Origin of the sequence: Bacillus sp. HNG (genome assembly GCF_003400205.1) — a bacterium.
Classification (GTDB): Bacteria; Bacillota; Bacilli; order Bacillales; family Bacillaceae_L; genus Ferdinandcohnia.
Window position 1 is genome coordinate 1 of sequence record NZ_QUQV01000008.1, and the last position, 111534, is coordinate 111534.

150 protein-coding genes, 1 pseudogene and 1 riboswitch (1 of these 152 only partly in view) are annotated in these 111534 nt (G+C 36.7%); of the genes and pseudogenes, 31 read left to right on the forward strand and 120 right to left on the reverse strand.

Annotation, left to right across the window (positions count from 1 at the left end; all coding sequences use genetic code 11):
• Positions 1-233: 233 nt before the first annotated feature.
• Complete coding sequence (locus DZB84_RS14785; RefSeq protein ID WP_116353048.1) at positions 234-773, reverse strand: hypothetical protein; 540 nt, start codon at positions 771-773, stop codon at positions 234-236.
• Positions 774-1036: 263 nt separating this feature from the next.
• Here DZB84_RS14785 and DZB84_RS14790 point away from each other — a divergent pair, with 263 nt between their 5' ends.
• Positions 1037-1237: a hypothetical protein gene (locus DZB84_RS14790; RefSeq protein ID WP_116353049.1), complete on the forward strand. Its 201-nt coding sequence runs from the start codon at positions 1037-1039 to the stop codon at positions 1235-1237.
• A gap of 166 nt (positions 1238-1403) precedes the next feature.
• Here DZB84_RS14790 and DZB84_RS14795 read toward each other — a convergent pair whose 3' ends face one another.
• The 7 genes and pseudogenes from DZB84_RS14795 to DZB84_RS14820 form a co-directional block, all read right to left on the reverse strand.
• Positions 1404-2741 carry a hypothetical protein gene (locus DZB84_RS14795; protein ID WP_116353050.1) on the reverse strand — a complete coding sequence of 446 codons (1338 nt, stop codon included), beginning with the start codon at positions 2739-2741 and terminating at the stop codon, positions 1404-1406.
• Positions 2742-3688: 947 nt separating this feature from the next.
• Entirely contained in the window at positions 3689-4063 is a 375-nt protein-coding gene (locus DZB84_RS14800; protein WP_116353051.1) for a hypothetical protein, read from the reverse strand.
• Between the two features lie 699 nt (positions 4064-4762).
• A pseudogene (locus tag DZB84_RS25300) lies at positions 4763-4921 on the reverse strand (YHYH domain-containing protein); the annotation flags it as partial.
• A 133-nt stretch (positions 4922-5054) separates the two neighbouring features.
• The gene (locus DZB84_RS24955) at positions 5055-5198 is read right to left on the reverse strand and encodes a hypothetical protein (RefSeq protein ID WP_189655258.1); all 144 of its coding nucleotides are present in this window, start codon (positions 5196-5198) and stop codon (positions 5055-5057) included.
• A gap of 153 nt (positions 5199-5351) precedes the next feature.
• Positions 5352-5720 carry a VOC family protein gene (locus DZB84_RS14810; protein ID WP_116353053.1) on the reverse strand — a complete coding sequence of 123 codons (369 nt, stop codon included), beginning with the start codon at positions 5718-5720 and terminating at the stop codon, positions 5352-5354.
• A 94-nt stretch (positions 5721-5814) separates the two neighbouring features.
• Entirely contained in the window at positions 5815-6237 is a 423-nt protein-coding gene (locus tag DZB84_RS14815; RefSeq protein ID WP_116353054.1) for a DUF1801 domain-containing protein, read from the reverse strand.
• A 209-nt stretch (positions 6238-6446) separates the two neighbouring features.
• The gene (locus DZB84_RS14820) at positions 6447-7430 is read right to left on the reverse strand and encodes a nuclease-related domain-containing protein (RefSeq protein WP_189655259.1); all 984 of its coding nucleotides are present in this window, start codon (positions 7428-7430) and stop codon (positions 6447-6449) included.
• A gap of 326 nt (positions 7431-7756) precedes the next feature.
• On the opposite strand from DZB84_RS14820, the gene DZB84_RS14825 reads away from it, so the two are divergent.
• Positions 7757-9418, forward strand: coding sequence for a ribonuclease J (locus tag DZB84_RS14825; protein WP_189655260.1), 1662 nt, complete (start codon positions 7757-7759; stop codon positions 9416-9418).
• Positions 9419-9440: 22 nt separating this feature from the next.
• Here the strand turns inward: DZB84_RS14825 and DZB84_RS14830 are convergent, their stop codons facing one another.
• The 7 genes from DZB84_RS14830 to DZB84_RS14855 all read right to left on the reverse strand — a co-directional run bounded on the left by DZB84_RS14830 (position 9441) and on the right by DZB84_RS14855 (position 12635).
• On the reverse strand, positions 9441-9914 hold the full coding sequence (locus tag DZB84_RS14830; RefSeq protein WP_116353057.1) for a tetratricopeptide repeat protein: 474 nt from the start codon (positions 9912-9914) through the stop codon (positions 9441-9443).
• Positions 9911-10441 carry a cysteine hydrolase family protein gene (locus DZB84_RS14835; RefSeq protein WP_116353058.1) on the reverse strand — a complete coding sequence of 177 codons (531 nt, stop codon included), beginning with the start codon at positions 10439-10441 and terminating at the stop codon, positions 9911-9913. The genes DZB84_RS14830 and DZB84_RS14835 overlap by 4 nt, the downstream gene beginning before the upstream one ends.
• The gene (locus DZB84_RS14840) at positions 10419-10853 is read right to left on the reverse strand and encodes a VOC family protein (RefSeq protein ID WP_116353059.1); all 435 of its coding nucleotides are present in this window, start codon (positions 10851-10853) and stop codon (positions 10419-10421) included. The genes DZB84_RS14835 and DZB84_RS14840 overlap by 23 nt, the downstream gene beginning before the upstream one ends.
• 13 nt (positions 10854-10866) lie before the next feature.
• Positions 10867-11007 (reverse strand): hypothetical protein, encoded by a 141-nt coding sequence (locus tag DZB84_RS24960; RefSeq protein WP_189655261.1) that lies wholly within the window; start codon positions 11005-11007, stop codon positions 10867-10869.
• Positions 11008-11134: 127 nt separating this feature from the next.
• Positions 11135-11614 carry an SRPBCC family protein gene (locus tag DZB84_RS14845; protein ID WP_116353060.1) on the reverse strand — a complete coding sequence of 160 codons (480 nt, stop codon included), beginning with the start codon at positions 11612-11614 and terminating at the stop codon, positions 11135-11137.
• 16 nt (positions 11615-11630) lie between these two features.
• The gene (locus tag DZB84_RS14850; protein WP_116353061.1) at positions 11631-12152 is read right to left on the reverse strand and encodes a GNAT family N-acetyltransferase; all 522 of its coding nucleotides are present in this window, start codon (positions 12150-12152) and stop codon (positions 11631-11633) included.
• 9 nt (positions 12153-12161) lie between these two features.
• The gene (locus DZB84_RS14855; RefSeq protein WP_116353062.1) at positions 12162-12635 is read right to left on the reverse strand and encodes a hypothetical protein; all 474 of its coding nucleotides are present in this window, start codon (positions 12633-12635) and stop codon (positions 12162-12164) included.
• 152 nt (positions 12636-12787) lie between these two features.
• Between DZB84_RS14855 and DZB84_RS14860 the strand changes: the two genes are divergently transcribed.
• On the forward strand, positions 12788-13012 hold the full coding sequence (locus DZB84_RS14860) for a hypothetical protein (protein WP_116353063.1): 225 nt from the start codon (positions 12788-12790) through the stop codon (positions 13010-13012).
• 19 nt (positions 13013-13031) lie between these two features.
• Here the strand turns inward: DZB84_RS14860 and DZB84_RS14865 are convergent, their stop codons facing one another.
• Both DZB84_RS14865 and DZB84_RS14870 read right to left on the reverse strand, forming a co-directional pair.
• Positions 13032-13475, reverse strand: a complete 444-nt coding sequence (locus DZB84_RS14865) for an ASCH domain-containing protein (RefSeq protein WP_116353064.1) — start codon at positions 13473-13475, stop codon at positions 13032-13034.
• The gene (locus tag DZB84_RS14870; RefSeq protein ID WP_116353065.1) at positions 13472-13987 is read right to left on the reverse strand and encodes a P-loop NTPase family protein; all 516 of its coding nucleotides are present in this window, start codon (positions 13985-13987) and stop codon (positions 13472-13474) included. The genes DZB84_RS14865 and DZB84_RS14870 overlap by 4 nt, the downstream gene beginning before the upstream one ends.
• A 79-nt stretch (positions 13988-14066) precedes the next feature.
• On the opposite strand from DZB84_RS14870, the gene DZB84_RS14875 reads away from it, so the two are divergent.
• Positions 14067-14669, forward strand: a complete 603-nt coding sequence (locus DZB84_RS14875; RefSeq protein WP_116353066.1) for a lysophospholipid acyltransferase family protein — start codon at positions 14067-14069, stop codon at positions 14667-14669.
• 31 nt (positions 14670-14700) lie between these two features.
• On the opposite strand, the gene DZB84_RS14880 is transcribed toward DZB84_RS14875, so the two are convergent.
• Positions 14701-15261 (reverse strand): AAA family ATPase, encoded by a 561-nt coding sequence (locus tag DZB84_RS14880; RefSeq protein ID WP_116353067.1) that lies wholly within the window; start codon positions 15259-15261, stop codon positions 14701-14703.
• Between the two features lie 115 nt (positions 15262-15376).
• Between DZB84_RS14880 and DZB84_RS14885 the strand changes: the two genes are divergently transcribed.
• Positions 15377-15724 carry a DUF3221 domain-containing protein gene (locus DZB84_RS14885; protein WP_116353068.1) on the forward strand — a complete coding sequence of 116 codons (348 nt, stop codon included), beginning with the start codon at positions 15377-15379 and terminating at the stop codon, positions 15722-15724.
• 25 nt (positions 15725-15749) lie between these two features.
• Here the strand turns inward: DZB84_RS14885 and DZB84_RS14890 are convergent, their stop codons facing one another.
• Positions 15750-16988 (reverse strand): MFS transporter, encoded by a 1239-nt coding sequence (locus DZB84_RS14890; RefSeq protein WP_116353069.1) that lies wholly within the window; start codon positions 16986-16988, stop codon positions 15750-15752.
• Between the two features lie 137 nt (positions 16989-17125).
• Here DZB84_RS14890 and DZB84_RS14895 point away from each other — a divergent pair, with 137 nt between their 5' ends.
• Positions 17126-17602, forward strand: coding sequence for a glutathione peroxidase (locus DZB84_RS14895; protein ID WP_116353070.1), 477 nt, complete (start codon positions 17126-17128; stop codon positions 17600-17602).
• Here DZB84_RS14895 and DZB84_RS14900 read toward each other — a convergent pair.
• Complete coding sequence (locus DZB84_RS14900; RefSeq protein WP_116353071.1) at positions 17597-18103, reverse strand: DNA-deoxyinosine glycosylase; 507 nt, start codon at positions 18101-18103, stop codon at positions 17597-17599. The genes DZB84_RS14895 and DZB84_RS14900 overlap by 6 nt on opposite strands.
• A gap of 49 nt (positions 18104-18152) precedes the next feature.
• On the opposite strand from DZB84_RS14900, the gene DZB84_RS14905 reads away from it, so the two are divergent.
• Positions 18153-18593, forward strand: coding sequence for an SRPBCC family protein (locus tag DZB84_RS14905; protein ID WP_116353072.1), 441 nt, complete (start codon positions 18153-18155; stop codon positions 18591-18593).
• A 58-nt stretch (positions 18594-18651) separates the two neighbouring features.
• On the opposite strand, the gene DZB84_RS14910 is transcribed toward DZB84_RS14905, so the two are convergent.
• The 35 genes from DZB84_RS14910 to DZB84_RS15075 all read right to left on the reverse strand — a co-directional run bounded on the left by DZB84_RS14910 (position 18652) and on the right by DZB84_RS15075 (position 39305).
• Positions 18652-19428 carry a TerC family protein gene (locus DZB84_RS14910; protein WP_116353073.1) on the reverse strand — a complete coding sequence of 259 codons (777 nt, stop codon included), beginning with the start codon at positions 19426-19428 and terminating at the stop codon, positions 18652-18654.
• Between the two features lie 153 nt (positions 19429-19581).
• Positions 19582-20097 (reverse strand): hypothetical protein, encoded by a 516-nt coding sequence (locus DZB84_RS14915; RefSeq protein WP_116353074.1) that lies wholly within the window; start codon positions 20095-20097, stop codon positions 19582-19584.
• Positions 20010-20555, reverse strand: a complete 546-nt coding sequence (locus DZB84_RS14920) for a hypothetical protein (protein WP_116353075.1) — start codon at positions 20553-20555, stop codon at positions 20010-20012. Before DZB84_RS14920 ends, DZB84_RS14915 begins: the two co-directional genes overlap by 88 nt.
• Positions 20556-20567: 12 nt before the next feature.
• On the reverse strand, positions 20568-20888 hold the full coding sequence (locus DZB84_RS14925; RefSeq protein ID WP_116353076.1) for a hypothetical protein: 321 nt from the start codon (positions 20886-20888) through the stop codon (positions 20568-20570).
• Between the two features lie 85 nt (positions 20889-20973).
• Entirely contained in the window at positions 20974-21195 is a 222-nt protein-coding gene (locus DZB84_RS14930) for a hypothetical protein (protein WP_116353077.1), read from the reverse strand.
• 66 nt (positions 21196-21261) lie between these two features.
• The gene (locus DZB84_RS14935; protein ID WP_116353078.1) at positions 21262-21801 is read right to left on the reverse strand and encodes a histidine phosphatase family protein; all 540 of its coding nucleotides are present in this window, start codon (positions 21799-21801) and stop codon (positions 21262-21264) included.
• A gap of 90 nt (positions 21802-21891) precedes the next feature.
• Positions 21892-22389, reverse strand: coding sequence for a GNAT family N-acetyltransferase (locus DZB84_RS14940; RefSeq protein ID WP_116353079.1), 498 nt, complete (start codon positions 22387-22389; stop codon positions 21892-21894).
• 12 nt (positions 22390-22401) lie between these two features.
• Entirely contained in the window at positions 22402-22818 is a 417-nt protein-coding gene (locus DZB84_RS14945; protein WP_116353080.1) for a GNAT family N-acetyltransferase, read from the reverse strand.
• Positions 22819-22879: 61 nt separating this feature from the next.
• The gene (locus DZB84_RS14950; RefSeq protein WP_189655262.1) at positions 22880-23701 is read right to left on the reverse strand and encodes a glycerophosphodiester phosphodiesterase; all 822 of its coding nucleotides are present in this window, start codon (positions 23699-23701) and stop codon (positions 22880-22882) included.
• Between the two features lie 120 nt (positions 23702-23821).
• On the reverse strand, positions 23822-23977 hold the full coding sequence (locus tag DZB84_RS24965; protein ID WP_189655263.1) for a hypothetical protein: 156 nt from the start codon (positions 23975-23977) through the stop codon (positions 23822-23824).
• Between the two features lie 27 nt (positions 23978-24004).
• Positions 24005-24664: a phosphate signaling complex protein PhoU gene (phoU, locus tag DZB84_RS14955; RefSeq protein WP_116353082.1), complete on the reverse strand. Its 660-nt coding sequence runs from the start codon at positions 24662-24664 to the stop codon at positions 24005-24007.
• A 17-nt stretch (positions 24665-24681) separates the two neighbouring features.
• Positions 24682-25512: a phosphate ABC transporter ATP-binding protein PstB gene (pstB, locus tag DZB84_RS14960; protein ID WP_116353083.1), complete on the reverse strand. Its 831-nt coding sequence runs from the start codon at positions 25510-25512 to the stop codon at positions 24682-24684.
• 24 nt (positions 25513-25536) lie between these two features.
• The gene (gene pstA / locus DZB84_RS14965) at positions 25537-26421 is read right to left on the reverse strand and encodes a phosphate ABC transporter permease PstA (RefSeq protein WP_116353084.1); all 885 of its coding nucleotides are present in this window, start codon (positions 26419-26421) and stop codon (positions 25537-25539) included.
• 2 nt (positions 26422-26423) lie between these two features.
• On the reverse strand, positions 26424-27362 hold the full coding sequence (gene pstC / locus DZB84_RS14970) for a phosphate ABC transporter permease subunit PstC (protein ID WP_116353085.1): 939 nt from the start codon (positions 27360-27362) through the stop codon (positions 26424-26426).
• A gap of 53 nt (positions 27363-27415) precedes the next feature.
• Positions 27416-28369: a PstS family phosphate ABC transporter substrate-binding protein gene (locus tag DZB84_RS14975; protein ID WP_116353086.1), complete on the reverse strand. Its 954-nt coding sequence runs from the start codon at positions 28367-28369 to the stop codon at positions 27416-27418.
• Positions 28370-28535: 166 nt separating this feature from the next.
• Positions 28536-29048 (reverse strand): DUF4352 domain-containing protein, encoded by a 513-nt coding sequence (locus tag DZB84_RS14980; RefSeq protein ID WP_116353087.1) that lies wholly within the window; start codon positions 29046-29048, stop codon positions 28536-28538.
• Positions 29049-29204: 156 nt separating this feature from the next.
• On the reverse strand, positions 29205-29996 hold the full coding sequence (locus DZB84_RS14985) for an aminoglycoside 6-adenylyltransferase (protein WP_189655264.1): 792 nt from the start codon (positions 29994-29996) through the stop codon (positions 29205-29207).
• A gap of 13 nt (positions 29997-30009) precedes the next feature.
• Positions 30010-30312 (reverse strand): TIGR04104 family putative zinc finger protein, encoded by a 303-nt coding sequence (locus DZB84_RS14990; protein WP_116353089.1) that lies wholly within the window; start codon positions 30310-30312, stop codon positions 30010-30012.
• A 246-nt stretch (positions 30313-30558) separates the two neighbouring features.
• Positions 30559-30990: a cytidine deaminase gene (locus DZB84_RS15000; protein WP_116353090.1), complete on the reverse strand. Its 432-nt coding sequence runs from the start codon at positions 30988-30990 to the stop codon at positions 30559-30561.
• Between the two features lie 9 nt (positions 30991-30999).
• Positions 31000-31503, reverse strand: coding sequence for a hypothetical protein (locus DZB84_RS15005; protein WP_116353091.1), 504 nt, complete (start codon positions 31501-31503; stop codon positions 31000-31002).
• Between the two features lie 16 nt (positions 31504-31519).
• On the reverse strand, positions 31520-31681 hold the full coding sequence (locus tag DZB84_RS24970) for a hypothetical protein (protein ID WP_189655265.1): 162 nt from the start codon (positions 31679-31681) through the stop codon (positions 31520-31522).
• 12 nt (positions 31682-31693) lie between these two features.
• Positions 31694-32251, reverse strand: coding sequence for a histidine phosphatase family protein (locus DZB84_RS15010; RefSeq protein ID WP_116353092.1), 558 nt, complete (start codon positions 32249-32251; stop codon positions 31694-31696).
• A gap of 67 nt (positions 32252-32318) precedes the next feature.
• Positions 32319-32837 (reverse strand): P-loop NTPase family protein, encoded by a 519-nt coding sequence (locus tag DZB84_RS15015; protein ID WP_116353093.1) that lies wholly within the window; start codon positions 32835-32837, stop codon positions 32319-32321.
• Between the two features lie 150 nt (positions 32838-32987).
• Positions 32988-33539 carry an AAA family ATPase gene (locus tag DZB84_RS15020; protein WP_116353094.1) on the reverse strand — a complete coding sequence of 184 codons (552 nt, stop codon included), beginning with the start codon at positions 33537-33539 and terminating at the stop codon, positions 32988-32990.
• 49 nt (positions 33540-33588) lie between these two features.
• On the reverse strand, positions 33589-34086 hold the full coding sequence (locus DZB84_RS15025; protein WP_116353095.1) for an NUDIX hydrolase: 498 nt from the start codon (positions 34084-34086) through the stop codon (positions 33589-33591).
• 163 nt (positions 34087-34249) lie between these two features.
• The gene (locus DZB84_RS15030; protein ID WP_116353096.1) at positions 34250-34618 is read right to left on the reverse strand and encodes a hypothetical protein; all 369 of its coding nucleotides are present in this window, start codon (positions 34616-34618) and stop codon (positions 34250-34252) included.
• A 148-nt stretch (positions 34619-34766) separates the two neighbouring features.
• Positions 34767-35240 carry an NUDIX domain-containing protein gene (locus DZB84_RS15035; RefSeq protein WP_116353274.1) on the reverse strand — a complete coding sequence of 158 codons (474 nt, stop codon included), beginning with the start codon at positions 35238-35240 and terminating at the stop codon, positions 34767-34769.
• Between the two features lie 17 nt (positions 35241-35257).
• Positions 35258-35635, reverse strand: coding sequence for a YhfM domain-containing protein (locus DZB84_RS15040; RefSeq protein WP_223254463.1), 378 nt, complete (start codon positions 35633-35635; stop codon positions 35258-35260).
• A gap of 35 nt (positions 35636-35670) precedes the next feature.
• Entirely contained in the window at positions 35671-36030 is a 360-nt protein-coding gene (locus DZB84_RS15045; RefSeq protein WP_116353097.1) for a hypothetical protein, read from the reverse strand.
• A 99-nt stretch (positions 36031-36129) separates the two neighbouring features.
• Positions 36130-36504, reverse strand: coding sequence for a hypothetical protein (locus tag DZB84_RS15050; RefSeq protein WP_116353098.1), 375 nt, complete (start codon positions 36502-36504; stop codon positions 36130-36132).
• Positions 36505-36597: 93 nt separating this feature from the next.
• Positions 36598-36939: a rhodanese-like domain-containing protein gene (locus DZB84_RS15055; RefSeq protein WP_116353099.1), complete on the reverse strand. Its 342-nt coding sequence runs from the start codon at positions 36937-36939 to the stop codon at positions 36598-36600.
• A gap of 15 nt (positions 36940-36954) precedes the next feature.
• Positions 36955-37221 carry an adhesin gene (locus DZB84_RS15060; protein WP_116353100.1) on the reverse strand — a complete coding sequence of 89 codons (267 nt, stop codon included), beginning with the start codon at positions 37219-37221 and terminating at the stop codon, positions 36955-36957.
• Positions 37222-37299: 78 nt separating this feature from the next.
• Positions 37300-37707 carry a hypothetical protein gene (locus DZB84_RS15065; RefSeq protein WP_116353101.1) on the reverse strand — a complete coding sequence of 136 codons (408 nt, stop codon included), beginning with the start codon at positions 37705-37707 and terminating at the stop codon, positions 37300-37302.
• Positions 37708-37713: 6 nt separating this feature from the next.
• The gene (locus DZB84_RS15070; RefSeq protein WP_223254464.1) at positions 37714-38499 is read right to left on the reverse strand and encodes a class I SAM-dependent methyltransferase; all 786 of its coding nucleotides are present in this window, start codon (positions 38497-38499) and stop codon (positions 37714-37716) included.
• A 35-nt stretch (positions 38500-38534) separates the two neighbouring features.
• On the reverse strand, positions 38535-39305 hold the full coding sequence (locus tag DZB84_RS15075; RefSeq protein WP_116353102.1) for a serine hydrolase: 771 nt from the start codon (positions 39303-39305) through the stop codon (positions 38535-38537).
• Between the two features lie 118 nt (positions 39306-39423).
• On the opposite strand from DZB84_RS15075, the gene DZB84_RS15080 reads away from it, so the two are divergent.
• The 3 genes from DZB84_RS15080 to DZB84_RS15095 all read left to right on the forward strand — a co-directional run bounded on the left by DZB84_RS15080 (position 39424) and on the right by DZB84_RS15095 (position 41371).
• A complete protein-coding gene (locus DZB84_RS15080; RefSeq protein WP_411266268.1) occupies positions 39424-39651 on the forward strand; it encodes a hypothetical protein in 228 nt (75 codons plus the stop codon).
• Between the two features lie 651 nt (positions 39652-40302).
• Complete coding sequence (locus DZB84_RS15090) at positions 40303-40689, forward strand: ACT domain-containing protein (RefSeq protein ID WP_116353103.1); 387 nt, start codon at positions 40303-40305, stop codon at positions 40687-40689.
• 154 nt (positions 40690-40843) lie between these two features.
• Positions 40844-41371, forward strand: coding sequence for a GNAT family N-acetyltransferase (locus DZB84_RS15095; RefSeq protein WP_116353104.1), 528 nt, complete (start codon positions 40844-40846; stop codon positions 41369-41371).
• A gap of 208 nt (positions 41372-41579) precedes the next feature.
• Here the strand turns inward: DZB84_RS15095 and DZB84_RS15100 are convergent, their stop codons facing one another.
• Positions 41580-43082 (reverse strand): aminotransferase class V-fold PLP-dependent enzyme, encoded by a 1503-nt coding sequence (locus DZB84_RS15100; RefSeq protein WP_116353105.1) that lies wholly within the window; start codon positions 43080-43082, stop codon positions 41580-41582.
• A 378-nt stretch (positions 43083-43460) separates the two neighbouring features.
• On the opposite strand from DZB84_RS15100, the gene DZB84_RS15105 reads away from it, so the two are divergent.
• Together DZB84_RS15105 and DZB84_RS15110 are read left to right on the forward strand one after the other, a co-directional pair.
• Positions 43461-45059, forward strand: a complete 1599-nt coding sequence (locus tag DZB84_RS15105; RefSeq protein WP_189655266.1) for a PAS domain-containing sensor histidine kinase — start codon at positions 43461-43463, stop codon at positions 45057-45059.
• A gap of 395 nt (positions 45060-45454) precedes the next feature.
• Positions 45455-46378 (forward strand): S66 peptidase family protein, encoded by a 924-nt coding sequence (locus DZB84_RS15110; RefSeq protein WP_116353107.1) that lies wholly within the window; start codon positions 45455-45457, stop codon positions 46376-46378.
• 194 nt (positions 46379-46572) lie between these two features.
• On the opposite strand, the gene DZB84_RS15115 is transcribed toward DZB84_RS15110, so the two are convergent.
• The 11 genes from DZB84_RS15115 to norA all read right to left on the reverse strand — a co-directional run bounded on the left by DZB84_RS15115 (position 46573) and on the right by norA (position 54498).
• Positions 46573-47025 (reverse strand): GNAT family N-acetyltransferase, encoded by a 453-nt coding sequence (locus DZB84_RS15115; RefSeq protein ID WP_116353108.1) that lies wholly within the window; start codon positions 47023-47025, stop codon positions 46573-46575.
• Positions 47026-47054: 29 nt separating this feature from the next.
• Positions 47055-48089 carry a serine hydrolase domain-containing protein gene (locus DZB84_RS15120; protein ID WP_116353109.1) on the reverse strand — a complete coding sequence of 345 codons (1035 nt, stop codon included), beginning with the start codon at positions 48087-48089 and terminating at the stop codon, positions 47055-47057.
• Positions 48090-48121: 32 nt separating this feature from the next.
• On the reverse strand, positions 48122-48580 hold the full coding sequence (locus tag DZB84_RS15125; RefSeq protein ID WP_116353110.1) for a helix-hairpin-helix domain-containing protein: 459 nt from the start codon (positions 48578-48580) through the stop codon (positions 48122-48124).
• A gap of 37 nt (positions 48581-48617) precedes the next feature.
• Positions 48618-49184: a nucleotidyltransferase family protein gene (locus DZB84_RS15130; RefSeq protein ID WP_116353111.1), complete on the reverse strand. Its 567-nt coding sequence runs from the start codon at positions 49182-49184 to the stop codon at positions 48618-48620.
• 304 nt (positions 49185-49488) lie between these two features.
• A complete protein-coding gene (locus DZB84_RS15135; RefSeq protein ID WP_116353112.1) occupies positions 49489-49923 on the reverse strand; it encodes an NUDIX hydrolase in 435 nt (144 codons plus the stop codon).
• A 28-nt stretch (positions 49924-49951) separates the two neighbouring features.
• Positions 49952-50353, reverse strand: a complete 402-nt coding sequence (locus DZB84_RS15140; protein WP_116353113.1) for a TIR domain-containing protein — start codon at positions 50351-50353, stop codon at positions 49952-49954.
• Positions 50354-50401: 48 nt separating this feature from the next.
• Complete coding sequence (locus tag DZB84_RS15145) at positions 50402-50893, reverse strand: NUDIX hydrolase (RefSeq protein WP_116353114.1); 492 nt, start codon at positions 50891-50893, stop codon at positions 50402-50404.
• Between the two features lie 43 nt (positions 50894-50936).
• Complete coding sequence (locus DZB84_RS15150) at positions 50937-51368, reverse strand: NUDIX hydrolase (protein WP_116353115.1); 432 nt, start codon at positions 51366-51368, stop codon at positions 50937-50939.
• 20 nt (positions 51369-51388) lie between these two features.
• A complete protein-coding gene (locus tag DZB84_RS15155; protein ID WP_116353116.1) occupies positions 51389-51775 on the reverse strand; it encodes a DUF4440 domain-containing protein in 387 nt (128 codons plus the stop codon).
• A 108-nt stretch (positions 51776-51883) separates the two neighbouring features.
• Positions 51884-53053 carry an MFS transporter gene (locus DZB84_RS15160; RefSeq protein WP_116353117.1) on the reverse strand — a complete coding sequence of 390 codons (1170 nt, stop codon included), beginning with the start codon at positions 53051-53053 and terminating at the stop codon, positions 51884-51886.
• A 242-nt stretch (positions 53054-53295) separates the two neighbouring features.
• Complete coding sequence (gene norA / locus DZB84_RS15165) at positions 53296-54498, reverse strand: multidrug efflux MFS transporter NorA (protein WP_116353118.1); 1203 nt, start codon at positions 54496-54498, stop codon at positions 53296-53298.
• A gap of 106 nt (positions 54499-54604) precedes the next feature.
• On the opposite strand from norA, the gene DZB84_RS15170 reads away from it, so the two are divergent.
• Both DZB84_RS15170 and DZB84_RS15175 read left to right on the forward strand, forming a co-directional pair.
• Entirely contained in the window at positions 54605-55438 is an 834-nt protein-coding gene (locus tag DZB84_RS15170) for a MerR family transcriptional regulator (RefSeq protein WP_116353119.1), read from the forward strand.
• A 73-nt stretch (positions 55439-55511) separates the two neighbouring features.
• Entirely contained in the window at positions 55512-56114 is a 603-nt protein-coding gene (locus DZB84_RS15175) for a LysE/ArgO family amino acid transporter (protein ID WP_116353120.1), read from the forward strand.
• A gap of 14 nt (positions 56115-56128) precedes the next feature.
• Here DZB84_RS15175 and DZB84_RS15180 read toward each other — a convergent pair whose 3' ends face one another.
• The 5 genes from DZB84_RS15180 to lepB all read right to left on the reverse strand — a co-directional run bounded on the left by DZB84_RS15180 (position 56129) and on the right by lepB (position 59756).
• A complete protein-coding gene (locus DZB84_RS15180; protein WP_116353121.1) occupies positions 56129-56479 on the reverse strand; it encodes a VOC family protein in 351 nt (116 codons plus the stop codon).
• A gap of 25 nt (positions 56480-56504) precedes the next feature.
• Positions 56505-57410, reverse strand: a complete 906-nt coding sequence (locus DZB84_RS15185) for an MBL fold metallo-hydrolase (protein ID WP_223254465.1) — start codon at positions 57408-57410, stop codon at positions 56505-56507.
• A gap of 146 nt (positions 57411-57556) precedes the next feature.
• On the reverse strand, positions 57557-57739 hold the full coding sequence (locus DZB84_RS15190) for a hypothetical protein (RefSeq protein WP_116353123.1): 183 nt from the start codon (positions 57737-57739) through the stop codon (positions 57557-57559).
• 54 nt (positions 57740-57793) lie between these two features.
• A complete protein-coding gene (locus DZB84_RS15195) occupies positions 57794-58591 on the reverse strand; it encodes an HAD family hydrolase (protein WP_116353124.1) in 798 nt (265 codons plus the stop codon).
• A 619-nt stretch (positions 58592-59210) separates the two neighbouring features.
• Positions 59211-59756: a signal peptidase I gene (lepB, locus tag DZB84_RS15205; protein ID WP_116353126.1), complete on the reverse strand. Its 546-nt coding sequence runs from the start codon at positions 59754-59756 to the stop codon at positions 59211-59213.
• 203 nt (positions 59757-59959) lie between these two features.
• Here lepB and DZB84_RS15210 point away from each other — a divergent pair, with 203 nt between their 5' ends.
• Genes DZB84_RS15210 through DZB84_RS15220 form a run of 3 tightly spaced genes read left to right on the forward strand, consistent with a single transcriptional unit; the run spans position 59960 to position 62218 of the window.
• A complete protein-coding gene (locus DZB84_RS15210) occupies positions 59960-60319 on the forward strand; it encodes a PadR family transcriptional regulator (protein ID WP_116353127.1) in 360 nt (119 codons plus the stop codon).
• Entirely contained in the window at positions 60297-60779 is a 483-nt protein-coding gene (locus tag DZB84_RS15215) for a G protein-coupled receptor family protein (RefSeq protein ID WP_116353128.1), read from the forward strand. The genes DZB84_RS15210 and DZB84_RS15215 overlap by 23 nt, the downstream gene beginning before the upstream one ends.
• Positions 60776-62218, forward strand: coding sequence for a serine hydrolase domain-containing protein (locus tag DZB84_RS15220; RefSeq protein WP_116353129.1), 1443 nt, complete (start codon positions 60776-60778; stop codon positions 62216-62218). Before DZB84_RS15215 ends, DZB84_RS15220 begins: the two co-directional genes overlap by 4 nt.
• Before the next feature lie 64 nt (positions 62219-62282).
• On the opposite strand, the gene DZB84_RS15225 is transcribed toward DZB84_RS15220, so the two are convergent.
• From DZB84_RS15225 to DZB84_RS15280, 12 genes are all read right to left on the reverse strand, one after another.
• On the reverse strand, positions 62283-62786 hold the full coding sequence (locus DZB84_RS15225) for a DinB family protein (protein WP_116353130.1): 504 nt from the start codon (positions 62784-62786) through the stop codon (positions 62283-62285).
• Between the two features lie 98 nt (positions 62787-62884).
• Entirely contained in the window at positions 62885-63811 is a 927-nt protein-coding gene (locus tag DZB84_RS15230; protein ID WP_116353277.1) for an NADP-dependent oxidoreductase, read from the reverse strand.
• 461 nt (positions 63812-64272) lie between these two features.
• The gene (locus DZB84_RS15240) at positions 64273-64719 is read right to left on the reverse strand and encodes a GNAT family N-acetyltransferase (protein ID WP_116353131.1); all 447 of its coding nucleotides are present in this window, start codon (positions 64717-64719) and stop codon (positions 64273-64275) included.
• Positions 64720-64827: 108 nt separating this feature from the next.
• Positions 64828-65913 (reverse strand): DUF3626 domain-containing protein, encoded by a 1086-nt coding sequence (locus tag DZB84_RS15245; protein WP_116353278.1) that lies wholly within the window; start codon positions 65911-65913, stop codon positions 64828-64830.
• Positions 65914-65959: 46 nt separating this feature from the next.
• Positions 65960-66841 carry a PhzF family phenazine biosynthesis protein gene (locus DZB84_RS15250; protein ID WP_116353132.1) on the reverse strand — a complete coding sequence of 294 codons (882 nt, stop codon included), beginning with the start codon at positions 66839-66841 and terminating at the stop codon, positions 65960-65962.
• A 29-nt stretch (positions 66842-66870) separates the two neighbouring features.
• Positions 66871-67113 carry a DUF3291 domain-containing protein gene (locus tag DZB84_RS25310; protein ID WP_223254466.1) on the reverse strand — a complete coding sequence of 81 codons (243 nt, stop codon included), beginning with the start codon at positions 67111-67113 and terminating at the stop codon, positions 66871-66873.
• Positions 67114-67136: 23 nt separating this feature from the next.
• Entirely contained in the window at positions 67137-67334 is a 198-nt protein-coding gene (locus tag DZB84_RS25315) for a hypothetical protein (RefSeq protein WP_223254467.1), read from the reverse strand.
• Between the two features lie 146 nt (positions 67335-67480).
• The gene (locus DZB84_RS15260) at positions 67481-68023 is read right to left on the reverse strand and encodes a GNAT family N-acetyltransferase (protein ID WP_116353133.1); all 543 of its coding nucleotides are present in this window, start codon (positions 68021-68023) and stop codon (positions 67481-67483) included.
• Positions 68024-68183: 160 nt separating this feature from the next.
• Entirely contained in the window at positions 68184-68498 is a 315-nt protein-coding gene (locus DZB84_RS15265) for a DMT family transporter (RefSeq protein WP_116353134.1), read from the reverse strand.
• Positions 68498-68839: a DMT family transporter gene (locus tag DZB84_RS15270; RefSeq protein ID WP_116353135.1), complete on the reverse strand. Its 342-nt coding sequence runs from the start codon at positions 68837-68839 to the stop codon at positions 68498-68500. Before DZB84_RS15270 ends, DZB84_RS15265 begins: the two co-directional genes overlap by 1 nt.
• Before the next feature lie 65 nt (positions 68840-68904).
• Positions 68905-69004: riboswitch (guanidine-I (ykkC/yxkD leader) on the reverse strand.
• Between the two features lie 118 nt (positions 69005-69122).
• The gene (locus DZB84_RS15275; protein WP_116353136.1) at positions 69123-69830 is read right to left on the reverse strand and encodes a DNA alkylation repair protein; all 708 of its coding nucleotides are present in this window, start codon (positions 69828-69830) and stop codon (positions 69123-69125) included.
• Between the two features lie 195 nt (positions 69831-70025).
• Positions 70026-70412 carry a DUF5661 family protein gene (locus tag DZB84_RS15280; RefSeq protein ID WP_223254468.1) on the reverse strand — a complete coding sequence of 129 codons (387 nt, stop codon included), beginning with the start codon at positions 70410-70412 and terminating at the stop codon, positions 70026-70028.
• A gap of 233 nt (positions 70413-70645) precedes the next feature.
• On the opposite strand from DZB84_RS15280, the gene DZB84_RS15285 reads away from it, so the two are divergent.
• The 3 genes from DZB84_RS15285 (at position 70646) to DZB84_RS15295 (ending at position 71524) form a co-directional block, all read left to right on the forward strand.
• Entirely contained in the window at positions 70646-70954 is a 309-nt protein-coding gene (locus DZB84_RS15285; protein WP_116353137.1) for a hypothetical protein, read from the forward strand.
• A 198-nt stretch (positions 70955-71152) separates the two neighbouring features.
• Complete coding sequence (locus tag DZB84_RS15290) at positions 71153-71338, forward strand: spore coat protein D (RefSeq protein ID WP_116353138.1); 186 nt, start codon at positions 71153-71155, stop codon at positions 71336-71338.
• A gap of 84 nt (positions 71339-71422) precedes the next feature.
• A complete protein-coding gene (locus DZB84_RS15295) occupies positions 71423-71524 on the forward strand; it encodes a YjcZ family sporulation protein (protein ID WP_116353139.1) in 102 nt (33 codons plus the stop codon).
• 102 nt (positions 71525-71626) lie between these two features.
• On the opposite strand, the gene DZB84_RS15300 is transcribed toward DZB84_RS15295, so the two are convergent.
• The gene (locus tag DZB84_RS15300) at positions 71627-72004 is read right to left on the reverse strand and encodes a VOC family protein (protein ID WP_116353140.1); all 378 of its coding nucleotides are present in this window, start codon (positions 72002-72004) and stop codon (positions 71627-71629) included.
• Positions 72005-72456: 452 nt separating this feature from the next.
• Between DZB84_RS15300 and DZB84_RS15310 the strand changes: the two genes are divergently transcribed.
• The gene (locus DZB84_RS15310; RefSeq protein ID WP_116353141.1) at positions 72457-73173 is read left to right on the forward strand and encodes a LysM peptidoglycan-binding domain-containing protein; all 717 of its coding nucleotides are present in this window, start codon (positions 72457-72459) and stop codon (positions 73171-73173) included.
• A gap of 54 nt (positions 73174-73227) precedes the next feature.
• Here DZB84_RS15310 and DZB84_RS15315 read toward each other — a convergent pair whose 3' ends face one another.
• Positions 73228-73500, reverse strand: a complete 273-nt coding sequence (locus tag DZB84_RS15315) for a DUF2277 domain-containing protein (protein ID WP_116353142.1) — start codon at positions 73498-73500, stop codon at positions 73228-73230.
• Positions 73501-73956: 456 nt separating this feature from the next.
• On the opposite strand from DZB84_RS15315, the gene DZB84_RS15320 reads away from it, so the two are divergent.
• Together DZB84_RS15320 and DZB84_RS15325 are read left to right on the forward strand one after the other, a co-directional pair.
• Positions 73957-75180 carry an MFS transporter gene (locus DZB84_RS15320; RefSeq protein WP_116353143.1) on the forward strand — a complete coding sequence of 408 codons (1224 nt, stop codon included), beginning with the start codon at positions 73957-73959 and terminating at the stop codon, positions 75178-75180.
• A 240-nt stretch (positions 75181-75420) separates the two neighbouring features.
• Positions 75421-76614 carry an MFS transporter gene (locus tag DZB84_RS15325; RefSeq protein WP_116353144.1) on the forward strand — a complete coding sequence of 398 codons (1194 nt, stop codon included), beginning with the start codon at positions 75421-75423 and terminating at the stop codon, positions 76612-76614.
• Positions 76615-76751: 137 nt separating this feature from the next.
• Here DZB84_RS15325 and DZB84_RS15330 read toward each other — a convergent pair whose 3' ends face one another.
• Positions 76752-77258, reverse strand: a complete 507-nt coding sequence (locus DZB84_RS15330) for a GNAT family N-acetyltransferase (RefSeq protein ID WP_116353145.1) — start codon at positions 77256-77258, stop codon at positions 76752-76754.
• A 224-nt stretch (positions 77259-77482) separates the two neighbouring features.
• Positions 77483-77920, reverse strand: coding sequence for a VOC family protein (locus DZB84_RS15335; RefSeq protein WP_116353146.1), 438 nt, complete (start codon positions 77918-77920; stop codon positions 77483-77485).
• A gap of 310 nt (positions 77921-78230) precedes the next feature.
• Between DZB84_RS15335 and DZB84_RS15340 the strand changes: the two genes are divergently transcribed.
• Together DZB84_RS15340 and DZB84_RS15345 are read left to right on the forward strand one after the other, a co-directional pair.
• Positions 78231-78755, forward strand: coding sequence for a GNAT family N-acetyltransferase (locus DZB84_RS15340; protein ID WP_411266269.1), 525 nt, complete (start codon positions 78231-78233; stop codon positions 78753-78755).
• Positions 78756-78993: 238 nt separating this feature from the next.
• Positions 78994-79305 carry a hypothetical protein gene (locus DZB84_RS15345; RefSeq protein WP_116353147.1) on the forward strand — a complete coding sequence of 104 codons (312 nt, stop codon included), beginning with the start codon at positions 78994-78996 and terminating at the stop codon, positions 79303-79305.
• Between the two features lie 257 nt (positions 79306-79562).
• Here DZB84_RS15345 and DZB84_RS15350 read toward each other — a convergent pair whose 3' ends face one another.
• The 4 genes from DZB84_RS15350 to DZB84_RS15365 all read right to left on the reverse strand — a co-directional run bounded on the left by DZB84_RS15350 (position 79563) and on the right by DZB84_RS15365 (position 82426).
• Positions 79563-79907 (reverse strand): MmcQ/YjbR family DNA-binding protein, encoded by a 345-nt coding sequence (locus tag DZB84_RS15350; RefSeq protein ID WP_116353148.1) that lies wholly within the window; start codon positions 79905-79907, stop codon positions 79563-79565.
• Positions 79908-80004: 97 nt separating this feature from the next.
• Positions 80005-80706, reverse strand: a complete 702-nt coding sequence (locus DZB84_RS15355; RefSeq protein ID WP_116353149.1) for a class I SAM-dependent methyltransferase — start codon at positions 80704-80706, stop codon at positions 80005-80007.
• 82 nt (positions 80707-80788) lie between these two features.
• Complete coding sequence (locus DZB84_RS15360; protein WP_116353150.1) at positions 80789-81250, reverse strand: GNAT family N-acetyltransferase; 462 nt, start codon at positions 81248-81250, stop codon at positions 80789-80791.
• Positions 81251-81853: 603 nt separating this feature from the next.
• Positions 81854-82426: a hypothetical protein gene (locus tag DZB84_RS15365; protein ID WP_116353151.1), complete on the reverse strand. Its 573-nt coding sequence runs from the start codon at positions 82424-82426 to the stop codon at positions 81854-81856.
• A gap of 186 nt (positions 82427-82612) precedes the next feature.
• On the opposite strand from DZB84_RS15365, the gene DZB84_RS15370 reads away from it, so the two are divergent.
• Positions 82613-84037: a PQQ-dependent sugar dehydrogenase gene (locus DZB84_RS15370; protein WP_116353281.1), complete on the forward strand. Its 1425-nt coding sequence runs from the start codon at positions 82613-82615 to the stop codon at positions 84035-84037.
• Between the two features lie 40 nt (positions 84038-84077).
• Here DZB84_RS15370 and DZB84_RS15375 read toward each other — a convergent pair whose 3' ends face one another.
• The 5 genes from DZB84_RS15375 to DZB84_RS15395 form a co-directional block, all read right to left on the reverse strand.
• A complete protein-coding gene (locus tag DZB84_RS15375; protein ID WP_116353152.1) occupies positions 84078-84893 on the reverse strand; it encodes an undecaprenyl-diphosphate phosphatase in 816 nt (271 codons plus the stop codon).
• Positions 84894-84945: 52 nt separating this feature from the next.
• Entirely contained in the window at positions 84946-85353 is a 408-nt protein-coding gene (locus DZB84_RS15380) for a GNAT family N-acetyltransferase (protein WP_116353282.1), read from the reverse strand.
• 313 nt (positions 85354-85666) lie between these two features.
• A complete protein-coding gene (gene fosM, locus DZB84_RS15385; protein ID WP_116353153.1) occupies positions 85667-86089 on the reverse strand; it encodes a FosM family fosfomycin resistance protein in 423 nt (140 codons plus the stop codon).
• Between the two features lie 305 nt (positions 86090-86394).
• Positions 86395-87126: a polysaccharide deacetylase family protein gene (locus DZB84_RS15390; protein WP_116353154.1), complete on the reverse strand. Its 732-nt coding sequence runs from the start codon at positions 87124-87126 to the stop codon at positions 86395-86397.
• Positions 87127-87473: 347 nt separating this feature from the next.
• A complete protein-coding gene (locus tag DZB84_RS15395) occupies positions 87474-87884 on the reverse strand; it encodes a GNAT family N-acetyltransferase (protein WP_116353155.1) in 411 nt (136 codons plus the stop codon).
• Positions 87885-88187: 303 nt separating this feature from the next.
• On the opposite strand from DZB84_RS15395, the gene DZB84_RS15400 reads away from it, so the two are divergent.
• Complete coding sequence (locus tag DZB84_RS15400; protein WP_116353156.1) at positions 88188-88736, forward strand: DUF3231 family protein; 549 nt, start codon at positions 88188-88190, stop codon at positions 88734-88736.
• 148 nt (positions 88737-88884) lie between these two features.
• On the opposite strand, the gene DZB84_RS15405 is transcribed toward DZB84_RS15400, so the two are convergent.
• From DZB84_RS15405 to DZB84_RS15420, 4 genes are all read right to left on the reverse strand, one after another.
• Positions 88885-89901, reverse strand: coding sequence for a DUF3231 family protein (locus DZB84_RS15405; RefSeq protein WP_116353157.1), 1017 nt, complete (start codon positions 89899-89901; stop codon positions 88885-88887).
• A 148-nt stretch (positions 89902-90049) separates the two neighbouring features.
• Entirely contained in the window at positions 90050-91243 is a 1194-nt protein-coding gene (locus tag DZB84_RS15410; RefSeq protein ID WP_116353158.1) for a Ger(x)C family spore germination protein, read from the reverse strand.
• Entirely contained in the window at positions 91240-92343 is a 1104-nt protein-coding gene (locus DZB84_RS15415) for a GerAB/ArcD/ProY family transporter (RefSeq protein WP_116353159.1), read from the reverse strand. Before DZB84_RS15415 ends, DZB84_RS15410 begins: the two co-directional genes overlap by 4 nt.
• Positions 92336-93955 (reverse strand): spore germination protein, encoded by a 1620-nt coding sequence (locus DZB84_RS15420; RefSeq protein WP_116353160.1) that lies wholly within the window; start codon positions 93953-93955, stop codon positions 92336-92338. The genes DZB84_RS15415 and DZB84_RS15420 overlap by 8 nt, the downstream gene beginning before the upstream one ends.
• Before the next feature lie 388 nt (positions 93956-94343).
• On the opposite strand from DZB84_RS15420, the gene DZB84_RS15425 reads away from it, so the two are divergent.
• Positions 94344-94520 (forward strand): aspartyl-phosphate phosphatase Spo0E family protein, encoded by a 177-nt coding sequence (locus DZB84_RS15425; RefSeq protein ID WP_223254469.1) that lies wholly within the window; start codon positions 94344-94346, stop codon positions 94518-94520.
• 222 nt (positions 94521-94742) lie between these two features.
• On the opposite strand, the gene DZB84_RS15430 is transcribed toward DZB84_RS15425, so the two are convergent.
• The 15 genes from DZB84_RS15430 to DZB84_RS15500 form a co-directional block, all read right to left on the reverse strand.
• Positions 94743-95354: an FMN-binding negative transcriptional regulator gene (locus DZB84_RS15430; protein ID WP_116353161.1), complete on the reverse strand. Its 612-nt coding sequence runs from the start codon at positions 95352-95354 to the stop codon at positions 94743-94745.
• 88 nt (positions 95355-95442) lie between these two features.
• The gene (locus tag DZB84_RS15435; RefSeq protein ID WP_116353162.1) at positions 95443-95841 is read right to left on the reverse strand and encodes a VOC family protein; all 399 of its coding nucleotides are present in this window, start codon (positions 95839-95841) and stop codon (positions 95443-95445) included.
• 121 nt (positions 95842-95962) lie between these two features.
• A complete protein-coding gene (locus DZB84_RS15440; RefSeq protein WP_116353163.1) occupies positions 95963-96601 on the reverse strand; it encodes an O-methyltransferase in 639 nt (212 codons plus the stop codon).
• 87 nt (positions 96602-96688) lie between these two features.
• Entirely contained in the window at positions 96689-97177 is a 489-nt protein-coding gene (locus DZB84_RS15445; protein ID WP_116353164.1) for a hypothetical protein, read from the reverse strand.
• A gap of 152 nt (positions 97178-97329) precedes the next feature.
• A complete protein-coding gene (locus DZB84_RS15450) occupies positions 97330-97998 on the reverse strand; it encodes a ribonuclease FAU-1 family protein (protein ID WP_116353165.1) in 669 nt (222 codons plus the stop codon).
• Positions 97999-98177: 179 nt separating this feature from the next.
• Positions 98178-98516, reverse strand: coding sequence for a hypothetical protein (locus DZB84_RS15455; protein WP_116353166.1), 339 nt, complete (start codon positions 98514-98516; stop codon positions 98178-98180).
• A 41-nt stretch (positions 98517-98557) separates the two neighbouring features.
• The gene (locus DZB84_RS15460; RefSeq protein WP_116353167.1) at positions 98558-99115 is read right to left on the reverse strand and encodes a hypothetical protein; all 558 of its coding nucleotides are present in this window, start codon (positions 99113-99115) and stop codon (positions 98558-98560) included.
• Positions 99116-99156: 41 nt separating this feature from the next.
• Positions 99157-99633, reverse strand: coding sequence for a DinB family protein (locus DZB84_RS15465; protein WP_116353168.1), 477 nt, complete (start codon positions 99631-99633; stop codon positions 99157-99159).
• Positions 99634-99759: 126 nt separating this feature from the next.
• Positions 99760-101283, reverse strand: a complete 1524-nt coding sequence (locus DZB84_RS15470) for an AMP-binding protein (protein ID WP_116353169.1) — start codon at positions 101281-101283, stop codon at positions 99760-99762.
• Positions 101276-102097: an SDR family NAD(P)-dependent oxidoreductase gene (locus DZB84_RS15475; protein WP_116353284.1), complete on the reverse strand. Its 822-nt coding sequence runs from the start codon at positions 102095-102097 to the stop codon at positions 101276-101278. Before DZB84_RS15475 ends, DZB84_RS15470 begins: the two co-directional genes overlap by 8 nt.
• Before the next feature lie 347 nt (positions 102098-102444).
• Positions 102445-102903, reverse strand: coding sequence for a hypothetical protein (locus DZB84_RS15480; RefSeq protein ID WP_116353170.1), 459 nt, complete (start codon positions 102901-102903; stop codon positions 102445-102447).
• Positions 102904-102958: 55 nt separating this feature from the next.
• Positions 102959-103276 carry a hypothetical protein gene (locus DZB84_RS15485; protein WP_116353171.1) on the reverse strand — a complete coding sequence of 106 codons (318 nt, stop codon included), beginning with the start codon at positions 103274-103276 and terminating at the stop codon, positions 102959-102961.
• A gap of 66 nt (positions 103277-103342) precedes the next feature.
• Positions 103343-103999, reverse strand: a complete 657-nt coding sequence (locus tag DZB84_RS15490) for an MOSC domain-containing protein (RefSeq protein ID WP_116353172.1) — start codon at positions 103997-103999, stop codon at positions 103343-103345.
• Between the two features lie 22 nt (positions 104000-104021).
• Positions 104022-104540: an HXXEE domain-containing protein gene (locus DZB84_RS15495; RefSeq protein WP_116353173.1), complete on the reverse strand. Its 519-nt coding sequence runs from the start codon at positions 104538-104540 to the stop codon at positions 104022-104024.
• Positions 104537-105115, reverse strand: coding sequence for a DJ-1/PfpI family protein (locus tag DZB84_RS15500; RefSeq protein WP_116353174.1), 579 nt, complete (start codon positions 105113-105115; stop codon positions 104537-104539). The genes DZB84_RS15495 and DZB84_RS15500 overlap by 4 nt, the downstream gene beginning before the upstream one ends.
• A gap of 268 nt (positions 105116-105383) precedes the next feature.
• Here DZB84_RS15500 and DZB84_RS15505 point away from each other — a divergent pair, with 268 nt between their 5' ends.
• Both DZB84_RS15505 and DZB84_RS15510 read left to right on the forward strand, forming a co-directional pair.
• Complete coding sequence (locus tag DZB84_RS15505; RefSeq protein WP_116353175.1) at positions 105384-105836, forward strand: LytTR family DNA-binding domain-containing protein; 453 nt, start codon at positions 105384-105386, stop codon at positions 105834-105836.
• A 2-nt stretch (positions 105837-105838) separates the two neighbouring features.
• On the forward strand, positions 105839-106249 hold the full coding sequence (locus tag DZB84_RS15510) for a DUF3021 domain-containing protein (protein ID WP_116353176.1): 411 nt from the start codon (positions 105839-105841) through the stop codon (positions 106247-106249).
• Between the two features lie 91 nt (positions 106250-106340).
• On the opposite strand, the gene DZB84_RS15515 is transcribed toward DZB84_RS15510, so the two are convergent.
• From DZB84_RS15515 to DZB84_RS15530, 4 genes are all read right to left on the reverse strand, one after another.
• Complete coding sequence (locus tag DZB84_RS15515) at positions 106341-107453, reverse strand: M20 metallopeptidase family protein (protein ID WP_223254473.1); 1113 nt, start codon at positions 107451-107453, stop codon at positions 106341-106343.
• Positions 107454-107543: 90 nt separating this feature from the next.
• On the reverse strand, positions 107544-108296 hold the full coding sequence (locus DZB84_RS15520; protein ID WP_142759844.1) for a hypothetical protein: 753 nt from the start codon (positions 108294-108296) through the stop codon (positions 107544-107546).
• 5 nt (positions 108297-108301) lie between these two features.
• Entirely contained in the window at positions 108302-108766 is a 465-nt protein-coding gene (locus DZB84_RS15525; protein WP_116353179.1) for a hypothetical protein, read from the reverse strand.
• A gap of 107 nt (positions 108767-108873) precedes the next feature.
• Positions 108874-110007, reverse strand: coding sequence for a zinc-dependent alcohol dehydrogenase (locus DZB84_RS15530; RefSeq protein ID WP_116353180.1), 1134 nt, complete (start codon positions 110005-110007; stop codon positions 108874-108876).
• Positions 110008-110224: 217 nt separating this feature from the next.
• On the opposite strand from DZB84_RS15530, the gene treP reads away from it, so the two are divergent.
• Positions 110225-111534: the 5' portion of a PTS system trehalose-specific EIIBC component gene (treP, locus tag DZB84_RS15535; RefSeq protein WP_116353181.1), read on the forward strand. 118 nt of this gene lie beyond the right edge of the window; the window shows 1310 of its 1428 coding nt (coding positions 1-1310); its start codon is at positions 110225-110227; its stop codon lies off the right edge, out of view.

Below are 111534 nucleotides of genomic sequence, written 5' to 3' on the forward strand. Positions count from 1 at the left end.
GGGGCGGACAGTTTAGTTGACGGGATCAATGCCCCACGCACCCGTACGTCCTACCCTGGCTACTGCTATAATAGAATCTATTAAAAAAAGGTCAACCAGTAAAAACTGGTTAACCTTATAATACGAAAGCACCCGTTACTAATAAATAACTAAAAATATAGGAAAGGGTTAGGTTTCACTATAGATCATACCTCTTACTCTATCCTTCCCCTTTAGTGGAAGAAGCACTTATGTTATTCTTTTATCCTAATAATTAGGTCTTGGTCGTGGAATGCAATACAGATTGCAAGTGAATCTTCTGTAGGGACATTATTATAAGCTCTTGCAAAAGAAAGTACAGTCCTAGCTATTAAGTAAACTGTTGTTCCTATTGCTATCTCATTTTTATCAAATCCGTTTATATTGTGTATTTCACTAAACTTTTCAAGAGCTGGACCTTCTACATTCCCATACCAATCACTTGCCCAATCATCGTCTTCATCTTCTAACGGACTATAATCCCCACAGATAAAGAATGCACTATCCCAGTTGTTATCCAGATCGTATTCAAAGTAAATAGCTTTAGCCTTCTGTTTATGTGCTAATTGTATTGATTCTTGAAGCAAATCTGTCAATTTATTTTCATAGCTCTGTAAGTCTACTTTTCTAATTTCATCTGTAAATCCTATCCCAGCTAGTTTTGAACATAGATTGTAATACTTTTCTTCAAGTTCTTCAAGTCCTTTACTTCGTAAATCAGCTTGAAACCCATCTAAATGATCAAAAATGTTCATTGTTAACTCCTAATTCTTTGTTTAATTAACCTGCCCCGTTAGCCATCCATGAAGCAGAGCTTCACCACAGAAAATGAAAGTTATTTACGTTCTTTCATGGTAGTACAATAACTTCAACAAATAAAGCGATAATCCTTTCACTTAAACATGAGTTAAGGATTGTGGAAAATTTTGAGGAACTACATAGGATTAAATTGGGGATATTATTAAAATAGATGTATTTCTAAACATAGATGGAAACCACACCAGGAGTGGCGGTGCTTTTGAGGTCAATCAAAGAGAATAAAGATAATCCTGAATTAGCTATGGCTATTGTAGCCTATCAGTACATACAGGAAATAATCAAAAAAACAGGATACAGGGAAACAATAATAAAGAACGTTCTTTATGAAAGAAATAAGGATATTACTGAATTGACTAGACAGATAATGAGAATTCCTCAGAAGGATGATTTGCCGTTTTAAAAACCCCTACTCGAAATGAGCAGGGGTTAGTAATTATTTCCTAATATTGCCAATCACTTTATTCAGAGTTTTTGATGCAAGTACTTTTGCTAATTCTTCAGGTTTCCTAGCTATCATTTCATTCTGTCTTTTTTCACTTAGTCTAGGTAAATATTCTTTTTCTAACCTATTCTTCAATATGAGTTGCGACATGTCTTTCACCTCTCAAATATTTTTGAAAAAATTGTTGATTTAATTCAGAACTAAAGTAATGTTTTCTCTTAATCCAAATAAAACCATCACCTTTTGTGATAACAGCAACGTCAACTGGACCTCCAACCGTCTCCAGACTTGAAGAAACTCTCCGTTTAAAAGAGGTAAGATTTACAAGTGCTTCGGCCATTTCAGCAAGTTCGTCCTTAGGAAGATTCCTTACTATTCCTATTATGGGATTTATATAATGCTCATTCCGATAATTATCAATTGCATTCCTATATTCTTCAAATAAATTATTACTCACTTCTTCAAAGGACTCAACTAGTTCATTATAATTTTCGTTTTCTAAAGTGGTGTTTTCTTTAATAAAGTTTAATAATTCTTGAGGAAGAGATTTAAAAATATTTCCCAAATATTCGTTTGATAGCCTTTCAATATCAGGGTCTATTCCACTAATAAAGGTATGTACCATATCACTTTGTGCAAATGGAATAATTGCAGCAGCTGAACCACTTTCTCCTATCTCCGCTTTATTACTTATCTCTACTTTTAGTTTATTATTTATTTTTCCTTCTATGACATATGAAATTAATGTTGGGTAAATCTCATCTTCACCAAAACCAGCTATTACTAATCCTGTTTGATCTGAAGTGAATTCTTTAAGTACATAATAGATGCATATTCCAAGTATTTTTTCAAACAAGCTTTGGTCTACAGGTATATTTTCGAATTTTTCTTCAATCAATTGATAAATTGTTTGTGAGTAATTTTGTACCAAAATGTTAAAATCATCATCGGAGAATTCTTGAATATATTCAAGTTGATTGTAATATTCAAATTCCTCAATGATTTCTTCCTCGGTTATCACACTAAAATATTTTTCTAGATCATCTGGAGTAATTTCTTCGTTACCATTGACAATTTCTTTTGCTAAATTTATTATTCTATCCCTTATACTTTCAATTTTCACATCAAATAAAAACTGTAGGTAGCTATCCTGTTCACTGGTGGAAGAAAGCTCTTTAAAAGGATTATTAGTCAAGAAGTCCACAAAATCGGTTGCATACCTTTCCAAATTAGAATAGTGCTTATCGGAAAGTTTATGTCTATAAACCTTAATTATTGTTTCCCAGGGCACTCCCATAAAGTCTGCTGTTCCGTAAATCATGATTCCAACAGGATGAAATTTAGAAAGTGCAAATAGTTTATTAGCTGAGTTATAAATCTTCCTGCCATTTCCGATTGTAACAGCACTATCAGCAGCCAAGGCAACTCCAGATTTATTTAGTACCCCAATTTCTGCAGTCATAAAAAATCCCCCCTTATTAATTCTAGATTAATAATTCGACAATTTTACAGAAAATCCTTTTTATAGAATTAAATTTTCAGACTATTTAAGTTTAACTTAATGATATTTCATAGAAAATACACAAATGTTAAAAGTCTAAAGTATTTATAAAGTGAAAAATAAAATCCTTACCTCAATAGAGATAGGGATTTTTTAAATTCATGTATAATATTATGATTTCAATGCAAGAGGCCGAGATTGTATTCTTTATGTAGATAATCTTGAGGTGTATTTTGAAGAGTACAATGGAGCTTCGTGATGTTTATTAAACTTCAGATTCCTTCTTTGCATCTCATCTTTAAAAGAATAATAACCGCAAACACAGCGTTTTTTATTAGTCTGTAGGACGTGATTTTTGTGCATGTAGGACACTTTACGGCGTTTTTACTTCATTCGGTAGCACTAATTCCAGGAGATAAAGAACGTGAGAACGTATGAAACGTAGATTTCGTGTAGACGCGAAATGGTAAAAATAACTGATAAACGGCTGCCTATCTTCTACCAGCCACCTCGTCCGTCTATTCTTGCGCGTGTTCCACCAAATCAATATTTGCCCCGTATTTTCGTAGCTTCATCGATGAAATACTTGCCGATGATTTTCCACAGTGTAATGGAAAGCGGAATAAATGCGTTGAATGACAGTCATCGAAATTGGAGATACGCACGTTCCAGCTTACTTAAATAGCCTTAGCTTATTCCGTTTTTTGTCAGTCGGACTTCTTCAGCTGTAAATAGTAAAATATCCATTATATCGCCCCCATGAAGCGGGATTCTTCCCACGATTATCGCCTACTATTGCGTGATAATGACCTATTTTTGACTATTTCACTGTAAAACTTTTTCAGATAAAAATTCACAATAAAAAAGTGCAGCCATCGGAATGCTTTTCCGTACAACTGCACCAGTCATCACCCGAAAAAATCGCTGTAGCCCGATGATGATGTATTATATTCGGTATTATTTACGACCGTTTTACATGATGGACACTGGAACCAGCTTTCGCCGTCTCCGTGCAATCTAACCAGCTTGCTTTTCACGTCCCAGCAGCTTGAGCAGAAAGGTTCGCTATCCTCGTCGAGAAAATACATTTGATTCTTGAATGTCAGCTTGCCCTTAGTTTCAAGCTTTTCTTTGAGCGCTTTATTTTCTTCTTTAAGTTCATTCAACTTCTGCGTCATATCCATCGCTTCTGCTTGAAGATTTAGGATCTTTCCGTAAAGTTCTATATTATCTGCCTTCTGAACTACTTCGGCTATCGATTTAATGTCACCAATTAAACTCATATGATTCGCCATCCCCTCGAAATAGAAGTATTTATAATAATTATTCGACGCAGATTGACAATTCCCTGCGCTGACATCAAACCCCCGAGATGAAAAATTTTGTCGCACAATGGCGTGCTGCTACGAAGAACGGGCTGTCAACAAAATCTGGACGCAGCATACTAGTCATTTTTTTCATCCCCTTTTATATTTATATTTATCATATAACGAACTGACGATTCCGACGCCGACTACTAAACCGAAAAACACAATGACTTGGTATGGGAAATCGTTATCATCTTTTGTTAATACCGTTGATGTGACTGACTCTTGTTCAACTTTTGCCCTTGCGGTTCCTTCCTCTTTTTTAGAATCCACTACTTCTTCATAAATCGTTTCATCAAAGCCATCGGCATATCCTTCGACATAAGAATTAAAATCGTATGAGTATTCATAACTATTGTCTTCATCGTAGTCTATTCCGTGTTTTGAATCATATTCTCCTTCCCCAAAGCCAGCTTCATAACTAATATCTAAGCAGTAATTTAAACCATCCGCATGACCATCCACTATACCATCTTCAAACCCATCCCCATAGTCTTGCGTACCTTCCCACCACCATTCGTATTCTTCTGTGCATTCTGATGTATATCTATATGCAATTTCGTAACCTTTGTCGTAACCTTCGTCATATTCAGCTTGTGCATCGTAATAATTATCATCATGGTAATGATACTCTCCGTAATATAAGCCCCATTCTGCGCAGTTTGTTTTACACGTATGACCGCCGTTACTATCTGTATTTCCTGGATGTCCAAACGCCACAGCGGGATATAAAACTAGTAAAATAGTAATAATTCCTATACATTTTCGTTTCACGGCAGTCACTCCTTTTATATTAGAATTTTACCATAAATTTACACACTCCAAATAGATAAATTATAATCCACTAATTAATGTTGTTTACATCAGGGGCTATTTTTTTAAGCAAAGAAAAAAGAGGCTCAAGCCTCTATACTTCCTTTGTATTCGTTTCTTTCTCAGCATAAGCCGAAACACCTTCACTAATGGTACGATCGATATCAAGATACGGTTTTCCACGAAGTGCCTTATTTGAAAAAACTTCAATACTTTCTTCTTTTGTATCCTTTGGCAAACTGATCACCTCCAACATTGGCATTTTTCTGCATTAGCCATATTGTGGGCAATCAGCTTGAGGTTCATGCATTTATAGATTGAACGAGTTGCTGAGGTTATTTTACGTGCCTCAAGGGCCTACGATAACCATGATGTTTACCCTCAATCACCCCTATTTCCATTCTAAAAACTCCAAACGATTGCCGAACGGATCATGTGCATAAAAGCGATTGGCACCTGGGAGATTGTTGTCATCAATTGTGTTCACTTTGTTGTTTTGCAGGTGTAGTTTTAAGGCTTCAAGGTTCTGGATTTCAAAAGCTGGATGTGCCTTTTTGGCGGGTACGAATGGGTCATCAATACCGATGTGAATTTGTACCGAACCGTATGCAAACCAAACGCCCCCGTTTTTCCGCAGGGTATCGGGCTTTTCGATTTCTTGGAAGCCTAAAATGGCTGAATAAAAGTGCCGCTCTTCGCCTTCACTCCCTTTTGGTGCAGCAAGCTGGATATGGTCAAGCGCTTTAATTGTAAAGGTCATGTTCATTCCCCCTATTTTGTAAGTTACCTTCATCGTACTCCATTTCAGGGGATAACTAAATTTGATTAATTTTATGTATTGGTATTAGTTTTGCTTATTCGGATGGGTATGTCTCTTGTAAGAATTTTATCGATTGGGTAATGAGCTCTTTGAGCACTTCTACATCGATATCCGCAATTTTATTGATGTAGACACACGCCTTTCCTGATGTGTGTTTGCCAAATTTTCCGAGCAACTCTTGTCGCTTTGTATCGCCAGTTGCAAAATACAAACTAATTTTTGCTTTGCGTGGTGAAAAGCCAACAAGCGGTGCATCGCCCTCATGGCCGGTCGCATATTTGTAGTGGTAGGAACCAAACCCAATGATGCTTGGACCCCACATTTTGGCCGGATACCCAGACGTTTCTGTAAAAATGTCTAATAGCTTATAAGCATCTTCCTTCTTTTTCGGATTCTCGACTTTTTCAATAAATTCAATAACACTCGCATCGTTTTCTTTTGTTTTTAATTCGTACATATTTGGTTGACCTCCTTGGTAGTAGTAGGATTGACATTAATGATTCATTCGAGACGTTGGGTGGGGAATCCTGCTTTTTGGTTTTGCTAAAAACAGTATTTGTTAATTATAAACAGTAAAATTAAATTAAAAACAGTAAACCTCTTTTAAAACAGTAGTTAAAAATTAAAAACAGTAAAGTGAAGATAATTAATATTCATAGAAAAAACTTAGAAGACTTGCCACGGTTTATCAGGCAACTTATACACTCTATCCCGAAAATTGCCCTCATATTCTAAATTTAAGGATAAGAGTATGTTTTTTGATGCCGTTATCGAGTCCAAATTTAAAAATTTACGTAATTCTCGGTTGGTAATGGTATTACCAATTAGAAGATAGTAATCTATAATCGCATCAAAATATGCTGTTTTGGCAGAAAAATGACATGATGTGCAATGCCATTTTCTTTGGGTTCGAATCATTGGAATGCTCCTACACTTTTCACATCGCACACCTGTAATTAATTCATCCTTAGAAATCTTATAATGTTCCAATATGTTAGCATCATATGGTGTATGTTTCTTTAACAGTAGTTTTGACAATTTATGAAGTTCCTTTTTATCGAGATACTCTTTCCGATTCCGCTTCTCAAATAACTCAATCTTTTCAAGAAAACTCGGGCTTTTAATTACTTTGTTATAGTATTTAAAGTCTTTGCTGGCATCAATAATAGCGTTAGGATTTGTGAAAATTACAAGGGTTTCAATCGGTATGGAAGGAAATTTAAAGGATTCAAGGAGTCTGTTAAGCTGTAGGTGGTGTCTGTTGATTTGAGTAATAGGGCAGTTATACGATTTTCTAGTATCTTTGTAGCTTTGAATTAATTGGTCAAACTTACCGTCAAAATATAGTTCTCCGCGATAATGTTTGGCGTCGATTATTAATTGGAATGTGGGATTAATGAGAAGTATGTCTATTTCAAAAAAATGCTCTCCGGAGATATCTGGAAGACGAAGGTTATGGAAGATTAGGTAGTTTTTTTCTTTTAAAAAGGTCAAATAGTACTGTATAGATAATTCACCTTTGTAACCAGCCATTCTCCTACCAAATTCATCGATAATTTCTTGATATTTTGGGTGTGATTCCGATAGTCTTCCAATCAATGCTTCTAATTTTCTTAATCTAAAAGGTAATTCTAGTTCTTTTTTATTCATTTGCATGCTCCTTTTATTTGATCTATAAGTTTTTTTCTACACAAATTCCTAAAAATCCTTCAATTAACTTAAATGACGAATAAGATTTGTTGAAGTCAGTCGTTTACTGTCGATAATTTGAAAATACTATTTTTATTTGAACTTTACTGTTTTTAATCAACAAACACTGTTTTTATTTGGATTTTACTGTTTTTAGCCGATTTCAGGGCACATATTTTGTTCTTCAATTTCAGTTCATCATTCCTTTTTCTGGAACACCCTATAAATAATTCCACCGACCTCTGGTAAAACTAAGGACACGATGTAAGAACTAGGAGGCGTGAGTGATGGAGAATGGATTGTCCATTTTTGCACTTGGTGGGATTAATGAGATTGGGAAAAATATGTATGTGGTGCAGAACGATGATGATATTTTAGTGATTGATTGCGGGGGAAAGTTTCCGGACGAGAGCTTGCTTGGAATTGATTTGATTATTCCAGACCTGACATATTTGGAGGAAAATCGGGAGAAAATTCGTGGGATGCTGATTACGCATGGGCATGAGGACCATATTGGCGGGATTCCTTATTTTCTAAAAAAGCTCAATGTGCCGATATATGCGACTCGGTTTACGCTTGGGTTAATTGAATTGAAGCTAACTGAACATCGTCTTCTTGCAGATACCAAACTAATTCCGATTGATGCTGAATCTAAGCTAGAATTTGGCAAAACAGAGGTTTCCTTTTTCAAAGTGAATCATAGTATTCCGGATTGCCTCGGGATTGTGTTTGATACCCCTGAAGGCAAGGTTGTACATACGGGAGATTTTAAATTTGATTTAACGCCAGTGAATGACCAGCACTCAGATATTCATCGGATGGCTGAAATCGGGCGTGAGGGTGTGCTTGTTTTATTATCCGAAAGTACGAATGCGGAGCGCCCAGGATCAACACCGACTGAGTCGAAGGTTGGGGACGTCATTGAAGAAGCCATTATGAAAGCGAAAAGAAAGGTATTTGTCTCAACATTTGCTTCAAATATCAGCCGGGTTCAACAAGTTGTCGCTGCTGCGATGAAAACAAACCGCAAGCTCGCCCTGCTCGGAAGAAGTATGGTGAATGTAGTGGATGTGGCGGTTGAGCGTGGCTATCTCCATATTCCTGATGGTATGCTGATTGATGCTCAAGAAGTGGAAAGTCTCGCACCTGAGAAGGTTTGTATTTTATGTACAGGAAGTCAGGGGGAACCGATGGCCGCGCTTGCTCGTCTCTCAAATGGCAGCTATCGCGATGTGCACATTCTCCCGGAAGATACTGTTATTTTAGCGGCAGGTCCGATTCCTGGTAATGAAAAAAATGTGTCTCGCATCATCGATAATTTATTCCAGCTTGGGGCAGTTGTTTTATATGGAGGAAGCTTGACTGGAATGCATGTTTCCGGTCATGGCTTTCAGGAGGATCTTAAGCTGATGTTAACTTTAATGAAACCAAAATACTTTATCCCTATCCACGGGGAATACCGTATGCTTCACCAACACAAATCTCTTGCAGTATCTGTTGGAGTGGAGCCCGAAAATGTCTTTATCATTCAAAATGGCGATGTGGTTGATGTGAGTCATTCCGAGGCACGCCAAACTCGGAAAATTCCGTCCGGTGATACGTATGTGGATGGGATTGGTGTTGGCGATGTTGGCGATATTATTCTGCGTGACCGTAAGCAACTTTCTGAGGATGGGATGGTCGTCATTGTGGTCACTCTAAGTAAAAGAGATCAGAAAATCATCTCTGGACCCGATACGATTACGCGCGGTTTTGTGTTCAATCGGGATTCCGAAGAGCTTCTCCGAGAGACAAATCGCCTCGTAAAAAAAGCGATTCTTAATTTGCAAAATGAAAACAAATACCAGTGGAATGCCATGAAAAAGGAGATTAAAAAGGCAGTAGGACAATATTTATTTGCACAAACAAAACGCAAACCGATGATTCTACCGTTTATTATAGAAGTATAACCCTCCGAGCAGGAGGGTTTTTTTAGTTCCAAACTTCATCCAGTTTATCCGCATAAAATTCGATGGCGCGCTTGTACCGTTGGATGGACGCATCACTCGAAGTTCCAGCCAAACTTTTTAAAAGGAGTTCCATTGCATCTTGATGTCTCCCAAGATTGTAAAGGGACATCGCATAAAAAGCCTTCATCGCGTGGTTATTTGGAAATAGTGTTATCCCTTTTAACAGAGTTGCCTCTGATTTTTCATATTCTCCGAGGGTTCGGTAGGTGCTGCCTAAACCTAATAAGGCACCTTCCAGATCTTCGTCCTGTAGACCTAGTCCGATTGCCTTTTCATAAAAAGGGACAGCTTCTGATTCCAACCCTAACACATCAAAACTCCAAGCAACTTGATAGTTTAGTTGGGGATCATCGGGATTCTCCTTCACTAACCTCAGCAGTCTTTCGTTCGATTCTTTGAGGCGGCCCTCTATTCTAAGCTCTATAGCTTGCTTCATTTCTGATATGTCTCCTTATATTCGTCGTAATAAAGAACCTCTGTTGTTTCTGACCAGTTAAGGACGGTTCCCACAAAATCCTTAATATCGAGTCCCTTCATCTCATATGTATCTTCGGTATTCGTTGTCCCAGTAGCATCCTCAATAAAGGTTACTTTGTACCCTCGATCATATCCCGAAATTGCAGTAAACATACAGCAGAATTCGGTTTCAAAACCGGTTATAAAAATATGTTTAACCCCTAATTCCTCTAGTATGGATGCAAGATTCGTCTGAAAAAATGCACTCGGTGTCTCTTTTTCAACTATATAATCTGCAAAATCTCTCACTGATTCATGAATCTCCGAACCGCTTGAATTTCTGTGAAGAGGGTTCTCTTCATTTTTGTCAAAATGCCTAACCATGATCACAGGTAGCTTTTTCGCTTTAAAATCTTGAATGATGTGTTGAATTTTGGTAAGTTCTTCGCTAAAATCTTTAAAATTGACAATTCCGTTTTGGACATCAATCACTAGTAATGCTTGCATTTTTATTCCTCCTTTTTAAAAAAATGGGACTAAGTTCGCTCCAGACGTCAAATAGGTTACCATCCGGATCCTCGAATACAAAATTTTGTCCGGCATGACCACGGTCTTCAATTTCCCCAACCGTGATATGACGTTCTTTGAATTCTTTATGTAAGTTCTCTAAAGCTTGTACACCATCAACCTCAAAGGTTACTGAAAATCGATTATGGCCTTTAGCATCAATGAAGTTTGAGGTTTGCCCTTCCTTTGCTGCAACGAGGAAAAAACTTTGATCGGCTATGTCAAGGATTGCTTTATCCTCGTCCATATAATTTAGCTTTGCTCCAAGGCTTTCTGTGTACCAAGTCGCTGAACGCTGAACATTTGTAACTGGTAGATAGGTTGTTCCGACACGTTGGAGTGTTTGTTTCATTTCATAAGCCCTCCTATTCTTTATCTTCCGTTCTCCCCATCGTTACGTCATCGAACGGTGTGTATTCATTACTAGGCATTTGTTTCTTTCGAACAGCTTTAAAAATAGACAAACTTACGGCGACTACTATTATGGCGAGAAAAACAAATATCATCGGCACTCTCTCCATTTCGCGTGAGGATTTGTTATGTATTAAATTCGAGAAATACTTTCATATTCCTTCAATTCTTTTCCAGCAAAAAAAGAAGCCACATCCATTATTAGGATAGGCTTTGCTTAGGTTATTTGGTTAAATCGTTGATGGCTTGGACGTATTTTTCGTATAATGGTTCCCACATTTGTTTTCGGTTTTCTACCTGTTTTCCGTCTAGTAACATTCCTATGACATCCAGACATACATGCCATCCCGCTAAGTCTCTTGGTGTATGATCGGTGAGCTTTGTAATTGTTTCAATCAAGAACAACTTACATCCTTCTGGCTCTGAAGTGAGCTCAAAGCGGACGCTGTCATCTGCCCAAGTGAATTCCAATACAGATTGGTCATGAAAGTCAGTGATCGTCATTTCCTCAAAGGTTCCATTTCCCATATCAAAAAGGATACGACCGCCTTTTCGAAGATCATCCACTTTTAATTCTGGAAACCACGTTGGTAGTTTGTCATTGTCAGTTAGCATTGCCCAAACCTCATCAATTGAATGAAGGTAATGACGATTGAATGTGGCTATGTAATTTGGTTCATTTTTTGTTAGAGTTGCTAGCATGTTGCGCCTCCTGGTTTTAGAATATCGTGTTAAAGCTTGCTTTTAGATTGTCCCATCCGTATACAGCTTCTTTTAAATTTTTTCCACCGATTTCAACTTCAACGACATCTAGTTTGCGAGCTCCAAGTGTTTCGTAAAATAGGCATGATTTATTTTCTTCCAATACTAATACTAGCATTGTGTTGATATCCTTGTCCAAAAGCTGCTGAACAACAGGAGTTACTAACTTTTTACCCAGACCTTGTCCTTGATATTCTTGAAAAACATAGATAGCGTAGAGCTCACCCTGAAAATTTTCATAGTTTTCACTACGCTCTTTTCCGCCACATGCAAACCCAACTATTTCTCCTTGTTCATTTTCTGCTACAAAAACATGTCCATTCGGAATTCTGCTTTTCCACGCCTTTTCCCTAGATTCATAAGATAATTTCTCAAGATATACATCGGGAACAATTCCAGAATAGGTCGTTCTCCAGCTATCAACATGCACTTGGGCAATACCCCTTGCATCAGATAAAACGGCTTTTCTTATTTTCATAACGTCCCCCTATTTTACCTCTAGCGCAAAGGCATAAAATGCGTCACCATTTGATACATTTTCTTCGTTTTCATCCATCCACCAAACTCCATAGGAATAGTAATACACGCCTTTTTCTTTAGGTGCTGTAAAACGATGATTTTCTACTTTCACTTCCGTTTCCTTGTCACCCTGGTAATAAGCTACATGGATCTCATTGGGCAGTGGTTCATAATCCATTGCGAAAGCAACTTCTTCACCCGGCTGCACGGCAATTGGCTCTTTACCTTCTAAAAGCGCTTCAGGTCCTGCTGTGTCCACACATACACCTTTAAACATACTGCTCCAGCAATAGGTGCCGAGTGTCGTTGGAAAGGTTTCATTTCCGATTTGAATGTTCGTTTCAGGTGGTTTGCTTCCTGTAAGTTTACTTGACGTATTACCTCCACAACCTGATAGAATAATCGAAATTCCTATTAAAAAGACAAACATCCATTTTTTCATCCTATGTCCTCCAATTGTGCGCTTTTACTAAATTGACGAAACTTTCATAAAAAGGTTACACAATTTGAAACCAAACTGCTTATTTTTCCGTATATTTGGTATAATGAAATATATATCTAGAAACGGGATTATATTGGTCAGGAGGTTATTCAATGACGGGTCTAGTTGCGGTTGTCATGGTGTTTTCAATTCCACTGGTTGCGATTATTACGAGCCATTTTCAAACACAATCAAAATACAAACAAAGAATCATTCAGGATGAATTGGAGTTAGAAAAATTAAAGCATGAGAATTACTTGCTTGAAACAGAGAAAATGCGTGTCGAGCTTGAAAAAATGAAGCTAGACGCTCCAAAGGATGAAACAAAAATAATCTAAGCACCCAATTGGGTGTTTTTTATTTCACATCAATTAACGCGAAACGCTCACAGACAAGTAACATATCCTCTGAAAATTCACGATCAATTTTCCGTAGTTCTTCCGTGAAAAACGTAACATGCACGTCTTTCCAATACTGGTAGGTTCGATCTCCTTCACCTTCAGCAATTGCGAACTCCTCAGGGACTTCATTCATTGATTGAATCGTTACCTCAACCGTTTTAATAATCGCCACCGGTTCATCCCTGCTATTTAATAGAATGCTATAATCGCCCACCTTTGGAAGGGGTGCGTTTTCAATTTCATAAAAAACATATCCAGAACAGGTAGCTGTTTTAATTCCATCAATTACTAATTGTGCAAGGTAGTCAGGGTCATCCCCAAACTGCCATGCACTTACTGATTCCGGCTTTTCTTTTCCTTCCCAGAATTCATTCCAATATTGTTCGGCTGCTTTGTTCATCTTACATCCTCCCAGTTATTATTTACAAAGTCATTAATCTCTTTTTTCCCCCTCAGGATAATTACTGTTTTATCTTGGGATAATCGGTTAAGGCGTTCCTGCATTTTATGTATTCTTGGCTTGTAGGTCGTCCAGATAAATTTGATAAACTTCCAATCTATTTTTTCGGTACAGCCAAGGTCTGGCCGCTTTTTTCCGATATGCTTAAAATAGCGTTTGAACACTCGGTAAAGACACTGATATCTAGGAAGTTCAAGATAGATGATAGTGTCAGCTTGTTTTGCGCGCATTTCGAAGGTTTTGCTATAATTTCCGTCAATAATCCAGCTTTCTTTTGTGAGAATTTCCTCTTGGGCTGTTTTAAATTCCTCATGTGATGCTTCTACCCAGCCTGGTTTCCAAAAATAGCGGTCTAAGTGGTATACACCAATTCCAGTTTTTTCACCTAACTTTTGAGCAAACGTTGATTTTCCAACACCAGCTGAAATTCCAATAACCATGATTTTTTTCATGTGTTTCCTCACTTTATTCGTTGTTATTTCATGCTATAATTTTACTAGATTAAAAGTCATTCAGAAGGGGTAAGTCAAAGTGTATCATTTCATTGCATCTATTGTTAAAGGCATTCTTACCGTAACAGGTGGCATTAAGGTTTATAACAGAGAGAAGCTACCAAAGGACGGCGCCTATGTGATTGCTTGTACACATACAGGGTATATCGATATTTTGTGGCTGGGTGTTTCATTGTTGCCACGCCAAATTCATTACATGGCCAAAAAGGAATTATTCACAAACAAGCTGATTGGTAATTTTTTATCAAAGCTGAACGCATTCCCGGTTGACCGTAACAACCCAGGTCCAAGCGTCTTAAAAATTCCATCTCGCTTGCTCTCAAAGGGAGAGATTGTAGGAATGTTCCCAAGCGGAACACGTACGAATGAGCAAACTGCCTTAAAGCAGGGGGCTATTACGATCGCGCAACGAAGCAAGGTTCCTGTTGTTCCTGCTGCTTATATTGGACCAAATACAGTTAAAGAATTATTGAAGTTTAAAAAGGCAAAGCTTATTTTCGGTGATCCTATGTTTATTGCATCACCAGATATGGATGCGAAACAGGCACGTGAACATTTTACACATGAATTAGAGAGAAAATTTGATTTGCTTCGTGATGAGGTACAGAACGGGCATAACTAACGCTTGGAGTGAGAATTCCAAGCGTTGTTTTTTATAATTGAAACTTTTCCTTAATCATTCTCGCAACTTCTTCAGCGCTTAGGTTTGTGTTGTCTATTCTCAGGTAGTTTTCAAAGGTGATTTCACCTTCATATGAATTCAAGCGATGCTTCTCCATCGTTTGTTTTATGTCATTTTCAGACCATTCAATGTCGCGTTTTTTTGGTTTGTGTTCCAGTCGATTTGGCGTTTTATTTCTTTCAAGCCTCTCTTCTAAGTCAGCTTCAAGTTCAACATAATATACTGTGGCACCTCTGGATTCAAACAACTCAGAAAGCCCCTTCACATACTCCCAATCTGATTCGAGGTTAAACATCCAGACATACGTGAAAATCATGCCGTACAAATCACTTTTTGAAACTTCTTCAAAAATCTCCTGACGGAACAATTTGACTAATCGTTTCCCTTCTTTTGTACTGTAGTCGAAAAAATGGCTTACTAAATCGATTGTCATGTGATTATGAAAAAGCTTTAAATCTGTTATTTTCGCTAGTTCCTGCCCAACCGTCATTTTCCCAACCGCTTGAGGTCCAAAGATATGTACAAATTTCATAAGGCTTCCTCTTTTCTTTTTGAATATTCTACCATAAATGCACAAAATTTCACGCACTATTTTTAATTCGTAACCTTTTGACCTCAACTTTCGCCAAATAGGATGAGGTGACGGTATGAAGCGGATTATTTTTCTTTTCATTTTTTTACTTGTTGGTTGTGGTACGAGTGGTCAAAATGGTGATGTTGCCGAAATGACTGTAACTGGTTATGTTCTTGAGGTTGGAGAGAGAATTTTAATAAACGAAAAAATTACAGAAGAGGAATTTGAAACAAAAACAGAACAGGAAATTCATGATGAATACTACCTTTCAAGTACTTTTTTCAGTATTCGTTTCGTCGATCAGTCGGTTGTTTCAAAGCTTGAAGTAGGTCAAAAGGTAAAGATTGTGGTTGATGGCGCAATCGCAGAATCTGCGCCCGCACAGGCGAAGGCAAGAGAGATTGAAATTGTGAAGGAGTGAGGGCTGCGGCTTTTGGTCGCAGATTTTAACTCACTCCTACTTCTACCTTGTCCTCTGTAAAATATACTTTTTTATTTTGCTGTGATACGAGAATAATTACGCAAACAGCTAGTATCATGCTAATTACAGATAAGGTAACAATCGTGTATCTCAATGGCAGTAAATCTCCCATGATTCCAATAAATAATAGAAAAACGACGGACACTGCACTTTGCAGCACACTTACGATACTTGTGACACGCCCCATAATCTCCACAGGTACATTGTTTTGATAGAAGGTGTTAAAGCCTGTATTTGAAAACGCAAAAAAGAAGCCTAATATGATAAAGCCAGTCGCCGCCATTGCAAAGGAGGTCGACAGGGAGTAAATTAAATAGCCTGCCGCAAGCATAAAGAGTCCCGTTCCAATCAGAGCGCGAATCGATAGAAGTCTTGAAATAAAAATAACCAATAGGCCTCCTGCCGCATAGCCAATCCCTGTCACACTCATAAGAAAGCTATACTCCACCTCAGTTAGACCAATCACCCTTTGTGTAAAAACAACCTCCTGGGAATCCATCGCCATTGTAAAGATATCAAATATGATAAAGCTTGAATATATCGTCATTACAAACGCCGCTTTTTTTCCAAAGTGGATGACCACTCGCCAATCTTCTAGTAAATTTTTGAATTGAAGCTTTTCCGTTGTATGCTTTTCGCTACTATCGATATTTGGTAAACATGCGATGAGGATTGCTGAAATAACAAAGGAAATTGCATTACTGTAAATGGCAAGTTCAAGACTACCAATCATAAAAAGCATACCCGCGATGGCAGGACCTGTTATAAAGGCACCAGAAGAGACCAAGCTTCTAATCGAATTAAAGGTCTTTCGCTGTTCTTTTGGAATCAGGGCTGTTATATAGGTTGTTGATGTTGGAATAAAAAAGGATTTTGCAACACTGATAATAAATAGCAATGCATAGATCATCCAAATACTTGGAAGAAGTGGGATGATGGCAACCCCAATTGCTCGGATAATATCTGTAATGATCATGATTTTCCGTTTATTCGAGCGGTCAATGATGCTCCCTGACCATCCATTTACAAGGATTGATGTGATGGGTCCGACTACCCATAGGGCTGCAACTGCCGCAGCCGATCCCGTCATTTTTAAAACTAATAGATTAATAGCTACGAGATATATGAAATCCCCCAAAGAGGATAATCCCACCCCAGTTAAAAGTAATGCGGGGAACTTCCATTTTTTTAATAACTGCTTCATGTAGATGCCCTCGTTTTCAAAAGATTTCCTCTCTCCTGAATCTTACAAGAAATTCGGTATAAAAAGAAGTCCAAACTTGAATCTCAAACAAACTTCCTTTACGATTGTGGTAATTCGTACATAAGGGAGTGGGAAAATTGGCAAGTGTGTATGATTTTAAAGTAAAAACGGTGAATGGGGAATTGAAGTCGCTTAAAGAATATGGAGGAAAACCACTTTTAATCGTCAATACAGCAAGTAAGTGTGGATTTACGCCGCAATTTAAAGGATTGCAGGAGCTATTTGAAAAATACCAAAAGGATGGCTTAGTTGTTCTTGGGTTTCCGTGTGCTCAGTTTGGTAATCAGGAATTCGAAAAAATCGAGGAAACGACCTCTTTTTGTGAGATGAATTATGGCGTGTCATTCCCGATGTTTGCAAAAGTTGATGTAAATGGTGAGAATGCAGATCCACTGTTTCAATTTTTAAAAGAAGAACAAAAAGGAGTATTGTCGAAAGCGATTAAATGGAACTTCACTAAATTTTTAGTGGATCGTAACGGGCAGGTTGTGGAACGCTATGCCCCACAAACCGAGCCAGCTAAAATAGAGAAAGACATTGAAAAAGTGTTATAGATAGTCTTTGATTATTTTCCACTCTTGGAGCTTGCCTTCAAGAGTTTTATTGTATTTGCCAGGAACAGGGCTCGTAGACGGAAGCTTAATTACCTCAACTCCGCGTAAGCGATTAAGACCAATATATTTTTGATAACTTTTATATGATTTTGTGCCGTTACAAACGATTAAGCGTAAATTCGGGTGATTTTTTACAAATGCCTCAATCTCGTTCGGTTCCTCATCTTTGATATTGGAATCCAAACTGCCTTCACGATAGCAGCTATATAACACGTCCCAAAGTGCAATTTTTTGCTCTTTTAAAAAGGCAATCTTATCTTTGTACTCTCTCAGCTCAGGACTCTCAAAAAGCATGAACATGATTTTCCAAAAATGATTTCGTTTGTTTCCGTAGTACTCTTGTTTCCTTAGTGATTCGACACTTGGCATTGAGCCAAGGATTAGTATTCTTGGGTCCTCACCAACAATAGGCTCAAGACCAAAAATTCTCTCCACAAGCATCACCTTTTCTGCTATGTTTAATCTATCATACCATTCGAGGTCATTTAAAATGAAACAATCTATTGTTATCGAAGTAGCCATTACAGATGTATTTGAAAGTATTGCAAAGGCTAGTTTACGTGAAAAATGGTTTCCAAACGTGACTTTTATTCGTTATTCTAACCCAAAGGACGAGTTGAAAACAGGGGCTACCTTTCAACTAACCGCCGAGGAAGGTAATGAACATGTTGTGTTACAGGGGAGAAATAAGGAAGTCAGCCGACCCTCGCTCTTTTCGTTCGAGCTTGAATCAAGGACTTATATTATGACTTTTTCGTATTACTTACACCAACAAGGTGGACACACGCTAGTGGAGCAAGAGTTTGAAACTAAATATCATCGTCCTGTGATGAATGCAATTGATAAGCTTTTTAAAAGTTCAACAAAGCAGACTGGGGAATTTATTCTTAGCCGTCTGGAAAACTTTTGTGTTATGAATAGGTCTAACTAGCCTAGAAAAAACAGGTACTTTTCCTCCATGAAGAAAAGTACCTGCTGCATCGATATCTTTATGAAGCTTTATCTTTTAGATGTTTCTTATTACTTGGTGCAAACCAACCGATTAGAGCAATGGCGACTAATACTCCATAGAAGATAATGGTCCAAATAGTACTATGAGGAAAGTCGTGATCTAAAATCCCAATATCCCTATGTGCTAGGGTAATGACAGCAAGTTTGACACCGACCCAGGCTACAATGGCATAAGCGGTGGTTTCAAGTGCAGGACGTTTTTCAAGAAGCTGTACAAACCATGTGGCTGCAAACTTGATTAGGATCAATCCGGCAATGCCTCCAAGAACGACAACAATAAATTGTCCTCCATCCATACCACCAAAATCGCCAAGTGGTGAATCTGGTAAACCAAGGGCAAGTGCGACTGCTGCTAAAATCGAATCTATGGCAAAAGCAAGGTCAGCTAATGCAATCTTCCCAACGGTAGGCCAAAAACCTTTACCAGCAGCTTCCTTTTCATCGTCTTTATGAACGTTCTTATTGTCTTTTCCAAACTTTGCCTGAATGACATGCTTTAACCCTAGGTATAGGAGATAAAGTGCCCCAATCGCCTGTATTTGCCACACATTTGCGATAAATGATATAGCAAATAGGGCTACAAAGCGGAAAGCAAAGGCCATTAGGATTCCATAATTTATGGCTTTCTTTTTTTCATCCTCTGGTAAATGTCTGGCTATAACTGCAAGTACGAGGGCATTATCAGCCGATAACAATCCTTCCAAGCCAATTAAAATCAACAATGCCCAGGCGTATTCTAGCCATATTGTATCCATCTATTTCGCTCCTAACGTAACTAAGAATATCATTCAAACCGCATTAATATTAGAATTTCCCTTAATAAAAGAGCTATCCTTTTATTTTAAAAAGGATGCAATTACCAAGATGCCTCGTTTACACTTATCTTTACTTACATATTCGTATAATCATCAGTAGACAATATAATCAGCACCATCTTTAAAAAAATCCATAATCCAAATAATACCCATGAAAAAGATCCATACTAGTAACGGAATGCCAAAGCTCATGAAAGCTTGACTCCATTTATAACGAACCTTCTTTTTTCGTAAAATACGATCTATCATAAAATACAGAATAGCTGCGCCCAGACTAACCCATTGAAGGATGGAACCGAATAATAAATGAAAAATGAAGGACATATATGGCTCCGTCCGTTTCACCCAATTTTTCGCAATGAGTTCCGATAGGAAGTCGCTTATAATGGATGTTACTGTTCCGTAAACGAAGATGACTGGAAAGCTATACATGAGGTAGAAGGGCACTGATGTTGTAAAGCTCCACAAGTATTCTTTTATGGAGTTGATATCACTCCCGAATGGACTCGGAACGAATAAGCCTAGGAGGATTGCAAATAGCGCACCTGTGAGGGATGCTGCGAGTAGTTTTCTTGGTAATACGTGTTGTTTTTTTTCTGCCAAATCCATTCAACTCCATCTAAGAATCGTCTTTGCTTTGAGCGTAACACAGTTATCCCAACCAATAGCACAATACCAACCCCAAAAACTGCCCAAAAATTCAATCTCATCAGTACGTTCTTAAAACTAAAGGCTGCATCATGGACATAGACTGCTTTTACATAGTGACCTTCTTCCGTTTCCACGGCAATAGCTTCATTAATGGGAATATCTTCAATTTTAAAATAACCTATGCCAATCTCATAGTAATTGGATGCATTTCCGTAATAGTCACCGGTATATTCATCCGCTTTTGTTTCCACTTTCCCAATCATTTTTCCTACTTCAGATTGGTCGAGTAGCATTTCTTCTTTAACCTCATATACTTTCCCATCATGAACAACGAAGATATAGGCCCAACTAAGAGCGGTAGCAAAGGCTGAAGTTACCAACAAAAATACAATCGTTAAAAAAATTGTTTTTCTCATTTCAATTCTCCATTACGTTAGAAAACCTGAATAATATAAAACAAAATACATTCCAAAACAAAGAATCGAGCCAACTAAAAAAGGACTGATTCTTAATGTCATTTTCTCGTGTTGTGTTTTGTAGTTCCCTAAAAGCGCATCAAAAACGGCCATTTGACCACTTTTCGATAAAACATCCCCTGTGGAACTCATCAAAAAGGCAAAAATGGCGAAAATGGAGGAGCCAAGGAACATGGTGTTAGCAAGGTTTGTATCAAAAAACAATGAAATTCCGAAAAGTAAGCATAATTCTACAACTACCACTAATAAAACGACGATCAAGTATCTTTTCAAGGACCCCACTCCCTTCTTTATACATTTACGTGGAATATTAGCAGAAGTTTCAGTTTTTTTACCATTTTTTTCATTAAAAAAATGATTACTCTTTCCCTTTTTTAAGTTCTTCTACAACATATCTTGAACCTAAAATTGTACATAAAATAACAGTAAAGATTAGCGTTACTAATAATGCATGCGTTTGTAAATGATACGATGATTCAACAGAAGAATAGCCTATATTGGACATAATAGGACTTACGATAAAAACACTCATAAAAAATAATGCAATTGTGGCTAAAAGCGAAATTCCTAGTGTTTTCATGGATTGTTCTCCTTTCATTAAGGGTTATTCTATATTTATGTAATTCAGCTTTAGAGATTATCCTTTTCAACTCCTCCAAACCCGTTCAAGGGAAATATGTTGATTTTGTTTTAAAATGTAAATATCAGGGTTGCTCAGTGTTCTCCATTGTTCAAATCCGAAGTTTTTATTGTAATGCTTTAATAGCAATGACATTAAGCCGCCATGCGTGACTAAAATGGTATTTTCAGCATCACTTTTTAAAACATCGTCCACAACGCCTAGAATTCGGGTTGCAGCTTCTCGGCTAGATTCTCCACCTTCATATGCAAGGTCAAAATCTTCAAATGTTGCTCTTAATTTCTCAAACCAATCTGCCATTTTTATTGAACTTAACACTCGTTCAGCTAGTTGCTGATTTGTTTCAATCTCGATATTTACTTCATTTGCGAGTGGCTGAATCGTTTGAATGGCACGTTTAAAGGGACTTGAAATAATTCGATCGACTTTTCTCTGTTCAAAAAAGGCGGCTACATCAGCAGCTTGAGTTAGACCATTATTGGTTAAAGGTGCTTCCGGTTCCTGCCCCTCCGCTTCGCAATGCCTGATAATATAGATGTTTTTCATAAGTATCGCTTCCTTTTAGGACCTTTTCTTTTTTATGTGTTATTCAACAAAAAAAGTGTGAATCCTGCTTGGATGTTCACACTTTACAATTCATAATATCTTTGCCATATAGAATTCATCAACAAAGACACCACCGATTAATAGGGAATGTCGTTTTGTACCCTCGATTTCAAATCCCATTTTTTTATATAGGGATAAGCCTGCTGTGTTTTGAGTCACAACGGTCAATTCTAAGCGATGGATCTGATGAGTTAACGCCCATCTGTCCAATTCTTTAAATAATTTTGTACCTACTCCATTACCTCTTGAATCCTTCAAGATTCCAATCACGATGTAGACTGAATGTTTGTTTCTTCTAGCATTGCCGCCAATAGCCATTAAGAAGCCAATCAACTTGTCGTCTTTCTCAGCTACAAAAATTGTCGAGTTCTCATCTGATCTAATTTTTTCAATCATTTTTCGTTGCTGGTCGGGACTCACTTTTCTTTCTCCCGCTTCCCAAAGCATAAATTCTGAGGTATTTTCCACCTGTTGAGTTAACTTAAGAAAACTTTCAGCGTCCACGGGTGTAATCTCTCTCACTAGCAATCTACTTCCCTCCTAACATTCGATAACCTTCTCCATTATGACATAGTATTTACCACCTTTTGTAAAACGATGGTTGGTTTCTTTCAAACCAAATTTTTTATAAAAATCCATCTTATTCTCTCTTGCGTTACACCATATTCTGTTCAAGCCTTGATTCTTTGCCTCATTTATCACAAAGTCTAATAATAGACTACCGTATCCCTTACTTTGTTCATGTTGGAGTGTTGCAAACTTACGAAACTGAGCCTCATCATGATTTATAAAAAGGGAGATTACCGAAATCAGCTTGTCCTCCTCAAAAAGACCATAATGAATCCCGATATCATCATCTTCTAATTTTATGTAGTCAAAGTCCTTATCAGGCCACATGACTTTATGCCGGACCTCCCAGGCTTTTTCTTTATCAATTGTTGTAATCGTAGTTTTCATAGTCCTCTCCTTGGGACGTACATTTTCCCAAATGGGAAGATGTACCTGTCCCTGTGTCCCATTATAATTCCTTTGTATAAAGGATGTAATCGGTGAAATAACCATCTATTTGGAGGTCTTTCAACCGAGTTTGTTCGCTTTTTTGTGTTTTCTTATTCGTAAAATAAACATGTACTTTTTTTCCATTATCGTGTAATTTCTTTACAATGCGGTTTGTTACATCACTTGATTCTATACCAATAATGGGATAGTCGGTTTCAATAGCCTTATTTAAATCAAATTTCCCTTTTTTAAATAAAAAGGTCAGTGGAAGATCCGGTGCTAACGTACTAAGCTTTTCTAGACTTTTTGTAGAAAAGGATTGAAGGATGACTCTTTTTTCATCAAGTAAATGATATTCATCTAAGAGAGCAATGACTTTTTCCTCCATAGCTAACTGGTTATTCACAAGTCTTGTTTCGATATAAAAATTCTCCGTGCCAGAAAACTCATCAAAAATCTCTCGTAAGCTTGGAATTTCCTCTGATACCACTTTATTTTCAAAAGTCGATACTGTTTTGAACTTCTTCAGCTCTTCTAATGTAAAATCAGAAACTTTCCCTTTCCCATTCGTCGTTCGATCGATGGTATCATCATGGATGGCTACAAGTTCGCCATCCTTTGTCATACGCAGATCAATTTCTAAATAATCTATCCCGTCCTGAGAAGCAATTTTATAAGCCGTTAATGTATGTTCATTAAACCGATCATTCGCTCCTCGATGGGCAATAATCAAAGATTCCCCTGCTTTCACAGGTTCTTCTTTACGTTCTGTTATCGCCAATGCGATTGTCGCAAATCCAAGGCTTATTAACAATGTAAGAATCAAATACCTTTTTACCAAACGAATCCTTCCCATCGTTCCATTATTAATACCATTTAAACATATAAACACGCTACTTTTCCACTTACTTACAAATACTTAAAAATAAAAAATGCTTGACAGCCAAGCATTTTTTTGAATTTATTCATCATCTGGTTCCATATTTTTCACGACAAGTGCCGTGTTATTATTATTGATTAGAGAGTCGGTATCAAAGGCATCTTGATCTTCCTCACCGTTTAGTATTTGGTTAATCTTTATATTCGCTGTTTCAGCTTCGGACTTCTTGTCTTTCATTGTGATACCTCCTCGAGTTGTATTTCATTATTGGTTTAAGTCGTATCTCTTCCCTTTTATTAAATATAGGATGCTTTCTGAAATGTTCGTTGAGTGGTCTGCCACTCTTTCTATATTTCTACAAATGAAAGATAGTTGTGTGATCTGTGAAATATATTCTGGCTTTTGTGTCATTAGCCCTAATAATTCCTTAATTAGTTTTCCATAGGCTTCATCTACTTCATCATCAACCTTAGCTACATTCTTTGCGAGTTCAACATCTTCCTCGCTATAGGCTCTAAGAGAATCTGCCACCATTTTATTGGCTACCTCTGCAACACGTGGTATATCTTCAATTGGTTTAATCAATTGTTGGGTTCCAATTCGAATGACTGACTTCGCAATATTTACGGCTAAATCGCCTATTCTTTCAAGGTCTGATGAAATTTTAATCGCAACAATGACCCTTCGAAGGTCAATAGCTACTGGTGCTTGCTGTGCAATTAACAAAATAGCTTTATCATTAATTTCTTCTTCCATTAAATTTAGCTGTGTGTCATTTTCAATAATTTTTAACGCTTTATCTACATCCTGATTTTTTAAGGCCTCGATGGCTTGTCCAACTGCTTCTTGTGCTTGATTCCCTAATTGGATGATCATTTCTTTTAACTCGTTTAATTCGGCTTGAAACGTCGCTCGTACTGTCATTGTAAGTCCCCCCTTTTTTAACCAAAACGACCCGTGATATAATCTTCTGTTTCCTTTTTATCCGGATTTGAAAACATTTTGCTTGTATTTGTATATTCGATCACTTCTCCACTTAAGAAAAACGCTGTTTTTTCAGAGATTCTTGCCGCTTGCTGCATATTATGAGTTACGATGATGATGCTGTAATTCTTTTTCAATTCTTGAATCAAATCCTCCACTTTTAAAGTAGAGATAGGGTCAAGTGCTGAGGTTGGTTCATCCATTAAAATGACATCAGGTTCAATAGCCAAACATCTTGCAATACAAAGACGCTGTTGCTGACCACCGGACATCCCATAGGCATTTTCTTTCAAACGGTCTTTGACTTCATCCCAAATCGCTGCTCCTCGCAGACTTTTTTCTACAATTTCATCTAATATTTTCTTATTACGAATCCCATGAATTCGTGGACCATATGCAATATTATCGTAGATTGATTTTGGAAAAGGATTCGGTTTCTGAAACACCATTCCCACATTCGTTCTTAATGCTTCAACTGGATAGGATTTGTCAAAAATATTCTTTCCACGGTACAAAATTTCACCAGCTGTACGAACAATCGGTATTAATTCAACCATTCTGTTCAAGGTTTTGAGGTATGTCGATTTTCCACACCCTGAAGGACCAATAATAGCCGTTACTTCATTTTCGGCAATTTGAAGATTGATTTCCCTCAAGGCTTGATCTTCGCCATACCATAAGTTTAAATTTTTCGTATCATAGACGATTTTCTTATTGGTATCTGTTGGCTCAGCCTTTTTATTTATTCCTTGTACAAATTTCTGCTTATTTTCATTTTCAACTGGCATTTGTTCTTTCCTCCAGTAGGTAGGTTAATATCGTTTTTGAAACTTATTTCGAATGATAACTGCGATTGAGTTCATGATTAAAAGTATTACAAGTAGGATTATGATTGTTGCAGCCGCTAAGTTTGCATATTCCGCCACCAAAGCTGAGTCTAATGTCCAATAATAAATTTGGATGGGCAACACAGTAAATTTGTCAAAAATGGTATCTGGGAATGGGATTAACAGTGCAGGGATTCCTATTACAGTCAGTGGAGCTGTTTCACCAACTGCACGTGATAGAGCTAAGATTACACCTGTTAAGATTCCTGGTATCGCAGCAGGGAGTACAACCTTTTTTATCGTTTGCCATTTTGTTGCTCCCAATCCATAGGACGCTTCCCGTAAATATTGAGGAACGGCTCGGAGTGCTTCTTGACTTGCCACTACAACAATAGGGAGCACAAGTAAAGACATTGTAAGTCCACCAGCAAGTACAATATTGCCAAGACCCATCGTTCTTACAAAGACAGTCAAACCAAGAATACCAAAAACAATCGAAGGAACACCCGCTAAATTTGCAATATTCGTTTGTATAAAAGATTGCAACCTGCCTTTTGTAGCGTATTCTTCTAGATAAATCGCAGTACCTATCCCAAGGAACATAGTTACTGGGGCAACTACAACCATCAACCACACTGTTCCTAAAATGGCACCCATAATCCCCGCTCTACCGGGATCTGTAGATAATTTACCAGTTATAAAGTCTAAATTAATCCAGCCTAGCCCATCTGCTATTACACGATAAAATAACATAACGAGAACAACTAGTCCTATTAATGTAGATAAAAGAAAGATGATTTTCGTAATTCGATTTGTAAGGAGTCGAGAACCCATCTTTTTCTGTACCTGGTCTGCATCCACATATTTCAAGATTAATACCCCTCCCTAAATCTTTTAGAGATATATTGGGCAATAAGATTCATAATCAACGTAAATACAAATAACGTTATGGCGACAGCATATAAGCTATAGTATAAAGTTGATCCCGCTGCTGCCTCTCCGCCTGTTACCTCAACTATATAAGCGGTCATTGTTTGCATGGATTGAGTAACATCAAACGTGAAATTTTTAGAGCTACCGCTGGCAATTGTGACAATCATTGTTTCACCAATCGCTCTAGAAATCCCGAGTACAAAGGATGCGATAATTCCGGAAATCGCAGCCGGAATTACAACACGCCACGTTACCTCAAGCTTTGTTGCCCCGAGTGCCAAAGCCCCCTCCCTCATTGCATTCGGCACAGAGCTCATCGCATCTTCAGAGAGGGACGCAATCATCGGAATAATCATGACGCCAATAACAAGACCAGGACTTAGAATATTTGTTGATTCTAATCCAGGAATAAACGATTGCAATAAAGGAGTAACAAACGTAAATGCAAAAAATCCGTACACGATAGTCGGTATTCCGGCTAGTACCTCTAACAGTGGTTTTAAAGTTCTTCTAACATTTTCTGACGCATATTCACTTAAATAAATAGCTGACATGATCCCAATTGGTATCGCAACAAACATGGCAATCGTTGAAGAAATAACGGTACCCGTCAATAATGGCAAGATTCCAAATTTTGCATTTGCACCCAGTGGTTTTAATTCGGTGCCTGTAAAGAAATCAAGGAAGGGCACATCTTTAAAAAAATGCACCGCTTCGCTCAAAAGGGTATATAGGATTCCAATCGTAGTAAGAATGGAGATGATTGCGATAATAAACAAAAACCTTGGAATAAACTTTTCAGTAAGATTGTTAAAACTTACTGCTTTTTGTTTTTCTTGAATCATCTCTCTTACATTTAATTCTTTTTGTTTTCCCATTTCCTTACCTCCCTTTCACCCTTTAATATAGAGAAAATACTCGCTCTAGCCGATTACTGCTGTTTTAAGCCTTCTAAATAATCTACGGATGACTGAAGTTCCTCAGCTGGTAATGGGGCAAAACCAGTATCTGCTGCAGCTGCCTCTGCATTCTTCATTGCATAGATAGCAAAATCTAGTACTTGTGGCTTCTCTTGAGCATTTCCCTCGTTTAAATAGGTAAATACAGGTCGGGTAAATGGGGCATATGCACCGTCTTCTTTAATCGTGTCAAGTGTTGGTTCTACCGGACCATTACCAAAATCAATTTTTACCGCATTTAACTTTTCCTTATTGCTTGCATAATAGCCATATCCAAAAAACGCAATCGCATCTTTATCTTTTGTCACCAAGTCCACTAAGGTTGAATACTCCTGCTGTAGATTAATCCCTCCAACGAGATCCTGCTCTTTCAAGATGGTTTCCCAGAAGAATTCGTATGTACCATGGTTTTCGTTGGGACCATATGTTTTTATTGGTTCATTTGGGAACCCTTCTCGAACATCTGACCAATTCTTTTTACCTGCACTTGCTGAGAATATATCAATGACTTCTTGTTGTGTAAGCTCTGTCGCCCAATCATTTTCCTTATTAACAACAATTGTGATGCCATCTAGAGCAACCTTTAATTCTTTCACTGTTATTCCTAGTTCCTCAGCCTTAGCAAGCTCTTCCTCTTTTATATTTCTTGAGGCATCATTGAAATCTGTTCCGCCACCTTCTACTAAGAACTTTTTGAAGCCAGCACTTGTCCCAGAACGACTTACCTCAACTGATACGTTTTCCTGTTCATTAATCATGTAATCCTCTGCGAGCTTTGACATTAACGGAAAAACGGTTCCTGAGCCATCAATAACGACACTACCTTCTAGCCCTCCTCCGTTTCCATTATCGTTTCCACCACCACATGCTGTTAAAATAAAGAGTAATACTGACAATACAAATAGATACATGCCCTTAACTTTCATTAGAATCACCCTATCTTTTTTTATCTTTCTTACATTTCCCACGAAAAAGGTAATTTATTAAAGTTAAGTAAAAAAAGAGCTCTCCTCATAAAAATTCATTCCATGTTAATTTCTCTTCATAAAAAAAGCGTTGATTCACTATTAAATCAACGCTTAAAAATTATATTTACTGAAAATCGTCTGAAGCTAAATCCCATTCAAGTTTGGTCGTTTCTGCTTTGCTGCCAAGCATGATTTTATACGTTTCTGATTCTCTTGCATCAAATATAATTTCACCAGTTATGGATTCCCCATCCTTTATTTCTCCTGAGATTTGAGTTCCAAAACTGAATTCCGTTCCAGCTGTAACATTGTTCCAGTTAACGACATTGTCGACAAAGATTTTAAATGGTAAAACATCTTCTATATTTACCGCCTTTGATGCTCGGCTTGTTACGGTTGCGTTTGCCACAACATATGTACCTCTTAGAGCCTTTTCACCATCTTCACCTGTTTCAAACTTAACACTGTTTATTGTTACCTCAAAATCACCTGCAGTAGATGTGTAAAGTCCGGTTTCACCTATTGTTAAGGTTCCATCCTCACTAATTCCATCTCCTCCGGTTTCTGAATCCCCACCACATGCACTAATTAGGAAAACCGATAAAACAAGTACAAACAAAAACCCCCATTTCTTCATTCCATAAGCCCCCCTTTTTGTATTTAAAAATTAATAATATTCAGAAATATTATACCAAAAGTCTTGTATGAAAGATAGCTATTACATGCCATTATTGGTAAAAAACAGCTGTACTGAAATGCAGCAACATAAACTCCTGCATTTCAGTGCATAAACTTAAACAAGGGTCTTGTTTAGTAACTGGTGCAAATGTTCATCCATGGAGAAAGTAGAATGTTGCTCTACCACATCTTCAAAAAGTCCGATAAGCTTTTTTGCTGAACAATCTATCGTGATAGGATCCACTCTTTCTGGATAAGTTGATAGATAGGACTTTATAAAGGATGGGTTTAATGAGTCATACGCCTTAAATTGGTGTAGTTTCTTATCCTCATTCATCGCTTGTACTAGTAAAGTGTAGGTCCTCATTGTCTCTAGCATTTTGAGTGCATAAATGACATTATTTCGCTTCAATGCTTTCTCTAGACTCATTGCACAGTAAACAAATTCAAATGGCACATCAAATCCCACATCATAGGGAGCATCCATACTAATAAAGTTTTTATTTTCTTGATTCATTTTTTCAGCCACTAAGCCTGTTTTATCTACAAGCACTTTCCATAGAGGCGATTTCACGGTTAAAAGTTCTCTTGGAACAATCGATACATTAAACTCAAGTTTATTTTCCAAAACCACAATTAGGAGAAAAATATCTTTACCAAACTGTTTTTCTTTTATATAAATAGGATGTAATTCTGTAAAAAACTCACGAACAACATCCTTCGTTGGCTCAGCATCTTCAGTTCTAGAAGTAGCCACCATTAAATCAACATCCGAATACTCATCACTATATCCGGTGACTCCTGAACCGATTTGTACAATTCCTTCTACAAGATCAGATGTCTGGATCTTCTCAATCATCGTATCAAAATAACTTTTTCTTTCCTCTGGACTATACATATTTTTCATCGTCTCCCTGGTACTAGCCGAATAATGGCTCTTCTTTGTTTGAAACATCTAGGTAAAATGGATAAATCACTATAAAAAGCGACAAAAATCCTAACATTATAAACAATATGACATGAGGAGAATAAAAATCGAAATTAAAAAAAAGACCCAAAAACGGTGCTATAAAACTAATAGATGCTGATATCTTTCTTGTACGGGCGGTAATGTATTGTTTTTCCCCGCAACAGGGGCAGGTCATTGCATTCGTGAATGTAAAGGATTTTTTGAAGGTCTGTTTCCAGCTCCATTTGTTTTTACACTTTTGACATGTAGGCATATAACAAACTCCTTTCTATAATTTCCCCTCCTTGATCCATGTCCATATTCGATAGCTGCCGATAAGGGATACTAAAAAAAGACCTAGCAAAATAAACACCCATAAACCCAGTAGATTTCCATGATCCAGTACCTCTGAATTGATAAATATGACAATAGAGAATCCTATCAACATTAAATAGCAGAATACATTTGGAATAATCCATGCCATTCTTAATTTCGTTTTCTTCAAACGATTACCCCGATTCTATTCAAGTTCACTTCCATATTTTTCAGGCAACAATTGCATGATATTGCATTTTACTAATTCACCGTTATATGAAATGATCACATCAGTATCTTTACCGTAGTCGCTGATGAGTTCTCTGCACATGCCACAAGGGGCTACCACCCAGCATTTTTCAATATTTTCATGAGGATGTGGATGTGCGACTGCTACGGCTGTTTCAAATTCGTGATCCCCTTCAGAGATGGACTTTCCAATTGCCATCGCTTCCCCGCAAACCGCTATTCTACCAACATTCGCTTCCAAATGAACAGCAGCATACACATTGCCAGACGTTGTTCGAACTGCTGCGCCAATATGATGACGTCCATATCTATAATTCTTTTCGATCACCTTTTCCGCTGCTTCAATAAGTTCATAATCTTTATTTTCTAATGGTTTTACATGTAACATTAGTATCCCTCACTCTATTTCCCTAATTATTTCAGTAGTTCTACTCTCTCCATTTCCACCGTGATAAACAATAGATGCATTCTCTAAACGAATCGCATCGTTTTTATCTACTTCAACCACGACCGTTCTGGGGGTTGCATCAGCATTACACGAACCAGCTTTTTCTCTAAAATAAAAATTAATTTCCTTGTTACTATCATTTACGGTTACATCCTTTAATTTATAAGGACAACTGCTCGATTCTCTAATACTTACAAAATAGTAGTCATATGTATCGAAATCGGCTTTAGGCGTTTTTTTCTCCATCGAAAAATAATCCCAAGCCTCGGTTAGTTGTTCAGCATTCGTGACTTTGATTACTAAAGAGTTAATGTTCGGAGGTTCACTAGGTTCTCTTTTAATTTCTAGTATATTGGACGGCATGTTTTTTTCACTCGCAACAACTTTCCATATTTCAGAGGAACACCCTGTTAAAAATACTAAGAGGAGAATTCCCATAAATAAGCTTTTCAAGTTTTTTTCTCCTTCCCTAGTCGCTTTTCACCGTCAATTCTTTAATTTCTTCTATCTTTCTATCTAACTCATTTAACTTATTTTTAACATCTTTCATAAAATGTGCGACCCGTGAAATTAAATAGATGATGAGTACGAAAAAAACTACATTTAAAACTGCAGAAACCGGATCAAACATACCTTTTCCTCCCTATCCTTGCCAAATTCGGTTTACCTCCACTAATATTCCATTTTCAAAAGTAAGTTTATAAATGTCTGGCATATCGAGTTCACTCCAGAAGGAAAAATCATATTTTTTATCAAAATAATTCATAATCAGCACCATTAAATTACCATGAGTTCCGATAACGATATTTTTTCCTTCATGGGTTTCTAGAACACTATGTGTTGCCTCGACACCTCGTTTCTGAGCGATGAGATTGGATTCTCCACCTGCCCACGAAAAACGTTCATCCTCCCAAACCTTTCGAATGGCTGATTCAAAGTCTGCAACAGGACCTTCGGACAACTTTCTTTCTTTAAAATCGTCTATTATGATTACGTTTTGATAAATGTAATCCGCAACTCCTTCTACTGTTTGAATAGCTCTTTTATAAGGGCTTGAGATGACTACATCAATTTTTTCATTTGCAAGAATACTAGTAACTCTTAGCGCATCCGCCTTGCCTTTTTCAGATAGGGGTCTTGTTAATTCTTCTGGGGTGTAAATCGAATGGGCATGACGAACAAAATACAAATTCGTTCGCAAATTAGGCTACTCCCTTCGGTCAAAAATTTCCTTCGAGCTTGCAGTGGTCCACTTTTAGACAAGCACATTAGGATCTAACGTATACTTTTAGTGGATTCCTGTCTTTAATAATGAATAATTTATCTTCATAAACTCCATATTTTTTAAAAAAATGGGGTTTACCTACCTTTTCAAAATGACGGTTCCATTTAAACATTTTCAAGAAGATTTTCCATGTAGGTTTATAATTTGAATCCTCTAATCGAAGTTTTTGTTTCAGAAACCTCTTGATGATACGATATGTCCGGGTAGAATAACTGGGATCTAGAAAGATAATCAAATCAGCATGATGAAAACTACTTGATACCCATTCTTCGTTATGGACACCTTCAATGATCCAACTATCTGATTGAATAATTGTATTGAGGTACTCTTCTCTTTCTTGTTCTGTTCTCCTTATATCTCCAGCCTTATCCCTGATCCAAACGACATTATCTAACTCGTAAAATGGGATTTTCAGCTTTGATGAAAGCAGTTTTGCGAATGTTGTCTTTCCACTTCCAACTGAACCAATAATGTGGATTCGCTTTGGTATGTTATTTGCCAAACCCAACCACCTTCCATAATATGTATATTCGATATCGACAGGATTTTTCCTTTTACACTCAGAAACATTAGTAAGAAACCTCTCAAATTAACAGAAAAAAATGGTTCAGTTTCTTTTCTAATAAAAGAGACCAAGGGGTAAACCTTGGCCTTACACATTTTTTGAAATTTCTAGGATTCTTTGAATAACAGAAGCTACTTCCTCATCTTCCCTAATTATGAATAAATGGTCTGCTTCACCTTCAACCGGATCTGTAATATCTTCATTTTGTTGGCGAGCTAACACCTCTTTAAAAGTAGAAGCTCCCCGAAAGATATTCGTGTTTCGCTGACTGTGAGTTACCCGAGATAGAAGAACATGATCTGGTATATCAAAGTGGACAAGGATGCGGACAAACTTATTTTTAGTAAACAGTTCTTCTAGTAAGTACAAACGACTTTTTCGATAACGATTCGAATTACAGATAATTAAATGAAAATCAGTGTTTTTAATTGCATAATCCACAATTAATCGCGAAATGGCGTGCTTGAGAGTGTTTGGTCCTTGTTTAGGTTGTAAATTCTTGTAGTAAGTATTGATGAACTCAGCTTGGTTATCCTGGTCCATTACAATAGATTTGGTTAACTTTTTTTCTAGCACTCTTGCGAATGTGGTTTTCCCGCTATGTGTTTTGCCCACTGTCATAATCACTAGTCTTTTCATAGAATTCCTCCAGCAAAACGTTCATTAATAAGCGCAACTCTTAAAATATTCACTTAGTAAGTACAGGTTCTACCAATGGTATTCTGGAGAAATCCACTACATCGTCTCCATCATAAAAAAATCGGTGTTCATATTTCGTTTCGTCATTAAGAATCTCGTGTAAAAAGTATTTTAAGTTGGCTAATCCTACGTTTTTCGGATGTAGAATCCAAGTTAGGTCTTTCCAATCCAAGATACCTTCATTAGTTTTGAGTGGTGTATGGTATTCGTACGCCTCTGGCAGCTCTGCTATAAAAACGTACATACCGTCAAAATAAGAATGCCTTGGGTTCGTCCATGTGATGTTTCCCTTATACAAAACGTTTTCCGGCTTCATTTCAATACCCGTTTCTTCGCTAATCTCTCGAAGAACACATTCAACCGGAGTCTCTCCTTGCTCTAGTTTCCCTCCAACACCATTCCAGATTCCCATCCACTCAGGCGACTCCCGATTTAACAGCAAAATCTTATTTCCTTGCTTGATAAAACAGATTGTATATGAATACATTTGAAATTCCTCCGTGTAAAAAACTTCTAGTAATTATTTCCACAAAAATTTTATTATTCCTTTTTTCATATTTTCAGGAAAATAAAAATCACCATAACCTTTGCTTGAGGTCATGGTGATCTTGGTATATCCGTCAGTGTTGGACTTATCTAGGAAGAGTTTTTTATTGTTGTTTTAATCGCTCGATTTCTACCTCTACATTAAAAACACGTTTGTTTAAAACTTCTGTTTTATTTTCGAGGTTTTTATTCATCCGCTCTAGCAAGGCAACTATATCTTGAGGCCGACTTAGTTCAATACGGCGTACTACCTCTTTTACTTCTAAAATTTCACTTTTCAATTCAGTTTTGACTGCTGATATTTCACTTTTTAATTCAGTTTTGACCGAGCCTAATCCCTTTTTTACTGCAGTTACTTCTGTCTTTACTGAGGCTAATTCTGTTTTCACTTCCGATACTTCATTTTTCATATTACCTATTTCATGTCTTATCTCGTCTTGTCCTGTTAATATTTGCTTTAATAGTTCTTCCATCCCAACACTCCCCTTTTCCTCTTAAAATTGTATCATGACCTAGTCCTTTATCAAATTACAATTTGTGTCAGGACTATTTATTAAAGGGTTACATAGTGAAAACCATTTAGCATGTTTTCACCAGGTTCAGGATAAAAAGGAGAGTCTGTTAAAAATATTTCACTAATAAATGCTCTTCGACTAAGTTAATACTCTTTCGGTTTGAAACATAATCAACAAGATGTTCTTTGATATTTGGGAATAAAACGATTTGATTTAATTCAGCAAGTGGAATCCATTTTACACCCGTTTGGTTTGGATCTGGGTTGCTAGGAAAACGTGGTGACGAACCGTTTTTTATTTCACACTCAAATAGCAAGGATATCGAATGTGTTTCACCATATATATTTGAGCTTTTATGAGGAGCATATTCGTATACAAACGCTAACGAGCCAACTTCAACTTCAACTGAAGCCTCTTCCATCGCTTCCCTTTGGACTGCTTCAATGACTGTTTCGTTAGGCTCTACACCGCCCGATGGCAAATTATAATGAAGGCCCTTTTCATCATTGAATTCTACTAGGAGAATTGAATTGTTTTCGATAATAACTGCACCCGCTCTTACACGTATGTGATAGGTCATGACAGCATTCCTTTCCATTAATTTTCCCCAACTATAATTTCAAGTAGCGCCTCTGAGTCTTCCTGGTTTAATTGAATGTACTCATCATTACCTCTTACTAAAGCCAGAATGTTTTTATTTACCCAAAGCTCATATGGCACTGCTTTAGCCTCGATATTGGGATTTTTAAATTGGAATAAAAATCGGTAATCAGGAGGCCTGTCCATTTCAACTTTTGCTTTTTCCCAATCTGCATTATCTACTATTTTTTTCACTGTTTGAACTTGTTCGTTATCGGTTATTTCCTTAAAGTCCTCATAACTATTTTCATTGCCTATGCGCTTTTGAATTTTTATGTATTGTTCATCCTGGTCTTGAGCGGCGCTTAAGCATCCAGTCGTTACAAACAGTATCAATATAAATAAGATAGCCTGTTTAATGTCATTTCCCCCTACTTTGGCAATAATTGAAATGAAGAACATAGGCTACGTAGTGTGTGGAGTCTACCGGTTAAGATAAATAAATCGTTGTAGTTCCGCTCCACATATTCCTCAATTACGTCCAAACCTTTTTTTACATCAGTCACTAATAGATTGGTGTACTTTTCATTCCAAGAAAATCGGTTGATTCTCCTAAGTTCAGCAGCGTTAAGTTGGAATTTGAATTCTTCAATTAACAGCTTGACCTGGTACAATTTATCGGGATTCTCCACATAGCTTTTATATTTATGATCATAGTTTTCTTGAACGAATTGAATAAAGCCATCAATCTGGTCAGCCAACATTGTCGCAATCCGCATCTCGTAACTCATTTTGCCATCTCCCCTCTGATACATGACTTTGATACAGGAGAACTTGTCGTATGTAAAATATATGTTTCTATTATTCAATCATGAGGGATTTCGACTATTTTAACCTTCAGCAAGAACTAGATAACGTTTTATCATATTTTCGTATTTTACAATTAAAATATCGCGACGTTCTTTAGCGGTAAAAATCTGTGCACCCATTGGTAAATAATTCGCTGTGCCATCCTTAAAATCCTCTGCTTTTGTAGCATTAAATTGTATCTCACCAATTTGTTCATTTTCGGTTAGTTCAAGTTCATCTACCCAATCAAAATTTGTTTTATAGATAGCACCTTCCCATTGAAAAATATCAGCCTTGTTATCTAGCCTCAATGCCTCTTCCGCGTCGGGTTCTTCGCTTGTCACGACCGTAGCGGTTTGATTGCAGCCAACTAAAAAACAAAACAATATCGCTACTAAGATGCCTTTCCTCTTCAAAAAAACCACCCCTTGAATTAGACTTTCATCAAATAAAGTTTCAGCGACAAAAAAAGCGATTGCCGATACAATAGCAATCGCCTTCGCTTTTCATTATTTCGTTTTTAGATATTCTTTCCATGCAGTGATTCCACCCTCTAATACAGCAACATTATACTCGTGTTCTGAAAGGATGTTCGCACATTTAGTTGCAGAGTTTCCTGTTGTACACGTTACAATAATTTCTTTGTTCTTAGGCAATGAATCAATCGCCTTGCCATTGTTTTCTTCTAAATTAAATACTTCAGCTTTATATATGTTTTGACTTTCGATCGTGGGTCCTTCTATATGAAAATCATTGTACTTGTCCTCAGCCCTTACATCTAATAGGACAACCTTTTCTTGCTCGTTCACTTTTTGAAAAAATTCTTCAGGTGTAATCTTTTTAAGGGGCATTTTTGTTCCTCCTTTTTACGAATAGCTTCCAGGACCTGTTAATACTAATCCAACACCGTTTTCATTCTCTTCTTTGTCTAACGTTAGTATCTCAGTTCCTGTTACGCTAGGATCGAATGCTACTTTAATACCTTTAATCGTTTGAACACGATCGTATTCGTGGGGTTCTTCAATCGCTAATGCAATTTGCGGTCCGTTACTGCTGCTCGGAACGGTGTACAGACGAATTCCCACCGCACCCGATTTTTCCAACAATTGCTTAGCCTCATCCGTTATGTACATCGTATACTCCTCCTAAAACATCTATATTATCATTATAATGGTTATTCTTCGCAGACCCAAGCCCTGTCACTAATGTACTTACTCAAAAAATGGTTCTATATTTGTTGAATCAAACCCACTAATGATTTGATAGCTGTTTTGTTTAGACCATTCATATTCATAAATCAACATGTAATTTTCAGCGTAAATGGTCGAGCCAAATTCCCGTTTGTTGTCAGCTTGTAAGATAATCCAATATGATTCGTCGAAATCAATGGATCCCATGGCTTTTTCTGTTAACTCAGTTTCTGAAAGTTGATTCATTAAATTGAGAACCTCACTCCCATCCTCAATTACAACTTCCTTGTTATCAGAACTTCTAATTATTTCTACGAAGGTTATTTCAAACGGATTTGAAACGGCTTCGTTGAAATTCGTACTTCTTTTTACATAAAATACGCCGAGAAAAATCACAATCACTAAAATACCGATTATAATCTTATTCAATCTGCATCATTCATTTTTTCTAAACCGTAAAATCAGCACAGGCGGAATCTCATGCCACTCAAATTTAGTGGTTTCGTTTTGGAAGCTTGGCTCCTCCATACCGTCCAATAAAAAATTTGATTCTAAAAATAGATTCATATAATACGATAAGGGGCGGTGGAACATAAGATGAGGGATGGACTGACCTTTTATACCAATCGCTTTATAAGGCTCCGAGGTGAGATATTTTGATATTTGGATGCTATTTGAGGTAACCACATGTCCATTCCTATCTTCGGTTTCGGTAATTTTTCGTAAACCTGGGGGTTGAAAACAAGGATGTGTGATAGAAAAAACAAAAAAACCATTAGGCTTTAACATCTTATGTAAGGAATTAACTAATGGTCGGATATCCGCAATATCCATTAAGGCCATATTTGCAACGGCACTATCAAATTTTTCATTCCCTAGTTCGGATAATTGCTCGTAACTGGTCGCGTCTATCACTTTATAATCGATTTGATTTTTGTATTCGTTTGTTCTGATTTTTGCTCGTTCTATCATTTTTGTAGAGTAATCGAATGCAACAACCTTTGCTCCTAATTCTGCAAGTCGCTTTGAAAAATTGCCATTGCCACACGCAATATCTAAAATGGTCTGGTCTGTTTTTACATTTAATAGTTTTTCAGTATAGGGGCGAATCAGTTCTCGATGAAATCGATTGCTCTCTTCCCCCATATAATCATCCCAATGTTCCGCATTCTGTTCCCATCTCTCTTGCGATTCATCGGTAAGTTCCTTCCATTCACTCAACTGGCATTCTCCTTTCAAGGAACCATTGTTTATCTTTATAGCGCTTCCCCTTGATTACAATACTCAATATAAATTAATTTCATAACTTCCATCATTTTTTCATCAGCCCATTTTTCTGTGTACCGATTGGGAAGATTCTTAGCCCCTAAAACATACAATAATGGATGTTTAGTGAATTCCCCCATTATCCCCATATCAACGATTAGGTCATCTAATCCTCCCGTCATATGGTTTAAAAAATGGGACGGTATTCCGTCTATCTCCCCACGTTGCCTAACTAAGCCATTTATAAGTGGATACCATAACTCAGGATTATGTTCATATCCTTGGTATACTTCACATAGGAGGTTCATTAGATGATTCAATTCGCCATTGTTATCTGAACTTCTGGGATTTGAGGAGATATTCACTCTATGAAAATAGGATTTAATCATTTTATTTACTTTTTCCCATCCACCTAAAAATTGAACAATACTATTAGCAATTGATTGATCGTGGCAAGCTATCATTACTTCAACAGCTTCTTTAAGGGCTAGGTTGTCTCTATTTTGAAAATGAGGATATAATTCGTTACTATCCTCTTTCGGGTCATAGCTAATGTTTTTTATTATGTCACTCCATTTGCAATTTCCTTCCTCTACTGATTTTGATACACAAAACCCAATGGCAACTTTGGCAGTTGAAGCGAGAGGTACTACTAATTTTTCATTATGCGACAATACAATCTCCTGTTTGAGTTGTGAAAAAATAATCATTCCCACTTCGCCTGATTCTATTTCATTTACCTTTTCAAGTATTTTCAGCATTTCAAAATTACTCCTTCGTTTCTGATTTAAATGTCACCTAATAAATTCCTATAATTTACAATACACGTTAAAATATCCAAGGGCAACGTTAATATGGGGTGAAAGGGAGTTGGTTTGTATGGAATTTAGAGGTTCGAGTGCATACGACCAGAAAGATTTCTTTACAAATTATATGAAGCGAAGGAACAGGATAGATAGTCCCAATACTACAATAGAGGGGCCTGTCATATATGAGCTCATCGGTGATGTTCAAAATAAAAGTATTCTAGATTTAGGTTGTGGAGATGCTTCATTTGGTAAAGAATTACTCAATCAGGGTGCTGCGTTTTACACGTCGCCTCTTTAAAAGAAGGATTGAAAAGCTGGAGAAAAGGAACGAAGAACTCGAAAAGGAAAATCAGCGGTTACGTGATAATGAAAATGAAAAGCTTACCGATTATTTTGCGAATTTATAAATCCTTGTTCAACTACCATGAAAATAAAATTCTCTAATTACAGAAAAAACAAAATCAAAGAAAACCCTCCTAATTCGCAAAAAAAAGAGAGCTCTATTTATTGATCTATAGATTGATAAACTGTATTAAGAACCATTATAGACATCTTAGAATATTTTCATTCTCTGTACAGATAAGTGTTTGTAAAATAACATGGAAAGGTGGACGAAGGAATTTGAGAGCGAAGACTCTGTGATGAATGGGAGGGTTGACCTCCATGAGAAATGTGGACATCCACCAGTGCGGTCATATTTTAACTCTTCCACCTTTTTTTGCAAGTGTGTGGCTGATGAGCTATTAGTCTTTTTGCTTCAAAAGTACAAATTTATCCTTACGAGATAAATCCAACCATAATTACGAGCAGAAACTCTAAAAATAACATTCTATAAAATACAGAGAATACTGGAGAAAACGTGAGTTTTCATTTTGTTTATTGAGGGAGGATAGTAAAACGAGGGTTTGAAAGAATAAATGGTATAATTTCTAAAAGGAGTGCTAATAATATGAAATTAAAAATTTTAGATTCAACTTTTTCCGTTGTTAAATTTCCTCCAACCGAAACAATACCATTGTGGGCATTAAACTCTGATGTATTTTCTATTACGCGAACAGATGAGGAACTGTCTATTGTGTGTCCTTCAGAATGTTTATCGATGAACGAAGTATCTAATGATGTTGAAAACGATTGGAAGTGTATAAAAGTAGAGGGAGTTTTAGACTTTAGCTTAACTGGAATATTATCTTCATTAGCGAATCCATTAGCCGAAAATAAAATCAGTATCTTTGCTATTTCAACCTTTAATACGGATTACCTGCTTGTAAAAAGCCATTCAATTGAAAAAGCAAAAGTCGTACTAGAGAATGAAGGTCACACTTTTAACGATATTTAAAAAAGTTTATTGCACTAATTGAGTGCGATTGCTCAATAAGAGCAGTCGCTTCTTGTGCTAATGATGTAGTTTAATGAAAGTACGAGGGTTCATCAAAAGGTTGTATTATACTGAAAATAGTAAAGTCAAATTATTTTATAGGCGGTGCAGTTTTATGGACAACAGTCCCATTGTAAAAGAATACTCTAGTGAGTACCAAAATCAAGTAGTAGATTTAATTCTTCATATTCAACAACAAGAATACAATATTCAAATAACCAAGGAGGACCAGCCTGATTTGTTTTCCATAGAAGAATTTTATCAAACTGGTAATGGTAACTTTTGGGTGGCTATTTGCGACGATAAAGTAGTTGGTACAATCAGTCTTTTAGACATAGGTAACCGTCAAATTGCATTAAGAAAGATGTTTGTAGATAAAGAATACAGAGGAGCGAAATTCAAAACTGCAAGTCTTTTATTAAATAATGCAATAAAATGGGCAAGAGAAAAGACAATTAAAGAAGTGTATCTCGGAACAACACCACAATTTTTAGCTGCTCATAGATTTTATGAAAAAAGTGGATTTACAAGTATAAGTCTGAAAGATTTACCTGAGAACTTTCCAGTGATGAAGGTAGATAAAAAGTTTTATAAGTATTTGGGATTGAATACAAATGAAATAAAATTGGACCACGCATTTTAGACATATCTAATATGTGTGGTCCTTTTATTTTCAACTGTTTCATTTACCTAACCTAAACATAAGTTTTTGGATTCCCTTTGTTTTATACGGAGTAGTTTCAGAAGATTAGTTCGAGGACTATTTATAAGACATTTTTATTTTCTCATACCCTTCAATTTTCCTAAATTCTTCTTATTGATTTTTCTAGAGGATTCGTTTCTAGAATAAATCATCTAACTCGAAAAAGTGGCGACATATCTTCACGAAGATGGTGGATATAAAAATAATCATTACTTACTGGATCATAAACGTAGGCATTTTTCCATTCATCAATGTTTTCTATAATTTCCCTTAGTGCCTGAATAAATGTTAGTATTTCCTGATCTGTCATAATTGGATGAAATGAAAATCGGACCCACCCAGGTTTAGCAGACATATCTCCATGAGTAATTTTTTCTGTAATTTGTTTAGAAGTCTTTTTATTAATATTTAAGAGATAATGACCATATGTTCCAGCACATGAACATCCCCCTCTTACCTGAATACCATATCTGTCGTTCAAAAGACGAACAATTAAATTATAATGAATGGTTTCAATATTAAACGAGACTATACCGATTCTATCCTTAATGTTTCCAGCTAATATATGAATTTCTGGAATCTTTTCCAAATGGGAAAATAATAGACGAAGCTGTTCTTTTTCTCTATTTAACATATTTTTTATTCCCATTTCACTTTTCAAATCCATACAAAGTGCTGTCCGAATGGACTGTAGAATACCTGGAGTACCGCCATCTTCTCGCATCTCTATGTCATTGAAATATTTGTGTTCCCCCCAAGGATTGGTCCATAACACCGTTCCTCCGCCGGGATGATCTGGAACTTTATTTGTATAAATTCTCGAATCAAAAACCAATACTCCACTTGTTCCTGGACCGCCTAAGAACTTATGTGGTGAGAAAAATATCGCATCAAGTTTCTCAAGCGGATCTTCAGGATGCATATTGATCTCGACATATGGTGCCGATGCTGCAAAATCAACAAAACAAAGTCCTCCATGTTGATGCATTAGCTTGGCAAGCTCGTGATAAGGAGTTTGAATTCCTGTAACATTTGAACACGCTGTAAAGGAACCTATTTTCAGCTTGCGGTCCTTATAAACATTAAGCAGATATTCTAAATGATTTAAGTCCACCTTTCCTTCCCTATCAGGGTTTATCAATTTGACTTCCCCAAGTGTTTCGAGCCAAGATGTTTGATTTGAATGATGCTCCATATGGGTCATGAAAATGACCGGTCTTTCCTTTTTTGGAAGTTGAAGATGATTTCTCCATGTCTCTGGCACTCTTAACCCTAAGATTCGTTGTAGTTTATTGACTACCGATGTCATCCCAAAACCATCTAAGATTACTACATCATGTTTATCTGCATTAACATGTTCTTTAATAATAATTTTTGACTGTTTGTATAGCCCAGTCATCATTAAACTGGTTATATTTGACTCTGTATGGGTATTCGCCATAAAAGGGCCAAATTCCTCGGAAATTTTTCGTTCGATAGGCCGATACAATCGCCCGCTTGCTGTCCAGTCGGCATAGATAATTTTCTTTTTTCCATAGGGTGAATCAAAATCTTGGTTCAATCCAATCACATGTGATCGGAATGGTTGAAAATATTCTTCAAGGGTTTCCGGGAATCGAAAGGTTTTACTTCCAATGTTAGCTGTAATCATTTGTTTCACACCTTATTTTTTTCTGTATTCAGTATATGTAAGTTTCTATTGCGAAGTTTATTCTTATTTTCAAACTAAAAGAAACATTGTATAAATAAATTCTTTACCTGTTTTGTTATTATCAAAACAGTAGTCCTTTCCAAGAACTAATTTCTTAAATGTGATGGAGTATTGCCAAAAGGGGCCTTCTTATAAAGAAAAGCGCCCAAAACAATATAAAGAATACATAGGCGTGATTCCATACTAAAAACAAGCGTAGTAAGTCTAAATATGATATTATACCTATTTTTTATGCGTGATTCCTGATAAAATCAGTTCGTAATAACTTTTACTGTTCAGAAAGCGATATTTATTGTTATGGTTTTTAGAGGGAGATTAATGATGAAATATACAGGTAGAATAGTTGTAATGTTGATTTATATTATTGTAACAGCTGCTTTTAAAGCTTTTGATTATATTGAGTTGGGGTACGTACCTATATTCGAATACATCATTTCCGCAATAATGGTTTATCCCGTATGGTGGACTGGGTTACAGTATGATAAAGCTAAATATTATGCTCAGGAAGCACAGAAAAAAGATAAGGAATTAAATGATCTTTTCAACAATGTAGATGCTGCAATTTACTCTTATGATTTCCGTTCTAATAGATTGATGGTTTCATCCAAAATTAGCGATGTCTTTGGGTATTCACCTACTAAATTTAAAGAAAACATAATGTTCTGGAAAGAACTCGTTATCCAGGAAGATATCAATATTGTAAACGAATTAGAGCAAAAGTTAATAAATGGAGAAAAATGCATTGCTGAGTACCGAATACTACTACCGAATGGTCAATTAAAGTGGATTCAAAAACGCATTACACCTATTTTTGACTTGGACGGAAATCTTATAAAGTTTAATGGAATTGATATTGATATCGATCAACGTAAAAAAGTGGAGGAATTACTTACTCACAGCCAGGAACAAAATCGTAAACTATTAGAAAAGCGCCTTGAGGAAAGCGAACAACGTTTTGAGTCATTATTTGTTCATAATTCTGACCCCATCTTTACATTGAATCTAGACAGGAAATTAATAGAAGCAAATCCAGCTGCAGAGAATATACTTGGTTATACGATTACAGAGCTCCAACAAATGGAGTGGGATTCTATTATCGCTAAAGAAGACCTAGATTTATACAGTGAGCACTTTAAGCTTGTTAGCCAAGGCGAATGGAAGGAACCTACCCTCTCAATGATTCATAAAGATGGTAGTAACAGAGTAATTCAGTTAAAAATGATACCTATCATAATTGATCATCAATGTATTGGAATCTATCAAATTACAAAGGATATCACTGATTCTAAATTAGCAGCGGAAAGGATAAGAAGGTCCGATAAGCTGGCAGCTGTCGGTCTATTAGCTGCCGGAGTGGCTCATGAAATTCGAAATCCATTAACAACTCTTAAAGGTTTTGTTCAATTACTTACATCTGATATGGATAAACATTATGCAAAGATTTTGTTAACGGAAATAGATCGAATAAACCTGATAGTGAGTGAATTCCTAATTCTATCAAAGCCACAAGTCATAAAATATGAATCTCAAAATATAAAACTTATACTAAATAATATAACGTCACTTCTTGAAACCCAGGCCACATTAAAAGGTATACAACTTATTTCAGAATATGATGTAAATATACCGTTCATTAATTGTGAGCAAAATCAGTTAAAACAAGTTTTTATTAATCTTATAAAAAACGCGATAGAAGCTATGCCAAATGGTGGGAAAATTATTGTAAAGGCTAAGAACATCAATAATAATATGGTAAGTATTCAAATTGTTGATCAAGGAATGGGGATAGAAGAGGAGAGAATCCCAAAACTAGGAGAACCCTTTTATACAACAAAAGAAAATGGAACGGGATTAGGTTTAATGGTTTGTTTTAGAATCATTGAACAACATGGTGGCATAATGAACAAACATTTCTAGTCAGTTAAATAAAGGCACAACCGTTGAAGTTTGCTTACCTCTTGATTGCCCTTTAAAAAATGAGTAAGAGATACTTATTCCTTAGTAATAGAAAAGCAACAAAATTCAATATTTAATTGAAAACAAGACATTGCAGTTTCTATTTTTTACCTTTTAGTGCGACATTTTCCAATACTTATAATTAAGAACACCTGATTCTTGAATTAAATTTCCATTGTTAATAATTAGGGAATTAACGTTTTTGGGGTAATTAAAGTTTTCAATTCTAAAATTCCAGAATTAAAACTTTTCAATAAGCACTTAATTAGGAGCTACCTGAAATATGACATATTTCATATAACTTTATAATACCTTTTATTATCATAAATTTTATTTGTGGTGTGGGAGTGGAAAATATGGCAATAAGACCTCCGTTGCTAAAAAGAGGAGATACAATTGGCTTAGTTACGCTTGGCAGCCCTCTTGATGCAAATACTATTAATACTAGGGTCCAATTCTTGAGAAATATTGGCTTTAATATCGTTTTTGGCGAGCATGTTTATTCTCATGGTGGCATTGTAGCGGCAACAGCTCAACAAAGAGCAGATGACTTGATGAATATGTTCAGTGACCCGAGTGTCAACATGATCCTTGCCACCCGTGGAGGGACAGGGGTTCAGACCATTCTTCCTTATCTAAATTTTGAAGTCATAAGACACAATCCTAAAATTATATCTGGTTATAGTGACATGACAGTATTATTAAATACTTTATATCAATTTAGTAATTTAATTACATTCCATAGTTTAATGCTCATTGACTTCCGACCCGAAACACCTGTTTATAACTTCAATCAATTTTTTGAAGCAACTTCTACGTTGATTTCTCCCAGGGGGATCCAGAATCCATCGGACATAGCCCTAATGGGGTTAGTACCAGGAAATGTAACAGGTCCAATCGTGGGTGGTAATATGACCTCGTTAGTCAATGCAATCGGTACACCATATGAAATTAATACAAAAGGAAAAATACTTTTTTTAGAGGAAACCCACGCTCCGGCTACAATGATTTTTAGGTATTTAACTCAATTATCAATGTCTGGTAAATTTGAAGATTGTCTTGGTATTATTATAGGAGAATGTACGAATTGCCCTGTATCTTATGGTACAACATATGAAGATTTAATTACTGCTTTACTAGTCCCCTTAAGAAAACCACTGATAGTCAACCTTACTACAGGCCACGGCTTTTATAAATCCGCTATCCCAATAGGTGCTAATGTCAATCTAAATGCAACAGATCATACATTGACTGTGCTTGAACCAACCGTTTCTTTGTAGTTTGACGTTTTTGTTAAGGGAGGATGAAAACAAAACTCTGTTTTTCTTAATAAACAATATAGGTCTAATACGACAAAATTTAATCATCTTTTGTTCCTTCACTTATTGAACTATCCTGTAACGTTTGTTTAATAAGAAATTCAACAAAAAAGGTGGTTCTCATTCTTAGATCAACGCACCCATTAGTTCAATTTTCATAAAGTTAACGAATAAATACGGGAACTCTCACCCCACGGGTGATAACCTGTACCAATATGGTTGAAGCCGTATTTTTCATATAGCCCAATATGATCTGTACAAAGGTATAAGTTCGAAAAGCCACCTGCTTTTGCATCCTTTTTGGCGCGTTCAAGAAGAATAGAACTATAATTATTTCCTCTATATTTCTCTTCAATGTATACAGCACATACCCATGGATACAGATCCATTCTGCTAATAAAATCATTTGTAATTAGCCCTGCGCAGCCAATTATATTTTCATCCTCCATCAAAAGATACCATTGAGGTAATGGATTAGGACTCGTTATACAATGTTCAATACAATCTTCATATACCATCATGCTTTGTTCACTTGCCCATTTACTTTGAATATATGTAATTGCTAGTTTCATGTATTCAGGATTTTCTTTTATAGAGATTATTTTCATTTTTTGAACCCTCCTGTTAAACCATAACCTTATATTTCAAGAGATTTATAAATTTCACCGATAATTCCTTCCATTTGGTGAACACCTAATTCAGCATTGGTCATGATTACTGCACCTGTCTCTTTATTCGGAAATGCTACCATCATACTTTGAAACCCTACTCCCCAACCAAGTGAGGAAACTTCAAATTCTTTTGTACCTGCATCTTCTAAAAACACTCCTAATCCGGACCATTGCTTATCTCTCTGCGGGCTTATCATTTCCTTTGCTTTACTTGCAGAAATGTCAACGATACTTTCACCTTTTAATGCATTCATTAATTCAATGACCAATTGAGCCAGATCTGTAGTGGTTGTCCATAATCCTGAAGCTGCTGGGTACGGATAGATCGGATAGTTACCTTCCACGATTTCACCATTTTTGTTATGTCCACTTGAAAAGTCTTCATTTCCTACATCTGAGATTTCCGTTACAAATAAGCTATTCTTCATTTTTAATGGTTTAAATAAAAGTTCCTTCGCAACCTGCTTAAATGCTTTTTTTGTAACGTCTTCTATGAGCTGCTGAATAATACAAAAGCCTGCATCAGAATAATGGAATTCACTTTCAGGTTCATACTTTACTTTAATTGTTCCCTTGCAATAAGCTGTTTTCCCCTCTAATAAGTCGACCATAGAAGGAGCGTAAAGACTGGATTTTAGCTCAGTAAAACTTTGTTTAGGATCTAGAATTCCAGATTGATGGCTAAGCAGGTTTCTTAACGTTACCTTTTTCGAATATTCATTTTTAGGTATTTTCCAAGATTCAAGTTTTATGTTTACATCTTCATCTAAATCAAGAAGACCTTGTTCAGTTAATTCTATAACTATCATTCCAGTTAAAAGCTTACTAATAGAACAAGCATTAAAAATGGAATTTTCGGTAACGCTTTTAGCAGTACCCATCTGTTGGACCCCATAGTCCCCTCTTTCACTGATTTGACCTTTTTCAATTAATGCAATGCTTAAACCCGGTACATGATAATGTTTCATACGCTCTGGAATGTTTATATTTTTTAATTTCATAGATTGATTCCCCTTACTTAATCGTAGGCTGCTTATTCATACCAAGCTTTTTGTGGTCTGTCCTTTGGGTATCCATACATTTGACGATATCGCTTTCTTTCATTTGTAAAATCAAACCATTGCTTATTGCTATTCGGGTTGTTCGCAAAATGTATTACACAGCGAATTTGATCTTCAACACAGCTGTCCGTCCATACACCTAATTCCAGTTCCAGTAAGTCAAATAGGGTAGCTCCATCTTTTGTTCTAATATCTTGCAATGAAAAGATATGTAAGTTGTTCACTAGTTTAGAAGCCAACTCAAAACCAACTGTAGGAACAGTTTGGAAATCCGCCAATCCTTTAATCATTCGAGCTCTTTCTTCCGGAACATCTAAAACTTGTCTTATTTGAGAGGTACTAAGCTTGTGAATCTCTCCGATTTTAACCTTTGCTTTTCTAAGCTTTCCTTTTTCCTCAGGCGTTAGTGGTAATTTAGGATTCGTGCCCAAAATACTCCTCCTCTTAATGCAGGTAGTTGAACACAATTTACCCGCGATAGACTTTTATCATTGGCCAGATAGACTTCCAGTTTTTCTTCACGATCCGTTCCTCAAAAATCACAATTCGTTCTTTCGTTTCTGCAAAAAACTTTGTTGGCTTTAACTCCATGTTGATAACATCCTCTATTCCACAAGGAGCCGTTAGAATTACATTTTCTTTATCATCTATTTTCACCCCAAGTGCAGTTGCTGTTTCTGGAAATTTGGAAATGGCATCAACTGCGGATGTATATGGGGGTATATTGTTTACAACGTGCATTCTTGCTTCATTTTTGACCGACCAAGGAATGTTAGGAATAAGACTTCTTAAGTCTTCTTCAAAAAACTTCTCTGTTGATTCATCTATATTTTCTTTATCAAAGTAAATAACATCAACATCAGGTGTATTCGTTCTTTCGGTAAAGCCGTGTAATGTATCCCATATTTTTGAACGTACAAACCCTGCACATATCCACCAGTCAGGTAATTGTAAAGATTTTGCAGCCCTTAATATCTCCATCATCCGGCCATCTTCAGATATTATTTTTATCACATCATCTTCATTTCTTAACATTTTTACATCTCCATAAAATCTATATCTGCATTAATTCTGCTTATTCCCGTTATTTTGTTTATATATTTGTTTAAGCGTGGAGTGGATATTATTTAAAGCTAGTAATATAAACCCTAACATAATAAAAGTGACTATTTCACCAGTAAAAAAGGATACCACGCCTATAACCAAAAAATAAAAACTAAACCACCAATTTTTCATTTTCGTATTCTCTCCTGTATAAAAGACTTATTTTTTTAATAAAGTTCTGTACAAACGCCTCCCAATGAAACGCACCAGTTACTGAATAATTTTTAAATGTATATTATAAAGTCTTCTTTTTAAGGAGATTCTCAGCAGCCTTAATACTATCAATTAACCAAATTGGAGCCTTAGGATGGCTAACGATTTCTTCAGTAGACATCCAATATACAGCATCAACTTCATCTGGGCTTTTAGCAAAAGGTTCTCCTTCATTTAACTCGCATAAGAAAACTACATCAATTACTTCACTACCATCATCTAAACGGAATGAGGTATTTCTTACATAATCCATCTTTCCTTTCACCTTCACTCCAACTTCCTCGAACAATTCCCTTCTTAATGTTCTTTCTAATATATTTTTAGAATTGCCCTCTTTTTCTACAGTCCCGCCTACAAGTGACAATAAACCTCCAGCATGTTCTTCCATCATACTACGTTCAATAATCAACCATTTGTCTTCCTTATAATCGGCACCTTCAACATTCACATAGAACAAACTCTCACCACCTTTTTGAGAAATACCTTTACTCTAAAATTGAATTATCTCCACAAACCTTTTCTATTAATTCTTCAATCGTTCCAATGCTCTTTTCCACATCAGGCAGATGATAAAATGTACTAGTTGTTTCAAAATGATTTATTTCATTATTCGAGGAGTAAAGGTAGATTTTCTTACCTTGTCCAAGTGCTATCCCAAGTTCAATATGACTTCCTTTTCCGGCTGGTAATAAGACTATAAGAAAATCTGATTTTAATACCGCATTTTTCTCTTGGATACCAATTGCTTTTAATTCATTGAATGTCGATGCTCTTTCGTTTTGAGTCCAATCATATGTAAGTAAAAAACCTCTTTTTATTAATTGTTGTGATACATAACGAACCATTTCTACGTTCTTAAAACTTGATGCAATATAAAACTTTTTCATAGTTCCCCCTAGATACTTGGCTAAAAATCCGCTGATCATTGTTACGAATCACAGTTGGTTTAATGCTAAATCAAGTATTTCTTGATAGAGTTCGTTCCAATGGAGATAATACTTTTTTACATCGTTCGGATCTATAAGAAGCCTTTTTTGTGACTCAAACATCGCCAAAAATTCATGTATTTCATGAATGTCCATACGATAAAACACCTGATAGCCTACTCTTGGATAAGGACTAGTCTCATTCCAGTTCGGGTTGTCGCTGTGATCAACCACCATATACCCTAACTGATAGCATCTCCCGGAGACGTAGCCTTCTTCATGCGCTTCACGCTTGATACATTCTTCAGGGGATTCGTTGAACTCAATATGACCTCCTGGGAAGTCCCATCCTCTTTGGTCTAACTTAACTAACAACAACTTGCCATCCTTAAAGCAAAAAGCATGGACACTAGTAATTAACTCCCTTGGTGGTAGTTGTAGAACAGGATTCCATGTTAACTTTACTTTTCCACTTCCCCAGTTCACATATTTTGTGGTCATTTTGCCCTCTCCTAATATACAATGGGTCTTGATATATACTTAATTAAAATTCTATTAAAAAAGGCTGGGAGTCTTCCTCTAAGCAGCATTCAATTCTTTCTCTGAAATTCATAAAAGTTACCATTTCTAGGGCTTGCTCAACCGGATAGAACCCGACTTCCAAGCTTTCTGGTGAAGTGGTTAATTTACCTCCCACTGGCTTAGCTAAGAACAATGTATTGCATATTGATCTGTTCACATTTTGGAAGATGCCACAGAACTTTAACACCTCAATATCAATTCCTGTTTCTTCTTTCGTTTCCCTTATAGCGGCTTCTCTTAATGACTCACCTTCTTCAACCTGTCCACCAGGCATTTCCCAACCTCTTTTAGGTCCGTAAATTAATAAAATTTCATTGTTTTCATTGATTACAATAGTCGCCGCTGAAACGATATGCTTGGGTGGCGAGTACATATTTTGACTGTTTTGTTCCAATTGATTTCATCCTTTCCTTTTTATTTTGAGTAACTTTCCATATGCTGCCTAAATAACTTCCATCCACCTGGTTCTTTTTTAAAAACCTCCATCGCTAAAGCGGTTGCAACTTTTTCCTCTTTCAAATAAAACTCTACAATTGAAGAAAAGATGATCTCGTCATCCGTCCTTAAATTATGAGTTAAATCGGTGTATTTCCAATATGGACTTTTTCCTTCATAACCTTTTATCGTTTCAATGTTATCTAATTTATATGAGTCCGCCCGATAAATTTCAAATTCCTTGTCTGTGTAGTAACCAAAATAGCCGATAAAATCATCCGATATCCAAGCATTAATTTTATCAATATGGCCTTCATTTAAGTCATTCCGATAATCATAAACCGCATTTAGTGCCTCTTGAACCAAAATCTTTCCCTCCTATTGGTTTAAATTACCTATTCTCCTATCCTTTTGGAAAATCCTTCAAAAAAGACAAAAAACATTAGGGGCTAAATATACGAAAAGAGCGCAAAATCAACTTGCGCTCCTTGTTCTATACGTATTCTTTTTCCTACTGCTAACAGAAAGAATTACAGCAATGAATGATAAAATAATGAAGATTCCGGCAGCATATGGATTTAAATTTACTGAAAGTGTATCAACGATTCCAGCTCCAATCACTGAACCGACAGCAACACCTAAGTGAAGGGATGAATTATTTAGACTTTGCTGAATTTCCGACGATTCGGGTGCTATTTCAATCAAATACGATTGCATGGCCGGTGAAATCGCCCAACTGAGAATGCCCCAAATAATTAGTATGATAAAAAATACTGGATAGAAGTCTGTGGAGAACGGAAATACAAAGAATATCGCACTAAATACGATTAAAGCAATCACCATTGTTTTTTTTGAACCTAATAGATCTGCGAGTACACCGCCAATCCCTCCGCCGAATACAGCAGAAACGCCAAAAATTAAATAAATGACACTAATCCAGTTTGCACTAAAATCAGTATTTGCTTCTAAATAAGGCTTGAAATAGGTATACATAATAGAATGACCTGTCATATACAGGAATGTTGTTGTCAGCCCTAAGGTGATTTTGTGATTTTTAAGTGCAGCAAGCTGTTGTCGCAACGGAATTTGAGGTTTTGGCTGTATTTTTCCCATTAAAAGATGAACACCAATAATGGATAATGCTGTCAATACCGTTATAAGTACAAATGGAGCTCTCCAGCCAAAACTATTTCCTAGGATAAGTCCAATCGGCACCCCTAAAACCAATGAGGCACTCACTCCCATTGAGACAATCCCAATCGCCCTACCTTTATACTGTTCGCCTGCTAAGCTTGGCGCCATAACTAAACACAATATGATTAATAGCGCTCCACTTAAAGCTAAGATAATTCTACCTATAAACAATATCGAAAAAGTTGGTGCAAAGACTGTGACGAAACAGCCAATTAGAAAAATATATAAGCAAACTAACATCAACCGTTTTCTTTCAATTTTTGCTGTCATGACGAGTAAAATTGGTGATGCAACCGCAAAAATAACTGCAAAAACAGTGATTAGTAAACCCGCTTGTCCGATTGTTACATGTAAATCCTCTGCTATTAAATCTAAAATGCCACTAATGATCAGCTCAACCATCCCTATTACAAAGGCTATGACCATTAAAAAATAAATACGTTTATCCATGTTGTCTTCCTTCCTAATTAAATCCCACACTTTATACTATCTTTTGATGAAAGTTTACTCAAGAATAACATACTTACATCCTCTTTAGTATTTGATTTCTTCCATTGAAAAAATCATAATGATGATGTAAAGGTTTGAAATCCAAGTTAATACTTTATTCTTGGAAAATGAGTTGGTTATTGCCAAAAAGCACAAAGAAGAAAAATCTTTGTGCTTGCATCTAAATTCAACAACTTTTATAATCACTGACTTACTGAATTAGTAACACTAGCTTTTACTTCTTTTCTAGGTGCTTCTTGCTTTTTCCAGAATAAAGTTAAAACAATTCCCAATGCTAATATCACTGTTGCAAAATAGTAAGGATAATTGATATCGATATCGAATAATATACCTCCTAGAATTGGTCCACTAACATTTGCTAAGCTTGTGAACATCGAGTTCATTCCACCAGCCCATCCCTGCTCATTCCCTGCATTATTCGAAAGATATGAAGTAACTGCAGGTCGGAATAAATCAAATCCTACAAACAGGATAAATGTAACAAGCAATATGGAGAAATATGAATGAACGACTGTCATTAAAAGGACAAGGAAGGCCGACAGAATTAAACTATATCGAATCAGTTTAATTTCTCCCCAAATTCGAGTCAGCCAATCAAATAAAAGAACTTGTGATATAGCGCCAAAAATGGCACCACCTGTAATCACAATGGCTATATCGGATGGTGTAAATTGAAATTTATGGTCCACAAATAAACTAAAGAACGATTCAAAGGCAGCTAAACCAAATGAGGCAATAAAAATTAAAATAAACGCAATGAAATATTTCGGAGCAAAAATCCGCTTGAACCCAACCTGTTCTTGCGATGATTGTTCATGACTTTCTTTTTGTCGTTCTGGCTCTGTTAATAAAACAATTGAAAGTATCGCCGCAATCGTACCAAGTCCACCTGCAAAAAAGAATGGAATTCGTGTTCCCAACTCTGCAAGAAATCCACCTATACCTGGACCTATAATAAAACCTGTGCTAATGGCCGCAGACATATACCCGAGTGCTTTAGGACGAGTCTCCAATGTAGTAATATCTGCAATAAAGGCTGTAACAGCTGGCATAATGAACGCAGCACTAATTCCACCAAAAACTCGCGAAATGAATAAAGTTTCAATTTCTTTTCCGATCCCAAACAAAAACTCTGAGAAGCCGAAAATAAATAAACCAATGACTATCATTATCTTTCTTCCAAACTTATCTACAGCCTTACCTGCAAATGGAGAGGCAATCAATTGAGCAATTGCGAACACAGCGGTTAAATAGCCAACTGTTGTTCCAGTTATCCCTAATTCATTCATTAGCGTTGGTAAAACAGGAATGACAAGACCAATTCCCAAAAATGCAATGAATAAATTCATTAATAATAACCATAAGGTGACTTTATATGTTTTCATCTTTTAATTCTCCTTAACAAAACAAATTCCATTAGACCTTCATTTGTTTACAGATTTTATCCTAGTGTATATAGTTACTATATAGTCAAGGTTGGTGATGTAAATAATGAATGAAAAAAATGTAAAATATTTAACTACTGGTGAATTCGCAAAGCTTTGCAAAGTGAACAAACAGACACTTTTTTACTACGATCAAATTGGCCTGTTGTCTCCCGTATACAAAAATGAAAAAGGGTACCGTTTCTATTCCATTAACCAAATGGAGTTATTCTATGTAATTGATTTATTAAAAGATCTAGATATGTCACTAAATGACATTCAACAATACACGCAAAATAAATCCCCTGAAGGTTTTTTAAGTTTGATGTATCAAAAGAGAGAAGAAATTGTGAAAAAGCGCCAAGAAATTGAAATGAAAGAAAGACTTATTAAGTCAAAAATAGCATTGATGGAAGAAGCCAAACAAATTGACTTTGAACAAATTACGCTTGAACATTTACCTGAAGCCACACTTTATTTAAGCAGAAACATTGAAAATATAACGGATGAAGAATTTTTAGAAGTTATCTCAGAGTTTATTAATGAATTAAATGAATCACAGCTTGATACAGGATATCCTATAGGTGGAATAACGAAACGAGAGCAAGTCTTAAAGGGAGAATTCTCTAAATACAGCTACTTATATATGGAGCAACCAAATCCGAAGGAAGGATACCCATACTTCCAAGCTGTAAAAGGTGATTTTCTCATTGGATATCATTGTGGTGATGATAAGACAATAAATAAAACATATAAGCGACTTTTTTCAGAAATGGAACGTTTAAATCTAACATTAGGAGATTATGTTTTTGAGGAGTATGTATATGATACTGTTGTAGAAAATCAGAAGGAACATTATGTGACCAAAATTATGATACAAGTCAATAACACTAAAGAATAAGCTTGGGGTATTCTACCAAAGCTATTAAACTTAATTGTAATTTTATAGATAGTATGAATAGGGAGTTGAGTAAATGGAAGCTATTCTACATGGAATCATCTTAGCATTTGGACTTATTTTACCTTTAGGTGTACAGAATGTATTTGTTTTTTCACAAGGAGCGACACAGCCAAAACTACTTCGAGCATTTCCAGCGACGATTACAGCTGCAATTTGTGATACACTTTTAATTCTTTTAGCTGTATTTGGCTTATCCGTTATCGTTCTACAATTTGAATGGCTACGGATTGGTCTGATGAGTGCTGGGGTTTTATTTTTACTTTACATGGGGTTTGCAATTTGGCGTTCTGAACCAACTAAAAATGAAACAAACAAAGCATTACCCATTCGTCAACAAATCATTTTTGCTTCATCTGTTTCATTTTTAAATCCTCACGCCATTTTAGATATCGTCGGTGTGATCGGGACAAGCGCCTTAAAATATGTTGGAACCGATCAAATTTTATTTACAGCTGCTTGTATTATCGTATCTTGGTTGTGGTTCTTTGGCTTAACGTTGGCCGGTGCGGTTATGAAAAAAATAGATGGTACTGGTGTCTTAATGAAAATGTTCAACAAATTCTCTGCCATCTTTATCTGGGGAACAGCAATTTATCTTTTAATAGGACTCGTGTGATATACATTTACAATCTATTTCCAAAAGCAAACTTGTAGCTTATTCCCATCGAGGTCATACAGGTCAAAAAAATGATTAACCCCGTCATTTTGTAGTTCGCTAACTTTCACACGTTTTTCTAATAGCACTTTATATACTTCTTCAATATTTTTCGTGTAAAAAATAGGGTAAACTTGACTATTTGCAGGGTTTACCTTTCCCTCCTCAATCGTTAAAGGCACTCCACTATTTCCTACACTCAATATCCGATAATGACCACCATTATAAGAATCGCTTAATCCCAAAACTTCTTGATACCAAGTACTTGCTTTATCAACATTGCTAACGGTTAAGCAAATGGTGTCAATCCGCTCCAATAAACTCATTTCACATTACTCTCCTTCATTTGATTCAGTTTATCAATGCTTTGCGAAGCATTTTCACATTTTGTTGATAAACTCCGGGTGATTTCCAATCTTGATACTCGATTGGAACTTCAATTCCTTCCAAATTTTCGTTTTCTTTTACGATGTTTTTTAGATTAGTTATGTAATGGAGTAGTTTGGATATATCCTGATTTGTCCCGACTGGACCATGACCTGGAATGGCGACATCAAAATCTAAGGCTTCAATTTCTTTCAGTATCTCAACCCACTGGTCAGGGTTTGATTCTTCAAAAAAGGTTGGATGACAGTTTACAAATAATAGATCTCCCATGAATATGACTTTTTCTTCAGGAATAAATAAACAAGCATCACAAAACGAATGCCCACCACCTAGGGTAAAAAGCTTCGCACTACATTTTGGTCCACTAAAAGTATGTTCTCTTTCAATAGTTTGGTTCGGTAAAACAAGTTCTAAGGTTGGCAATGATTTTTCCATTTCTTTTAAAAAGTTAATCTGGTCGTTTAATTCAGGGGTTACTTGTTTTTCTAATGATTGAATGTAGTTTGATAGTCCTTCGATATCGCTTTTCTGTTTGTTCATTCGTGAAGGATGGAGTTCTTTCATTTTTGAATAGGTGATTTCACTTGAGATGATCTTACTTTCTTTGAAGGTTTGGTTACCGCGAATATGGTCACCGTGCCAATGACTATTAATGACCATTGTTACTGGCTGGTTGGTTGTTTTTTCTGCAAACACTTTTAAATCTTCCGAGGCTTGCTGTGTGTTAAACGTATCGAAAATGATTATTTGATTACCGAGGTCAACAAATCCTGCATTGGCTACCGAACCTCCTCCTTCTTTTGCGATTGCAGCGTAGACATGTTGACTGACTTTCTCCAGTGTAAAATGTTTACTATAGAATTCTCCCATCAATTTTCCCTTCCTTTTTTACAAATAAAAAACAGGAACAATCATACTGACGCTCCTGTTGTAGTTATATATTATCTCTTTGTGTGACCCTATAGACAGCTACATTTTTTTGCATTTTTCTATTTACCTCTTGTTAAATTCGATACCTATTGATTTATATCCTTCTCTTTCCCTTGTTTATGTCTATTTTTTTGGTTATATATAAAAAACAATCCCATTGTTAATCCCCATACGATTGTTTTTATAAGTCCTTGAAAATAGTAATCAGTGATTGCTAGAATCAGCATCATACTTATAACACTTAAAGTAATTCGCAAAATAACCTTCACTAAACAAACTCCTTATTCTGTTCCCTAATTATTGACTAGTATTTTCTTATAACCTTACAAAGCAAACGGTTCATATGGTTTACAAAGATAACGTTCAATAAAATCAGCTAATCCATCATTTTGGTGGTGCCCTGTCACAAAATCAGCCGCTGCTTTAACATCTTCACTTGCGTTCCCCATCGCTACACCTGTACCAGCATGGCGAAGCATTTCGATGTCATTGGGTCCATCTCCAATTGCTACAACTTCGTTTGGGTTTATTCGATAGGCATGAATTAAGCTTTTTATCGCAGACCATTTAGACACTTTAGGAGCAACTAATTCAAACCCGTCGTTCCAATCGATGACTTCTGCTTCCTTTTTAAATAAAGCTGAAAACTCAGGATTTGCTGTACCTGTACGCACACTATATTTAAGTACATCTTGATAATCCGCTTGCCTTAAATCCCCAATATATCGTGGCGGAATTTGCCCCACTTCTGTCCAATAATCGATTTCTTCATCTTGTTCCTTACAATAAAGCCCATCTGCTGTATGAACGATAACATTACAAGGTCTTTCAGCAGTCAGATGGTGAAATCGCTCTTCGTTTAATCGGACGGTTCTTGTTTGTATCGCTTTTCCCGTCAATGCATCGTGAATCGCGGCTCCATTCAAACAGATCATGGGAGTTCGCAATCCAATTTCTTTATGGTACGGAGCAGTTACTTCATAGTGTCGACCCGTAGCTAGAAAAACCTTTACTCCCTGATTAATCAACCGATAAATAGCTTCCAAGTTTCGTTGAGAAATGTTATTTGAGGCTGTTAACAATGTCCCATCCATGTCAATAAATAGTGCACGCACATTCATTTAAAATGCCTCCTTATTCGTTGGTAAACCAATCATACCATCCGAATATTAAAGCCAAGTAAACTCTGTGTGCAGATTAAATGAAGTTTATTTGGAAGCAAGCGAAATGCATTTTGGACAACAATGCAATATTTTTGAATTTTATATTGGATAGCTTTCACGTAATGTGAAAAGAACACTGTATAAGAATTTACTTCGTTCGTGAATGCCTTTTATCTGCAGCACTTAGTATAAATAAAAAAGCAAAACACCAGATAATCCCTTGTATAATCGTGAATATCCAAATACCCATATTGAAAAAAAGTGTAAACAGTAATAAAAGAATTGGACTAATAAAGATTAAAGAAAAACCAATTAAAAATGCCTTCTTCTGTGGTAACGCTTTTATTTTTGTTAACATCATTAATTCTTCCCTTTTTTACTATTCCGTTTGTCCATAAAGCCTAAAGCAATTGCCCCAAATATATCCGCAAAAAGTGTAAAGATTGCTTCCACCAAAACCGCTCCTTTGGTTTATTATATTTAATTATACGATTATACAAATGGAAGGTTTCAAATAAGTGGAAGATTATAACAACGACATTAAAAAAAGGTGCTATGGGAATGCACCTTTTAGAAATCATTTATCAATTATTTTAATCTCCTGAATTGGCCATAAAACAATATTCGTAGTTCCGACTACCTTTTCCATTGGAATTGCCCCGATATGACGACTATCCATGCTATTTCGGCGATTATCTCCCATTACAAATAAATGTCCTTCTGGAACCACATCACCACCCACCGGTGTTTCCCTTAGTGTAAATGAATAGGTTAGTGGACCATCCTTTACAGCTTCTTTACTTTTATCTAAATAGGGTTCATCGTAAGGTTCACCGTTTATATACAACGTATCATTTTTATATTCGATGCGATCACCTGGCAAACCAATTACTCTTTTAATAAAGTCTTTTTCCCCTGTCGCATGAAAGACAACAACATCAAACCGCTTCGGTTCTCCTATTTTTGTGACAATCATTCGATTTTGATCATGCAAAGTTGGCGCCATCGAAGCCCCTTCAACGACAACAGGAGTAAAGAAAAAGCCACGAACAATAAAAGCTACGATAATTGCAATAAAGAGGGCTTTCATCCATTCCCAAATCTCACTTCTCTTTTCAACCAATACTTCACCTTCTCACGTTTTCTATTTTTTGAGGAAGTAATCCTATTTTAATTATTATATTCCACAAATAAGTTCAAATTCCTTCTAAATACAGCGCAATCAAAGGATTACTTTTGTTAATCTTACGATGATTTTATCCATCTTTACATATTTTTTACAATTATATACTTGATTGAAGTATATAATTGAATTAAAGTGAAAATATGGACAGAACAAGTTTAATAAAAGGTCATTTAGAAATGTGTGTGTTAGCAATTTTATCTCGTCAGAAAAGCTATGGATATGAAATTATGAAGGAACTAGAAAAACATAATTTAAAGTTGAAAGGAGTAGGCAGTATTTATCCAATCCTCACAAAGCTTAGCGAGCAGGAGTGGGTTTACACTTCAAGGGAACTAACTGAATCAGGAAAAGTAAGAGTGTATTATGAAATCAATAAAAATGGTCAACGCGCCCTTACAAATAAAATAGCGGAATGGCTTCATTTACAAAATGATATAAAGTCCTTGCTTGCTGAAAACATGAAGGAGACAAATGAAGATGACTACATTAACAAAAATTGAAAAAGATTATGTAGAAAAGGTTCTTTTGGAATTAAAAAAATACAAGATTAATAGGGAGCATTTGGATAGTATCAACGAGCAGCTATTGGATCACATTTCATCCTCGCATGAAAACGGCGAAAATAGCATCGAACAACTTGGCGATTCAGAAACCCTCGTTAAAGATTATTTAGAAATATACGGTATCGATAAGGATTATCCAGAAAAACAGAAATTAAAACGATCTCCTTTCATATTGGGAGCCATCTCATTTCCAGTTGTGTATCTATTTAGTCAGCTAATCTTTTCCTTATTTTTAACCCAATCTTTCACAAAGCAAAGATCGTTCGAATACAATATCATTTATCGAATTTCTGAACAGCTGTGGTGGAATACGTTGCTAGTTTCAATAAGCTTATTCACCGCCCTTGCCTTTTCGATTTTTATAACTGTCATTTTAAGAAGGAGGTCGACAAGGTGAAAAGAATATCACATTACCTGATTTTTACGATATTATTCATATTCTTGTTGCCATCTTCTCATAGTTCAGCCCAGGATGCGATAGAGTCAAAGTTACATTTGTATATTGAGAAATACATCGAAAAGCAACGTATCCCGGGTGCTGCGGTTTCAATTGTTGAAAATGATATGGTCATATACTCGGAATCATTTGGAAAAACAGGAGGGAATGAAATAGAAGTAACACCTGACACTCCATTTTTGTTAGGTTCCATTAGTAAATCCTTCACAGCGCTTGCTGTTCTAAAACTTGCAGAAGAAGGATTGGTTGAACTAGATGATCCTATTAAAAAATACCTCCCTTCTTTTACGTTAAAAGATAATGAGCCTGTTTCAAAGATAACCATTAAACAGCTACTTACACAAACAAGTGGTCTGAGTACATATGACGGGATGGCTATATCGGATTTAGGCTCCGATAATAGTGATGCAATCCAAACGAATATTCAATTGCTCTCAGATACCGAACTAACAGAAACTCCAGGGACTCAACACCAGTACAGTAATGCAAACTACTCTATTCTTGCAGCTTTAATCGAGGAAGTGTCCGGACAGTCTTATGCAGACTTTATGGAAGAACGTGTTTTTAAGCCATTAGGAATGACTCATGCTGCCGCCGATATTGAAAGAGCAACTGACCGAGGGTATCAATCAGGCTATCAATCCTGGTTCGGATTCCCTGTTAAAAGTAAAGTCCCATATGACAATGGCGGTGCCCCGTACGGATACATAGCAGCAAGTTCAAATGACATGGTTCATTATTTGAAGGCCCTAATTGACGGAAATACTAAAAAACTTGTGAACGAAGAACTTTTAAATCTGGCCTTTTCACCACATGTGCAAACGGGAGAAACAAGGTATTATGGCTTTGGTTGGAGAATAACAGACCCAGGTTCGGACAACGAAATGATCTGGCATTCCGGATCCACCCCTGACTCTCGGACAGACATTTTTTTCTATCCTGAAAGCAAGTGGGGAGCTGTCATTTTAACGAATAAGGAACATATTTTAGAAGAGGCCGCCCTTATCCATTTCAGGAATGGGATTATATCCATTATGAATGGCGAAGAACCAATGGATGTGGTTGCCTATAAACCAACTGTTCAAATTGCTATTACTCTTTTACTATTGATTCTTGCCGGAAACATTATTCGAATCCTATTTAAAAATAAATCTAGTAAAGAAATTAGATATCGTCGTATGAATATAGTTGTAGGGATAATATTGGTTTTGTTAGCTATTATATTAATTCCATTGCTCATCTATTTTTCATCATCACCTTGGTATACAATCACATTATTTGCACCTGATATTGCTCTCCTCACAGTTTCCTTAACCGTATTCTTGTTTGTAAACGGCATCCTTCTCCTATTCTCTAAAAAAGGAAAGGAATCACTTTAATATTTGTAGCCGGAAACTCTTTTTGAGCTTCCGGCCTTTTATACACCTATATGGTTCGATTCATTCACATCTTAGGTGCTTCCCTTCCAATCCTAGCCCATTCCTCTTTTGATGGTCCATAAATCCCAGGGACAGTTAAACCAGCTTGACGCATAAGAATGGTCATTTGACCACGATGGTGAATTTGATGTTGGATCATAAAAAATAAAAGTTCGGAATTGGAAAAGTTCTGTCCGAAAACATCTTGTACTTCCTTAAGTTTTTCGTCAGTCCATTGGTTTTGTAGAGCTTCACACAAAGCGATACTTGTTTTTTTATAGCTTTCTGATATGTACTTTGCTGAGGTTGGAACAGGATAATCTTGTGTGGGCGAGTCAAAGGAAAGATCTGTTTGAGAAGCTATTACGCCAATGGCTGTTACAGTATGCCAAGCGATTCGGCCTAAGGTCCAATTTTGAGGTGTTACTTCTTGGGATAAGGATTCATCTGTAAGTTGATTAAGTATTTTTTGAGTAGCATCTGATTCAAATTTCCATAATGCGAAAAAACCGTTTAGTGTTTGAAACATATTCATCCTCCTTACTTAACACTTCATACATATTCGATATTTCATAAAAATATCCCTTGAATACACTGGCAGGAATCTGAGCATTCAAAGTATAGTGGTTAATTTTCTATGTGAAGAATAATACGCCCGCGGCCATGGCCAATCTGGCTCAGTTCATGTGCACGTCTGGCTTCATGAAGTGGAAATGTCTTTAAAATAACCGCTTTTATAATTCCTTCTTCCATTAGTTGAGCTATTTCCTTTAAGTCCTCAATTGATGAAAGACGATTCGGCTTTAATGCCTTAATTCCGTGCTTCTTCGCTTTTTCCAAAGACGGCTGTTCCAATAGTGAAATAAGCGTCCCACCTGACTTTACTACTGACCAAGAGCGTTCAAGTGTGTCTCCTCCCACTGTATCCATTACAAGATCTACATCTTTTACGACTTCTTCAAAAGGTGTGGAGGTATAATCGATCACTGTTTCTGCACCTAAAGAGCGAACAAAATCAGTATTTGCCGGTGAAGCTGTGCCAATCACATGTGCACCTTTCCATTTAGCAAATTGTACCGCATATGAACCTACTCCACCGGCTGCACCGTGAATCAATACTCTTTGCCCAGCTTTCACTTTTCCATCATGAATAAGTGCCTGCCAAGCGGTTGCTGCACCGCCAGATATTGTTGCTGCGTCATCAAAATGAATCGAAGGAGGTTTAAGAACAAGAGATTCCTTGGAAACGACTATGTACTCTGCATATGTTCCCATTGTGCTTCTTCCGAATACCTGCTGCCCCTTCCTGTAAGTCGTAACATTGACTCCAACCTCTTCAACAACCCCTGAAAAAGCAGAACCAGGGATATACGGAAATTGTATCGAACGTATTTCCTTAAATAGTCCTTGACGAAGTTTCCAGTCTACTGGTAGTACACCAACCGAATGAACACGAATCAGTACCTCTCCTTCCTTCGGCTCGGGACATAGAATCTTTTCATATTTTAATTCTTCAGGTCCTCCATATTGATAAACTCGGATAGCATTAATCATTTTTTTCAAGAATTTTCACCTTCCTTTCCTAAGTTCAAGTAATCACAAAATACACATCTCTCCATTTTCATCAAAAGCAGGCTTAAAGTCAAACGCAAAAGGCGAAGGTCCATGTGGGTGATTTAAACTATCTACAGTATAAATTTGCAACTAAAGCCATAACAGCCCTCCATTCACATTCTATATATAGGTATATTCAATTATGATGGGATCTTATAACTTTAGTTACCATGCGTACCGTTTTAAAAATGGGATAGCCTGCTCAAAAGTCAGGCTATCCCATCCAATCTTCACTATAAAATAGTTTCTTCTTTTAAATTTAATCTTCTTCTATTGTAGATTTTTCTTCATAAGCGACGCTACTTGTATATTTTCTTGTTGAAAAGTGTTTTCTAGGTTCTTGATAATCAACTCGTTTTGGTCATTGTAAAGCCCATTTTTTCACCACTCAATATATAAAGTTATTCAGCCAACTCTAATTCATAATGATAAAATTGAGAATCCCTTTTGTATCCATTTTTCTCATATAATCGTTGCGCAGTATGGTTATCTGGTGCTGTACTGAGACTAAGGCTTTTAGCACCTGTTTCAAGTGCGTATTCCTTTGCTTTCTGTAAAAGCCGTTCTCCTACACCTTGTTTTCTCGCTTTTGAATCAACATATAAGTCATTTAAGATCCAAGCCCTTTTCATAGATATAGACGAAAATGTAGGATAAAGTTGAGTGAAGCCAACATAGTTTGCTTTATCTTTAGCCACAAAGATAACAGATTCATTGCTTTCCATTCGCGCTTTTATGTAAGTCATGGCACCTTCCAGATCGGAATTTTGTTGATAAAACATCCGATACGAATTAAATAAGTTTGATACACCTTCTAAATCTTCGATTGTTGCTTGAAATATTTCCATCGTTTCTCCACCTCATAAACAATTACTTTATCATTACTTTACACTAAATTTTAAAATTTCAGGGTGAATTTCACTTAATGATTTTTACTCGCAATTATTGTTGGTAGTCTATTCCGTATTCGGCTTTCCATATTTAACCAGAACATGCCACAATAGCTTTAATTCCTGAAGTACCTCCTTATAGGTTCCACGTTCCTTCCAATTTTGAGGATTTCGGTAAAGGTCCATTACTGCACTACCAATTACACTTGCATTGATACAATTATTTTTTGCAATGCGTGCTGCTAAGGAAGGCATGGTTGGTCCTCTATAGTCAGAAGGAACTTCATCTACCGCAAGGACAAATCCCCGATGCCAATATAAGTCTATCGAATACATATGGCATAGTTTTTCTACTATTTTTCCGATTCTAGTCCCTTTAAAAGATGGGTCTGCCACAAGCACTTCCACGTCTTCTTTCAGTGAAATATCCCCATGAACTTGGGCCTCAATGTAGTGATCAAGATTCCGATTTGGTTCTTCTTTTATTAGGTCCGATACCTTTTTCTTGAGATTAACTTGTAAATGATTGATTAATTTTGGTGGTGTCAGATCCCGTTCACCAATAGCAGATTCCCTTGAGAACGTCTCTTCCAAAAGTGCAGCTAGAATCATATCAAACTCTTCATATGACCCCTTTTCCTTTGGTTCTTGATGAGAATCCAAATACGTAAAGGTAGAGCGGTGTGAGACTTTGGGGGATAAAAGAAAGTAACAAGAACCAAAACGTGGAGCAGGCCCATCTGGATGCAACATTACATTCAGTGCACCGTATTTAGGGCGTTGGTTATCAGTTGTGCCCTCTGTTTGATATGCTCCTCCAAAGAGTCTATTTTCCCAAAGGTCACGGTCTCCACCTGGAAAAGCAGATAAACTAGCATTTGATATGAGAGTTTCAAACTGACTCCTATATATTCCCTGTTCTACTAGTGCTTCGGCAACGCTTTTCATACTCGAATCTGGTCTATCGGGATGAAAATGGAGTCCAATTCGCGCATTAGCTTTTAAACTACTAACCGCTTTATTAAAGATATCACTTGGGATATTCGACATTTTTAGGACATGTTTTATTCGTTCCTTAGCTTCAAGACTATGGTTTCTAGCATAATTCGTAATATGGTCTATCGCCATTTGTTGAGACCGAGATAATTCCACCAACTTTCCATTCCTCCTCTCAATGAATCACTACTTTTATGTAGTATTATAGAAACCATTCACCTTGAGCCATTTTCACTACTTTACCACCTACATGAACATTCATTTTCCCGTTGTCTTCATCTGCTTTTAAAAATAATAAAGAAGGTCTTTTTATTTCATACCCCTGTTCCACTCTAACGTTAATTTCACTATTGTTGAAATATCGGTATTTAACTAAGTACGCGGCTAAACATCCATTCGAACTCCCCGTAGCTGGATCCTCGGGAATTCCATAGTAATCCGCGAAGTCTCGAACATTTAGATCATTTTCCGTATGGTAGGTTTCCGGAGAAAAAACCAAAATAGCTTTTGCATCCGTTTGTTCAATTAACGTAAAATATTTATCTCTATTCATATTTACTTTCTTAACTGCCTCCAGTGATTTTAAAGGGACAACAATGACTGGAAGGCCAGTCGAAACCTCTTGGATAGGGAACCTATCGTCTATGTATTCATCATCTATGTTTAAAACATCCGAAATTACTTTTTCATCTAAAATTTGTCCAAAAGAAGGTTCGTTTTGTTTCATCCATAGAACTTCTCCCCGATTATCGAACGAAACCGGTATCTGACCCGCTTTAAAATTCAGATGAAGTTTGTCCAAAGGTTCCTCTAGCACTTCGTTTTGAATGATAAAAGCTGTTCCTAATGTCGGGTGACCAGCAAAAGGAACCTCTTCATTCGGTGTAAAAATACGAACATCAAAACCATTATTATTTTTCAAATTAGACAAGATAAAAGTAGTTTCGGAATAATTAATTTCTTTGGCTATTTGCTGCATTTCCTGTTCAGAAAGAGATCCTGCGTTTGTAAAAACGGCAAGTGGATTGCCTGTATATTTCCCTTCTGAAAACACATCCACAATGGAATAATTAATTTTCACCATTCATCGCTCCAAGTTCTTATTTGTTTAATCTACTTAAGGACATATGTATTCCCTTTTTCATCAAAAGCACTCTTAAAGTCAAATGCAAAAGGCGAAGGTCCATGTTGAATATAGTAATCGTATCTCTTGAAAGCCTCCTCCCATGAGACATCCTTCACCTTCTCAGTCCACCACACAACATATGAAAGGTGCTTCTCATCATCAAGTTCCATCCATCTGCTCCTATTTCGTAACGCTTGACTATGCTTACCTGAATAAGTAAAACGATACAAAGAGTGAAGGCTTTCCCATACAGTTAATGTACGACAGGGTAATCATTTCCTTTTTCTTCTTTCGGGTTAGGCACTGCCTCTGATGAAAAGTCTTCTATTAGATATCCTGATACATATGCCTGACGCATTACTTTATACCCAAATTCATAAAAATCACGAGACACAGGGTGGTCATATGGGTGAACTAACCTACCTACCGTATAAATTGCAATTAAAGCCATAATCAGTCCTCCATTCACAGTCTATATAAAGGTATATTCATGGAAGAAGGAATCTTATAACTTCTTTTGTATTTCCTACAGCATTTTACAACAAAGTATCCAGAACGTTCTAAAATCCAGATTCTATTTATATACAATTCTATTGATTAACAACCTTTGGTTTTTAGCTGCACCCATTCATCCTCTAAAATGCTCATTTCCCATACACTCCAGTATTCTTCACCATTTTTCCCTGTATCCCTAAGCAACCCCTCTTTTATAAATCCTGCTTTTTCATAACAAGCAATAGCAGAATGATTAAAATCAAAGACCGCCAAACTGACTCTATGTAAGTGAAGATCCTCAAATGCAATTTTTAGGACTTCCTTGATCATTTGTTGACCAATTCCTTTGCCTCTTACGTCTTTATCACCTATTAATACTTTTCCTACTCGTGCCGATTTGTTTCTCCTGTCAATTTTGCCCAAAGAAATATGTCCAATAATAGTTCCAGTTTCTTTATCTACTACTTTATAAATCAACACCTCTGATTTACTGCTATTCGCATTCTCCATATATTTTTCTAATTGGCTTTCCGTTAATGGATACTCGAATGCAGGGCCTCCCCATTGGAGCAGGAACTGAGGTGTTTTTATCCAATTAATAAGTTGTCTAAAATCCGAGCGTTCAAAGTATTGAAGTTGAATCATTATAGTTGCCTCCTTATTCACACTTGAAAACCTTCACTTTTTATTATTTCAAAATCTTTTTAAAAATAAAACCTTTATCAGGCTAAAAAGCGCTACAAATCAAATAAAAAAGAAGAACAAGTTAACTTCTACGAGTCACTTCTTGTTCTTCTTTTACCCATTATGAGACAAGTTTCAATCCGACAGCTGCCCCTAAAACCATCGCGATGAAGACTAGTCTTTTCCAATCTCTTGATTCTCCATAAAAGAGCATTCCAATTATGGCACTTCCAACAACACCAATTCCCGTCCAAATCGCGTAACCTGTCCCCATCGGAATATATCTTAAAGAATAACTAAGTAAGGCAAGGCTAAAGCCAAAACCTATTATCAGTAAAACGACTGTTTGCCAATTTCGCTTAACTGACAACTGATTAATCATGGCAACACCAAATGTCTCCAATAAGCCCGCTAAAATTAAAGTAAACCAAGCCATCAAGATTCAGCCCCCTTCTCGACCTTTTCATCAGTGACTAGTTTCAAACCAATAACACCAACTAATAAAAGTAAGATTAATAGAATTTTTGTCCATTTAAATGGTTCCCCAAAGAAAAGAATGTCTGCAATGACAGTACCTCCTGTTCCTAATCCCACAAAAATGGCATAAACCGTCCCAGCCGGAAGTACTTGGGCGGCTGTAATCATTAAATAGTTACTAATTATAATGGCGATAACCGTCCCAGTCCACGTCCAAAAATCATAGGAATGAGTCAATCCAATCACCCAAAATACTTCCAAAACAGCTGCAACAAAAACTTTAATCCAATTTGTATTCATCTATAGGACACCTCCAATTTTTTCGCTCCAAACAAAAAAGCCCGAGAGAAACTGTTTTACTAGTATTCTCCCAGGCTTTTATCCCTCCGTGACACAGCACAGTGCTGTGAGTTTTCTCTCGGACCAGACCAACAATACGGTTGCGGAACCCTAGAAAACATTTCATTTATGCAATTGCTTTTCATTATACACAGATTTAAATCGAATTCCAAGATTACAGTATTGGAAACAATTAGATAAGGGTGTCAATCCTTCTTAGATCAACACCCCGATGAAAAACTTTTTAACACCTTACATATTTCCGTTTGAACCCAAGTCTTCCTTTATCCAGTTCTTTTTGAATATTTTCGTACGCGTTTAGGAAGCTACTTTTTTTCTTCTCCCTTTTGACTTCTACAATACCTACTTCCTGTGCAGTTACTGCTGCTTTTTCATGTAGTGGGACATAAGAAATTCCTACGGTGTATAAAAAATTATTCATAGAAGACTTCGTTCGTTCTGGTGATTCGTGGATCGTATTCTTCACAAGATCAAGCATTTCAGAAAGTTTGCTTTCGGAGAATTCATGATCTTTGCGATTTCCTAAAAGCCAGCAATAGCAACTCCATCCCGCTGACATTCTTAGCTCCTCGCCACTCGCAATCCATTTATCGGCAACTTCTTGTGCAATATCGGACTCTGACAAAGTGACGGCTACTACATAATCAGATAGCATATAAAAATACGCCCCATCCATCCAACGATCATAATCCGCCACCGTCATAGCATTTGGGTCTGCAATGATTCCTGCAAAGTACATCGCATCATAGTTCCCTGTGGCATAAAGCTCCTCAGCTAACGGTTGATTTATTTTTATTTTCTTTGCAATTGGTTTCATGGCCCCTGTAGCCACGCCAAAAACCGGCTCTTTTGCACCATTCGATATGTATATTTTTTTAGTTCGTTCCTTGCCGAGAGCTTCAAGCTCCTGCATTACTGTTTCAAAATCCATTGTTTGCACTCCTTTTTCAACCTATGTAGAACCATATTTTTTCTAGTTTTTTAATAAAACAGCCCTTGTCCAAATTATCGCTTTTTTGCTAACCATATACGTTAATACTAACATATTGTTTTAAAATTCATATTGATGTTTTTCCACGAGGATAGACGACCACACTACTGGTCGTCTTCCCAACTTATCGAGTGATCATTTGTTCCAATAAGCCTTTGCTTCTTTCTCAAGCACCTTTAATCTTTTGTAGTAATCAGGAAATTCGTTAAGATGAGCCAATGCAATTTTTCCAGTAATAAGTGGATTATCGTCTGTCACATTAGATTGGCTGGATATTGTTCCATGTTCAAGCTCTGTATTGACTCCCATCCAAAACTCATCTAAATCAAACTTACTTTTAGTGAAATCAATGCCTAAAAGTAAGGCAATTGCTGCAGCTTCCTCTTTGGAAAAAGACTTTACCCTTGTTACAATACGATGATTTCCACTCCAGTTTGGACTTACCGTAGTTGGATTAGGATATGGCCGACCATAGTGAAAACTGTTAGAGACATGGTACAAATATGGATGATTGTAGTACAATTCAAACTCCTCCTATATAGTAGATATTCACAATATACGTTCATTACCTATTTAGGAGCATGTCTTTCAATCGTCAAACAGATCGTAAAAAATACCGCTCAGGTTAATTAGCTAAGCAAATCAATTATTCAGTATTTTAACCAATAAAAGTCGGCTGGATGAAGCACAGTATTTCATCACCCTCATTAAAACTATAAATATAATACATTAGACTATTCAAGGAGGTATAAATAATGAACGATTATAGACTCACAAGGAACGTACGACAACCTTTATATCCATGGTATTATGGTTTCCCGTATTTTTCACCTGGAGGATTTCCCCCATATGGACCAGGCTATTGGTATACCCCCTCAATCCAACAATTATCACCACTTTCAAACATATCAGTAGTAATACCTTCCATTAGTGGCCTCCCCGTCGGTGCTTATCATGGAGCACACGGATTTCTTGGTTCACATGGATTTCACGGCGGCGGAGGTATCCATGGTTATCACGGTGGAGGATTTGGCGGCGGAGGATTTCACGGCAGATCATTTTAGCCACTCAAGTACATTATGATAAGTAGCTAGATTATTTTTTTATAGATGCTAATTCTTTAATAGGCAATGTTGCTAGATACTTTTTATGTAATCTATTACTAGTTCATAAAACTATTTTTATAAGAATCTAATGGATTTGTCCGTTTCAAAATCTATCACTTCCTCATCTTATATAAGATAAGAGGAGGTGAAATGAAAATGAATCGTACAAGACCAGTCTATTATCCTCCAAAATATCGAGTTCGAAATGAATTTGTCAGACGAGTCCACCCTATAATCCAACCAATTGTCGAAGTTAATCGTATTAATGTAATAGATGTAACAAAACGTATTATTAAACCAATAAGAAGAACTGAAGTGGTGCATCATAGACGGAGATACTAATCTAGTTGTAATTCCACTCTTGTCCATGTCGGGCAATATTGATGATGCATAGATTATGTTATCTTTGAAAGAGGGGGTGTATCGATGAGTTACGGAGGCGGACACGGAATGGGATTTGCGTTAATTGTTGTACTCTTCATCCTACTAATTATTGTTGGTGCTTCATTCATGGGCGGAGGATACTAATCCCTACTAGGAGCGCATTACTGGCTTCTAATCTAATCTTATTTCTGAGTATATAGCAACAAATAGTCCCTACCCTTACACAAAGTAGGGACTATTTAAAAATTATTTTTTCTCCATAACCGCAAAGTAGTTTTCTTCGTTATCAGCAAAGTTAAATACTTTTCCTGAAGGCATCGTTACAATTTCTCCGACTTTTACATTTTTGTTTGATAAGTCGGTATGTAATTGTTCGAGGTTCTCTGTAAAAAACATTAAGGAAGGTGTACCAAGGTTTAAGTCTGGTGACATTTTTGCAACGAATTCCTTATTGTGTAGAATAATGCTAGTTTCTGCGTCCTTTTTTGGAGCAATTTCAATCCATCTCATTTGGCCATTATCTTCTTCAGCAATCACCGTAAAGCCTAATGTTTCTGTCCAAAATTTCACTACCTCATCTTGATTATTGACATACAACATGATTTGACCTACTTGACTAAACATATACTTTCTACTCCCTTTCCGGAATTTGATATCTACATAAAATGTGCCCTATTTTTAATCATTCAAAACAAACTATGCATGTTACCAGGAAACAAAACCTTTGTAACCAAATATGATTTGACCTTTGGTTGGACTCACTGAATTAAAAGTGTTTCATTTTTTATTCTTGTAACCTATGAAGTTTGGGTTAATTCTAGGCATTCCCCCCATCTACGATTTTTTTTGAAAAACTCGTGCGAACTCACAATGTCCTTTGTGCCAAGTGTAATCAGGTTTAGTCTATTCATCCTTTTTCTTCCCAAAAGTCTTTGTTTATTAATTCTCCAAATTTATCCAATAACCCTCTATTTATCTTTAATTCCCTGACTTTTTTCGGACATTCACCTACATGGTTCTTTACGAATATGCTAGTAAACATCAAACCTTGTTTATTTAAAAAGGAGGGTCAAAAGTTGAATCGTTTTTACACACATTCCGTTCAGCCAGGGGACAGTCTTTGGAGGTTGGCTCAAGCATACAAAACAACGATGGAGAATATTTTTACAGCAAATCCGGGAATAAACCCAAATTATTTACGAGTGGGAGAGTTTATTAAAATTCCAAATATCCAATTAAATAAGGATCGTTGCATTAGCCAAGCTGAAGTAGACTATCGGAACGATTTGCGCAGCCTTTGGGAAGAGCATGTGGCGTGGACAAGGATGGCAATAATTAGTCTAATATTTAAGCTCCCTGACATCGACTTTGTTCTCAAGAGGCTACTTAGAAACGCAACTGATATGGGGAATATGTTTCGTCGATTATACGGAGACACGGCCGCAACAGCGTATGGAAATTTAATTAAGGATCATTTGTTGATTGCGGCAGACCTTGTCAAAGCAGCGTTAGCTGGTGACCAAAAAGCTGCCATGGCTGCCGAAAAAAAGTGGTATCGAAACGCGGATGACATAGCGAAGTTTTTAAGTACTGGGAATCCATATATTTCTGAAGAGACGTTTAGAAAAATGTTCTATGAACACCTAGATCTAACAAAACAGGAAGCTGTCTTCATGATCAATAAGGATTATCAAAAAGACATTGATGTATATGACAAAATTGAAAAGCAGGCAAGAATGATGGCAGATACTATTTCTGATGCTATGGTGCTACTATATCCGGATATGTTTTGATGGGAAACCCTCCTTACTACTAGGAGGGCTTGCTTTTGGGTTGAAAGTCTACATTTATTTGGGTCCAAATCTTTTAGCTGAACGAATGCGTGCACGCTCAGCTTCTACTTCGCGATTACGAGGCTCTGCACTGGTCTCCAATGCATTTAACAAATTTCTAGTTACCAAAGCAATTTCACTAATTGCTTGATTAAATGCCTCTTCGTTCATCTTCGAGGGCTTATTAAAACCTGTTATCTTTTTAACGTACTGTAAAGATGCTGCATGAATCTCTTCGTCGGTAGCCGGTGGATCAAAATTAAATAATGTTCGAATGTTTCTGCACATAATTTACTCCTCATTGTTTTTTTAAAGTATAATCCATATCCATGAAAGATACTTTGATAGTACCACAACATTGCCTTTCCCACTAAAAGAACTCCAGCAAAATACTCTCCTTTAGAGTGTTAAGAAAATTACATGGTACTTAATAAAATAAATACTTGATAGTCCAAATAATCTTGAGGTAAGATAATTACACTACTATACGAGAGGGTGACCATAGGGCGATGATCTACTAATCCCGGTTTCATACGTACAATCGTAAAATACGATGTCATATTTGAATGGGATTAGTGTATCTATTTATAGGTAAAAGAAGATCGTTGCAATAGTACAGGTGTGTGCTATGTCTTTTCCTATGGTTTTTTAGGATTCCCATCCAAATATGACGGATGGGAATTTTTGTGTGTTTTTACGTATTAACGCCTAAACAGAAATTTACATTCAGAAATGAGGAATTTGATGTCAACGTTATTTAAAAATCGTTTCGTTCAAGCCATTTTCCTTTCCGCCCTATTTCTCCAAGTCGGGATTTGGATTCGGAATTTTGCTGTTCTTTTATTCGTCATGGAAAAAACAAATGGAGATGCTTTTGCAGTGTCGATGATTTCAGTTGCAGAGTTTGCACCAATCTTTATCTTTTCCTTTATTGGCGGAACCTTTGCTGATCGCTGGAGGCCAAAAAGAACGATGATTTGGTGTGATATTTTAAGTGCCGTTTCAGTGTTTGCCGTATTAGTCACCCTTGTCATTGGATCGTGGAAGATTATCTTTTTTGCCACTTTAATTTCGGCCATTTTATCACAATTTTCTCAGCCTTCTGGGATGAAATTATTCAAAATGCATCTAAATGAAGAACTCATCCAACAAGCTATGTCTATTTACCAAACGATTTTCGCTGTGTTCATGGTGTTTGGACCGGTGCTTGGAACCTTTGTGTTTCAGCAATTTGGAATCGATGCTTCTATTGCAATAACTGGAGTAGCGTTCTTACTTTCAGCGGCAATGCTGGCATTTATTCCTGCTGACCATTCCATGGAACGGGAGAAGAAGGGGTCAACTTTGCTTGAAGAAATGAAAAGTGGAATTCGGTATGTCCTTTCCAAAAAAGAACTAAAGTTGCTTGGCCTTTGTTTTATGGCAGCTGGGCTTGCAATAGGATTAATTCAACCGTTAACAATCTTCCTGGTAACAGAACAATTAATATTGCCAAAGGAGAATTTACAATGGCTACTAATGGCTAATGGAATCGGTATGATAGTAGGTGGTGCGGTTTCTGTTATTTTTTCCAAAGCAGTTCCACCACAAAGACTATTAATGATTGGAATGTTAGCGAATGCGATTGGCATGGCAGTTGTTGGCTTTTCATCCAGTTTGCCAATTACACTAGGTGCCCAATTCTTTAACGGACTATTCTTCCCTTGTATTCAAATTGGAATTAACACGATGATTCTTCAAAATACCAAGGCTGAATTTATTGGTCGAGTGAACGGAACACTTAGTCCATTGTTCACAGGATCCATGGTATTAACGATGAGTATTGCAGGTGTTTTAAAGGAGGCATTTTCAATCGTTGTCATGTTCGAGTTGGCAGCCATTTTATTTGTTTTCGGTATGCTCGTAATCCTGCCTTTGTACAATTTAAAAGGCCCCAAACAAGGAGAACCAATGCTGGCAAAGGAATAGAATAAGCAATAGGACAGATCCTTTAATAAGGTTTCTGTCCTTTTTTTACACTCGCTAATTGGTTGAAGAAGAGAAATCTTATTCATCGTATTTTTGCAATAGCACTAATAATTTATTGAAAACAACTCTAAATATTTTTTTAAAAAAAGAGAAGAATAAATTTATCATGAATAAAAAAGCAATCCTCATGTAAAAATCATCACTATATTCAGAAATAGCCTTGAAAGGCGGTCTAATACCATGGGTAAAGTAAAAGGTAAATTATGGACAAACCAATACGTCATTATTATTTTATTGTCTTTAGTGATGTTCGCTTCTTTTTACATGATTACAGCAGGTTTCCCAATTTTCGTATCAACTATTAGTGATAATCCAGCGATTGCAGGAATCATGACCACAACTTTAATGGTAGCATCACTAATTACGCGCTTATTTGCAAGTGTCATTATCCAGAAAGTTAATATGAAATTGCTCCTCATTATTTCCCTCCTTTATTTTTTAGGGACGATCGCTCTTACTTTTGTAAACGACTCTATCGGATTTTTGATATTCATTCGAGCACTACAAGGGATTGGCTTTAGTATGCTTACGATTTTAGTCTTTACCATATCGAGTCAGATTGTTCCTAAATCTCGATTAGGTGAGGGCATTGTCTTTTTCGCCATGTCTACAAGTGTTGGGACGACAATGGGGCCATTGATTGCCATTTCTTATCTTGCAAAGTATTCATTCCATTCCATGATGGTGTTAACTCTCGGGCTTATGTCATTTTCATTTGTTTGCAGTTTTTTCACAAAAAATCCAGTTATAAAAGAGAAAGAAAGTTCAAAGGCGGTAAACAAGGAACCTTTCTATAAGTACATGTTCGATAAGCGTGTCCTTCTTCCATGTATTCTGGTAGCATTCAATTATATTACAATTGCAGGGACAGTCAATTTTATGGGGGCGTTTGGAAAAGAGATAAATGTTGGCGGAAAAATTTCTCAGTTTTTTATCGCACAAGGGCTTGCAATGGTATTAGTTCGATCTTTTTCTGGTAGAATTTTCGATAGGTTCGGTCACAGAATCCTTATTATTCCAGCCGCTATTTCAGGGGCTGGAGGTTTAATCTTATTAGGCTTTTCTACTACTATGTGGATGGTTTGGGTTTCAGGTGTATTATTTGGAATCGCATTTGCCATCATCCATCCAATTATCCAAGCGTGGGCATTAACTCTTGTTCCACCTGAGAAAAAAGCAACTGCAAATTCTATGCTACTTATTTTTATAGATTCTGGACTAGCTATTGGATCAGTAGGTCTTGGATTTTTAGCTAAAAGTGTTGGGTATGGCATGACTTTTAGTTACTCTGCAGCTTTTATGATTGTTATTTTGTTAATGTATCTATTTGGGAGCAGGAAAACGGTAGCATTGGAAGCTAATAAGGTAAAATGATCCTACCTACACATACATGCGAACAGAATAAAGCAAAACAAAGGGGCTATACCAGTCTTAATATTGACTTTTGGGACAGCCTCTACATGACTAAACCATCGAAATTTCAAGTGTAACCTTTACACAACCATTTATTTTTAAATAGACACAGAGTAAACATACACATCTTTTCCCCATTTGTTTATTGTTTTCATCACCTGCATACCAATTCGTTCTGCTACTTTAGTTGAAGGAATATTGTTTACATCAGGTAATGAGACCATCCTACTTAATTTTAATTGCTCAAATCCGTAATCCTTACAGGCTAAAGCTGCTTCTGTTGCATATCCATTGCCCCAAGCACGCCGGACAAATAAATAACCTATCTCCATCTCCATCACACCATCTACTTCTTGAGGTACAATCCCGCATTGTCCAAGAAATTCCCCAGTTACTTTATCTTCAACAATCCACAAACCAACTCCATAATCATCATAATTTTTTTGGGTCCATTTAATCCATTCTATTGTTTCACTTTCGTTTTTGGTTGAAGGATAATACTTCATTGCTATAGGATCTGAAAAGATTTCCATCAAGTTTCTAGTATCTTCTTCGTTCATCCTTCTTAACATTAACCTTTCCGTGGATAAAACTCGATTGTCCATTTTTTAATCCTCCTGGGTTTAAAAAAGTCTCCTATACTAGCAATTCCAATAGAAGATAGTAACAGCGTAGGGTCTCTCCACCCCTTAATATGACTCTCTGTTTTTATAGCAATCTTTTTAAAATGATAATCCATTTAACGCACCTAGTTGAACTCTTGCATCCTTTAGTTGAACAAAAAAGTGATTTATTATTTAGATATGTGAAAACGAGTTTAAGATTATTACTAAATTTCTCGCATAGAACCTAATACGATATTGTATCCATCAGGGTCTTTTATGCAGGTATTTTTAAACTCCCATTTGCCGTGTGTACCTGTAAATGGCTCGGCTGCAATCTTTCCACCTTTTCCTCGAATTTCTTCAACTAGGGAGTCCAAGTCATCCCAACTAACATGAATAAACGTGTCCCATCCAAATTCTGGACCTTCCCAATTTGTAGGATAATCTAAACGCTTTTTTGATATAGCGTTTGGTCGTACATCTTCTGGGGAAATTGACTGTTGAAGAATAATAGTCATTCCGTCTCGCTCCGCGTGCCCCCAATCATCAATTTTACATCCAAGTACATCACGGTAATATTCCTGCGATACATTAAAATTGGAGACTAAACGTACTTGAATAGTTTGCCCTAACTTCCCTTTCCTTTGTTGTTTAAGTTCCACCCTTTCTCACTCCTATTAATGAATTTTTGACTGTTTGGCTAAATTAATAATTTCTATAAACTTCAATAACCTCCTCCTTTGTCTATGAAACAATTGTACGACATTCAATAGCCTACGTTTATATTTGTTATTCAACAAAAGAACCCTTGTCTTCAGTATGATTTGCCATCGTATTTAAAAAATAAATTGACTAAAAAAATGTATATCTATAAAATATAAGTCATTAGTATTTTGAATTGTTAGATATTTTACCAACCACTACAGTACAGTACAGTACAGTCAGGCATACAAACAAGGGGTGTGTGACATTTTGGAACAAAGAAATATCCCAGAAGTAAGGATTGAACCATGGGTTGAAAACGATCTCAATTTACTTCATCTTCTAAATGCTCCTGAGATGACAGTACACTTTGGAGGTCCCGAGACAGAGGAAAAAGTCATAGCTCGTCATAATCGTTACTGTGAGATCGCAGAAAAGGGAACTGGACGTATGTTTAAGATTCTTTTACTTCCAAATCTCGAAGCCGTTGGTAGTGTCGGCTATTGGGATACGGTTTGGCAGGGTAAACCTGTTTATGAGATAGGTTGGAGTGTTTTAGCATCATATCAAGGCAGAGGGATAGCTACGAATGCAACAGCCAAAGCCATTGCTACTATTGATTCTGAAAAGAAGCATAGTTTCATTCATGCTTTCCCTAAAATCACCAACCCCGCTTCTAATGCAATTTGCCGCAAGCTCGGTTTCTCGCTTATCGGTGAATGTGATTTTGAATATCCCATTGGTAGTTTAATAAGATGTAATAACTGGGTGTTAGCAGTTAGTGAAAATGAATAATAGATTTCATAAACTACCTGCAAAGTCCAAAAGGAATAAACTTCTCTTGTGCTTATCCTTAAAGGGTTAATCCTCTTAGATCACCGCACTTATTAGTTGAATAACTGCTTACATTTGTATCCGATTTTCCTTATTAAATGTATGGTTCTGTTAAAGAATTATGTTGGAATTGATTATTTCACTGCAGTATTGGTTATTACAAAAAATATCATTTTATATTTAGTGCGGAGGATTATAGATGATTATACATTGGATTTCCTTATTCATTGTTATATGCTTCTTAGCGTTCTCATATTATAAACGATATTCGCTTAAAACAAGACTATCCTATTTAGGTGCACTTTTTTTATTATCATTCATTATGGTACTTCCTATATTTGGACTTTCATTTTTCACATTAATTGGGATGTTTTTTCTTGAGAAGATATGGGTTTTATTGGCGGCAATATTACTTATTGAGGCAGCGATAAACAAGAATGGTAAAATAGTTAGATTTATTTTTGCGGTTGTTTCCATTGTTATTTACTTTTTTATCCGAAAGTTCATTTAAAAGTCCAATAAGAATTCTGGTATGTTAGCTTAACAACTTAAATCAAAAAAGCGTTAATCCTTCCTGAATTTACTTATATAAAGGAGCTGATTAAGTGGATGTTATTATTGGAATTTTACGTGTAATTGGCGATTTCGCAGCAGCTGTTGCAACTGCTGCTATAAGCAAATTTCATGATAAAAAATGAACAAAAAATGAATTTCCCTTATTTGGGTTATCTGTTTAAATTAGACCATTTTTCCTCTAGAAATTTGAAACTACCTTGCCTTATATTTTTGCTTCGTTAGATGATAGCTACGTCCAATCAGATCATATATAATTCCCTCTGGAATGGTACCATCAAGAATAATGGAATTCCAATGATCTTTATTAAAATGAAAAGCAGGAACTATTGAAGAATAATTCTGTCGATAGAAATCCAACCAATCGGGTTCACATTTCAGGTTAATCCAAATATGGTCCTCTTTTTTAAATATCCATGCGAAAACTTTATTGTTTTCTTTATGTCGCATTAATGTCCAGTTTTTATCATTAAATGGATAATCTTCATAAGTGTTTTCCAAGTTCAAACAGTATTCAATTACTTCTTTTCTCGTTTTCAATTTTCACACCTCTTCAACATTCACGTGTGCAATCCTTTCTAAATACAAGGTAACTGATTAACTCAATTCAATAGGTCGAACAACGCTATTTTTCACTTTAATTTTTTATTTGCATCAAGCTTGTCCAGAGAAAGTCTTCTCCTAATACGTCATTTGGTTGTATAATCTTTTTCATTTTCCTAAATTCCTTAATGGTAAAATCCGTTTCAAATATTTCTCTTAGTCTCTCTTCCCTATAGCCTATTCCTCTTTTTAGGCTTTTCTCTTTATACACATCCCAATCGGATGTGGCCAATGCTCCATCTGTATTAAAACAAACAAGTGCAAAATGTCCGTCTGGCTTTAAAGCTCTTTTTATGATTTCGATGTAGGTTAAACGTCTATGGGGGGCTAAATGATGAAATAGTCCACATTCATATATAAAATCATAAGAATGTGGCTCGAATTCAAAGTCAAAAAGAGATGTGCAGTGAAAATCAATATTTACTCCTTCCGCATCCGCTCTTTCCTTTCCCCAATTTATTGCGTTTTCGGCAATATCTAAAGCATCTACTTTACAACCGTTTTTAGCCATATAAATCGCATTTCTCCCGGGTCCACATCCCACTTCCAACACACGTCTAGGAGCAAGTCCGGTATTAAAGTACTCTACTAAATTCTCATCAGGTCCATTTACCTTAAAAAAAGGAATCTCCTTGGTTCGATCCTCATAAAAATGTTCCCAAAACTCCTTTGGCTCTCGTAAAAAGTCATCCAACATTTCTAATAAATCATCATAATTTAAGATCGCTTTCTTCACCAAACTTCCCCCTTTAAACATTCACTTAACCACCCATGATTAGTAGAGCATTTGCTAACAAATATGCCGCGAAGCCGGTATTTTAAGAAGGGAAATACTCCATGGGCTCCGTACAATGAACGTATCCATTTTTCTGATAATAATGAATCGATTCATCGCTTGGCCATACAATAACAAATTCAAAATTGTTTTCTTTAATCCATTCATTGATTGTGCTTATCACTTTACTTCCAATACCCGCATTTCTATATTCTGGAACGGTATAAACATTTGTCATATAAGCAAATGGATAGGTTGTTCTACCTGGGCGTGGAACTTTTTGAATCAATTCTATGTAAATATGAGAAGTAATTTTCCCATGATCCTCCGCAACCCAGATGAACCATTGACCACTATTCATTGCTTTCTCTAAAAATAGTTGACATTCCTTTTCAAAGTCATCGTATGATTCATTCTTTTTACTTTCATCATACTCAATTGTGAAATCCCAACGCATCCTTATTAATTGTTTAATATCTTTTGTCTCAGCAAGTCTTATTTCCATTGATAAATTCCTTTCCGTAATCTACTCTTCTGAATAACAGTCTTGCCCTTAAACACCTATATTTCACCTATTTCGACATAAGAGCTTTCTAGCTTAACTTTAACATAATTTGCCAAATAATCCTTATAAAATATAAGGCTATTTTCTAAATGATTGTTATTAATAACTTAAAGTTTATTGGTGGAACTAGGGTGATTTCCGCTTCTGGCACTCGCTTTCCGCGGGCGATCCTCAAGCCTCCTCAGGCCTACACGATGTAGGTCACGAAGCCGTTGCCACAGGACGTGGCGCTCTTAGGCTTCGAACATTAATTTCTCACTGCGGGGTCTCGCTTGGCTCGTTATTCCCGCAGGACGTTGAGTTTTCTTCCTTGAAACTACACCGCACGAAGAAAATGCCTGCATTTTCGAGGATCTCGCGCCATACGCTCCAATCACTAGAGAGAACACCTATGTGTCTAATAATATACCTATTAATATCTATAACAAAAACTACAAAGTTTGCGAAAATAGCAAAAAATAAAGACCATCCTATGAATGATCTCTGAATTTCTGACTCTTTAGATGAAGAAGTTTGATTTTGCTCATGTTGCTTTTTCCCCCCCTATCTTCGGGTAAAAAATGCATGGAGGACTTTAAAAGCAGAGATGCTCACTTTTTTCCAAATCCAGCTATACAATAAGGAAAAGGAAAACGTCCCGAGAATTACTATACTATTAAAATGAGATGTTACCGATGGTCCCAGTATTGGAAACTTTACTACATATAATAAAAAACTTATTCCTAGTGTCAAACATAGTCCCGCAAATAGAATAATAAATAGGCTTTTCTTTACATACTTAAGACCAATACCTAAACTGAGTCCTAATAAGCCTGTAGTAAATATGAACACCAATAGCTCACTTGGTTGGAGCAGGGCTAATAGAAAAATAGTTACGAAGTATGTCATCACACCTATTCTGATTGACATGAGGCTAGCAAGCACAAGAGGACCCGTGCTCATCATGCTTAGGACATAACCAATACCCGTAAATATACCCGCTGATTGAAAAATAACGGCTAATGAACCTAAAATAGCACCGACAACAATCCGCGTTGTCTTAGTATACCTATCAATTGATGGAATTAGTTCCTCTCCCCACACACTAGATGTTACTTTTTTGAAAAATGACCTCATCTTACACCCCCATAATAGGTAAATGCAGGTAGGAAGAAGATTATGCCAGAAATTGAATAAAGATAACTTGTCCTTTTTTCAGGAACATTCCAAGTCTTTGAGATGCTGCACCCCAAATAGGTACTATTAGAACCTTCCTAATCATATTCTGATAAAAGAATACGATGAGAAGGGGTGTAAAGTTTGTTGAGAAAAGTTAAAGTTCGTTTACGTCCCGTAGTAAATCGGATCAATTTACCCACTGTTATAAAATCCACTATACTTCCAGGTGACCTCACCGAAAGACTATTTATTGCAACACAGGTTGGAGAAATCTTTTACATAGGAAACGGTGAAATTAGACTTTTTTTAGATATTCGCTCCCGAACTCTAAAACTAGGTACTTCTGAACCTGGTGTATCTGGTCGTGGATATGATGAACGTGGATTGCTAGGACTAGCGTTTCATCCCCGATTTTTTAACAACGGTTTGTTTTATCTTCATTATTCAGTGGCTGGCACACAAGGTCCAGGTGCTCTTTCTGAATCTTTCAAACCGAACCCGTGTGATCCTAAAACGTTAAACCTAAGGTGGACAAATAGAGACACTCAATATGATCATATTGATACGGTTGAAGAATGGATTTTACAATCGAATGGTCAACCTCAAAAACGACGGACGTTACTTAACCTAAGAAGACCATTTTTTAATCATAATGGTGTCAATAGCTTAAACTTTTCACCTGAAACAGGAAAGCTTGTTTTAACAACCGGAGATGGTGGATTAGGCTATGACCCGTTTAATTTAAGTCAAGATGAAATGGAAATCGCGGGTAAAATCATTGAAATTGATGTTGAGATACATACATCTATTGATACTCCACCCGTCGTCACACGTTTTGATGAACTACCGGTACCTATTCAGGAAACACTTACGCTCATGGCCAAAGGCGTTCGCAACATACCAGGGATTTCGTTTCAAAGGCATCAACATCAATATATAAAATATGTGGGGAATGTCGGACAGGATTTAGTAGAATCGATTTTTTCATTCATTCATTACAAACCAATCCCAGTTACTCAAATTGTGCGACAAGGGGACATGTCAACTAATCAAGATGGATTTATAAATTTTGGATGGCGAGGGTGGGAAGGTGCTTTTCCTACTTCGATGATAAGAAGCTGCACTGAAAATCAAAAGTTGGATGAAAAAGTGGTTGCTTATTACCATGAAGCCATACAAACTTCAGTGAGGCGAATTCATCCATTAACTAGTTATTTTCATAAAGATGCACGCTCCGATAAGTTTGCGGGAACTGCACTTACAGGTGTCCAACCATATATGGGGAAAGGAATCCCTTCTCTAACGGGAAGTGTGGTGTTTACCGACATTGCCCGGAAGGAGGAATCTCTAACTCCGGTAAGAGGTGCTTTAGCTTATACGACGGTAAGACCAGATTGTAAGCTAAGTGATTTTCAAGTGATCGAAATTGACTATGATTTTGGTCCTCAATCTGCTTATTACGTAAGCTTGGGAACGAATCTAGACCAAACTAGATTATTTTTAGGCGTTTATGGTTCAATGAATGTAAGTGAATTAAACCAAGGTACTGTATTTGAGCTGATTCCATGATTTTTAGCAGGTGTTATTTTAACACCTGCTTTTGTGTTTTTTAGAAGAAGATTAGCAGCAATGCACCAACGATGAAACAATAGTAGGTGAAATAAACTAGTTTTCCGTTCTTCATAATTCCCATAAACCATCTCATCGCAAAATAAGTCATGAAAAGTGTTGCGATAAATGCTGCTAAATATGGAACGGCCAAGTCAGCTTTATTCGATTCATTCATAAAATCGGAAAAGCCAAGTATAACCCCTCCGACACTTACTGGAATATACAACATAAATGAAAATCGAAGCGCAGTTTCTTGTTTCATTCCAACAGCAATCGATGAAATAATGGTTGCACCAGAGCGACTAATTCCGGGAGTTAAGGCAACAGCCTGACCTAAACCTACAATGAACGCATCTTTCCATGTGAGATTACGGTCTTCTTTATACCCTTTCATATTCCGAATCAACCACAGGGCAATCCCTGTTACGAATAACATCAACGCAATTGTTGTCATACTGACATTTTCTGCGATATAATCACTTAGCAAAAAACCAAGGACTCCAGCAGGAATCGTTCCAACCACGATATAGCAAGCAAAGAGAAAGTCGCTTTTAAAACGCTGTTCTCTCGTTTTCAAATAATTAATTGTATTCATGATAAGCCTTGCAATATCTTGCCTGTAGATAAATACGATCGCTAGTAGTGAAGCGGTATTTGTTAAGATAGCAAAAGTAAATCCTTGTTCACCAAGACCCAGTAATTCACTGGCAATCATGACATGGCCACTAGACGACACAGGAATAGGTTCTGTAAAACCTTGAACGATTCCTATAATAATCATTTTAAGTATATATATAAACTCCGATTCTCCCATTTTGTCCTCCACATTCAAACTCAAAAGTTTGTTATTTCTGTCGCTTAGTATATCATCGCTTCCTACTTTTTGTCATACCAATGGAGAATTTCGTAAACCCTAATTCTGTATAGTAGGGCTCCAAACCTTCTACACACATCAGTTGAGGAATCACTTTATTTTGCTCACAATGGTTTACGATTCGGTTTACTATTTCTCTCCCAATTCCTTTGGACTGATAACTTGGCAAAACACCCACTCCACAAATTATTGCGGTAATAACACCATCAGAAATGACACGTCCCATACCTACTAATTGTTCACCCTCAAAAGCATAGACTGCATACCAACTCTGTATACACATTCTTTCTAAATCATGAACGCTTAACTTTAAGGAATTCCAACCTAGAGACTCGTATAAATTCCATAATTGCTCGAAATCTTCTGGGGGCTGTATCGTATACTCGATCTTTTTTTTCACATAAGCACCTCCATTTTCAAAAAACAAGGCACATTTCCAATGATTGTTGCTTTTAAAACATAGCGTAATTTCCGCTCCTGATACTCGCTTTCCGCGGGCGATCCGCAAGCCTCCTCGCTTCACTGCAGGGTCTCGCTTGGCTCGCTATTCCCGCAGGACGTTGAGTTTGCTTCCTTGAAACTACACCGCACGAAGAAAATGCCTGCATTTTCGAGGATCTCGTACCATCCGCTGAAATTACAGGAAGGCTAATATACTATGTCCTTTCACACAATCATATCCAAAACAAAACCATACTTACACAAGTAAATCACTAACTATAAAACTCCATATGTGATTTTTCCGCTTTGTAATAATCTAGCCTGTCTTGTAAAGTACCTGTATGAAATTCAAACTTATGTCCGTCAGGGTCTGTAAAGTAAATTGATTTTTTATCTCTTTCGTCCCTTGTACGACCTGGTAGAATGTTTACATTCAGTTTCTTTAGTTTATGGTACATCTGATCAAAATCTTTTTCTTCTATCGTAAATGCTATATGTGTGTATGATTGGCTAATCTCATTACGAGGAATATCTCTTTCCACATTAAGGGCGAGCCATATCCCATTTAAATCAAAATAGGCAGTGCTTCTTCCCTTTACTAACAACTTTGCATCGAATACATTCTTATAAAATTCAATGGAATCTTCTAAATTTGAAACTGAAAATAAAAAATGATTAAGACCTTTTACTGACACCCTATCACCTCATTTTTAGACTTTTTTTATCTTATCATGCACTTGTATTGCCTTTGGGTGATTCAGTTAGAACAAATACAAGTAATCCATTAGAGGTAAAGTGATCGGAACAATAACAAGTGTTGTAATGTACCTCATACCTTTATTCTATTATTAAATACATTAGTTGAAGAGTCACTTCATTTTTCTCATTGTGACAAAAATGTTAGATAGAACGGTTATTTGTAAGAAGAATCGATGGTGACCTTACGTCCAATCTTATTAGATCAAAAAGAAAAAACGATTACCCGATATCGTAATCGCCTTCATTTTCCTTCAACGATCCTTGCAAAGTCATCAAGAGTGGTTGAATACTTGATATAGATTCGTGGTAAAAGATAGACTTCGTCTTTTATGCCTTTCTCGGAAAAAGTTTTAGGAGTTGTCGTAAGTCCAAATAAATAGTATTTTTTCGTTTCTGCTACGACCTTGTTACTGAAATTGCCGTACGGATATGCAAGAGCAATAACTGGTTTGCCCGTTATTGTTTGAATTTTTTCTTTAGAACCTTTCAGTTCATATTCATAATTTGTTATTTTCGTCAAATCAGGATGGGTGGCTGTATGAGACTGGATGGAGAAAATCCCCGAATCAGCCAGCATTTTTAAATCCGATTTTGATAACCGGTTGGAGCGACCGATAAAGTCAGAAATAACAAAAATGGTTCCAGATGGTTTAAAATGTTCGTTAGTAAGTTTTTGAAAAATATCAAATGCATTCACATTGTTTTTGTACCCATCATCAAAGGTAATGAAAATGGGTTTGTTTACTTTATCAAAGTCTTGCCATCGCTCAAAAGTTAATAATGTGTAACCACGGTCTCTCAAATAAATCATCTGTTTCTCGAAATTTTCCGGTGTTACATATAACTCCTTAGAACCTTTCCCTTTATACTCTTCAATTGAATGATAGACTAAAATAGGAACTTGGCTTTGAGCCAAAACTTGTGATGGAAAAATGAATAGAATACATAAGAAAAACATTGCTACCTGTTTCATAATACTCCTCGCTTTATGTCCTTTTTATTCCTTTTCAACCTTTATTGTTCCTTAAAAACATAGGACTATTATGACAAATTATTCGGTTTGAAATTCTAGATCATTTTGTTATTTTGATTTGATATCATATCGGAGCATGAAAACGATTCATCCTGAACTAAACAACGCAGCTTAGGAATGGGATAATCCCTAACAACGTATGCTTAACTTCACCTTTTGAGGAGACCCCAATTGACAAAAGTATACTTTAACAACCGAATTAGTGGTAAAACTTCAAAAGAAAAACGTTGCATCAATTATCGATGCAACGTTTTTTGTATTTTATTTCTATTCTTTGAATAAATCCCCTAACTCAACCTCGCAAATGCCACTAATGATCCCTGATCACAAGATTCGAAACCATTCTTTTCATAAAAATGTCTTACATCAGGGGCTTCTTCGGTTAATAAAACTTTTTGACGAACATTTTTATATTTCTTCAGAACCTGTTGCATCAGTTGAGTAGCAATTCCTTGATTTTGATAAGCATTTAACACAAGAATATCTTGAATATAGATAATTGTTAATCCATCACCGATTATACGTATTAATCCAATTAATTCTTCGCCATTCCAAGCAGTTACAACTTCTAATGACTGCTCTATTGCCTGTTGAAGAACTTCTAAATCTTGTGTATAAGCATACCATTCTACATCATTATATAATATCTCTAGTTGTTCTCTATTTATATTTTTACTATTAGTAAAATTAATTTCCACTCATTTTCCTCCTCAAAATATCTTATTTTGAAGAGTTGATCCATAATTTATCCACTGTCTTATGCCTCCTTTTAGTATATAAAAGAATGTTGTTATATTACTATTTCGACATTGTTCATTATTATCCTGCTTAGATTGAAACAGTAATTAAAGACCTATTTACACTTGCCCCTGATTTTTTAATCGTTTATTCAGATATAATTGAAACTAAAATACTCCTTACCTGTTTATCTTTTTTGAATTAAATCCCAGTTATTTGGTAATTATAATTTACGATGACATTTTATTTGTGGAGGTAATACAATGACAAATCCATTAGAGTCCGTATTATCAATCATAAAGAACTTTGTAGATGATGAGCCAAAACCTCCTCTACACGTTGGTGAAGTAATGGACCTATGGACTGCTTATACTGCATTTAATGAAGCACATATTCTATATCAAGTTGGATTAAATTCAACTACTGATACGGATTTAATTCACGCTTTACAATCCGCATTTCATTCTAGTGAAGCTGATACAAAAAAAATTGAAAGTTTTCTAATAAAGGAAGGAGTTCCCTTACCACCCTTAAATTCACCTAAACCCGTTTCAAACCCAGGTTCAGTTCCTGAAGGCGTAAGACTCACTGATGATGAATTAGCAAATTTAATATCAGTTAAAATAGCCACGTCAATTACCTTTTGCGCACAAGCAATGAGTAAAACGATTAGAACGGACGTTGGGCTGTTATTCTTTGAAATACAGATAAATCTTATGAGGTATGCAGCACCATTTAAAAACATGATGAAAAAACGTGGTTGGTTAAAAATACCCCCAAAGTACCATCCTCCGGGTTTGCCAGAAAAATAACCTTTCTCTGGGTGGGGCACTTCTATTTATTGTTGGACCCTTTTATTTAAAGTCCTTTTTTTACATAAATCAGAAAGGTTCGTTTCATCATTCCTAAAATATAAAACAAGCCCTTCTGTTAATAGGCAGAAGGACTTAAGCATGTAGATTATTTCTGTTTTCTTATTAATTCATCCCGATCGGGTACCATTGGAGGCTGTTCCATCCAGCCATTTTTTATCAAGATATTGGCTCCATCTTCAGAATACAGTTGAACCTCTAGAGATAGCCTGTTATACATTGAAGCAAGATCCGCTCTAGGACTTTGGCTGACAGCTGTACCGTAATATCCAACACTCATGGAAATCAAGCCAGATGTCAGGAACATCATGAGTTTATCAGAAAAAGTTTTGGTGGTACTATTTGTTATTTCTGAATCCCACCCCATCGGTACAGGGAGTTTACTTTCCTCTAACTTCCCTCTAAATAATTTAATGTGTTTATTTCCTATTTCTAAACCTTTTAAAAAGAATTTTTTAACATCCTTATCCTGTGCAACCTGACTAAATCCAGTGAGTACAGCTACTCCAAGGGCATTTCTTTGCAGATTCGCAAATAAATTAGCGACTTCCGCAGCAATTAACGGTCTTTTTTCTCCTAAAACATCAAACATAAACCATTGCTTTTTCACGAATTCAATCTTTTCTAAATTAGGAAGGCTGGGAGATCGTATAAGTAATCCTTTGGATAATAATAAATCCGTAGAGCGTTTATATAATTCCATTGTTTCCGTGAGGCAGTCCATGTAATAAGCTTTTATGTCATTTCTTACAGAGGTTGCTACTGCTGCTCCATATAAGGTAAGACCGACTTTTGACATCTGGTTCATATAATTCAACACAAAACCGTCTGAATATAATCTTGGAGCGGTTAAATCAACATCTTCTTCCATTTTAAAACCATAAGGAACTACATGTTCTTCCTCAGTCAATATAGCAGCAATTATTTCTATGTGTGATGTAGATAAGCCCAGAGCAAATTCAATGATAGATTTGATCTCTTCATCCTCCGCTTTTTTCAAGAAGTATGCCAGGACACATTTGCTACCACTATCATTTAAGTATTGCACCCAAAGCTGCGCTATCTCACCGGCAGTTAACCTTATCTGGGTTCCCTTTTCCTTCATAAGTAACCTCCAAAGTTGAAATACTATAAATACCATCCCCATAAATTACCTTTAATATGTATGAATGGTAATCCTTTTATAAAATAAACCAGAAATACTCGTAGTCATTTTTTATTGACCTATCAGCCTGCACCGTTGTAATTGCTCTCTACTCCCAATTCATCCCAGTCCGCCGGATTGTATAGTCAAAAGTCACTTTAATATCCATGTCTTTGTAAATGTCAGACCACTTTTCATCGGTTTTTACTTCCTCGTCCCAATATGTTCCGAATTTGGCTCTGACTCTAGCGCCTAGACCAAGGATATCTGCCCCGTGCTCCTGAAGCTCCTTGATTAATTCGCTGCTGACTTCATCCATTTTTTGATTGGCTGCTTTTTCGATTTGCTTCATTTTGTCGCCACTTAAGGTTACATCGATGGCTTCCTCAATAATGGCATCTATTTCTACATGAATTGTTGCTCTTGGTATTCCGTTTTTTACATCAACTTTTATTTTAGGGTTTCGTTCTTGAGTTTGAATCGTGTAAACACTCTTATCATCTAACGAAATACTTAAAGGGTAACCGCCGGAGGCTTTCTCTTTCATATCCATAAAGGCACCTATTTCAATCGGGGATGTTAGACCAACCATTTTTTCACCTCGAAAATATGCGATTCCATCCACCATAATTCGATCATTGTTAATGACTTTTACCCCCGGCAGTACTGGGTCAATCCCTTTATCTAAAACATCTATCCAAAAGTTCCCGAGATATTCCCTTGGTAGCTTTCCAAAACGTACCGCATTATCTAATGTATCTGCTAAATAAAGTGCTGGTACTGTTTCAAGTGGTGGTGCTGTTCTCAAAACTTTTGCCGCATCTTTTTTATTAACAGCCATCCAGGCTGTTCTTCGGACCTCGTTATCACGCTTTAAAAATTCACTTATATCCTTAATCCCCTTCTTCGCAACTTCATCAGAAACCACAATAATCTGTAGATGCCCAAGATATAACTTTTCAGCAAGTTGTTGCTGGAGATTGGACATAGCATCCTTTATCGTATGACCATATGTGTCTAATAACCACACTGTTTTCTCAGATCCTTGCCCTCCACCGCCTTCAGGGCCAAGCTTGATTTTTCCAGGTAAAGCGATTTGGGCAGTAACCTTATATAATATATCTTTTTTCCCTTCAGGAAAGTCTCCGTCAAGATGTGTTACCTCTGCTTTATCTTTTCCCTTAGCAAGATCAATTGCCAGTGCCAGTATATTTGCACGGTCCTCCAGTTCGTACCTGTCCCAGCATCCTGTTAAAAAAAGAATTAATACAAGAAGGAGCATAAAAACTCGTATCATTTTCATGCCGAAACTCCTCCTTTTTTACGGAGCTTTGCAATCCCTAAAAGGATCACAGGATATACAATTGTTAACAGAAGGCCATACATTGTTACTAGCAATATATAATCATACATATGATAAATATTTTGTGGAAAAATGGCGATACAAAAAACAACCGGAAAACCTGCTACTGCGATCACCCGGTAATTGTAGTATCGAAAAAGTTCCCCTATTCCGCGAACAATTATAAAATAATAGGATAGAAGTGTCGTAAAAACACCATATATCCAGGAAATAACCAAAATAGCATCCACCCTTGCTAAAATATCACCAGGAACCGTAATCATTTTACCTAGAACTAATGTTGGCCAAATCATTTGAAGAATATCCTCATCTCCAAATACACCCACCGTCATGAACACAATAAAAATGACAATAAAACCGGCTATCAGAAGTCCCCAGACCCCACCTTTCAGACATTTTTCTGGTTGTTTCATATAGGGGATGACCATTGTAATAATGAAAAAGCTTAACATCGACTGTGTAACCGCAATACTTCCTTTTAAAAATTCACTCCAAGTTGGGTCGTTACCCAAGAATGGAGTAATGTGATACACCTCAATGTCTCCAAAGGCTGGAAGTAAGACAAGTGCGAATGGAAAAATGATCAACGGCATATAGAAAAAATGGATATAGGCAAAGGTTGAAACATTTTGAAACCCAGTTGTGGCACATAAGAAAATCATCATAAAAATGGCAATTTGAATGGGTGTAGTTGGTAGAAGTGCGCCTTTTACTACTTCAGCAAATTGTCGCGTTTCAAGCCCCATGTTTATGGTAAAAAGTAGAATGATCATGATACTAAAGATACGACCAATAAATTTTCCTAAGATTATTTCGTTGTATGTAATGAGGGTATGCTTGGGAAATCTTTTTCCCAAATATACAATTGCTAAAAGACCGATGAAAGTAATTCCAACTCCAATTATGCTTGCAAATGGAGCTCCTATCCCCGCTCCCTTGACCACAAATCTCGGAAAGGCGAGCATGGCAACACCAAGAATAGAACTGATTACAATGAATGCCAATTGTACCGATGTAATTTTATCTCCTTGCTTATCCATTGGAATCACCATCCTCTTGACCATTCAATGAAGACTTTGGAATCCTTTCTTCTTTAGGGTCCATCCTTTTTACATCCTGAGGTTTTATCTCTGCTGGCCGATTCTTTAACCATCGAAGTGGAGCGCGAATGAATGAATCTTTCATGCCCGTAAAATTCCCTGGGGCAACAGGTGCCATATACGGAATACCAAAGGACCGTAATGATAGCATATGATTGAGGATGAAAATAACCCCAAACGCTAAACCAAGTAATCCAAAGGTTCCAGCGAGAATGATTAAGGGGAAACGCAGCATCCGAAAAGCTGTAGCTGCATTATACGAAGGTGTCGCGAATGACCCAATCGTTGATAGTGCAATAATGACAACTGTTATTGGACTAACGAATCCAGCCAATACAGCCGCTTGCCCTATAACAAGCACCCCAACAATAGAGAGCGCCCCACCTACCTGTTGAGGCATTCGGACGGTTGCTTCACGTAATATTTCCATCGCTACCTCCATCAAGAGCACTTCAATAAACGCTGGGAAGGGGACCCCAGCACGACCACTTGAGGCAGCAACAACAAATTTCGCTGGAATCATCTCTGGATGATAGGAAAGAACTGTTACATAGAAGGACGAAAACGTTAATGAAAAGATAAGAGACATAAAACGAATCAAGCGAACTGCACTTGTGATCAAGAACCTCTCATTATAATCCTCACTTGTTTGATAAAACTGATTAAAAATTGCAGGTACAACCAATACAAACGGGGAACCATCTACTAATAGTACGATTCTACCTTCTAGTAAATTACCTACTGCTTTATCTGGCCGTTCCGTATTTTGAACCTGTGGAAATGGCGATCGAGGATTATCCTCAATTAACTGCTCAATATATCCAGCATCCAGTATCCGGTCGATATCAATCCGATCTATACGCTTTTTCACCTCATGCAATAACTCTTGGTTTACAATACCCTCCATATAACAAATTCCCACTCTCGTTTTTGTACGCCTACCTACCTCCATGTGTTCTATTCTAAACTCAGGAACAGGTAAACGATAACGTAATAAAGATACATTCGTCATGATTTGTTCAATAAATCCATCACGAGGACCTCGAACCACTCTTTCTGTCTCAGGTTGTGCGAGCCCCCGCTTTTCAGGCTTGAATGCATCAAGTAGGAGAGCTTGTTCGGAACCCTCGATTAAAACGACACATTTCCCTCTCAACAGACCAGACAGTAAAGTTGATAATCTTGACTCGGATGTTCCTGAACAATGATAGAGCACATCTTCCAGTAGGCCGGATGTGAGACTATCAGTATTGAGTGTGGATGGCATGTAGTCCTGACTAAGTCTCGGCTCTTGAAGAGGTTTAATAATATCTCTATCCAATTTTTCTTGATCTACGAGGCTACTCATATAAAGCACGACAGATAGGGTTTCACCAAATAAATGAAACCTTCTCGTTGAAAAATCGATATCCTTTTCGAAAATTCGTTTAAATTCTTCTACTGTGTGTTCGGCATCGCCGCTTATATAAACTCGCATTGATTCTAAGGTTCGGCTCTCAGGTAAGGAGACTTTCTGTTCATGTTTTTCTTGCTTTTTAAAAAATGACGGCATCCTTCTCCCTCCTTCAGTTTGGTATTTTGTGTTAATTGTGTAGTTTCATGTAAAATTCAGGAGAAATAGTACTTTTTTAGGACTTTTGGATTATAAATTGATAAAGAATAGTTTTGTGATTTAAGTATAGGGGGTTAAGGAGTTTCACTTATGTTATAGCGAAATTTTAAAAACGAATAGCAACAAGACTCGGATTCCCTATTCCATAAAATGGTCACTAATGAATAATTTGTAAAGGGGTAGTTATCTTCGTTATCTTTTTGTCACATTCTTTTTAGCTTCTTTTGACTTATTTTGTCGAAGGTCTTTCATTTTTGTTAAGAATTTTGCATAATATTGTTTGGGTTTGTTTTAAGTAAAGCTTTAAATTAATAAAGAGGTGTAAAAATTGTTACAAGAAAGCGCACAACTTAATAGGGAAATTCTTATTTTATCAATAGTCCAAAAAAGAGATGAAATGATTCGTCTTGCTGCTTTAAATGGGGTGTTAAACAGTGAGACCATAAAATGTAGTCAAGAGCTCGATCGTCTATTAAATGCTTTTAAAAAGTATCAAATTCATTAATTTCCTAAAGAGGTGTCCTACGTCAGCATCCACATTTATTTCATTGGTGACACCATTTTCACACCTTTTCCTTTTGACTCCATTCACCTCCTCATATGATTCCACCATACTAACCTACCTTTTTTATAAAGCTAATCCGCTTAATTTACCAAAAAAGCGATAATCCGTTATTTGGACTACCGCTCCCGAAGTTTAACCTATCAACATCTAATCCCATTTCCTTTATTTTTGTAAATTTTTCTTCATTAAGGATGCAATCTTTCTATTATCTTGATGGGAAGTATTTTCTAATTGTTTTATAATTAACTCCTGTCGTTCTACAGGCTGATTTTGACTTAATTTAGCCTTTGCTTCAATTTTTGTCATGTTGATTTTGAATGCTACAATCCCTTTGCTCATTCCTTCGATAAAGTTGGGGTCTACATCACTTAAATTGTATGGACTATCAGGACTTTCATATTTTTTTACCATATCATTTAAAGAATCAAGTATTACTTCTTGATTTTTAATGATCTCCATCTTTCCATATGCATGGATTGATACATAATTCCATGTAGGTACTGCTTTCATTGTTTCATACCAAGAAGGAGAAATATAACAATGAGGACCTTGAAAAATAACAAGAATTTGTTGATTTTCGACATCCTTCCATTGCTCATTTGGACGTGCAAAATGACCGTACAAAGCATGTTCAGATTTGTTTAATACGAGTGGAAGATGGGTAGCGTAAGGTTCTCCATCATGCAGAGAAACTAAATTCGCAAAGCTATAGTTTTCTATAAACTCATAAATTGTGCTTTCATCCTCGATTTTAAACTGTTTGGGTATATACATATTGGTTCACCCTTTCTGTGCTAATTAGCTTGTGAAATTTCAACAAAAAAACATGCTTCTTTTTGTCTATAGCCCTGTTCCTAAAAAACTATTGTGGAGCCACAAGTTCTACTTTTATTCGATCTGGGTCTTCAAAATAAACAGCATAGTGGTCATCTCCCCCAGCAAAAGGATGCTTTTTTGAATACAGAATATTAATTCCTCTTTCTTTTAATTTACTTGTCACTTCATCCACGTGCTGACGTGAACTTGCGTGAAACGCCAAGTGATTAAGACCTACCCGGCATCTATGATACGGAATATCTAAAAACCTGTCCTCTGTTTGTACAAAAACGATGTATGTGTCATCCATTTTCCAACTTCGTCCACTTTCCCAATCTTGAAACGGATTGTAGCCTAATGCTTCAAGAAACCAACCCAAAAAATCGACTGTCCTTTTTATATCTGAAACATATATTTCAATATGATGGAGCAACCCCTTTGCCAATAAAAACACCCTTTCTTTTCCACTATGCTGGTCGTAGTTCCACATACTTATATATCGATGTTATCATACTATTCTAAACACTATTCTAAATAATCTGGTTGAAAAAATAGGCTAGACCCATTTAATTTTTTACTTTTGAAACAGTCAGCCCATCACCAATTGGAATAAGTACAGATTCTAATTGAGGATGGTTAGCAACAGTAGTATTAAATTTTTTCATAGATTCAGTATGTCGAGCAGGTTCAGCGTGCTCGTCTGCGACAGTCCCTCTCGCAAGTACATTATCACAAACAATTAGAGCTCCATTTACCGCTAGTTGAATGCAATAATTTAGATAGTTTTCATAGTTTTCTTTGTCTGCATCGATAAAGAAAAAATCAAATCGTTTGTTGGTGTTAATGAGGTGTTCAAGATTTTGCAATGCAGGTCCTACCATATATGAAACTTGGTCACCAAAACCTGCCTTAGATAAATTCCTAGACGCTAACTCTGCGTAGTTCTCTACTAATTCAAGTGAGGTTAATCTTCCTTCTTTACCGAACCCTTTAGCAAGGCAAATCCCACTATAGCCCCCCAGCGCTCCAATCTCAAGAACATTTGTTGCTCCTGAAATAGATACTAGTAACGTAAGAAACTTCCCAGTAGAAGGAGATACTGATATTGATCGCATACCATTCTCTTTTATAGAAACCAGAACCTCTTCCAAAATCTCATCTTGTTTATAAAAAACTGAATCAATGTAACGGTTAATTTGTTTCATGACAATAGATCTCCTTTTTGTATACAGATTTATACGACTAGTCAATGAAAAGTAAAAAAATAATAGATATGAAGATAGATCTCCTAATTATGATGATACCAATAGACCACAATGAATATTAGGCTTCTCTTTAGTAATTCTGATTTCAATAGATGGTGAAGCTTCTATATGAATAAATGAATCTTCTAATTCTAAAACAACCGAGGTTAATTTTTCCTCATTGGATTCACTAAAACCATATCCCCATACATTCTTGATTATGTTATGGCTGGTAGAGTAGCTTGAAGCAGAAATTAAATAATTCTCATTAAGACTATCAATAACTTCATATTCAAGTGGATCTGGTACTCCTTGTTCATTCAAGACAAGGATGTTTTCCCCAGTTTCTAGCTCTTCCCATTCAAAAAGCCAAAATCTTTCATCCATGTTTACATGAGATGTTTGGAATCTGATAAGTGGCTTCGAGCAGTGTAAAATAAGTTCGCCCTTATTGTTGTATATATGAAGGAGTTTCCCGTAAATACCCTCCATTGCCGTTCCTTTTATTGTTTTGATTACATTTAAATCTGACTTCATATTTTACTCCTTTGACTATTTTTTCTTTAACAAACCCTCCAAATTACCTTTTGCAAGGAACTAGTTACTTTAAAATCTTAAATAAAATCTGCTTATGGCTGTGGGACAGTTTTATCAAATTGAAATTCTCTGTGCTTATTAAACGTTTAATCTTATTTATTGGCTGTTTTCTCAAACTTTGTTGTTTTTGGCCACAAATGATTTCCGCTGCAGGTGGACGCTTTCCGCGGGCGTGGCTTGAGCCTCCTCGTCGCTAATCGCTCCTGCGGGGTCTCAAGTCTCACGCTTTTCCCGCAGGAGTCGCCACCTTCCGCTTCAATCAATAGTATTGTTTTATCCAATAGCAACATTCTTTTAGAAAAGAGCCTATTCATTTCATTCCACGCTAATTCGTAAAGAGTTTTATTAATAATTCCTTTAGATAAAGCATCTTCAAGTTCATCTGCATCCTTTTCAATGATTTCTCCAGATGGCAGCAAAATGATATCTAGAAATAAGTCTTCCATCCACGGAATACCATTTTCAACTCCGTTACAAAGGCATATATCAATATACCATTGAACAATTTCACCATTCGCATCAAACATCGTTGTAACCGAATGATGTTCGTTCAGAGGAAATTGTTGCAGCCACATATAGCCATCATCAACAATACGTACACGTTTTTCTTCATAGTTAACTGATAACGGTTCAGTTACTTCTATTAAATTTAATAAAGTGATATAGCCCTTAAATTCATTGTCTTCAAGATATGTTTGAGAATATTTTCTCTTTAGAACCCGCTTCCATTCCGAACGATCACCGAATTTCCGTTTCAGCATTTTAATCCCCTTTTTTCTATTTATACTGTTTTGGTTGATTTTGAATATTTCTTACTTACCAAAACATTGCAGCCATACAACAAAAGCTGACAAAATGGCATTTATACACCTGATTGAAGAATTACCCTTTATAGATAAAAAATACGTCTCTATTAAATAGGGACGCACTTTTGCTTATATTATTTTTTGTATAGATCAATAATTGGACTATATCCTGGATTATATGTAAATGTGGTAAATGTTCCAAAGGTCCCTAAACCTTCAATTAGAGTTCTACGTCCTTCCTCATCTTCCAATATAACCCCCATCTTATTTAGTAAAATATAATCGTTAATCGTTCGATCAACTACAGTTTGCTTCGAATTTTTAAGTACACAATCATCTCCAACACACTCTATATCATGTTTACTCGCTAACCACTCATTAAATTCCTGAGGAGAAGGTTTTGATAATAGTAGTGTTGAAAAAAAAAGTAAAACGAGAGCGGAGATAAAGATTGTTATTCGTTTTTCACTCATACATTGCCTCCCTGAGATTACTTCTAAAAGAATGATATCCATTACAAGGCTATATCATGGAGATACCAATCTTTCTTCATCTTTACGAAGGTTAAATTGAAGTATCTAGCTTCCAGAACCGCATCACTTTCCCCACTATAATGTGGACGAATTGTTACTTCAGCTCTATTATCCATTGGTTCAAATGAAATTCCTTCGATATACCAACTTTCTAAGGTCTGATTATCCGTATTATAGGTGACTTTTCTTTCATAACTTTGTGTTATCGCATAAATTTCACCATTCTTTTTTTCGAAACGGAGTTCATCAGAGGTATGTTCATTCAACCATTCCACGTTTTCGTTCTGTAAATTATAAAAAAAGAAAGAGGTATTCATGTTAATGTATGGGGTGTTTGTGAATTGGTACTTGTATTGTCTTTCAATATCCCGTAATGCCTCTAGCTCCTTTTCTGTTTCCATGGCTTCATCTTTCAAGATTTGGATTTCTTCTACTAATCTCTCAACTTTCTTAAAATCTGTGGAAACTTCTTTATTTTGGCATCCAGTCATCACTATTAAAAACGCAAATAACATTAATACTTTTTTTATCTCACTCACCTCATTTTGAACTCTTCCTCTTCCTTGAGAGACCAGTGCTATTATTCGAATAGCCCTCTGGAAATTACATTTGCTGTCACCGGTTCCCGTCCAAGTTCTCTCGCCCACACAGACAACTGACCAATGTGGTGTATTTCGTGAGCTATGACATGCCGCATAATTTCCCCTTGTTTAAACGTTTCACTTTGGCCATTAGGATAGGTAATGGTAACGGGTTCTGAGTCCATTTCATTTGACCAAGACATAATAAACGGTTCAATTTCTTTATGAAACTGGTTGGATAGAGCTTTCACTTTTTCCAAGCTAGCGTAATCCTCAAATGGTGGTTCTCCTGGATCTCGTTGTGTTCTCAAAAGGTGAATCCAACTTCGTTCTACCTCCGCGATATGAAATAGGGTGTGCAGGATACTACCGACCCCACCAACCCGTTTCTTACGTAATTCCTCTTCAGGTACATCTTCGCACCATGTAAACCAATCATCTCTAACCTGCCAGTTATATCGAAATAGCGTTTTCATTTTTATATATCCTCCCATAAGCGTAATCTTTAGTTACAATATCTGTAAGAATTCGACATTAACGTGCCAAATTCCTTTACTATTAACTACAACACAACAGCTAGCATATCATTTCTAAAAAGTCTTTTATTTGTCTATTTCTAGTTGTTTTTTGTCAAGTTTTCCTAGAGGTGTATAGGGGAGATGGTCAACTATTGAGATTTCTTTTGGGAGCTGAAATCTTGCTAACCTAGGGCGGAGCCACTCTCGTAATTCTCCTTCTGTTAGGTATGCATTTTTTTCTGGAACGACAATTGCTTTCAAGCGTTGGCCAAATTGCTCATCATCGATTCCAATAATCGCAACATCGAGAATGTAAGGGTGCTGGATGAGGACTTGTTCAACTTCAACTGGGTAAACATTTTCCCCGCCTGAAATGACCATTTCGTCCATTCTTCCACACAAAAAATAATAACCATTTTCGTCACGATAACCTGCATCTCCAGTTCCAACCCAAATGTCCTTTCGAATGGACCAATCATTTTTAATATGGAGTTGACCGATTGTACCCCTTGGAACTTCAGATTTGTTGGAATCCAAGATTCTAATTTTGAGCCCATCTATCTTTTTACCGATGGTTTTCGCCGAATACATTAAGTCCTGCGGGGTGGCGATGAAGTTCAAGCCTGATTCTGAGGTGCCGTACAAATTGTATAGGATTGGACCTAGTTTTTGAAACGTCTCATCAATAAGCTTTGTTGGCAGCTTTGCACCACCTGATGCAATACATTTGAGCGATTTTAAATGTTCATGGTTCGTTTGCAGCACTTTTTGGAGCATTAACGGGACAACGGTGACGACCTCTATTTGTTGATCGTGTATGATTTCACAGGCTATTTTCGCATTGAACCCGCTGGTGATGACTACCTTTTTTCCTAACGGTATGAATAACAGTAGAACAGCAATCCCATATCCATGATAAATTGGTGTTGCAATGAACGCATTGTGGTAATCCAAAATCCGCAATCGCTTAATAAATGCCACAAATGGATGTAAATAATGAAAAAGTGACGGTTGATGTGCCGCATCCTTAGACATTCCCGTTGTACCACTGGTTTGCAGTACGATTTTTCCTTTAGTGGTACGTGACAAGGCTACTTGGATTGTATTTGAGTTTAGAAAGTTACTGATAGCTTGTAAGTTAGGATGATAGCTTAGTATTTTTTGTTTGAAATAGTTATCAATAATGTGACCCAATTCAGCATCATAAATGATGAGGTCGAAATTGTGTCGCTCTGCAAAAGCGTTGAATTGCTGTTTGCTGATTTCCGTGTTTAATAGATAGAGGTCTGCACCCACTCTAGACACAGCAAAAATTGTTTTTACGAGTGAGGTATGGTTTTTACATAAAATACCGACTTTCTGTCCAACTTGAAGGTCGGCTTTTTCTACTAGAGACTGAGCAAGTTTCGTTGATTGGTCTAGGAGCTGCTTGTAGGTGAGTGTTTCATGGTCGTCCACGAGTGCAATCCTGTTGGAGTATTTCTTTTCTGCAAAATGTAAGAGTGTCATCAAATTGATACCGCATGTAATGACTGATGTGAATAAACGGTATAATCCTATTGGAGAAAGCAGTTTTATTTTATATAACACATAAAAAAGTTTAATCATTTTGCTTTCCCTTCTTTGAAAAATCTCTTAAATTCGTAAGGAAAATGGAGACCAGTTGTCCAAAAATAAGCCACCACGGTTGATACTTTTTCTTTCGAGTGTACATTGATTTACAGATGATTTTAGCAGCATCATGTGACGACATTGCGGGCGTATTGCGATACCCTTTTGTTGGTTCAATCATGGGTGTCCGGACTAATGGTAAGTAAATAGAAGTAATAGCAACTTTGTTCAATTCAGGTGCAACCGATCTTAACCACACATCAAATGCTGATTTTGATGCCTGATAGGCCGCGAAATATGGCACTGGTGCTAATCTTGTGTTAATAGTCGATACATTGATAATCTGTCCTTGGCTTTTTTGTAGGGCCGGAATAATGGATAACATTATTTTTACGGGGGCAAAGTAGTTAATCGCCATTGTTCTAGTAAAATCGTGATATCGATCCAGAGATTCATAGATAGAGCGTCTTATGGAGAGACCGGCGTTATTGATGAAGATATCTATAGTTGGTTGATTTTGTAAAATGGCTAGAAAGTTGTTAAGCTCAACATCTTTTCTAAGATCCGCTTGGACGATACTCACCTTGGTTGTTTGCTTTTCGATTTTATGTTTAATGGTTTCGAGCAACTCGCCTCTTCTCGCGACTAGGATTAGATGACACTGGATGCCAGCTAAATGATAAGCTACTTCCTTGCCGATTCCTGAACTCGCACCAGTGATGACGATTGTTTTTCCGGTTAGTTGGGCGTGAAGTTTCTTTTTATTTAAATATGTAGGTGAAAATAAAAGGGATTCTATCAATCTTCGCATGTGGGCACCTTTTTCAAGATTGTTTTTTGAGGATGAAGGACTTTTCCATAGACTTGGTGGCTTGTTTGGGTGTTCATTCAAGCTATGAAGACCTTTTCCACGGACCAGGCTGTTCGTTTGGGTTTTCATCGACCTTATGAAGACCTTTTCCACGGACCAGGCTGCTCGGATGGGTTTTCATCGACCTTATGAAGACCTTTTCCACGGACCAGGCTGCTCGGATGGGTTTTCATCGACCTTATGAAGACCTTATCCTCAGACCCAGCAACTCGTTCGGGTCTTCATCGACTTTATGATGACCTTTTCACCTGACTAATCTCCTGGTTTGGGTCTTCACTACATAACTATTACTCTTTTATTAAATAAACAACATCATCTTCCCGCTTTACCTGAAACTTCAGTTCTTCGCTACTATTTAAAACCGTTGCTCCCCCCGAGGTAATGTCCCCTGAGTAATAAATTCCATACCCGTTGTTAGTCGGGTATCCATAAACATAGCAAACTACTTTTCCATCCTGAAGAAACACGATTTGATTCATTCCCTCATTCACGGTTTCTTGAATGCGGTCCCATTTGTACCCGACAGTTTCATAGATTTCTTCCCTTGGGGTATATGGACTAAAAGAATAAACCGTATCCCATTCAAACGGCGTGACTTCGGTTAATTCAATTGTTTCAACGGATTTTCCAATCTTAAGGACGTTCTCCTGAAGCAAATCTTCATTCTTCTCCCACAAATCCTTTTTCAATAGAAAAAATAAAAGAATAACGCCCCCTATAAGGATGATTGTCTTTTTGTACTTCATCAAACTTCCCCCTCGAAAAGAGCGCTAATCCTCTCAGGATTAACTCCCCCATACACTATTCTAGATGTCGTTCAATATTGTACCAAGCATACAACCGCATTAGCGGAAGGTATAGGGCAACAATACCTATAAGCGAATATAAACTACTTGTTAGAAATAGAATCATAGCCAAAACAAATCCAAGAATTGCTTTAACGTTTCCGGAAGTTCCGTTTATTGGCTCATTTCCGCCAAACACCGTTTCCCAGCCTTTTAACGATTTGGAATAACACCGATCATGATAAGCCCTGACACTGAGGAAATACGTTGTGATAACAAGATTGCTTTTATCCGTGATTTCTGCGGAACATCTGTCACAGTAAATGTTTTTCATCCTATCAACTCCCCGAATGAACTTGTTATCCCTTTTACGAATTTTCTCACAAAAGGTTTCAAAAAATTAGTGGCTCGCTTCTAATCGAGTTAACCGCTCATGCAACATTTCTTTCCACTCATCTGCCAATTCTTCAACTCCCAAAATCTTTTGAATCCCCTCAATATCTCTTGGCTTCTTATAATAAATCTCATTCGCTTCCAGAATAGAGACATGCTTAGAGTTTCTCTCTATTAGAGAAATGGTGGAGTCCTTTCGTACCGTTCCTTCTTTTAAAACACGTGCCAAATAGCCAGTAAATCCTGTTTGGACCATCATTTTTAGAAGATATGGGTTGTTTGTTCTTTTTGTAATGGTGCTGCATGGAATACGGCCTTGGGTGATTTGGATAACTGCGTCCCCAATCTGATAAATGTCGCCGATACACACATCTTTCTCTTCCATATTCGTGAGGGTTAAGTTTTCCCCGAAAGTTGGAAGCGGAAACTGAACTAAAAATTCACTTTCCCACTGTGAATAATGTTCAAATGGATATACACAAACAGCACGATCAGGACCACCATGATGCTTTAAATCGGCAACTCCATCTCCACGGAATCCGTCTTTTGTTAAAAATGCCTCTTCCACAGCTTGTTTACGAATCGCGGTTATTATTTCCTCATTTTTTCCGTACGTCATTTTTTTAGGTAGCCCAATTGAAAAATTCTTGATTTCGATTGTCATGGCTGTTCCCCCTTTCTATCTCTTATTCTACTATAATGGAAGAGAAGATATGTGCCAATAAGGCAAGCGGACCTTGTACCACAAACCCAATTAGAAAATAGGTTACTAGTTTTTTTACCGTTACTTTTCCATTAATAATCAAAAATCTTGCTGTTACAAATGAATACGGTATTAGAATCAAAATTGAAGTGATCACTCCGGGCACATAATCCTTGAAATACAAAAATTGCAGGACATGCCCGATTGCATTTGCCAAAATGATTCCTGGAACTAAAAACGAAAGATACGTTACTGGTTTCATTCCTAGGAAACGCCTTTCTCGAAATGCTTGATAACACCCAATCGAGGCAATAATCCATAACAACGAAAAAGCAACTGCAAACTCTAGCGTAGTAACATGGAACGGAATGACATCTAAATGCTCGATTAGAAATGGCTCCACAGTAAAAATTTCTTCGATGTCGTGAATGAGATATAGCGGTGGGAACAATATGATAAACAAGTTTATTTTTGAACTTTGATATTGTCCATAGCCGCTCATTTCACCCCTTCTTCCATCAATCGATTCCGTTCTCCCTTATAAAATTCTTTCGTAAAATCGGGATGGGTCAGTGCTCCAAGCTTTTCAGCGATGGAAAGTGCAAAGTCAACATAGGCATGACCCTGTGCGGTGATCACATTTCCAGTCGCTACTACTGGTTCATAACGAAAATTCTCCTCTTCAAAACAGCCTAAAAAATTTCGCTGCTCCTGATGGAGGGTGACTGTATATGGTTTGTCTTCAAGTACTCCCGCTCTTGCTAGCACATATGTACCACTGCAAATAGCCGCAGTTAGTTTATGATGGTCGTTTAGGGTTTTCGTTAAATCGTACAGTTCCTTCACATCTTTTACATTGATTAGGTCTCCTCCTGGGATAATAATGCCCTCATACTCTGTTGCATCCACCTGTTGAAACATCAAGTGAGGTGCAAATTGAAGCCCTGATTCACCAGTGACTGTTTTGAGCGAATCTGCAACTGTTACGATTTCAGTTGTCCCTCTTAGCATGGCGGTGGCCACGGTTATCTCAAACTCTGAAAAAGAATCATAAATGACGAGTAATATTTTCTTCATAAAAAAACACCCCTTTTCTCTAGAGATTCTACAAGGTTGAAACATTTCCCTTCTAGGAAGCTACTTAAAAAAAGAGAGGCATCAAGTAATGTGACTGGTTTCTTTCAGCATCTTACCCTCAATTATCTGCCACTTACCGGAATTATCCAGACATAAAAGGGTATTCCCAGTACAATGGAAATAGAAAAACAATACAAGGGCAATGAAAAAAAGGTTATCGAAAGTCGGAACGATTATCTTTTATATCTGAAATGAGGTGTCTAAAAATTTGAAGCTATTCCTAAATATTGATAAAGCGTTTAAAGAAGCAAAGATTACCATCGAATCCCCTAATTTAGATGAAAACATTAAGGAGCTAATTGATTTTATTCACAAAAGAGAGCACCCGTTTATCATTGGAAGAAAGGGTGAAATGCAGCATATTCTAACACCAGCAGACATTCACTATTTTCATACTGAAAACGAACAGGTTGTCGCCGTAACAGGGACAGATTCTTTTGTTATAAAAGAAAAGTTATATGAACTCGAGGCTTTGCTTCCTTCTTCTAAATTTATCCGTCTGTCTAAATCGGTGATTGCCAATTTGCATGAATTAAGCCGTTTTGAAGCCTCATTCAATGGAACACTCTGTGTATACTTCAAATCCGGAAAAAAGGAATATGTATCCCGCACCTATGTCCCGGCCATAAAATCCGCATTAAAATTAAATAGGAGGAAATGAGAATGAAAAAAATAATATTTCGTAGTTTGTTAGGGATTTTCTTCGGTAGCTTTGTTGCGGTGGTTAGCACCAATTTAATATACCTGTTTGGTGGTATCGAAACGATAGAAGGGAGTTTGTTTTTCAAGAACTCCATCGGTTCGATTCTTTGCGGATGGTTTTTTACAGTCGCTCCTTCGTACTTTGAAATTAGACAATTGAATCTTTACCAGCAAACGATTCTTCACTTTTTAACTGTTCTAATCCTTTACCTAATTTTGGCGCTTACGATTGGATGGATTCCGTTTACACTTAAAGGAGTTTTATTAACACTCATCATCGCCGTAATTGTCTATGCAATCTTTTGGACCGCCTTTTATCTTTACTTCAAACATCAAGCTAGGAAATTAAATGCCGATTTAAAGAAACTATAATTTCACCGGCGGCTAATAGCAATTCCCCTGAGGCATTAGCTTCCGAAAGTTAATGCCTTTTTCATGGGGATAGGCCTTGGAAAAGGTTCTATTACTCCATCCCCACGAGTCCTTTAAACATTTCTACCCCAGTTTCAATGATTTCATCGCGGAAATCATATTCAAAGGTGTGGATGGGCGGATGCTCTTCACCGTTTCCAATATAGAAATAAGCACCTGGTACAAGTTTTAAATAGTAGCCATAGTCTTCTGATGCACGGTATGGTGAGGTTAGTTCACGTAATGAAAATCCTTTGTCGGCCGCCACTTCGCGCACTTTATCAACCGATTCCTGATGATTGACGGTTTCCGGAAATTCATCCCGATCGTAAAAATGAACCTCAATGCTTTGCTCTTTCCCTAGTTGTAATGCAATGTCTTCGATGTTTTTTTGAAGCATATTTAATTCTGCTTCTTTTTCAGCACGGATGGTAAGTCGCAGGACACCTTGATGGGCTGCAATCCCGTAATTTTCCGCACCAATCTCAACATGAACAACCGTGCAAAGAACCAGACCTTCGTACTGTTCTGGAGACGTAAGCTCTGGTAAAGCCTCTATGATTCTAGCAATTGCAAAGGAGGGATTAATTCCATTCTCCGGTTGACTAGCATGTGCCGGTGAACCCTTCATTTCGATGGACATCCCTTTAGAGGCACAATGGGCTGTACCATCAATCACATGCACCGCATTGTACTCTATTCCTGACATGTTATGATAGCCAAAAATTTCATTGATTTTTTCTTCTATTATTACTTCTGTGCATTCAATGGCTCCTTGGCCTGTCTCCTCTGCATGTTGGAAGAGGAAAATAATATTTTTATCGGCTCCCTTCTGGTCTACTTCAAGCGCAAATCCAGCTAGAGTAGCAGAATGTCCATCATGGCCACATTTATGAGAAACCCCCGGAACAGTAGACTTCCATGGAAGGTCGATGGTTTCAAGAATGGGAAGGGCATCAAAATCCGCTCTAAATGCAAGCGTGGGTTTATCGACCCCGGCCGTATACTTCGCATAAAAGTAGTTCCCCTTATCGATGATGTCTAAGTGTGTTGTATATTTTTTTAGGAAGTCCATTAAATGATGTTTCGTCCAAACCTCTTGATAGGACAATTCGGGATGCATATGTAATTCGTGACGTAACTGAATCGCCAGTTTTAGATTCATTTTATCCACTGAGATTACCTCCTATCATGAACTAGACCCCCATGTTGTTTTGAGTAACCACTCTCAAAATACAGAAAAGATCAGTACACGCTACTCACTTTTATTCTTCCGTAGTTTCTCTTTTTGTTCCTTATGCCAAAGAAGCACTTCGTAAACTGCTTGCTGAGGGTTTACCTCATTTACAACCGATCCGGTAGATATTGAGTTATACAAATTACCTTCATTAAATTTCTCTCCTGTAAACTCATAAGGAAGCTCCGTCCGAAACACATCATAAGCACTACCACCGTCAATTTTCCTCATACTAAATGGATGGATTTCCAAAAAATCCAATAGAGCTCCTGCCATTTTTTCAGACATCTCTTTCATATTTTCTTCATTTACATCTTTAATCACAAAATTGGTTGTTTCTAAATACTCATTGAAGTCCCGAATATCAGAAAATTGGTTTTTCTCGAGAAAAGAATAATAATCATTTATTGCCTTTTCCTTATCAATCAAGATTCCAAAATGCTCTTCATATAGTTCTGATGCATAATAAAGAAACGCAACATCCATATAATTATTATTCATTCCTATTACCGGTAGTCCTCCCGCTTCCCCTTGATAAAGGTATGCATGAAATTGTATATCAGGATTTGACTTAGGAGCTACTAAAAGGACATCATACCCTTCATCATTCACTCCAACTACTTCAATAAACTCAAATTCTTCCATATATTCATGCTCTAAATCTTCTAATGTAATCTCCACATTCTTCTTTCCGCTTTTTGGGGCACAGGCTACTAATAAAAGGACACACAATAAAATCAAAGCCAAACTCCACCTTTTCAAACGAAACATCACCTTCACTCCCATAATTTATACGAAACTATTAACTTTGAATTCGGTAAATACTCAAACGTCATAAAACGTCCTTCATGTATTTCTTTTATTTTAGTTGAGTAAAACAATTCTCCATTAACCTCAACTTCGTTATCCCAGCTTTTTCCTGGATCATATACATCATCAATATATCCTTCTTCGGAAGAATATTCTCTTTGAATGACATGTGGAAAATCGTGTAGATATGGAACACTCATATATCCCAAAAAGGTGGCGACAAGGGCAAAAACAAGGAGTGCTCCAGTTAATTGCATAATAGCATTAAAATTCTCAAATGGCTTACCTTTTTCGCTTTTCTTTGTCCTAGGTTTTTTTATTCTCTCACGTATGGTTTCAATTCCTAAAACTATGATTATCCAAGGTATGATAATAACGGCCATAAGAACAATGGACAAACAAAAAATAAGCGTGAACCAATAGTACCACATTCACTTTTCCCCTCCGGTCTATCCCTTACTACATCCATTTTACTAAAATTAACAGGAAGGCGTATCAAGAAAAAATCGACAAGTGAAATACTTGTCGAAAGTGTCCTTTATGGTTTTAAAACTACCTTTATGCAATTATCGTCGCGACCGTTAAAGATTTTGTAGCCATGACTTGCTTCATCTAGGGATAGCTTATGAGTGATGATATCAGTTGGGTCGAATTCTTTGTCGACAATTTTTTTATAGAGCTCTGGCATGAAATGGACAACAGGTGCTTGTCCCATTTTTAAGGTGATGTTGCGGGAGAAAAAAGCACCGAGTGGGAACATGTTATAATTTGCACCATATACACCTGTGAGATGAACCGTACCGCCTTTTCGAACAGCCTTTGTCGAAATTTGAATGGGGCCAAGTGTTCCTCCTTGTAGCTTTAGTTTTTGCTCAATGAACTCAAGCGGAGATTTTTTTCCATCCATACCCACACAATCAATGACAACATCAGCCCCACCGCTCGTAATTTCCTTTAAATGCTCGCCCATATCATCATTCTTTGTAAAATCAAAAATTTCTACTTTATTTGTCGCTTTCGCATGGTCTAATCGATAGCCAATATAGTCAACTGCGATGACCCGTTTTGCTCCTTTCATCCAGGCAAATTTTTGCGCCATCAAACCGACCGGACCACATCCTAGGACAATCACTGTGTCTCCTTCCTTTACACCAGCATTTACTACGCTCCAATAAGCGGTTGGAAGGACATCACTTAGGAAAAGCAAGGCTTCGTCATCTAATTCACACGACTCAGGTATTTTAAAAGGAGTAAAGTTTCCGAATGGAACTCTCAAGTATTCTGCTTGACCTCCTGGGTGGTCACCAAATTTTTCTGAATAGCCAAAGTATCCACCTGAATCATAATGTGGATTTGCATTGTCACATTGGCTTTCTAGTTCATGTTCACAATAGTAGCATTTGCCACAAGCAACCGTAAAAGGTATAACCACGCGATCGCCTTTTTTGACATGAGTGACTTCAGGACCTACTTCTTCGACAATCCCCATCGGCTCGTGTCCAATCACATAGCCATCTGGGAGTGGAAAATTCCCTTGATATAAGTGAAGATCCGATCCGCAAATCGCAGTTGATGTAATACGCACAATGACATCGTCCTTTTTGACGATTTTGGGATCCTCGACTTCCTTGACTTCAACTTTATATGGGTTTTGATACGTAACAGCCTTCATTTTTACACTCCATTCCCATTTTGATTTCTTGGTTATTTTTTGCGACGTATGGGAAGTTATACTTAAGCTGTTTTGGCATAAAAATCCTTTATTCGAAGAAGCTAAAAATTATAAGATAAAACAATTGACACACTTGTATATACAGGTTAAACTGAAAACGTAATCACGACATGTATATACAAGATTCGACATCTTGTGAAGTAAGGGGGAAATAACAATGAGTAAGTATACTGATCCTGCGAAGGAATTGCTTGACCACATTGGTGGTAAAGAAAATATCGCAGCAGTAACACATTGCGCAACGAGAATGCGCTTCGTTTTAAACGATCCGAAAGACGCCGACATAGAAAAAATCGAAGAGATTGGGCTAGTAAAAGGGACTTTCACACAAGCCGGTCAATTCCAAGTCATTGTTGGTAATGAAGTTGCTTCTTTTTATAATGAATTCGTAAAACACGCTGGTGTTGATGGCACAAGCAAGGAAGAAGCAAAGGTTGCTGCAAAGCAAAATATGAACTGGCTTCAACGTATGATGGGGCATTTAGCGGATATTTTCACACCGCTCATTCCAGCCCTTGTTGTTGGGGGTCTGATTTTAGGTTTCCGAAATGTCATTGGGGACATTAAATTACTTGATGACGGTACAAAAACAATCGTTGAGGTTTCACAGTTTTGGGCAGGAGTGCATGCATTCCTTTGGTTAATCGGTGAAGCTGTCTTCCACTTCCTACCGGTGGCAATCACTTGGTCCATTACACGGAAGATGGGAACCTCACAAGTTCTCGGGATTGTCCTAGGGATTACGCTAGTATCCCCACAATTGTTAAACGCATATGGAGTTGCTGGCGCAGAAGATATTCCAGTCTGGGATTTTGGTTTTGCACAGGTTGAAATGATTGGGTATCAAGCACAGGTTATCCCAGCTATTATGGCTGGTTTTGTACTTGTTTATTTAGAGCGTTGGTTACGTAAAATTTCACCAAATGCGATATCAATGATCATTGTTCCATTTTTTGCACTAATTCCAACTGTTTTAATTGCTCATATCGTTCTTGGACCAATCGGTTGGACAATTGGTTCTTGGATTTCTGACGTTGTGTACACTAGCTTAACTTCAGCTTTTGGCTGGTTATTTGCGGCTATCTTTGGATTTGCTTATGCACCACTTGTTATCACTGGTTTACACCATATGACAAATGCGATTGACCTTCAATTGATGAGTGAGTTTGGCGGAACAAACTTATGGCCAATGATTGCATTATCCAATATTGCCCAAGGTTCTGCCGTACTAGCGATGATTTATATTAATCGTAAGAATGAAGAAGAAAAGCAAGTTTCCATCCCAGCATGTATTTCTTGTTATCTTGGAGTAACAGAGCCTGCAATGTTTGGTATTAACTTAAAATACGGCTTCCCATTCCTAGCTGCAATGCTTGGTTCCATGATTGCTGCGATTATCTCAGTGGGTAGCGGCGTTATGGCTAACTCCATCGGGGTTGGTGGACTTCCAGGTATTTTATCTATCCA

Bases quoted from the DNA above. Each gene is read 5' to 3' on its own strand.
- DZB84_RS14785 (WP_116353048.1), bottom strand. From the start codon at position 773: ATGAACATTTTTGATCATTTAGATGGGTTTCAAGCTGATTTACGAAGT.
- DZB84_RS14795 (WP_116353050.1), bottom strand. From the start codon at position 2,741: ATGACTGCAGAAATTGGGGTACTAAATAAATCTGGAGTTGCCTTGGCT.
- DZB84_RS14800 (WP_116353051.1), bottom strand. From the start codon at position 4,063: ATGAGTTTAATTGGTGACATTAAATCGATAGCCGAAGTAGTTCAGAAG.
- DZB84_RS14810 (WP_116353053.1), bottom strand. From the start codon at position 5,720: ATGACCTTTACAATTAAAGCGCTTGACCATATCCAGCTTGCTGCACCA.
- DZB84_RS14815 (WP_116353054.1), bottom strand. From the start codon at position 6,237: ATGTACGAATTAAAAACAAAAGAAAACGATGCGAGTGTTATTGAATTT.
- DZB84_RS14820 (WP_189655259.1), bottom strand. From the start codon at position 7,430: ATGAATAAAAAAGAACTAGAATTACCTTTTAGATTAAGAAAATTAGAA.
- DZB84_RS14825 (WP_189655260.1), top strand. From the start codon at position 7,757: ATGGAGAATGGATTGTCCATTTTTGCACTTGGTGGGATTAATGAGATT.
- DZB84_RS14830 (WP_116353057.1), bottom strand. From the start codon at position 9,914: ATGAAGCAAGCTATAGAGCTTAGAATAGAGGGCCGCCTCAAAGAATCG.
- DZB84_RS14835 (WP_116353058.1), bottom strand. From the start codon at position 10,441: ATGCAAGCATTACTAGTGATTGATGTCCAAAACGGAATTGTCAATTTT.
- DZB84_RS14840 (WP_116353059.1), bottom strand. From the start codon at position 10,853: ATGAAACAAACACTCCAACGTGTCGGAACAACCTATCTACCAGTTACA.
- DZB84_RS24960 (WP_189655261.1), bottom strand. From the start codon at position 11,007: ATGATATTTGTTTTTCTCGCCATAATAGTAGTCGCCGTAAGTTTGTCT.
- DZB84_RS14845 (WP_116353060.1), bottom strand. From the start codon at position 11,614: ATGCTAGCAACTCTAACAAAAAATGAACCAAATTACATAGCCACATTC.
- DZB84_RS14850 (WP_116353061.1), bottom strand. From the start codon at position 12,152: ATGAAAATAAGAAAAGCCGTTTTATCTGATGCAAGGGGTATTGCCCAA.
- DZB84_RS14855 (WP_116353062.1), bottom strand. From the start codon at position 12,635: ATGAAAAAATGGATGTTTGTCTTTTTAATAGGAATTTCGATTATTCTA.
- DZB84_RS14860 (WP_116353063.1), top strand. From the start codon at position 12,788: ATGACGGGTCTAGTTGCGGTTGTCATGGTGTTTTCAATTCCACTGGTT.
- DZB84_RS14865 (WP_116353064.1), bottom strand. From the start codon at position 13,475: ATGAACAAAGCAGCCGAACAATATTGGAATGAATTCTGGGAAGGAAAA.
- DZB84_RS14870 (WP_116353065.1), bottom strand. From the start codon at position 13,987: ATGAAAAAAATCATGGTTATTGGAATTTCAGCTGGTGTTGGAAAATCA.
- DZB84_RS14880 (WP_116353067.1), bottom strand. From the start codon at position 15,261: ATGAAATTTGTACATATCTTTGGACCTCAAGCGGTTGGGAAAATGACG.
- DZB84_RS14885 (WP_116353068.1), top strand. From the start codon at position 15,377: ATGAAGCGGATTATTTTTCTTTTCATTTTTTTACTTGTTGGTTGTGGT.
- DZB84_RS14890 (WP_116353069.1), bottom strand. From the start codon at position 16,988: ATGAAGCAGTTATTAAAAAAATGGAAGTTCCCCGCATTACTTTTAACT.
- DZB84_RS14900 (WP_116353071.1), bottom strand. From the start codon at position 18,103: ATGCTTGTGGAGAGAATTTTTGGTCTTGAGCCTATTGTTGGTGAGGAC.
- DZB84_RS14905 (WP_116353072.1), top strand. From the start codon at position 18,153: ATGAAACAATCTATTGTTATCGAAGTAGCCATTACAGATGTATTTGAA.
- DZB84_RS14910 (WP_116353073.1), bottom strand. From the start codon at position 19,428: ATGGATACAATATGGCTAGAATACGCCTGGGCATTGTTGATTTTAATT.
- DZB84_RS14915 (WP_116353074.1), bottom strand. From the start codon at position 20,097: ATGGATTTGGCAGAAAAAAAACAACACGTATTACCAAGAAAACTACTC.
- DZB84_RS14920 (WP_116353075.1), bottom strand. From the start codon at position 20,555: ATGAGAAAAACAATTTTTTTAACGATTGTATTTTTGTTGGTAACTTCA.
- DZB84_RS14930 (WP_116353077.1), bottom strand. From the start codon at position 21,195: ATGAAAACACTAGGAATTTCGCTTTTAGCCACAATTGCATTATTTTTT.
- DZB84_RS14935 (WP_116353078.1), bottom strand. From the start codon at position 21,801: ATGAAAAACATCTATATTATCAGGCATTGCGAAGCGGAGGGGCAGGAA.
- DZB84_RS14945 (WP_116353080.1), bottom strand. From the start codon at position 22,818: ATGAAAACTACGATTACAACAATTGATAAAGAAAAAGCCTGGGAGGTC.
- DZB84_RS24965 (WP_189655263.1), bottom strand. From the start codon at position 23,977: ATGAAAGACAAGAAGTCCGAAGCTGAAACAGCGAATATAAAGATTAAC.
- phoU (WP_116353082.1), bottom strand. From the start codon at position 24,664: ATGACAGTACGAGCGACGTTTCAAGCCGAATTAAACGAGTTAAAAGAA.
- pstB (WP_116353083.1), bottom strand. From the start codon at position 25,512: ATGCCAGTTGAAAATGAAAATAAGCAGAAATTTGTACAAGGAATAAAT.
- pstC (WP_116353085.1), bottom strand. From the start codon at position 27,362: ATGGGAAAACAAAAAGAATTAAATGTAAGAGAGATGATTCAAGAAAAA.
- DZB84_RS14975 (WP_116353086.1), bottom strand. From the start codon at position 28,369: ATGAAAGTTAAGGGCATGTATCTATTTGTATTGTCAGTATTACTCTTT.
- DZB84_RS14980 (WP_116353087.1), bottom strand. From the start codon at position 29,048: ATGAAGAAATGGGGGTTTTTGTTTGTACTTGTTTTATCGGTTTTCCTA.
- DZB84_RS14985 (WP_189655264.1), bottom strand. From the start codon at position 29,996: ATGAAAAATATGTATAGTCCAGAGGAAAGAAAAAGTTATTTTGATACG.
- DZB84_RS14990 (WP_116353089.1), bottom strand. From the start codon at position 30,312: ATGCCTACATGTCAAAAGTGTAAAAACAAATGGAGCTGGAAACAGACC.
- DZB84_RS15000 (WP_116353090.1), bottom strand. From the start codon at position 30,990: ATGTTACATGTAAAACCATTAGAAAATAAAGATTATGAACTTATTGAA.
- DZB84_RS24970 (WP_189655265.1), bottom strand. From the start codon at position 31,681: ATGTTTGATCCGGTTTCTGCAGTTTTAAATGTAGTTTTTTTCGTACTC.
- DZB84_RS15020 (WP_116353094.1), bottom strand. From the start codon at position 33,539: ATGAAAAGACTAGTGATTATGACAGTGGGCAAAACACATAGCGGGAAA.
- DZB84_RS15025 (WP_116353095.1), bottom strand. From the start codon at position 34,086: ATGTATTCATATACAATCTGTTTTATCAAGCAAGGAAATAAGATTTTG.
- DZB84_RS15030 (WP_116353096.1), bottom strand. From the start codon at position 34,618: ATGGAAGAACTATTAAAGCAAATATTAACAGGACAAGACGAGATAAGA.
- DZB84_RS15035 (WP_116353274.1), bottom strand. From the start codon at position 35,240: ATGACCTATCACATACGTGTAAGAGCGGGTGCAGTTATTATCGAAAAC.
- DZB84_RS15045 (WP_116353097.1), bottom strand. From the start codon at position 36,030: ATGAGTTACGAGATGCGGATTGCGACAATGTTGGCTGACCAGATTGAT.
- DZB84_RS15055 (WP_116353099.1), bottom strand. From the start codon at position 36,939: ATGCCCCTTAAAAAGATTACACCTGAAGAATTTTTTCAAAAAGTGAAC.
- DZB84_RS15060 (WP_116353100.1), bottom strand. From the start codon at position 37,221: ATGTACATAACGGATGAGGCTAAGCAATTGTTGGAAAAATCGGGTGCG.
- DZB84_RS15075 (WP_116353102.1), bottom strand. From the start codon at position 39,305: ATGCTGAAAATACTTGAAAAGGTAAATGAAATAGAATCAGGCGAAGTG.
- DZB84_RS15080 (WP_411266268.1), top strand. From the start codon at position 39,424: ATGGAATTTAGAGGTTCGAGTGCATACGACCAGAAAGATTTCTTTACA.
- DZB84_RS15090 (WP_116353103.1), top strand. From the start codon at position 40,303: ATGAAATTAAAAATTTTAGATTCAACTTTTTCCGTTGTTAAATTTCCT.
- DZB84_RS15095 (WP_116353104.1), top strand. From the start codon at position 40,844: ATGGACAACAGTCCCATTGTAAAAGAATACTCTAGTGAGTACCAAAAT.
- DZB84_RS15100 (WP_116353105.1), bottom strand. From the start codon at position 43,082: ATGATTACAGCTAACATTGGAAGTAAAACCTTTCGATTCCCGGAAACC.
- DZB84_RS15105 (WP_189655266.1), top strand. From the start codon at position 43,461: ATGATGAAATATACAGGTAGAATAGTTGTAATGTTGATTTATATTATT.
- DZB84_RS15110 (WP_116353107.1), top strand. From the start codon at position 45,455: ATGGCAATAAGACCTCCGTTGCTAAAAAGAGGAGATACAATTGGCTTA.
- DZB84_RS15115 (WP_116353108.1), bottom strand. From the start codon at position 47,025: ATGAAAATAATCTCTATAAAAGAAAATCCTGAATACATGAAACTAGCA.
- DZB84_RS15120 (WP_116353109.1), bottom strand. From the start codon at position 48,089: ATGAAATTAAAAAATATAAACATTCCAGAGCGTATGAAACATTATCAT.
- DZB84_RS15130 (WP_116353111.1), bottom strand. From the start codon at position 49,184: ATGTTAAGAAATGAAGATGATGTGATAAAAATAATATCTGAAGATGGC.
- DZB84_RS15140 (WP_116353113.1), bottom strand. From the start codon at position 50,353: ATGAAAAAGTTTTATATTGCATCAAGTTTTAAGAACGTAGAAATGGTT.
- DZB84_RS15145 (WP_116353114.1), bottom strand. From the start codon at position 50,893: ATGACCACAAAATATGTGAACTGGGGAAGTGGAAAAGTAAAGTTAACA.
- DZB84_RS15160 (WP_116353117.1), bottom strand. From the start codon at position 53,053: ATGGATAAACGTATTTATTTTTTAATGGTCATAGCCTTTGTAATAGGG.
- norA (WP_116353118.1), bottom strand. From the start codon at position 54,498: ATGAAAACATATAAAGTCACCTTATGGTTATTATTAATGAATTTATTC.
- DZB84_RS15170 (WP_116353119.1), top strand. From the start codon at position 54,605: ATGAATGAAAAAAATGTAAAATATTTAACTACTGGTGAATTCGCAAAG.
- DZB84_RS15175 (WP_116353120.1), top strand. From the start codon at position 55,512: ATGGAAGCTATTCTACATGGAATCATCTTAGCATTTGGACTTATTTTA.
- DZB84_RS15180 (WP_116353121.1), bottom strand. From the start codon at position 56,479: ATGAGTTTATTGGAGCGGATTGACACCATTTGCTTAACCGTTAGCAAT.
- DZB84_RS15185 (WP_223254465.1), bottom strand. From the start codon at position 57,410: ATGGGAGAATTCTATAGTAAACATTTTACACTGGAGAAAGTCAGTCAA.
- DZB84_RS15195 (WP_116353124.1), bottom strand. From the start codon at position 58,591: ATGAATGTGCGTGCACTATTTATTGACATGGATGGGACATTGTTAACA.
- DZB84_RS15210 (WP_116353127.1), top strand. From the start codon at position 59,960: ATGGACAGAACAAGTTTAATAAAAGGTCATTTAGAAATGTGTGTGTTA.
- DZB84_RS15215 (WP_116353128.1), top strand. From the start codon at position 60,297: ATGACTACATTAACAAAAATTGAAAAAGATTATGTAGAAAAGGTTCTT.
- DZB84_RS15225 (WP_116353130.1), bottom strand. From the start codon at position 62,786: ATGTTTCAAACACTAAACGGTTTTTTCGCATTATGGAAATTTGAATCA.
- DZB84_RS15230 (WP_116353277.1), bottom strand. From the start codon at position 63,811: ATGATTAATGCTATCCGAGTTTATCAATATGGAGGACCTGAAGAATTA.
- DZB84_RS15240 (WP_116353131.1), bottom strand. From the start codon at position 64,719: ATGGAAATATTTCAAGCAACAATCGAAGATTTAGAAGGTGTATCAAAC.
- DZB84_RS15250 (WP_116353132.1), bottom strand. From the start codon at position 66,841: ATGGTGAAAATTAATTATTCCATTGTGGATGTGTTTTCAGAAGGGAAA.
- DZB84_RS25315 (WP_223254467.1), bottom strand. From the start codon at position 67,334: ATGGCTTTAATTGCAATTTATACGGTAGGTAGGTTAGTTCACCCATAT.
- DZB84_RS15260 (WP_116353133.1), bottom strand. From the start codon at position 68,023: ATGATTCAACTTCAATACTTTGAACGCTCGGATTTTAGACAACTTATT.
- DZB84_RS15265 (WP_116353134.1), bottom strand. From the start codon at position 68,498: ATGGCTTGGTTTACTTTAATTTTAGCGGGCTTATTGGAGACATTTGGT.
- DZB84_RS15270 (WP_116353135.1), bottom strand. From the start codon at position 68,839: ATGAATACAAATTGGATTAAAGTTTTTGTTGCAGCTGTTTTGGAAGTA.
- DZB84_RS15275 (WP_116353136.1), bottom strand. From the start codon at position 69,830: ATGGATTTTGAAACAGTAATGCAGGAGCTTGAAGCTCTCGGCAAGGAA.
- DZB84_RS15285 (WP_116353137.1), top strand. From the start codon at position 70,646: ATGAACGATTATAGACTCACAAGGAACGTACGACAACCTTTATATCCA.
- DZB84_RS15290 (WP_116353138.1), top strand. From the start codon at position 71,153: ATGAATCGTACAAGACCAGTCTATTATCCTCCAAAATATCGAGTTCGA.
- DZB84_RS15295 (WP_116353139.1), top strand. From the start codon at position 71,423: ATGAGTTACGGAGGCGGACACGGAATGGGATTTGCGTTAATTGTTGTA.
- DZB84_RS15300 (WP_116353140.1), bottom strand. From the start codon at position 72,004: ATGTTTAGTCAAGTAGGTCAAATCATGTTGTATGTCAATAATCAAGAT.
- DZB84_RS15315 (WP_116353142.1), bottom strand. From the start codon at position 73,500: ATGTGCAGAAACATTCGAACATTATTTAATTTTGATCCACCGGCTACC.
- DZB84_RS15320 (WP_116353143.1), top strand. From the start codon at position 73,957: ATGTCAACGTTATTTAAAAATCGTTTCGTTCAAGCCATTTTCCTTTCC.
- DZB84_RS15325 (WP_116353144.1), top strand. From the start codon at position 75,421: ATGGGTAAAGTAAAAGGTAAATTATGGACAAACCAATACGTCATTATT.
- DZB84_RS15330 (WP_116353145.1), bottom strand. From the start codon at position 77,258: ATGGACAATCGAGTTTTATCCACGGAAAGGTTAATGTTAAGAAGGATG.
- DZB84_RS15345 (WP_116353147.1), top strand. From the start codon at position 78,994: ATGATTATACATTGGATTTCCTTATTCATTGTTATATGCTTCTTAGCG.
- DZB84_RS15360 (WP_116353150.1), bottom strand. From the start codon at position 81,250: ATGGAAATAAGACTTGCTGAGACAAAAGATATTAAACAATTAATAAGG.
- DZB84_RS15365 (WP_116353151.1), bottom strand. From the start codon at position 82,426: ATGAGGTCATTTTTCAAAAAAGTAACATCTAGTGTGTGGGGAGAGGAA.
- DZB84_RS15375 (WP_116353152.1), bottom strand. From the start codon at position 84,893: ATGGGAGAATCGGAGTTTATATATATACTTAAAATGATTATTATAGGA.
- DZB84_RS15390 (WP_116353154.1), bottom strand. From the start codon at position 87,126: ATGAAACAGGTAGCAATGTTTTTCTTATGTATTCTATTCATTTTTCCA.
- DZB84_RS15400 (WP_116353156.1), top strand. From the start codon at position 88,188: ATGACAAATCCATTAGAGTCCGTATTATCAATCATAAAGAACTTTGTA.
- DZB84_RS15405 (WP_116353157.1), bottom strand. From the start codon at position 89,901: ATGAAGGAAAAGGGAACCCAGATAAGGTTAACTGCCGGTGAGATAGCG.
- DZB84_RS15410 (WP_116353158.1), bottom strand. From the start codon at position 91,243: ATGAAAATGATACGAGTTTTTATGCTCCTTCTTGTATTAATTCTTTTT.
- DZB84_RS15415 (WP_116353159.1), bottom strand. From the start codon at position 92,343: ATGGATAAGCAAGGAGATAAAATTACATCGGTACAATTGGCATTCATT.
- DZB84_RS15420 (WP_116353160.1), bottom strand. From the start codon at position 93,955: ATGCCGTCATTTTTTAAAAAGCAAGAAAAACATGAACAGAAAGTCTCC.
- DZB84_RS15430 (WP_116353161.1), bottom strand. From the start codon at position 95,354: ATGTATATACCCAAACAGTTTAAAATCGAGGATGAAAGCACAATTTAT.
- DZB84_RS15440 (WP_116353163.1), bottom strand. From the start codon at position 96,601: ATGAAACAAATTAACCGTTACATTGATTCAGTTTTTTATAAACAAGAT.
- DZB84_RS15445 (WP_116353164.1), bottom strand. From the start codon at position 97,177: ATGAAGTCAGATTTAAATGTAATCAAAACAATAAAAGGAACGGCAATG.
- DZB84_RS15450 (WP_116353165.1), bottom strand. From the start codon at position 97,998: ATGCTGAAACGGAAATTCGGTGATCGTTCGGAATGGAAGCGGGTTCTA.
- DZB84_RS15455 (WP_116353166.1), bottom strand. From the start codon at position 98,516: ATGAGTGAAAAACGAATAACAATCTTTATCTCCGCTCTCGTTTTACTT.
- DZB84_RS15465 (WP_116353168.1), bottom strand. From the start codon at position 99,633: ATGAAAACGCTATTTCGATATAACTGGCAGGTTAGAGATGATTGGTTT.
- DZB84_RS15470 (WP_116353169.1), bottom strand. From the start codon at position 101,283: ATGATTAAACTTTTTTATGTGTTATATAAAATAAAACTGCTTTCTCCA.
- DZB84_RS15475 (WP_116353284.1), bottom strand. From the start codon at position 102,097: ATGCGAAGATTGATAGAATCCCTTTTATTTTCACCTACATATTTAAAT.
- DZB84_RS15480 (WP_116353170.1), bottom strand. From the start codon at position 102,903: ATGAAGTACAAAAAGACAATCATCCTTATAGGGGGCGTTATTCTTTTA.
- DZB84_RS15485 (WP_116353171.1), bottom strand. From the start codon at position 103,276: ATGAAAAACATTTACTGTGACAGATGTTCCGCAGAAATCACGGATAAA.
- DZB84_RS15490 (WP_116353172.1), bottom strand. From the start codon at position 103,999: ATGACAATCGAAATCAAGAATTTTTCAATTGGGCTACCTAAAAAAATG.
- DZB84_RS15495 (WP_116353173.1), bottom strand. From the start codon at position 104,540: ATGAGCGGCTATGGACAATATCAAAGTTCAAAAATAAACTTGTTTATC.
- DZB84_RS15500 (WP_116353174.1), bottom strand. From the start codon at position 105,115: ATGAAGAAAATATTACTCGTCATTTATGATTCTTTTTCAGAGTTTGAG.
- DZB84_RS15510 (WP_116353176.1), top strand. From the start codon at position 105,839: ATGAAAAAAATAATATTTCGTAGTTTGTTAGGGATTTTCTTCGGTAGC.
- DZB84_RS15515 (WP_223254473.1), bottom strand. From the start codon at position 107,453: ATGAATCTAAAACTGGCGATTCAGTTACGTCACGAATTACATATGCAT.
- DZB84_RS15520 (WP_142759844.1), bottom strand. From the start codon at position 108,296: ATGTTTCGTTTGAAAAGGTGGAGTTTGGCTTTGATTTTATTGTGTGTC.
- DZB84_RS15525 (WP_116353179.1), bottom strand. From the start codon at position 108,766: ATGTGGTACTATTGGTTCACGCTTATTTTTTGTTTGTCCATTGTTCTT.
- DZB84_RS15530 (WP_116353180.1), bottom strand. From the start codon at position 110,007: ATGAAGGCTGTTACGTATCAAAACCCATATAAAGTTGAAGTCAAGGAA.